This is a genomic window from Streptomyces sp. NPDC012935 (genome assembly GCF_042900345.1).
Classification (GTDB): domain Bacteria; phylum Actinomycetota; class Actinomycetes; order Streptomycetales; family Streptomycetaceae; genus Streptomyces.
The window spans coordinates 749,504-864,846 of record NZ_JBIBBC010000001.1 but is presented as its reverse complement, the minus strand read 5'-3'; the positions used below and the strand labels follow the sequence as shown (position 1 = coordinate 864,846).

Annotated in this window: 88 protein-coding genes, 1 tRNA gene and 2 pseudogenes (2 of these 91 running past the window's edge); 53 read left to right on the top strand and 38 right to left on the bottom strand. The window is 70.9% G+C overall.

All coding sequences use genetic code 11. The features are described from left to right. A protein-coding gene (locus ACFY5C_RS03725) for a glycoside hydrolase family 48 protein (protein ID WP_389439968.1) crosses the window boundary here: on the bottom strand, window positions 1-1,772 show its 5' portion. It extends 1,144 nt beyond the left edge of the window; only the first 1,772 of its 2,916 coding nucleotides appear in the window; its start codon is at window positions 1,770-1,772; the stop codon falls past the left edge of the window. Window positions 1,773-2,139: 367 nt separating this feature from the next. Between ACFY5C_RS03725 and ACFY5C_RS03720 the strand changes: the two genes are divergently transcribed. Next, window positions 2,140-3,864 (top strand): glycoside hydrolase family 6 protein, encoded by a 1,725-nt coding sequence (locus ACFY5C_RS03720; RefSeq protein WP_389439966.1) that lies wholly within the window; start codon window positions 2,140-2,142, stop codon window positions 3,862-3,864. 114 nt (window positions 3,865-3,978) lie between these two features. On the opposite strand, the gene ACFY5C_RS03715 is transcribed toward ACFY5C_RS03720, so the two are convergent. Next, window positions 3,979-4,749 carry a phytanoyl-CoA dioxygenase family protein gene (locus ACFY5C_RS03715; protein ID WP_389439964.1) on the bottom strand — a complete coding sequence of 257 codons (771 nt, stop codon included), beginning with the start codon at window positions 4,747-4,749 and terminating at the stop codon, window positions 3,979-3,981. A gap of 138 nt (window positions 4,750-4,887) precedes the next feature. Between ACFY5C_RS03715 and ACFY5C_RS03710 the strand changes: the two genes are divergently transcribed. Further along, window positions 4,888-5,784, top strand: a complete 897-nt coding sequence (locus ACFY5C_RS03710; protein WP_389439962.1) for a class I SAM-dependent methyltransferase — start codon at window positions 4,888-4,890, stop codon at window positions 5,782-5,784. Between the two features lie 129 nt (window positions 5,785-5,913). Further along, window positions 5,914-6,615 carry an SDR family oxidoreductase gene (locus tag ACFY5C_RS03705; RefSeq protein WP_389439960.1) on the top strand — a complete coding sequence of 234 codons (702 nt, stop codon included), beginning with the start codon at window positions 5,914-5,916 and terminating at the stop codon, window positions 6,613-6,615. Between the two features lie 17 nt (window positions 6,616-6,632). Here the strand turns inward: ACFY5C_RS03705 and ACFY5C_RS03700 are convergent, their stop codons facing one another. Next, window positions 6,633-7,328 carry a glycoside hydrolase family 75 protein gene (locus tag ACFY5C_RS03700; RefSeq protein ID WP_389439958.1) on the bottom strand — a complete coding sequence of 232 codons (696 nt, stop codon included), beginning with the start codon at window positions 7,326-7,328 and terminating at the stop codon, window positions 6,633-6,635. A 122-nt stretch (window positions 7,329-7,450) separates the two neighbouring features. Here ACFY5C_RS03700 and ACFY5C_RS03695 point away from each other — a divergent pair, with 122 nt between their 5' ends. Further along, window positions 7,451-8,062 (top strand): hypothetical protein, encoded by a 612-nt coding sequence (locus tag ACFY5C_RS03695; protein ID WP_389439956.1) that lies wholly within the window; start codon window positions 7,451-7,453, stop codon window positions 8,060-8,062. A gap of 101 nt (window positions 8,063-8,163) precedes the next feature. Here the strand turns inward: ACFY5C_RS03695 and ACFY5C_RS03690 are convergent, their stop codons facing one another. From ACFY5C_RS03690 to ACFY5C_RS03680, 3 genes are all read right to left on the bottom strand, one after another. Next, window positions 8,164-8,952, bottom strand: coding sequence for an aldo/keto reductase (locus ACFY5C_RS03690; protein WP_389440700.1), 789 nt, complete (start codon window positions 8,950-8,952; stop codon window positions 8,164-8,166). Between the two features lie 137 nt (window positions 8,953-9,089). Beyond that, window positions 9,090-10,916, bottom strand: a complete 1,827-nt coding sequence (locus tag ACFY5C_RS03685) for an AMP-dependent synthetase/ligase (RefSeq protein ID WP_389439955.1) — start codon at window positions 10,914-10,916, stop codon at window positions 9,090-9,092. A 249-nt stretch (window positions 10,917-11,165) separates the two neighbouring features. Further along, entirely contained in the window at window positions 11,166-12,689 is a 1,524-nt protein-coding gene (locus tag ACFY5C_RS03680) for an MFS transporter (protein ID WP_389439953.1), read from the bottom strand. Window positions 12,690-12,807: 118 nt separating this feature from the next. Here ACFY5C_RS03680 and ACFY5C_RS03675 point away from each other — a divergent pair, with 118 nt between their 5' ends. Beyond that, complete coding sequence (locus tag ACFY5C_RS03675) at window positions 12,808-13,779, top strand: Lrp/AsnC family transcriptional regulator (RefSeq protein WP_389440697.1); 972 nt, start codon at window positions 12,808-12,810, stop codon at window positions 13,777-13,779. 13 nt (window positions 13,780-13,792) lie between these two features. Here the strand turns inward: ACFY5C_RS03675 and ACFY5C_RS03670 are convergent, their stop codons facing one another. Then, on the bottom strand, window positions 13,793-14,656 hold the full coding sequence (locus ACFY5C_RS03670; RefSeq protein WP_389439951.1) for a LysR substrate-binding domain-containing protein: 864 nt from the start codon (window positions 14,654-14,656) through the stop codon (window positions 13,793-13,795). Between the two features lie 192 nt (window positions 14,657-14,848). Here ACFY5C_RS03670 and ACFY5C_RS03665 point away from each other — a divergent pair, with 192 nt between their 5' ends. Then, a complete protein-coding gene (locus ACFY5C_RS03665) occupies window positions 14,849-15,889 on the top strand; it encodes a bile acid:sodium symporter family protein (protein ID WP_389439949.1) in 1,041 nt (346 codons plus the stop codon). On the opposite strand, the gene ACFY5C_RS03660 is transcribed toward ACFY5C_RS03665, so the two are convergent. The 7 genes from ACFY5C_RS03660 to ACFY5C_RS03630 form a co-directional block, all read right to left on the bottom strand. Further along, window positions 15,825-17,060, bottom strand: coding sequence for a DUF4185 domain-containing protein (locus ACFY5C_RS03660; protein WP_389439947.1), 1,236 nt, complete (start codon window positions 17,058-17,060; stop codon window positions 15,825-15,827). The two genes, ACFY5C_RS03665 and ACFY5C_RS03660, sit on opposite strands and share 65 nt — an antisense overlap. A 19-nt stretch (window positions 17,061-17,079) precedes the next feature. After that, window positions 17,080-18,963 (bottom strand): exo-alpha-sialidase, encoded by a 1,884-nt coding sequence (locus tag ACFY5C_RS03655; protein ID WP_389439945.1) that lies wholly within the window; start codon window positions 18,961-18,963, stop codon window positions 17,080-17,082. 313 nt (window positions 18,964-19,276) lie between these two features. Continuing rightward, window positions 19,277-20,125, bottom strand: coding sequence for a formate dehydrogenase accessory sulfurtransferase FdhD (fdhD, locus tag ACFY5C_RS03650; RefSeq protein ID WP_389439943.1), 849 nt, complete (start codon window positions 20,123-20,125; stop codon window positions 19,277-19,279). Window positions 20,126-20,133: 8 nt separating this feature from the next. Next, window positions 20,134-20,994 carry a 2Fe-2S iron-sulfur cluster-binding protein gene (locus ACFY5C_RS03645; protein WP_389439941.1) on the bottom strand — a complete coding sequence of 287 codons (861 nt, stop codon included), beginning with the start codon at window positions 20,992-20,994 and terminating at the stop codon, window positions 20,134-20,136. Continuing rightward, the gene (locus ACFY5C_RS03640; RefSeq protein ID WP_389439939.1) at window positions 20,991-22,814 is read right to left on the bottom strand and encodes an NAD(P)H-dependent oxidoreductase subunit E; all 1,824 of its coding nucleotides are present in this window, start codon (window positions 22,812-22,814) and stop codon (window positions 20,991-20,993) included. The genes ACFY5C_RS03645 and ACFY5C_RS03640 overlap by 4 nt, the downstream gene beginning before the upstream one ends. 5 nt (window positions 22,815-22,819) lie before the next feature. Then, window positions 22,820-24,745 (bottom strand): molybdopterin oxidoreductase family protein, encoded by a 1,926-nt coding sequence (locus ACFY5C_RS03635; RefSeq protein ID WP_389439937.1) that lies wholly within the window; start codon window positions 24,743-24,745, stop codon window positions 22,820-22,822. Between the two features lie 10 nt (window positions 24,746-24,755). Beyond that, on the bottom strand, window positions 24,756-25,727 hold the full coding sequence (locus tag ACFY5C_RS03630) for a 2-dehydropantoate 2-reductase (protein ID WP_389439935.1): 972 nt from the start codon (window positions 25,725-25,727) through the stop codon (window positions 24,756-24,758). Window positions 25,728-25,998: 271 nt separating this feature from the next. On the opposite strand from ACFY5C_RS03630, the gene ACFY5C_RS03625 reads away from it, so the two are divergent. The 4 genes from ACFY5C_RS03625 (at window position 25,999) to ACFY5C_RS03610 (ending at window position 29,350) form a co-directional block, all read left to right on the top strand. Beyond that, window positions 25,999-27,342, top strand: a complete 1,344-nt coding sequence (locus ACFY5C_RS03625) for an OFA family MFS transporter (RefSeq protein WP_389439933.1) — start codon at window positions 25,999-26,001, stop codon at window positions 27,340-27,342. Next, on the top strand, window positions 27,317-27,445 hold the full coding sequence (locus ACFY5C_RS03620) for a hypothetical protein (RefSeq protein ID WP_389439931.1): 129 nt from the start codon (window positions 27,317-27,319) through the stop codon (window positions 27,443-27,445). Before ACFY5C_RS03625 ends, ACFY5C_RS03620 begins: the two co-directional genes overlap by 26 nt. A 149-nt stretch (window positions 27,446-27,594) precedes the next feature. After that, a complete protein-coding gene (locus ACFY5C_RS03615) occupies window positions 27,595-28,533 on the top strand; it encodes a beta-ketoacyl-ACP synthase III (protein ID WP_389439929.1) in 939 nt (312 codons plus the stop codon). A 139-nt stretch (window positions 28,534-28,672) separates the two neighbouring features. Further along, window positions 28,673-29,350 carry a GntR family transcriptional regulator gene (locus tag ACFY5C_RS03610; protein ID WP_389439927.1) on the top strand — a complete coding sequence of 226 codons (678 nt, stop codon included), beginning with the start codon at window positions 28,673-28,675 and terminating at the stop codon, window positions 29,348-29,350. 15 nt (window positions 29,351-29,365) lie between these two features. Here the strand turns inward: ACFY5C_RS03610 and ACFY5C_RS03605 are convergent, their stop codons facing one another. After that, a complete protein-coding gene (locus ACFY5C_RS03605; RefSeq protein WP_389439925.1) occupies window positions 29,366-29,947 on the bottom strand; it encodes a DUF4231 domain-containing protein in 582 nt (193 codons plus the stop codon). 279 nt (window positions 29,948-30,226) lie between these two features. Between ACFY5C_RS03605 and ACFY5C_RS03600 the strand changes: the two genes are divergently transcribed. From ACFY5C_RS03600 to ACFY5C_RS03530, 15 genes and pseudogenes are all read left to right on the top strand, one after another. Continuing rightward, window positions 30,227-31,408, top strand: a complete 1,182-nt coding sequence (locus ACFY5C_RS03600) for an ROK family protein (RefSeq protein ID WP_389439923.1) — start codon at window positions 30,227-30,229, stop codon at window positions 31,406-31,408. Between the two features lie 121 nt (window positions 31,409-31,529). Next, window positions 31,530-33,047, top strand: a complete 1,518-nt coding sequence (locus ACFY5C_RS03595; protein ID WP_389439921.1) for a sugar ABC transporter ATP-binding protein — start codon at window positions 31,530-31,532, stop codon at window positions 33,045-33,047. Next, a complete protein-coding gene (locus tag ACFY5C_RS03590; protein ID WP_328421205.1) occupies window positions 33,044-34,063 on the top strand; it encodes an ABC transporter permease in 1,020 nt (339 codons plus the stop codon). The genes ACFY5C_RS03595 and ACFY5C_RS03590 overlap by 4 nt, the downstream gene beginning before the upstream one ends. A 49-nt stretch (window positions 34,064-34,112) precedes the next feature. Then, the gene (locus ACFY5C_RS03585; protein ID WP_389439919.1) at window positions 34,113-35,150 is read left to right on the top strand and encodes a substrate-binding domain-containing protein; all 1,038 of its coding nucleotides are present in this window, start codon (window positions 34,113-34,115) and stop codon (window positions 35,148-35,150) included. A gap of 55 nt (window positions 35,151-35,205) precedes the next feature. Next, complete coding sequence (locus tag ACFY5C_RS03580; protein ID WP_389439917.1) at window positions 35,206-36,417, top strand: Gfo/Idh/MocA family protein; 1,212 nt, start codon at window positions 35,206-35,208, stop codon at window positions 36,415-36,417. A gap of 33 nt (window positions 36,418-36,450) precedes the next feature. Further along, entirely contained in the window at window positions 36,451-37,449 is a 999-nt protein-coding gene (locus ACFY5C_RS03575) for a sugar phosphate isomerase/epimerase family protein (protein ID WP_389439915.1), read from the top strand. A gap of 321 nt (window positions 37,450-37,770) precedes the next feature. Then, complete coding sequence (locus ACFY5C_RS03570) at window positions 37,771-41,487, top strand: ThuA domain-containing protein (protein WP_389439913.1); 3,717 nt, start codon at window positions 37,771-37,773, stop codon at window positions 41,485-41,487. Window positions 41,488-41,570: 83 nt separating this feature from the next. Next, a pseudogene (locus tag ACFY5C_RS03565) lies at window positions 41,571-42,701 on the top strand (inositol-3-phosphate synthase); the annotation flags it as partial. A gap of 472 nt (window positions 42,702-43,173) precedes the next feature. Then, complete coding sequence (locus ACFY5C_RS03560; protein ID WP_389439911.1) at window positions 43,174-44,142, top strand: SCO3242 family prenyltransferase; 969 nt, start codon at window positions 43,174-43,176, stop codon at window positions 44,140-44,142. Beyond that, complete coding sequence (locus ACFY5C_RS03555; RefSeq protein ID WP_389439909.1) at window positions 44,139-45,104, top strand: sugar phosphate isomerase/epimerase family protein; 966 nt, start codon at window positions 44,139-44,141, stop codon at window positions 45,102-45,104. The genes ACFY5C_RS03560 and ACFY5C_RS03555 overlap by 4 nt, the downstream gene beginning before the upstream one ends. After that, complete coding sequence (locus ACFY5C_RS03550) at window positions 45,101-45,880, top strand: EboA domain-containing protein (RefSeq protein WP_389439907.1); 780 nt, start codon at window positions 45,101-45,103, stop codon at window positions 45,878-45,880. Before ACFY5C_RS03555 ends, ACFY5C_RS03550 begins: the two co-directional genes overlap by 4 nt. Then, window positions 45,880-46,860: a TatD family hydrolase gene (locus ACFY5C_RS03545; RefSeq protein ID WP_389439905.1), complete on the top strand. Its 981-nt coding sequence runs from the start codon at window positions 45,880-45,882 to the stop codon at window positions 46,858-46,860. Before ACFY5C_RS03550 ends, ACFY5C_RS03545 begins: the two co-directional genes overlap by 1 nt. Window positions 46,861-46,863: 3 nt before the next feature. Next, window positions 46,864-48,033 (top strand): metabolite traffic protein EboE, encoded by a 1,170-nt coding sequence (gene eboE / locus ACFY5C_RS03540; RefSeq protein ID WP_389439903.1) that lies wholly within the window; start codon window positions 46,864-46,866, stop codon window positions 48,031-48,033. Next, window positions 48,030-49,550, top strand: a complete 1,521-nt coding sequence (locus ACFY5C_RS03535) for an alkaline phosphatase family protein (RefSeq protein WP_389439901.1) — start codon at window positions 48,030-48,032, stop codon at window positions 49,548-49,550. Before eboE ends, ACFY5C_RS03535 begins: the two co-directional genes overlap by 4 nt. A 114-nt stretch (window positions 49,551-49,664) precedes the next feature. Further along, window positions 49,665-50,723, top strand: a complete 1,059-nt coding sequence (locus tag ACFY5C_RS03530) for a sugar phosphate isomerase/epimerase family protein (protein ID WP_389439899.1) — start codon at window positions 49,665-49,667, stop codon at window positions 50,721-50,723. A gap of 64 nt (window positions 50,724-50,787) precedes the next feature. Here the strand turns inward: ACFY5C_RS03530 and ACFY5C_RS03525 are convergent, their stop codons facing one another. The 5 genes from ACFY5C_RS03525 to ACFY5C_RS03505 all read right to left on the bottom strand — a co-directional run bounded on the left by ACFY5C_RS03525 (window position 50,788) and on the right by ACFY5C_RS03505 (window position 58,761). Beyond that, on the bottom strand, window positions 50,788-52,176 hold the full coding sequence (locus ACFY5C_RS03525) for an OFA family MFS transporter (protein WP_389439897.1): 1,389 nt from the start codon (window positions 52,174-52,176) through the stop codon (window positions 50,788-50,790). A 1-nt stretch (window position 52,177) separates the two neighbouring features. Then, on the bottom strand, window positions 52,178-53,566 hold the full coding sequence (locus ACFY5C_RS03520) for an OFA family MFS transporter (RefSeq protein ID WP_389439895.1): 1,389 nt from the start codon (window positions 53,564-53,566) through the stop codon (window positions 52,178-52,180). A gap of 121 nt (window positions 53,567-53,687) precedes the next feature. Further along, window positions 53,688-55,832 (bottom strand): acetate--CoA ligase family protein, encoded by a 2,145-nt coding sequence (locus tag ACFY5C_RS03515; protein WP_389440694.1) that lies wholly within the window; start codon window positions 55,830-55,832, stop codon window positions 53,688-53,690. Between the two features lie 4 nt (window positions 55,833-55,836). Further along, the gene (gene frc, locus ACFY5C_RS03510; RefSeq protein WP_389439893.1) at window positions 55,837-57,069 is read right to left on the bottom strand and encodes a formyl-CoA transferase; all 1,233 of its coding nucleotides are present in this window, start codon (window positions 57,067-57,069) and stop codon (window positions 55,837-55,839) included. Between the two features lie 9 nt (window positions 57,070-57,078). Then, window positions 57,079-58,761 carry a thiamine pyrophosphate-binding protein gene (locus tag ACFY5C_RS03505; protein WP_389439891.1) on the bottom strand — a complete coding sequence of 561 codons (1,683 nt, stop codon included), beginning with the start codon at window positions 58,759-58,761 and terminating at the stop codon, window positions 57,079-57,081. Window positions 58,762-58,906: 145 nt separating this feature from the next. On the opposite strand from ACFY5C_RS03505, the gene sucC reads away from it, so the two are divergent. The 3 genes from sucC to ACFY5C_RS03490 all read left to right on the top strand — a co-directional run bounded on the left by sucC (window position 58,907) and on the right by ACFY5C_RS03490 (window position 62,591). After that, window positions 58,907-60,037 (top strand): ADP-forming succinate--CoA ligase subunit beta, encoded by a 1,131-nt coding sequence (sucC, locus tag ACFY5C_RS03500; RefSeq protein WP_389439889.1) that lies wholly within the window; start codon window positions 58,907-58,909, stop codon window positions 60,035-60,037. Window positions 60,038-60,051: 14 nt separating this feature from the next. Then, window positions 60,052-60,936, top strand: a complete 885-nt coding sequence (gene sucD, locus ACFY5C_RS03495; protein WP_389439887.1) for a succinate--CoA ligase subunit alpha — start codon at window positions 60,052-60,054, stop codon at window positions 60,934-60,936. A gap of 110 nt (window positions 60,937-61,046) precedes the next feature. After that, entirely contained in the window at window positions 61,047-62,591 is a 1,545-nt protein-coding gene (locus ACFY5C_RS03490) for an aldehyde dehydrogenase family protein (RefSeq protein WP_389439885.1), read from the top strand. 122 nt (window positions 62,592-62,713) lie between these two features. Here the strand turns inward: ACFY5C_RS03490 and ACFY5C_RS03485 are convergent, their stop codons facing one another. After that, window positions 62,714-64,045 (bottom strand): DUF2254 domain-containing protein, encoded by a 1,332-nt coding sequence (locus tag ACFY5C_RS03485; RefSeq protein ID WP_389439883.1) that lies wholly within the window; start codon window positions 64,043-64,045, stop codon window positions 62,714-62,716. Window positions 64,046-64,187: 142 nt separating this feature from the next. On the opposite strand from ACFY5C_RS03485, the gene ACFY5C_RS03480 reads away from it, so the two are divergent. From ACFY5C_RS03480 to fusA, 3 genes are all read left to right on the top strand, one after another. After that, window positions 64,188-64,272 (top strand) — tRNA-Leu (locus ACFY5C_RS03480). Window positions 64,273-64,374: 102 nt separating this feature from the next. Then, complete coding sequence (locus ACFY5C_RS03475) at window positions 64,375-64,740, top strand: iron chaperone (protein WP_389439881.1); 366 nt, start codon at window positions 64,375-64,377, stop codon at window positions 64,738-64,740. Between the two features lie 438 nt (window positions 64,741-65,178). Further along, window positions 65,179-67,248 carry an elongation factor G gene (gene fusA / locus ACFY5C_RS03470; RefSeq protein WP_389440691.1) on the top strand — a complete coding sequence of 690 codons (2,070 nt, stop codon included), beginning with the start codon at window positions 65,179-65,181 and terminating at the stop codon, window positions 67,246-67,248. Window positions 67,249-67,300: 52 nt separating this feature from the next. On the opposite strand, the gene ACFY5C_RS03465 is transcribed toward fusA, so the two are convergent. Next, window positions 67,301-69,127, bottom strand: coding sequence for a coagulation factor 5/8 type domain-containing protein (locus ACFY5C_RS03465; RefSeq protein WP_389439879.1), 1,827 nt, complete (start codon window positions 69,125-69,127; stop codon window positions 67,301-67,303). 303 nt (window positions 69,128-69,430) lie between these two features. Here ACFY5C_RS03465 and ACFY5C_RS03460 point away from each other — a divergent pair, with 303 nt between their 5' ends. The 6 genes from ACFY5C_RS03460 to ACFY5C_RS03435 all read left to right on the top strand — a co-directional run bounded on the left by ACFY5C_RS03460 (window position 69,431) and on the right by ACFY5C_RS03435 (window position 76,996). Next, complete coding sequence (locus ACFY5C_RS03460; RefSeq protein WP_389439877.1) at window positions 69,431-71,350, top strand: discoidin domain-containing protein; 1,920 nt, start codon at window positions 69,431-69,433, stop codon at window positions 71,348-71,350. Between the two features lie 123 nt (window positions 71,351-71,473). Beyond that, a complete protein-coding gene (locus ACFY5C_RS03455) occupies window positions 71,474-72,010 on the top strand; it encodes a GNAT family N-acetyltransferase (RefSeq protein WP_389439875.1) in 537 nt (178 codons plus the stop codon). Between the two features lie 3 nt (window positions 72,011-72,013). After that, window positions 72,014-73,516: an ABC transporter substrate-binding protein gene (locus tag ACFY5C_RS03450; protein ID WP_389439873.1), complete on the top strand. Its 1,503-nt coding sequence runs from the start codon at window positions 72,014-72,016 to the stop codon at window positions 73,514-73,516. A gap of 3 nt (window positions 73,517-73,519) precedes the next feature. After that, complete coding sequence (locus ACFY5C_RS03445) at window positions 73,520-75,325, top strand: ABC transporter permease subunit (RefSeq protein ID WP_389439871.1); 1,806 nt, start codon at window positions 73,520-73,522, stop codon at window positions 75,323-75,325. Continuing rightward, entirely contained in the window at window positions 75,322-76,548 is a 1,227-nt protein-coding gene (locus tag ACFY5C_RS03440) for an MDR family MFS transporter (protein WP_389439869.1), read from the top strand. Before ACFY5C_RS03445 ends, ACFY5C_RS03440 begins: the two co-directional genes overlap by 4 nt. A 10-nt stretch (window positions 76,549-76,558) precedes the next feature. After that, window positions 76,559-76,996, top strand: coding sequence for a GNAT family N-acetyltransferase (locus ACFY5C_RS03435; RefSeq protein WP_389439868.1), 438 nt, complete (start codon window positions 76,559-76,561; stop codon window positions 76,994-76,996). Between the two features lie 225 nt (window positions 76,997-77,221). On the opposite strand, the gene ACFY5C_RS03430 is transcribed toward ACFY5C_RS03435, so the two are convergent. Continuing rightward, window positions 77,222-77,986: a CDP-alcohol phosphatidyltransferase family protein gene (locus ACFY5C_RS03430; protein ID WP_389440688.1), complete on the bottom strand. Its 765-nt coding sequence runs from the start codon at window positions 77,984-77,986 to the stop codon at window positions 77,222-77,224. A gap of 108 nt (window positions 77,987-78,094) precedes the next feature. On the opposite strand from ACFY5C_RS03430, the gene ACFY5C_RS03425 reads away from it, so the two are divergent. From ACFY5C_RS03425 to ACFY5C_RS03405, 5 genes and pseudogenes are all read left to right on the top strand, one after another. Beyond that, window positions 78,095-79,078 (top strand): zinc-binding alcohol dehydrogenase, encoded by a 984-nt coding sequence (locus ACFY5C_RS03425; protein WP_389439866.1) that lies wholly within the window; start codon window positions 78,095-78,097, stop codon window positions 79,076-79,078. Window positions 79,079-79,251: 173 nt separating this feature from the next. Beyond that, window positions 79,252-79,650, top strand: coding sequence for a 6-carboxytetrahydropterin synthase (locus ACFY5C_RS03420; protein ID WP_093747920.1), 399 nt, complete (start codon window positions 79,252-79,254; stop codon window positions 79,648-79,650). After that, on the top strand, window positions 79,647-80,867 hold the full coding sequence (locus tag ACFY5C_RS03415) for a glycosyltransferase family 4 protein (RefSeq protein WP_389439864.1): 1,221 nt from the start codon (window positions 79,647-79,649) through the stop codon (window positions 80,865-80,867). Before ACFY5C_RS03420 ends, ACFY5C_RS03415 begins: the two co-directional genes overlap by 4 nt. Continuing rightward, a complete protein-coding gene (locus ACFY5C_RS03410; RefSeq protein ID WP_389439862.1) occupies window positions 80,864-81,913 on the top strand; it encodes a class I SAM-dependent methyltransferase in 1,050 nt (349 codons plus the stop codon). Before ACFY5C_RS03415 ends, ACFY5C_RS03410 begins: the two co-directional genes overlap by 4 nt. Then, a pseudogene (locus tag ACFY5C_RS03405) lies at window positions 81,910-83,010 on the top strand (lysylphosphatidylglycerol synthase transmembrane domain-containing protein); the annotation flags it as partial. The gene ACFY5C_RS03410 and the pseudogene ACFY5C_RS03405, both read left to right, overlap by 4 nt. A 149-nt stretch (window positions 83,011-83,159) precedes the next feature. On the opposite strand, the gene ACFY5C_RS03400 reads toward ACFY5C_RS03405, so the two are convergent. Continuing rightward, complete coding sequence (locus ACFY5C_RS03400) at window positions 83,160-83,948, bottom strand: creatininase family protein (RefSeq protein ID WP_389439861.1); 789 nt, start codon at window positions 83,946-83,948, stop codon at window positions 83,160-83,162. Between the two features lie 40 nt (window positions 83,949-83,988). Between ACFY5C_RS03400 and ribA the strand changes: the two genes are divergently transcribed. From ribA to ACFY5C_RS03380, 4 genes are all read left to right on the top strand, one after another. Then, on the top strand, window positions 83,989-84,657 hold the full coding sequence (gene ribA, locus ACFY5C_RS03395) for a GTP cyclohydrolase II (protein ID WP_389439859.1): 669 nt from the start codon (window positions 83,989-83,991) through the stop codon (window positions 84,655-84,657). Between the two features lie 69 nt (window positions 84,658-84,726). Then, on the top strand, window positions 84,727-85,866 hold the full coding sequence (locus ACFY5C_RS03390; RefSeq protein ID WP_389440685.1) for an NAD(P)/FAD-dependent oxidoreductase: 1,140 nt from the start codon (window positions 84,727-84,729) through the stop codon (window positions 85,864-85,866). After that, window positions 85,863-86,933: a saccharopine dehydrogenase gene (locus tag ACFY5C_RS03385; protein ID WP_389439857.1), complete on the top strand. Its 1,071-nt coding sequence runs from the start codon at window positions 85,863-85,865 to the stop codon at window positions 86,931-86,933. The genes ACFY5C_RS03390 and ACFY5C_RS03385 overlap by 4 nt, the downstream gene beginning before the upstream one ends. Next, entirely contained in the window at window positions 86,926-88,089 is a 1,164-nt protein-coding gene (locus ACFY5C_RS03380; RefSeq protein WP_389439855.1) for a saccharopine dehydrogenase family protein, read from the top strand. The genes ACFY5C_RS03385 and ACFY5C_RS03380 overlap by 8 nt, the downstream gene beginning before the upstream one ends. An 11-nt stretch (window positions 88,090-88,100) precedes the next feature. Here ACFY5C_RS03380 and ACFY5C_RS03375 read toward each other — a convergent pair whose 3' ends face one another. The 3 genes from ACFY5C_RS03375 to ACFY5C_RS03365 form a co-directional block, all read right to left on the bottom strand. Next, window positions 88,101-89,333 carry a serine hydrolase domain-containing protein gene (locus ACFY5C_RS03375; RefSeq protein ID WP_389439853.1) on the bottom strand — a complete coding sequence of 411 codons (1,233 nt, stop codon included), beginning with the start codon at window positions 89,331-89,333 and terminating at the stop codon, window positions 88,101-88,103. Between the two features lie 64 nt (window positions 89,334-89,397). Then, a complete protein-coding gene (locus ACFY5C_RS03370) occupies window positions 89,398-90,750 on the bottom strand; it encodes an MFS transporter (protein ID WP_389439851.1) in 1,353 nt (450 codons plus the stop codon). Further along, window positions 90,747-91,340, bottom strand: coding sequence for a TetR/AcrR family transcriptional regulator (locus tag ACFY5C_RS03365; protein WP_389439850.1), 594 nt, complete (start codon window positions 91,338-91,340; stop codon window positions 90,747-90,749). The genes ACFY5C_RS03370 and ACFY5C_RS03365 overlap by 4 nt, the downstream gene beginning before the upstream one ends. An 88-nt stretch (window positions 91,341-91,428) precedes the next feature. On the opposite strand from ACFY5C_RS03365, the gene ACFY5C_RS03360 reads away from it, so the two are divergent. Then, complete coding sequence (locus ACFY5C_RS03360) at window positions 91,429-91,890, top strand: PPOX class F420-dependent oxidoreductase (RefSeq protein WP_389439848.1); 462 nt, start codon at window positions 91,429-91,431, stop codon at window positions 91,888-91,890. A 6-nt stretch (window positions 91,891-91,896) separates the two neighbouring features. Here ACFY5C_RS03360 and ACFY5C_RS03355 read toward each other — a convergent pair whose 3' ends face one another. The 3 genes from ACFY5C_RS03355 to ACFY5C_RS03345 form a co-directional block, all read right to left on the bottom strand. After that, on the bottom strand, window positions 91,897-93,030 hold the full coding sequence (locus ACFY5C_RS03355; RefSeq protein WP_389439846.1) for a glycosyltransferase: 1,134 nt from the start codon (window positions 93,028-93,030) through the stop codon (window positions 91,897-91,899). 140 nt (window positions 93,031-93,170) lie between these two features. Beyond that, on the bottom strand, window positions 93,171-94,496 hold the full coding sequence (locus tag ACFY5C_RS03350) for a nucleotide sugar dehydrogenase (protein ID WP_389439844.1): 1,326 nt from the start codon (window positions 94,494-94,496) through the stop codon (window positions 93,171-93,173). Between the two features lie 15 nt (window positions 94,497-94,511). Continuing rightward, entirely contained in the window at window positions 94,512-95,984 is a 1,473-nt protein-coding gene (locus ACFY5C_RS03345; RefSeq protein ID WP_389439842.1) for a glycosyltransferase family 4 protein, read from the bottom strand. Between the two features lie 140 nt (window positions 95,985-96,124). Between ACFY5C_RS03345 and wecB the strand changes: the two genes are divergently transcribed. Genes wecB through ACFY5C_RS03325 form a run of 4 tightly spaced genes read left to right on the top strand, consistent with a single transcriptional unit; the run spans window position 96,125 to window position 101,943 of the window. Further along, on the top strand, window positions 96,125-97,213 hold the full coding sequence (wecB, locus tag ACFY5C_RS03340; protein ID WP_389439840.1) for a non-hydrolyzing UDP-N-acetylglucosamine 2-epimerase: 1,089 nt from the start codon (window positions 96,125-96,127) through the stop codon (window positions 97,211-97,213). After that, on the top strand, window positions 97,206-97,943 hold the full coding sequence (locus tag ACFY5C_RS03335) for a class I SAM-dependent methyltransferase (protein WP_389439838.1): 738 nt from the start codon (window positions 97,206-97,208) through the stop codon (window positions 97,941-97,943). The genes wecB and ACFY5C_RS03335 overlap by 8 nt, the downstream gene beginning before the upstream one ends. Further along, window positions 97,943-99,751 (top strand): hypothetical protein, encoded by a 1,809-nt coding sequence (locus ACFY5C_RS03330; protein ID WP_389439836.1) that lies wholly within the window; start codon window positions 97,943-97,945, stop codon window positions 99,749-99,751. Before ACFY5C_RS03335 ends, ACFY5C_RS03330 begins: the two co-directional genes overlap by 1 nt. After that, on the top strand, window positions 99,748-101,943 hold the full coding sequence (locus ACFY5C_RS03325; RefSeq protein WP_389439834.1) for a glycosyltransferase: 2,196 nt from the start codon (window positions 99,748-99,750) through the stop codon (window positions 101,941-101,943). The genes ACFY5C_RS03330 and ACFY5C_RS03325 overlap by 4 nt, the downstream gene beginning before the upstream one ends. 132 nt (window positions 101,944-102,075) lie before the next feature. Here the strand turns inward: ACFY5C_RS03325 and ACFY5C_RS03320 are convergent, their stop codons facing one another. Then, window positions 102,076-103,422, bottom strand: a complete 1,347-nt coding sequence (locus tag ACFY5C_RS03320) for an MFS transporter (RefSeq protein WP_389439832.1) — start codon at window positions 103,420-103,422, stop codon at window positions 102,076-102,078. 201 nt (window positions 103,423-103,623) lie between these two features. Next, on the bottom strand, window positions 103,624-104,289 hold the full coding sequence (locus ACFY5C_RS03315) for a TetR family transcriptional regulator (protein WP_389439830.1): 666 nt from the start codon (window positions 104,287-104,289) through the stop codon (window positions 103,624-103,626). A 169-nt stretch (window positions 104,290-104,458) separates the two neighbouring features. Between ACFY5C_RS03315 and ACFY5C_RS03310 the strand changes: the two genes are divergently transcribed. Then, the gene (locus ACFY5C_RS03310) at window positions 104,459-105,346 is read left to right on the top strand and encodes a shikimate dehydrogenase (RefSeq protein ID WP_389439828.1); all 888 of its coding nucleotides are present in this window, start codon (window positions 104,459-104,461) and stop codon (window positions 105,344-105,346) included. A gap of 59 nt (window positions 105,347-105,405) precedes the next feature. Continuing rightward, window positions 105,406-107,244 (top strand): bifunctional sugar phosphate isomerase/epimerase/4-hydroxyphenylpyruvate dioxygenase family protein, encoded by a 1,839-nt coding sequence (locus tag ACFY5C_RS03305; RefSeq protein ID WP_389439826.1) that lies wholly within the window; start codon window positions 105,406-105,408, stop codon window positions 107,242-107,244. 10 nt (window positions 107,245-107,254) lie between these two features. Here the strand turns inward: ACFY5C_RS03305 and ACFY5C_RS03300 are convergent, their stop codons facing one another. The 6 genes from ACFY5C_RS03300 to opcA all read right to left on the bottom strand — a co-directional run. Continuing rightward, window positions 107,255-108,721 carry a membrane-associated oxidoreductase gene (locus ACFY5C_RS03300; protein WP_389439824.1) on the bottom strand — a complete coding sequence of 489 codons (1,467 nt, stop codon included), beginning with the start codon at window positions 108,719-108,721 and terminating at the stop codon, window positions 107,255-107,257. A 63-nt stretch (window positions 108,722-108,784) separates the two neighbouring features. After that, on the bottom strand, window positions 108,785-111,646 hold the full coding sequence (locus tag ACFY5C_RS03295) for a peroxidase family protein (protein ID WP_389439822.1): 2,862 nt from the start codon (window positions 111,644-111,646) through the stop codon (window positions 108,785-108,787). A gap of 124 nt (window positions 111,647-111,770) precedes the next feature. Beyond that, on the bottom strand, window positions 111,771-112,358 hold the full coding sequence (locus ACFY5C_RS03290; RefSeq protein WP_389439820.1) for a histidine phosphatase family protein: 588 nt from the start codon (window positions 112,356-112,358) through the stop codon (window positions 111,771-111,773). Window positions 112,359-112,364: 6 nt separating this feature from the next. Beyond that, the gene (gene gnd, locus ACFY5C_RS03285) at window positions 112,365-113,243 is read right to left on the bottom strand and encodes a phosphogluconate dehydrogenase (NAD(+)-dependent, decarboxylating) (protein WP_389439818.1); all 879 of its coding nucleotides are present in this window, start codon (window positions 113,241-113,243) and stop codon (window positions 112,365-112,367) included. 1 nt (window position 113,244) lies between these two features. Next, window positions 113,245-114,927, bottom strand: a complete 1,683-nt coding sequence (gene pgi, locus ACFY5C_RS03280; protein ID WP_389440682.1) for a glucose-6-phosphate isomerase — start codon at window positions 114,925-114,927, stop codon at window positions 113,245-113,247. Between the two features lie 4 nt (window positions 114,928-114,931). Next, window positions 114,932-115,343, bottom strand: partial view of a glucose-6-phosphate dehydrogenase assembly protein OpcA gene (opcA, locus tag ACFY5C_RS03275; protein WP_389439816.1) — the 3' portion only. The gene runs 524 nt beyond the window's last position; only the last 412 of its 936 coding nucleotides appear in the window; its start codon lies off the right edge, out of view; it ends in the stop codon at window positions 114,932-114,934.

The following is a 115,343-nucleotide window of genomic DNA, read 5'->3' as shown; positions in this document are numbered from 1 at the left end:
ATGTCACCGCCCTTGCCCTGCGCATCGGCCCACTTGTCGGCCCAGTAAGCGGCCTGCACCGCGCGGGCGTCGGCGTCCGGGGCGTTGGTGAACTTCCACTGGCCGGCATACGAGGCGTCACCGGTGAAGAGGTCCAGGTACCCGTTCCTGCCGCCGTACTTGAACTGATCACAGGTCGGCTGAGGCACGGTCTCCCACACCGACTCCTGGGCGCCGCGCTGGAAGGTGTTGATGTACGACGGCCCCGTGTCGGCCGGCCCCGCCGCGCACTTGCCCGGCGAGTTGCCGTAGCCGTAGGTGTTGTCGACGTCCTGCAGCCAGTGCATGCCGTAGACGTCGTCCGTGCCGTACGCGCTCTTCAGTTCACCGGCGATCGGGTCCGGGCCGACCGGGACCGACGCGTCGAGCTTCGCCGGATACTCGTTCGGGGTGTCGAGCTCGGGCGCGTACGTCGCCGGCTTCGGGGCGTTGTAGAAGGAGTTGGTCGGCTGGTCGGCGTGGGTCGGGATCATGTATTTCTCCATGATTTCCCAGGCGCCGTTGAACTTGGACCAGTCGCCCGTGACCTTGCCGTACATCGCCTGCAGCCAGAGAAGGTAGCTGTAGGCCTCGGACGTGGTCTCGTGGCCGTGGTCCGGCGCCTCGACGATCAGCGTCTCGACCGAGTGGTAGGGGATGCCCTCCGGCGAGAAGTAGCCGCTCGCCGGGTTTGTGATCTTGCCGTACAGCTCCAGGAAGCGGGCGTCGTACGCCTTCGCCGCCGCGATCTGGGTCACCGTGACCGACGCCTTCGCGTGTCCGCTGGCAGTGGACTCGAAGGTCGCCGCGCCGGTACCGGAGCTGTCGGCGGTGATCGTCACCTGCTGTGCGGTGTTCCAGTTCGAGGGTGTGAAGGTGAGCGAGGCGCCGCCGGTCACCGACAGGCCCGGATTGCCCCCGGTGCGTGCGGTGGCGACCGTCACATTGGCCGAGGGCCGGGTCGACAGCTTGATGTCGTACGAGGCCGTTTTCCCCTGCTGGACGGGGAGTTGGGGCTGCGAGGCCACCACGGCGGGACCCGAGGCGACCGTGATGCCGACCGGCGTGGACTCCGCGGATGCGCCCAGGCTGTCGTACCCCTTCGCGAGGAGCGAATGACTGCCCACAGCCAAGCTGGACACCGAGAGCGAGTACGGCGCCGTCGTGTCCGTGCCCAGCAGTGTCGTGTTGTCGTAGAACTCGACCTTGCTGATCGTCGCGCCGTCCGCGGCAGCGGCGGTGGCCGCGAACGGGACGGCGTCGCCCTGCGAGTAGACGGCGCCCGCCGCCGGGCTGGTCAGCACGGTGATGGGGGGCTGGTGGGCGCCGGTGCAGCTCGTGCCGTTGATCGCGAAGTTCGTGGGGGCCGCGTTGGCGCCGCTGTAGGTGAACTGCGCGCCGGTGGTGACCGCGGCTCCGGCGGCGATCCGCCCGTTGTGGCCGGCGTCCTTCACGGTGACCGCCTGGCCGGACTGGGACCAGGTGCCGTTCCAGCCGTTGCTGAGCCTCTGGTTGCCCGCGTAGCCGTACGTCAGGGTCCAGCCGTCGATGACGTCCGTGCCCCGGTTGGTGATCGTCAGGTCCGCGGTGAAGCCGGAGCCCCAGTCATTGGTCCTGTAGTCGACACTGCATTGAAGTGCCGCTGCCTGAGCGGGAGTTGACCCGGTGCTCAGCATGGTCAGGGGAAGCGCCAGGGCCGCTGTGACGGCCGTCCAGAACCGTCGTACGACCCTGCGTCTGTGTGGGGGATGCACGTGCTGGTTCCTCCTTGCGGCTCGGAGAAGTCAAGGCCTGAACCAGTGGGAGCGCTCCCATAGTGGGGATGGGGGTGCAAGGGGTCAAGGTGCGTGAAGAGTCGAAAAAATTCGATGCGTTCAGTTGAGCAAAAGTCAGCAACTCCCCTGTCCTTCACCGGCACTTGGCGCTAGCTTCATGCACACCAGTGGGAGCGCTTCCATCAGTCGACGCGTCCGTGACGACGCGCCGGAGCTGTGAGGAGTCGCTCATGCGACACCCCCCGCGTTCAGTACTTTCAGCCGTCACCGGCACCTCCTCCTTGTCTCTTGCGCGCCCTGCACGGACGGACCGTCAGCACCCGCAACCAAGAAGGAACCCGCACTCATGACTCGTACCAGAACTGCGATGTTCGCTGCCCTGGCGCTGGTCGCCGGGGCCTCGGGGACCGCGCTCGCCGCGGACCCGGGCGCAATCGGCACGGCCGCCGTCCCCTGCACCGTCGACTACAAGGTGCAGAACCAGTGGGACACCGGCTTCACCGCCGCCGTGACGGTCACCAACCAGGGCGCCGCCAAGTCCAACTGGTCGGTGAAGTGGTCGTACGCCGGAAACCAGAAGGTCACCAGCGGCTGGAACGCCAGGATCAGCCAGAGCGGCGCGGCCGTCACCGCCACCAACGAGACCTACAACGGGACCCTGTCGACGGGCGGTTCGGTCAGCTTCGGCTTCCAGGGCTCCTACGGCGGCAGCAACGCCGTCCCGGCCACCTTCACTCTCGACGGTGTGACCTGCAACGTCGACGACGGATCCGGCCCCACGGATCCCACCGACCCGACCGATCCCGGTCCGACCGGCCCGAAGGTCGACAACCCGTACTCCGGCGCCAAGGTGTACGTGAACCCGCAGTGGTCCGCGAAGGCCGCCGCCGAGCCGGGCGGCAGCCGGATCGCGAACCAGCCGACCGGCGTCTGGCTCGACCGCATCGCCGCCATCAACGGCGTCAACGGCGGCATGGGCCTGCGCGACCACCTCGACGAGGCCCTGACCCAGAAGGGCTCCGGCGAGCTCGTCGTCCAGCTGGTGATCTACAACCTGCCCGGACGTGACTGCGCGGCACTCGCCTCCAACGGTGAGCTCGGCCCGACGGAGCTCGGCCGGTACAAGACCGAGTACATCGACCCGATCGCCGCGATCCTCGCCGACCCGAAGTACGCCTCGCTGCGGATCGTGACGACCATCGAGATCGACTCGCTGCCCAACCTGGTCACCAACACCGGAAGCCGGCCCACGGCCACCCCGCAGTGCGACGTGATGAAGGCCAACGGGAACTACCAGAAGGGCGTCGGCTACGCCCTGAACAAGCTCGGCGACGCGGCCAACGTCTACAACTACATCGACGCCGGGCACCACGGCTGGATCGGCTGGGACGACAACTTCGCCGCCAGCGCCGCCGTGATGAAGGAGGCGGCCACCTCGGAGGGCGCCACCGTCGACGACGTGCACGGATTCATCGCCAACACGGCCAACTACAGCGCCCTGAAGGAGAACAACTTCACCATCAACGACACCGTCGGCGGCAAGTCCGTCCGCGAGTCGAAGTGGGTCGACTGGAACCGCTACACCGACGAGCTGTCCTTCGCGCAGGGCTTCCGCAACCAGCTCGTCACGACCGGCTTCAACTCCGGCATCGGCATGCTGATCGACACGTCCAGGAACGGCTGGGGCGGCAGCGCACGACCCGCCGGTCCGGGCGCGACGACCGACGTCGACACGTACGTCAACGGCGGCCGCTACGACCGTCGCATCCACGTCGGCAACTGGTGCAACCAGTCCGGCGCCGGACTCGGCGAGCGCCCGCAGGCCAGTCCCGCGGCCGGGATCGACGCGTACGTATGGATCAAGCCGCCGGGGGAGTCCGACGGTGCCAGCCGGGAGATCCCGAACGACGAGGGCAAGGGGTTCGACCGGATGTGCGACCCGACCTACACGGGCAACCCGCGCAACGGCAACAACCTGTCCGGAGCGCTGCCCAACGCTCCGCTGTCGGGGCACTGGTTCTCGGCGCAGTTCCAGCAGCTGATGCAGAACGCCTACCCGCCGTTGTCGTAGTGCGGTGACTTCGGCTGCGGGCCGTCTGTGGCCGGTCGCGCCCGCGCGGCGGAGCCGCATATCGGATGCAGCCCCGCGCCCCCCTCAGGGGCGCGGTAGGCCGCCGGGGTCCGGTCAGTCCTCTCTGGCCAGGCCCCGGCGGATGGCGAACTCCACCGCCGAGTAGTCCCCGTCGGCCCGGTCCAGCTCCAGCGGCACCGCCGGATGCAGCGGTGGCTGCGCCATGAAGCGGGGGCGCGTGCCGTGGTTCGGCTGGGACGCGTGGACCAGGAAGGGGTGGCAGAGGTAGACGTCACCGGGGCGGCCGGTGGCGTGGGCGAGCCGGCGGTGCGCGCAGGCTTCGGCGACCTTCGGGCCGAGCTCCAGGAAGGACGCACCGGCCTCGCCGTACGGCGCCAGGACCGGGGGTACGTCGAGATGCGAGCCGACCCGGATGCGGGTGGGGGCGTTGTCCTCGGTGACCTCGCTGAACAGGAACAGCATGAGCAGCGCACGGTCCTTCGAGCGCACGTTCGTGTGCGGGTGCTCGGCACCGTCGGGCACGTAGCTGCCCTCGATGTGCCAGCCCGCGTCGTCCGGTTCCTCCTCGTGCGGGAACCGCAGCGGGAAACTGCCCAGCGAGTAGCGCGACTGCCAGCGGTCCTCACCCACCAGCACGTCGAAGGCCTCGTGCAGGGCGGGGGTGTTGACGGCGGCTGCGAACGGGCCCTGTGCCATGTCGTACACCCAGTGCACGGGGTCCTTCCAGGTGGTCGGGTCCTGAGGGTCGTACCCCGTCTCCCGCCACAGCAGCCGCTCGCAGTGCTCGGCGACGCGCGGCGGGAAGGCGCCTTCGATCCTCACGAACCCGTCCTCGAGGAAGCGCTCCACCATCTCGTCGTCCATCGAGCCATCGTGGGGGACCGGCGATGGCCGCCGCACCCCATTTTTTTGCCGCGCATTGTTGCCGTTCCGGCAACGACAGTGGCCCCGCGGCGGTGCGTCGGCGCACGCTGGCCTCATCCGAAGGAGAGGCTGACGAGCATGGCGCACAACCACCACCCGGACCGGCACGCCGGTCACCACCACCACGACCACACCGACGTCGACTGGGCCGAGATGGGCCCGGAGCTGGAGGCGCAGGCGGAGCTGTTCACGCCCCTCTACGAGCACACGATGGCCTGGCTGGCCAAGCGGCAGACCGAACCGGGGCTGATCGTCGACGCGGGCAGCGGTCCCGGCGTCATCGCCTGCCTGCTCGCCGACACCTTCCCCGGCGCCAGGGTCGTCGCCGTCGACGCCTCCGAGCCGCTCCTCGAGCGGGCCGGCGCGCGTGCCGGGCGGCTCGGTGTCGCCGACCGCTTCGGCACCCTCGCCGGTGAACTCCCGGACGTGCTGGACGACTTGGACTACCCCGCCGATCTGCTGTGGGTCGGCCGCACCCTGCATCACCTCGGCGACCAGCGCGCCGCCATCGCCGCGTTCGCCTCCCGCCTCGCCCTCGGCGGCACGCTCGCGCTTCAGGAGGGTGGCCTGTCGGCCCGGTTCCTGCCGCGCGACGTCGGCTTCGGGCGGCCCGGGCTGCAGTCGCGCCTCGACGCGCTGGAGGAGGAGTGGTTCGCCGCGATGCGCGCGGACCTGCCCGGCACGGTCGTGGAGACCGAGGACTGGCCCGCCCTGCTCGCCGCGGCCGGCCTCAGGCCGAGCGGCACCCGCACCTTCCTCCTCGACCTGCCGGCTCCGACCACGGACCGCGCCCGCGCCTACGTCGTCGCCACCCTGACCCGCACCCGCGACGGCATCGGCGACCACCTCGACGCCGAGGACCGCGCGACCCTCGACCGGCTCCTCGACCCGGACGACAGGGCGAGCGTGTATCACCGGCCGGATCTGTTCGTGCTGGCGGCGCAGACGGTCTACACGGCCGTACGGACGAAGTGACAACGGCCGGCGCCTGCCGCTCGTCCCCCTCCTCGGTGCCTTGACTTCGAGAGCTCTCCAAGTGATGGACTCCCCTCCGTCCGCACGGGACACAGAACGTCATACGGCACGACACACAGGGGGACCACCATGACCGACTCACCCGTCGCGCTGATCACCGGCGGTGGCAGCGGTATCGGCGCCGCGGTCGCTCGGCAGCTGCTGGAGGCCGGATACCGGGTCACCGTCACCGGCCGGGGCGAGGCGCGGCTTCGTGGCTTCGCGCAGGGGCTCGGGGATCCGGAGGGTCTGCTGACCGTCGTCGGGAACGCGGCCGACTACGGCGACGTCCAGGCGGCCGTCGAGACCACGCTCAAGGCGTTCGGCCGACTGGACACGGTCGTCGCCAACGCGGGCTTCGCGACCCATGACTCGGTCGCCGAGGGCGACCCGTCCGGCTGGACCGAGATGGTGCTGACCAACGTCCTCGGCCCGGCCCTGCTGATCCGCGCCTCCGTCGACGCCCTCAAGGAGACCCGCGGCCGTATCGTCCTCGTCGGCAGCGTCGCCGGGTTCGTGCCCGGGCCGGGGAACATCTACGGGGCGACGAAGTGGGCGGTGACCGGGCTCGCCGAGAACACCCGGCGGCAGGTCACCGACTGGGGTATCGGCGTGACCCATATCGCCCCGGGCCGGGTCGAGACACCCTTCTGGGACTCGTACGGCAGTCTGCCGCCCGGGCATCTGCTGACCGCCGACCAGATCGCCGACTCGGTGGTGTGGGCCGTCCGGCAGCCCGACGGTGTGGACGTCAACACCGTCGTCGTACGGCCCCTCGGACAGCCCAACTGACCTGATCCCCGGATCGGTCACCGGGGATCATCTGCGTCCCCGACGAACTCCTTCGCCAGCTTCTCGCCCAGCGCGGCCGCGGCGCTGTGGCTCTCGATGGGCGAGACCTGCGAGTTCCTGAAGAGGATGTACGTCACGCCGGAGGCGGCCCCGCCGGTGGCCGGGTCGGGGTCGATGCCGAGCGCCTCGGCGGCGGCGTAGGAGGCCTCGCCGATGATCTCCTCCGGGCCGGTGTCGCCGACCACGGCGTACAGGACCTGGTCGTCGTGGACGACCGCCGCCACGCCGCCGCCCTCGATGCCGGCGGCCTGGTAGTCCCAGGTGCCGCTGGGGCTGGGGACGACGACGTACGGCAGCGTGTCGGACCGCAGGGGCTTGCCGTCGGACTGGTGGAACGCCGTGTCCGGCAGGAACCAGGGGTCGGTGGTCTCGTTGCAGATCTCGGTGCGCCGGCCGTCGCAGTCGATGTCCATGTCGGCCGTCCAGAAGACGGCATTCTTCGTGCCGCAGACGGGGACGCTGGCCGGGGTGGCCTGGTCGGTGCGGTACTTGCCCTTCGAGATCTGCGAGCAGGACGTCACCTTCGCCAGCAGGTCGGCCGCGGTCACGCCTGCTTCCTCGGGTTCTGCCGGCCGCGCGTCGGCGGGAAGCGCCGCGGTGGCGAGCAGTGCGGCTCCGGCGGCCACTGCGAGGGTCAGTCTTCGGGTGCGCACGGTGAGGGTGGCCCTTCCGTCGGGAAATTTTCCTTACTGATGGCTGATTGCGACGCCATGCCCCCAGTAGAAGACTGGGTGTACAGGAAAGTTCGTATATGCCCGGATTTCCGGGAGGTGTCATGTTCGTACGCGCTGTCTACACGACCGGTGATCCCGCGAAGATCGACATGGCCATCAGGGCGATGAACACAGAGGGGCGCGACCTGCTGGAGGACCGTCCGGGATACCGGGGAGCGAGTGTCTTCGTGGACCGGGTGCTCGGGAAACTGCTCGCAGCGAGCTGGTGGGAGTCGGAGCAGGCCCGCCGCAACAGCGACGAGGTGCTGCGCGAGCGGCGGGCCGCGATGCTGGAGCCGTTCGCGGGGACCGTGGCGGTCGACAACTACGAGGCGCTGGTCTTCCATCAGGTCCGGCAGCCACAGGCGGGCGGTGGACTGCGGCTCACCAGGCTGGAGTTCGACCCGATGGACACGGATCTGCTCGCCGACACGTTCCGGGCGACGGTGGTGCCCAAGCTGGAGACGCTCCCCGGGCTGGCCAGGGCGTCCCTGATGGTCGACCGGGAGCGCGGGCGCGGGATCGCCGCAGCGGTCTTCGTCGACCAGACGTCCCTCGCGGCGTCCCGAGCCGGTCAGGCGGGGGCCCGGAGCGAGGGCGCGGCCAAGGCGCATGTGTCCGTGATCGGGCTGGAGGAGTTCGAGGTCGTCCACACCGACGTGCGCGGTGACTGAGGTCGGCGACCGGGGCGATGCGTACGCGTCCGCCCGCCGCTCATACAGCTGAGCGGCGGGCGGAGTGCCGTACTGAAACGGACGTGTGGCTGAAGCGGATGTCAGGCGTCGAACGTCGCCGGGTCCGGACCGAGCCGGCGGTCCTCGTTCAGCGCGCTGATCGCCGCGAGGTCCTCGTCGTCCAGGCTGAAGTCGAAGACCCCGATGTTCTCCTTGATCCGCGACGGTGTCACGGACTTCGGGATCACGACGTTGTCCAGTTGCAGGTGCCAGCGCAGTACGACCTGCGCCGGGGTGCGGCCGTGCTTCTGGGCGATGGCGACGATCGCCGGTACCTCCAGCAGACCCTTGCCCTGGCCGAGCGGCGACCAGGCCTCGGTGGCGATGCCCTGCTCGGCGTGGAACGCGCGGGAGTCGCGCTGCTGCAGATGCGGGTGCAGCTCGATCTGGTTGACCGCGGGGATGACGGACGTCTCGTCGATCAGGCGCTGAAGGTGCTCCGGAAGGAAGTTGGAGACACCGATCGCGCGGACGCGGCCGTCGGCGTGGAGCTTCTCGAACGCCTTGTAGGTGTCGACGTAGGTGCCCCGGGCCGGCAGCGGCCAGTGGATGAGGTACAGGTCCACGTAGTCCAGGCCGAGCTTCTCCAGCGACACCTCGAAGGCGCGCAGCGTGGCGTCGTAACCCTGGTCGCTGTTCCAGAGCTTGGTGGTGACGAAGATGTCCTCGCGGGGGACGCCGGAGGCGGCGATGGCCTTGCCGGTGCCCTCCTCGTTGCCGTAGATCGCCGCTGTGTCGATGCTGCGGTACCCGGCCTCCAGCGCCGTCGCGACCGCCTGCTCGGCCTCGTCGTCCGACACCTGCCAGACACCGAAGCCCAGCTGGGGCATCTCGACGCCGTTGTTGAGGATGATCGGGGGGACCTTGCTCACGAGCTCTTGATCCTTACGGTTGTCGTCAGGTGGTACTCACCATCGTCAACGATCACGGGCGCCCATGCATTCCGGACCGGAGAAAAAGGCAGGACTCACGCCTGGTACAACGCGTCGACCTCACCCGAGTACGCGTTCTCGATCGCCTTGCGCTTCAACTTCAGCGACGGCGTGAGCAGTCCGTGCTCCTCGGTGAACGGCTGCGCGAGGATACGGAACGTACGGATCGACTCGGCCTGCGAGACAAGGGTGTTGGCGGCGACGACCGCGCGCCGCACCTCGGTCTCCAGGTCGGCGTCGCGGACCAGTTGGGCCGGGGTCATCTGGGGTTTGTCGCGCATCATCAGCCAGTGCTCGACTGCTTCCTGGTCGAGGGTGACCAGGGCCGCGATGTAGGGGCGGTCGTTGCCGACGACGATGCACTGGGAGACCAGCGGGTGGTCGCGGACGCGCTCCTCCAGCACCCCCGGCGAGACGCTCTTGCCGCCGGATGTGACCAGGATCTCCTTCTTGCGGCCCGTGATGGTGAGGTAGCCGTCCTCGTCGAGGGACCCGAGGTCACCGGTGGCCAGCCAGCCGTCGTGCAGGGCCTCGTCGGTGGCCTTCTGGTTGTTGAGATAGCCCTGGAAGACGTTGCCGCCGTGCAGCCAGACCTCGCCGTCGTCCGCGATGTGCACGGTCGTGCCCGGGATGGGCTGCCCGACGGTGCCGTAGCGGGTGCGATAGGGCGGGTTGGCGGTCGCGGCCGCCGTGGACTCGGTGAGGCCGTACCCCTCGTAGACGTGGACGCCGGCGCCCGCGAAGAACAGCCCGAGGCGCCGGTCCATCGCCGAACCGCCGGTCATCGCCTGCTTGATCCGGCCGCCCATCGCGGCCCGCAGCTTGGAGTAGACGAGCTTGTCGAAGAGCTGGTGCTGCATACGCAGACCGGCGGACGGACCGGGGCCGATGCCCCATGCCTTGGCCTCCACGGCGTCCGCGTACTTCACGGCGACCTCGACGGCCTTCTCGAAGGGGCCGGACCTGCCTTCCTTCTCGGCCTTGCGGCGGGCGGCGTTGAAGACCTTCTCGAAGATGTACGGCACCGCGAGGAAGAACGTCGGCTTGAACGCGGCGAGGTCCGGCAGCAGGGCGGCCGCGTTCATCTGCGGCTGGTGGCCGAAGCGGACCTTGCCGCGGATCGCGGCGACCTGCACCATCCGCCCGAAGACGTGCGCGAGCGGCAGGAACAGCAAAGTCGCCGCTTCGTCGCCCTTCTTGGAGTGGAAGACCGGCTCCCAGCGCTCGATGACCGTGTCCGTCTCGTACATGAAGTTGCCGTGCGAGATGACACAGCCCTTGGGGCGGCCGGTCGTGCCCGAGGTGTAGATGATCGTCGCGATCGAGTCAGGCGTGACCGCCTGCCGGTGGCGGTGGACCACCTCGTCGTCGAGGTGGGCGCCGGCGTCGTACAGCTCCTGCACCGCGCCCGAGTCGAGCTGCCACAGCTGGTGCAGCCGCGGCAGCCGGTCGATGACCGTGGCGATCGTCATCGCGTGGTCCTCGTGCTCCACGACCGCGGCCGACACCTCGGCGTCGTACAGCGTCCAGAAGCACTGCTCGGCCGAGGAGGTGGGGTAGATCGGCACCACCTGGGCGCCGATCGTCCACAGTGCGAAGTCGAAGAGCGTCCACTCGTACCGGGTGCGGGACATGATCGCGACCCGGTCGCCGAACCGGATGCCGCGGGCGAGAAGGCCCTTGGCGAGGGCGAGCACCTCGTCCCGGAACTCGGCGGCGGTGACGTCCCGCCAGTGCCCGCTGTCGTCCTTGCGGCCGAGGGCGACGTGGAGCGGGTCCTCCTGGGCATGCTGGAAGACGACGTCGGCCAGGCCGCCCACCGGCGGTGCCAACGCCAACGGAGGGTTGGTGAACTCGCGCAAACCCCGCTCCCCGCTCCGAATGGCCTCGGCTGACGCTCCGCGCAGCGCCGTGAAAGCTACCCCAACCGCGTTTCGGACGGGAGGGGGCCGGAAATCGCCGGGCGCTCAGGTATGCACTGGTCAACGCCGGAAAATGCGCTCACATAGGGAAGGGTCGGACAGAAAACTGACGGTTGAGTAAGTTTCGGGCCCGTAATCTCCACCGAATCTGTACGACTGGATTACGCGGTAAGGGCCCTGTTGATCATGTCATCCCCTGCGTGCCGTCGTCTCCTGGGCCGGTTCCTCCGTCGCCTCCTCCGTCAGCGTGCGAGGGGCTGGAGGTGTCACCCCGGTCTCGGTCGCGGTCGGCCTCCTGACCAGCGCGAGGACCAGCCCCCCGGCCACGGCCGCCGTCGAGCCCGCCACCACCGCCACCGCGTCCAGCCCGCCGGCGAAAGCGGCGCGCAGCACGCCCTCCCCGAAGACGTCCCGCAGCGCCCCGGCACCGCCGCCCGCGAGGGTGTGGGCCGCATCCGCGGGCAGCGTGTCCTGCATCCGTGAGGTCAGCACCGTGCCGAACAGGGCGATGCCCAGGGCGTACCCCAGCTGCCGGAAGGTGTTCACCGCACCGCCCGCCATACCGGCCCGCTCCGGTGGTACGGCGGCCAGCGCCGCACCCGCGAGACCGGGCGACACCAGCCCCGTACCGGCACCCACCAGCACCAGGCCCGGTATCAGGGCGCTCGCCGTCGAGCCGGCGTCCAGCACCGCCATGCAGTACTGGCCCGCCCCGATCAGCAGCAGTCCGACGCCGATGGTGAGCCGCGCCGGCACCCCGTGAAGCAGCCGCCCGCCGGCCGCCGCCACCACGAACGACGCCAGCGACAGCCACAGGAAGACGGCCCCGCCGCGCACCGCGCTCATCCCCAGCAGGGTCTGCAACCAGATCGAGGTGTACGCCATGGCACCGAACGCCGCCGCGTTGAAGGCGAGAGCGCCCGCCATCACCCCCGAGAACGCCGGCCGCAGGAACAGCCGCGGATCCAGCAGCGGATCGGCGACCCGCCGCTCCACCACGAGGAAGCAGACCAGCGCCGACGCCGCCGCGGCGAACCACACCAGCGTCCCTGTCTCGCCCCACCCATGGCCTCCGGCCCGCACGGCCCCGTACGTCAGGGCCCCCGCGAACGCCACGAACGTCACCGTGCCCGCCCAGTCGATACGGCGACCCCGCGCGCCCCGCGACTCGGGCACCACCCGCAGCGTCAACCACACGGCAGCGACGCTCACCGGCAGATTGACGTAGAAGATCCACCGCCAGCCCGGCCCGTCGGTGAGCAGTCCGCCGGCGATCGGCCCCACCGCGGCCGCCGCCCCGCTGACCGCGCCCCACACACCGAGCGCGACCGATCGCCGCTTGCCCTGGTAGACGGAGCCGAGCAGCGGCAGCGTCGTGGCGAACATGGCCGCCGCGCCGATGCCCTGCAGTCCCCGGGCGGCGACCAGCATCCCCGGTCCGGTCGCCAGCCCGCACAGCAGCGACGCCACCGCGAAGACGACCACCCCGGCGACATGCACGCGCCGCCGCCCCAGCACGTCGGCCGCGGCCCCCACGCCCAGCAGCAGCGCGGCCAGGGCCAGCGCGTACCCGTCCATCACCCATTGCAGATCACTCAGCGAAGCGTCCAGCGCCCGCGCCATGTCCGGCAGCGCGACGATCGCGATCGTCACGTCCAGCAACAACATGAACGTGCCCAGGCACACTGCCGTGAGCGGCCCCCAGGTACGCATGTCCTCATCCCCTTCTGCGTGAGTTGCGTATGCCTCCGTACGATGGGCCGCGAGCGGGCGATCACGGCTCTGCGAGGCGTTCAAGCGCCGGAACCCGACAGGAGATAGTGCTGTGAAGATGGAATCCGACATCTTCGACGAGCTCGATCTGCAACTGCTCGACGCGCTGGAGGTGAACGCGCGGGCGTCGTTCGCCAGGCTCGGGGACGTGCTCGGCGTCTCCGACCAGACCGTCGCGCGCCGCTACCGCCGACTGTGCGCCGAGGGCGGCCTCAGGGTGGTCGCCGTGCGCGACGCCGTGCGCCTCGGCCAGGACCAGTGGACGCTCCGGCTGCGCTGCGTCCCGGACAGCGCCCAGGCCATCGCGGACGCCCTCGCCAAGCGGCCCGACACCAGCTGGATCGGCATCGCCTCCGGCGGCACCGAGGTCATCTTCGGCACGCGTCCGCGCAGCCCGGGCGACCGGGACGACCTCCTGCTCGGCAAGCTGCCGCGCACGCCGCGCGTTCTGGAGATCAGGGCCTACCAGCTACTGCACCGCTTCTACGGCGGGCCGACGGGCTGGCTCAGCAAGTTCAGGACGCTCACCGACGACCAGAAGGCCGCGTTGCGCAACGGCCCCGTCGCCGCCGGACCGGCCCGCATCGACCCGGAGGACGAGCCTCTCGTCGCCGCCCTGGAGCACGACGGACGCGCCGGCTACCCCGAACTCCAGCGCGCCACGGGCCGCTCGGAGTCGGCGGTCAAGCGCCGCCTCACCGCGCTGCTGGCGTCCGGGGCGGTGTACGTCGACGTGGAGTACAACTCCGAGACCATCGGCTTTCCGGTCGGCGCAGTCCTGTGGATCACCACCACCCCGGCCGCCCTGACCGCGGTGGGCGAGGCCCTCGCCACCCACGACGAGATCGCCCACGCCGCGGCGACGGCGGGGCCGTGCAGCATCGTGGCGACGGCGGTGGTGAGGAACACGGCGGACCTGTACGCGTATCTGAGCGGGCCCCTCGGACGGCTGGAAGGCGTGCAGCACGTGGAGTCGTCGGTGTTTCTGCGGCGTGTGAAGCAACTGACGTATCAGCGCCCGTCGCGCTGAAGCGCACCGCGCGCTAACGCCGGTGCAACCGGTCCCCGCCCGCCAGAATCGCCCCCGCCAACGCATCCGCGGCCCCCTGAGCCGCCGTCCGGCGCCGGCCGTGCACCAGCACGAAGTCGACCCGCCCCAGTTCCGGCAGCCCGGACCGCTCGGGCACCCGCACCAGACCCGGCGGAATCAGCCCCCGGGAGTGCGCCATCACGCCCAGCCCGGCCCGCGCCGCCGCGATCAGCCCGTTGAGGCTGCCGCTCGTGCACACGATCCGCCAGTCACGCCCCTGCCGCTCCAGCGCCTCCAGCGCGAGCGCCCTGGTGATGCCCGGTGGCGGATAGACGATCAGCGGCACCGGACGCTCCGGCTCCAGGCGCAGCCGCTCCGCGCCGATCCACACCAGCCGGTCGTGCCAGACCAGGTCGCCCCGACGATCCTCCGGCCGCCGCTTGGCGAGCACCAGGTCCAGCTTCCCGGCCTCCAGTTGCTCGTGCAGGGTGCCGGAGAGTTCGACCGTCAGCTCCAGGTCGACCTCGGGGTGGTCGTAGCGGAAGCCCTCCAGGATCTCCGGCAGCCGGGTCAGGACGAAGTCCTCGGACGCGCCGAAGCGGAGCCGGCCCCGCAGCCGGGTGCCGGTGAAGAACGCCGTCGCCTGTTCGTGCACCTCCAGGATCCGGCGGGCGAAGCCGAGCATCGCCTCGCCGTCCTCGGTCAGTTCCACGGAGTGCGTGTCCCGGGTGAACAGCGGTCGGCCGGTGACGTCCTCCAGGCGGCGCACGTGCTGGCTGACGGTCGACTGGCGCAGGCCGAGACGGCGGGCGGCCTGAGTGAAGCTCAGAGTCTGTGCCACCGCGAGGAAGGTACGCAGATGGGAGGGGTCGTACACGCTCTGAGCCTATCGCGGGTCATCACAAAACGTGATGACAGTCAGAGTGGTATGCCGGATTCCCGATCGCCGATCGCCGGAGGACGATGGAGAGGGCACGTCCGTGCCGGGAACCCGAAGTTCAGCGAAGCGACAGCCAGTACGACAGCGAAGTAGTGGAGCACAGTGAAACGCCTGCAATGGCCGCGTTGGATGCCGATCGACCCGTACATCCTGCTGCTGCTCGGGACCGTGGGCCTCGCGGCCCTGTTCCCGGCGCGCGGGACGGCCTCCGATGTGGCGTCCGGTGCCTCCACGGCCGCGATCGCCTTTCTGTTCTTCCTCTACGGCGCTCGGCTTTCCACCCGTGAGGCGATGGACGGTCTGAAGCACTGGCGGCTCCATGTCACCGTCCTGGCCTGCACCTTCGCTGTGTTCCCGCTGCTGGGACTGGCGGCGCGCGGGCTCGTCCCGGTGCTGCTGACCCATCCCCTCTACCAGGGCCTGCTCTTCCTCACGCTCGTCCCGTCGACCATCCAGTCGTCGATCGCCTTCACCTCGATGGCCCGGGGCAACGTGCCCGCCGCGATCTGCGCGGGCTCCTTCTCCTCGCTGGTGGGCATCGTCATCACCCCGCTGCTCGCGGCGGCCGTGCTCGGCGGCAGTGGGGGCGGCTTCTCCGCCGACTCGGTGGTCAAGATCGTGCTGCAGCTGCTGGTGCCGTTCGTCGCCGGGCAGTTGCTGCGCCGCTGGATCGGCGGCTTCGTGACCCGGCACAAAAAGGTCCTCGGGCTCGTCGACCGCGGCTCGATCCTGCTGGTCGTCTACACCGCGTTCAGCGCGGGCATGGTCCAGGGCATCTGGCACCAGGTGAGCCCGATACGGCTGGGCGGGCTGCTCGCCGTCGAGGCGGTGCTGCTGGCCGTGATGCTGCTGCTGACCTGGTACGGCGCCAAGGCGCTGCGCTTCGGTCGCGAGGACCGCATCGCGATCCAGTTCGCCGGCTCGAAGAAGTCCCTCGCCGCCGGGCTGCCCATGGCGAGCGTCCTGTTCGGCGCGCACGCCTCGCTGGCCGTCCTGCCGCTGATGCTGTTCCACCAGATGCAGCTGATGGTGTGCGCGGTCATCGCCAAGCGCCGGGCCCGCGACGCCGAGGCCCGCGAAGCCGCGGGCGCCGCCCCCGACCCGGTCACCGCGTCTGCGCCAGCCGCAGAGTCACGAACCGCGGTCGGTACAGGGACACGTTCCGGCTGAGCTGCGCCGCGGCGCCGCCCGACTCCAGCCAGTTGACGTCGTAGCTCAGGACGAGGCGTCCGTCGTCGCTCAACTCGGGGTGTGTCTGCGGGTTGTAGGCGGCGACCTGGCCGCCCTGCGGCAGCTGCGGGCTGAAGTCCTTCGTCGGCCCGTACCAAGGGCCGGCGGGGGAGCACGCCCAGTACGAGGTGACGGTCGTCAGCCCCTTCGTGCCCGCGGCCATCGTGAACAGGACGTACGTCCCCCGCACCCGCACCACCGAGAAGGCACTCCCCACCCCCCTGCGCTGCCCGTCCCCGAGCACCGCACGCGGCCGGGCACCCGCCCGGGCCCACTCGGAGCCGTTCCAGTACTGCCAGGCACCCGGCTCGGCGAGCCTGCCCTCGGGAACCCGCGCCACGTACGCGTGCGAGGCCGGCCGGGACGCGGCCTGACCGTCGTCGCCGCCGAAGACATACGTCCAGCCGTCCTCCTCGACCAGCGTCGTCCCGAACAGGACACGCCGGGAGGGGTCCGGCACCAACTGCTGGTCGAGAACCTTCACCACCGACTCGACCCGCAGGTCGGGCAGCGTGAGCGTGGCGACCTCGGTGGCGGTGGGCACGCCGAAGATCCAGGGCGGCTGCCCGGCCGTGCGCACCCACAGCAGCACCCGCAGCACCTGCTGCGACGAGCCGGGGGAGCGGGGCTCGACGCGGGCCGCGACCGGCCAGCGCCACTGGTTCGGGGCGGGGTCGGGGAAGAGCGGCGCGGCCAGCGTGCTCTCCAGGCGTCCGTCGCGCATGACGACCGCCGAGTTGCGCACCAGGGGAGCGGTCGCTTCCCGCCAGGTGTGGGACTCACCGAACGGGTTGGGCGGCGAGTACACCTGGCCGAGGTAGGTGTCCGAGAACAGCCACAGCATGCGGCCGTCCGGCAGCCGCACCGAGTGCGTGCCGTCACCGCCGGTCCAGTCGTCGGTGCGGGACGGGTTGTCGCCGTACCGGGAGAACTCGCCGTTGAGCCTGCCGTCGGCCGACCAGGCCGTGACGGACTGCGGTGCACACGCGCCACCGCCCTCCCGTTCGCCGTCGTCCGGGAGGGCGGTGAGCAGCACGGCTGCGAGAACCAGGGCCAGCAGAATGCCGAGGCCGGTTCCCTTGCGCTGCCGTGCTCGTGCGTCGTCGGGCACGCCCGGGACGTTAGTGGCCTCAGCGCACTTGGTCCATGGGCAGCCACAGGACGGTGTCGGAGGTGGCCGAAGACCTGCCGGTCGTGCGGGCCCGCGCCGCGGCTGTGAGCTCCGAGTCGCCGAGCGCCCGGTTCCACACGTGGACGTCGTCGATCGCGCCGGTCAGGAACGCCCTGCTGTCCATGCGCTGGCCGACATGCACGCCGAACGGCGAGTTACGGCTGACCGAACCGGCCACGTCCGTGGTGCTGATCGCCCTGCCGTCGACGAACAGCGTCAGCCGGCCGCCGCCGCGCCGCAGCGCGAGATGGTGCCACTCGCCGTCGTTGTGGGCGTCCCCGGCCCACACGGATGCCGTGCGCACCGTCCCGAAGCCCTCCCGGGTGGTGATCAGGCCGCGCACCCGGTCGTTGTCCGGCTCGCCTCGCAGCCAGATCTGGGGCTGGGTGCTGCCGATCCCGCCCATCCACAGGAACGGCTGCTCGCCGGAGGCTGCGGAATAGCGGAAGAACAGTGAGACCGTGAACTCACCCGTGCCGAGCGGGAGTCTGGACCGGTACGGCAGCCGCACGGCGTCGTTGTCGCCGTCGAACTCGAAGGCGTTGCCGAGCACGCCGTCCGTCACCTCGGGGCCGCCGAGGACCGTCGCGCGGGGTGCGCTCGGGGCGAGGTCCAAGGTGGTCGGATCGGCGCCGCGCCGCGGTCCGAGCCAGTCCTCGTTGAAGCGGGCGAAGCGGATCTCGTCGCGTGCGTCGACGGCCCCGCCCTCGTACATCAGGCCCACCGTGGACGCGTCCACGTCCACCATGTCGGAGTAGCCCGACCAGTCCCTGGTGACGACCTTGCCGCGGTCCGCGCTGTCCCAGGTGGCGCCGCCGTCGTACGAGGACCTGACCATCATGGTCCGCCGGCGGTCCGGGTCGCCGGGGGCGGACAGCAGCATCCGGTTGCCCAGGCGGAGCGTGGCGCCCTGGACCTGAGGCGTGTACAGGTCCGCAAGGCCGCGGAACGGGCCGGTGAAGGTGGAGCCGCCGTCCTTGCTGTACGTCTGGCTGCGATGGCCGAGATCGGTGCCGTCCTGTTCCCGGCCGCTGATCAGGATCGTGCCGTCCGTGCGCTCGGTGAGGGTCACCTCGGACGGCTTCTGCCGGAAGGTGCCGTCGGCCGCGGAGATGGGCCAGGAGTCGGTGGCGCCGACTTCCCAGCTGTCGCCGCCGTCGTCGCTGACGATGAGTGCGGCGTGGTTGGCGGTGACCCGACTGCCGTCCCAGGTCTCGGTGTTGACGCCGAAGACGAGACGGCCGGCGTGCTTGCCCTTGGTGAGCTGGATGCCGTGCACGGGGCCGGTGGCGTACCAGGAGTTCCACTCCTCCGGCAGTATCTGGTCGCTCAGATTGCGCGGCGCGGACCAGGTGGCGCCGTCGTCGTCGCTGTACTGCAGATGAGGGGTTCGATCACACGGCACGGTGCAACTGCCGCTGTCCGTACGGCCGGTGTTGTACGTTTCCGCCAGCAGGATGCGGCCGGTCTCGCGGTCCACGATCGGTGCCGGGTTGCCGTGCGTGTCGCCGGCGCCGTCGTTGACGACCTGGAGCGGCCCCCAGGTGCGGCCGCCGTCCGTGGACCGCTTGAGCACGATGTCGATGTCGGCGGCGTCGCCGCAGTTGAGCACCCGCCCCTCGGCGAACGCCAGCAGCGTGCCGTCCTTGGACTTCACGATCGCCGGAATGCGGAAGCAGGCGTACCCGGGATCCTGGGACGCCTTGAAGAGGACCTGCTGCTCGAACGACGGTGTCTTGGTGGCCGGTTGGGACTCGGCCGGACTTAATGTCGCGGCCGTCGCGAGTGTGGCGACGGCCGCGACGAGGGCAGCTCTGAGACGTGCGCGAACTCTTGAAGGCATGGTGCGGCCCGCCCCTTCATCGTCTGGTCATGCGTCCAGGCGTCCGAACATTCGGACATCCCACGTCCAAAGTGCGCGTCACAGACGTTAGTTGGGCTATCGCACACATCACAAGAACCGTGCACGTGTCACTCACGTATGGAGTACTGCTTTCCCTCGGTTGGCCCGCGCCTCGACGGCCACATGGGCCTCGGAGGCCTCCTCGGTGAGCGCGCGAGGTCCGCACGCGGGGAAAGGGCTGAGACGGGGCCCCTGCGGCGCAGGGGGCGCTCCCCGCCGTTCGGGGCCCCGCCACCGTGTCGCGGTGAGGCGGTCACCCCTGAGCGGCCGCGGTCCGCAGGGCGATGCGGTCCTCGCCCGCGTACACGTTCATGGAGCTGCCCCGCAGGAAGCCCACCAGCGTCAGCCCCGTCTCCGCGGCCAGATCCACCGCGAGCGACGAGGGCGCCGAGACCGCCGCGAGCATCGGGATCCCCGCCATCACGGCCTTCTGCGCCAGCTCGAAACTGGCCCGCCCCGACACCAGCAGGATCGTCCGGGACAGCGGCAGGTCCCCGCTCTGAAGGGCACGCCCGACCAGCTTGTCGACCGCGTTGTGCCGGCCCACGTCCTCCCGGATGTCCTGCAGCTCGCCGTCCTGAGTGAACAGGGCTGCCGCATGCAGGCCCCCGGTCCGGTCGAAGACCCGCTGGGCCGCGCGGAGCCGGTCGGGGAGGCTCGCGAGCAGTTCGGGTTCGACCCGGACCGGGGGAGTGTCGGCTATCGGCCAGCGGGCCGTCGTGCGGACCGCGTCGAGGCTGGCCTTGCCGCACAGACCGCAGGACGAGGTCGTGTAGACGTTCCGTTCGAGCGTGATGTCCGGGATCTTCACGCCCGGCGCGGTCCTCACGTCCACCACGTTGTACGTGTTGGAGCCGTCCTCCGTGGCGCCCGCGCAGTACACGATGTTCTGCAGGTCGCCCTGCTCGGCGAGGACACCTTCGCTGACCAGGAAGCCCGCCGCCAGCGCGAAGTCGTCGCCCGGAGTGCGCATGGTGATCGCGAGCGGCTTGCCGTTCAGCCTGATCTCGAGCGGTTCCTCGGCGACGAGCGTGTCCGGCCGCGTGGAGACGGCCCCGTCCCGGATGCGGATCACCTTGCGTCGTTCCGTGACTCGTCCCATGTCGTGTCTCAGCCCCGGTTCTGTACGTGCTGGTAGCCGAAGCGGCCCTTGATGCAGAGATTGCCGTGGGTCACCGGGTTGTCGTGCGGTGAGGTGACCTTCACGATTTCATTGTCCTGCACGTGGAGAGTGAGGTTGCAGCCCACTCCGCAGTACGCGCACACGGTGGTCGTCTCCGTCTGCGCCGACTCGTCCCACGTGCCTGCCGCCCGCATGTCGAACTCCGACTTGAAGGACAGGGCCCCCGTCGGGCACACCTCGATGCAGTTCCCGCAGTACACGCACGCCGAATCGGTCAGCGGGGCGTCGTGCTCGACCGCGATCCGGGCGTCGAAGCCGCGGCCTGCGACGGAGATCGCGAAGGTGTTCTGCCACTGGTCGCCACATGCGTCCACGCACTTGTAGCAGAGGATGCACTTGTCGTAGTCACGCACGTACAGATCGTTGTCGACCTTGGGCTCCTCGCCCAGGCGGGCCGCGTCCGGGCCGAAGCGGTCCGGTTTCGCCTCGTACTCCTTGATCCATTCAGCGACTTGTGGAGTCGTCGACAAGTCGACCGAGGATGCGAGGAGTTCGAGGACGACCTTACGGCTGTGACGCGCCCTTTCAGTGTCGGTACGCACCTCCATGCCGGGCTCGGCCCTGCGGGAGCAGGCCGGGACCAGCGTGCGGGAGCCCTCCACCTCGACGACACACACCCGGCAGGCGTTCTTGGGTGTGAGTGTGTCGCCTTGGCAGAGGGTCGGCACGTCCTTTCCGGCGGACCGGCACGCGTCGAGGATCGTCGAGCCCTCGGGAGCGCGCACCGGCTCGCCGTCGATCGTGAACTCCAGCACCCGGCGCGGGATCCCCAGCGGTATTGCGGTCATTCGTACGCCCCCAGACGGTCGATGGCGGATTCCACGGCGTTCCACGCGGTCTGCCCCAGACCGCAGATCGAGGCGTCCCGCATCGCGCGGCCGACCTCCCTGAGCAGGGCGATGTCATCGGCGGCCGCCGCACCCGTGCGCTGGACGATCCGATGCAGCGCCTCCTCCTGCCGTACGGTCCCGACCCGGCACGGCACGCACTGCCCGCACGACTCGTCGCGGAAGAACTCGGCGATCCGCAGCAGCAGCCTGGGCAGCGGGACCGTGTCGTCGAAGGCCATGACCACACCCGAACCGAGCGTCGTGCCCGCCTCCCGCGTGCCCTCGAAGGTCAGCGGGATGTCCAGCTCGTCGGCCCGTACGAAGCCGCCCGCCGCCCCGCCCAGCAGCACCGCCCGCAGCCCGTCCCGCGCCCCGGCCAGCTCCAGCAGCTCACCGAGGGTCGCGCCGAACGGGAGCTCGTAGATGCCCGGCCGCGCGACACTCCCCGACACGCAGAACAGCTTCGGGCCGGTGGACCTCCCCGTCCCGATCGCCGCGTACGCCGGTGCTCCCATGGTCAGGATCGGCAGGACGTTGACCAGCGTCTCCACGTTGTTCTCGACCGTCGGCTTGCCGAACAGGCCCTTCTCCACCGGGAACGGCGGCTTCGAGCGCGGCTCGCCGCGGTAGCCCTCGATGGAGTTGAAGAGAGCCGTCTCCTCGCCGCAGATGTACGCACCCGCCCCCCGGCGGATCTCGATGTCGAAGGCGTATCCCTGGCCGAGGATGTCGTCCCCGAGCAGTCCGCGGGCGCGTGCCTGAGTGAGGGCGTGTTCCAGGCGGTGCAGGGCGCGTGGGTACTCGCCGCGCAGGTACAGGTATCCCTGGTGCGCGCCGGTGGCGTACGCCGCGATGGTCATGGCCTCGACCAGCGCGTACGGGTCGCCCTCCATGATCACGCGGTCCTTGAAGGTGCCCGGCTCGGATTCGTCGGCATTGCAGACGACGTAGTGGGGATGGTCGGGCTGCGACGCCGTGGCCTGCCATTTGCGGCCCGTGGGGAAGGCGGCGCCGCCACGCCCGACCAGGCCGGAGTCGGTGACCTCGCGGATGACTCCGGCGGGGCCCAGTTCGAAGGCCCGGCGCAGGGCGGTGTAGCCGCCGTGGGCGCGATAGTCGTCCAGCGACGACGGGTCGACGACGCCGACGCGCCGCAGGAGAGTCAGTGAGGGATCTCCGGCCTGGGGCACCGCCAGCGCCGCCGGCGGCTCCTCGGGCGCCGAGTCCGGTGCGCTCGCGGCGAGGACGGCGTCGTGCACGGTCGCCGGCGCCGAGACCGCCGTACGCACCGGATCGCCGGCCTTGATCGCGAGCGCCGCCGGAGCCCGTTCGCACAGGCCCAGACAGGGGCTGCGCTGCACGCTCACTCCGCTGCCCGGGCCGAGCCGCGCCTCGATCCCGGCGCACAGCTCGCTCGCCCCGGCCGCCGCGCACGCGAGGTCCGTGCAGACGTGGAGCACGGTGGCGGGGCGCGGCTTGACCGAGAACATGGCGTAGAAGGTGGCGACGCCGTACGCCTCCGCCGGCGGCACGGTCAGCCGCCGGCACAGGTAGTCGAGGGCGCCGTCGCTGATCCAGCCGATCCGGTCGTTGATCGCGTGCAACCCCGGCAACAGCAGGTCGCGGCGGTCCCGGGCCTCCCGGCCGCCCCGGGCCCACCTCAGGTCCGCGTCGGAGCGGTCGGCGCCCTCCCAGGAGGACTCCGGCGGGCCGAGCAGGGCGTCGACGGCGGCCCGTTCGTCGTCCGTCGGTTTGCTGTCGCCGAAGTGCAGGTCCACTTATGTCACCTCACGATGGTCGCGACGGGGAGCTTCTCGATCCGGATCGCCGACGCCTTGAACTCCGCCGTCCCCGCGATCGGGCAGTTCGCCTCGATCGTCAGCTGGTTGGTGTCCACCTCGTCGGGAAAGTGCATGGTCATGAAGGCGAGCCCGGGCCGCAGCGCGGTGTCGATCCACACCGGCGCGACGACCGAGCCGCGCCGTGAGCTCACCCGGACCTCCTCGCCGACGACGACCCCGTACCGCTCGGCGTCCTCCGGGCACAGCTCCACGAACTCGCCGCGCCGCAGCGGGGAGGCGAAACTCCCGCTCTGGACACCGGTGTTGTACGAGTCGAGCCGTCGCCCGGTGGTGAGCCGGATCGGGAACTCCTCGTCGGTGAGGTCGACCGGCGGATCGTGCTGGACGATCCCGAACGGCGCCGGCATCCCGCGCCGGCCCGGGTCCGGCTCCCACAACCGGCCGTGCAGATAGGTCGGTTCCAGCTGCTCCGTGCTCGGACAGGGCCACTGGATGCCCTGCTCCTCCTCCAGGCGTTCGTACGTCATCCCGTAGTGGTCCGGCGACACCGACCTGAGCTCGTTCCAGACCGCCTCGGCGTCGGCGTACTTCCACTCGTGGCCGAGCCTGGCCGCCAGCTCGCAGATGATGTCGATGTCCTCGCGCGCCTCGCCGGGCGGGGTGACCGCCCGCCGGACCCGCTGGACCCGCCGTTCACTGTTGGTGGTGGTGCCCTCGGTCTCGGCCCAGCCGGCGGTGGCCGGAAGGACGACGTCCGCCAGCTCGGCCGTCTTCGTCAGGAAGATGTCCTGTACGACGAGGAAGTCCAGCTGCCGCATCCGCCGTACGGCCTGCTCGCTGTCCGCCTCCGACTGCGCCGGGTTCTCGCCGATGCAGTAGACCGCCTTGAGCGTGCCCTCCTCCATCGCCTCGAACATCTCGGTGAGGTTGAGGCCGTAGTGCGGCTGGATGACGGTGTTCCAGGCGGACTCGAACTTCAGGCGGGTGTCGGAGTCGAGGATGTCCTGGAAGCCGGGCAGGCGGTTGGGGATGGCGCCCATGTCGCCGCCGCCCTGCACGTTGTTCTGCCCGCGCAGGGGCTGCAGGCCCGAGCCGTACCGCCCCACATGGCCCGTCAGCAGGGACAGGTTGATCAGCGCGCGCACGTTGTCGGTGCCGTTGTGGTGCTCGGTGATGCCGAGGGTCCAGCACAGCTGGGCGCGCTCGGCGCGGGCGTAGGCGTGGGCCAGCTCACGGATGGCGGCGGCCGGTACGCCCGTCACCTTCTCCGCGAGGGACAGCGTCCACGGCTCGACGAGCGCCTTGTACTCCTCGAAGCCGCTGGTGGCCCGCTCGATGAAGGCCTCGTTGGCCAGTCCGGCGTGGATGATCTCGCGGCCGATCGCGTGCGCCATCGGGATGTCGGTGCCGACGTTCAGCCCGAGCCAGCTCTCCGCCCACTCGGCGGTGGAGGTGCGGCGCGGGTCGACGGCGTACATGCGGGCGCCGTTCCTGATCCCCTTCAGCGCGTGCTGGAAGAAGATCGGGTGCGCGAAGCGGGCGTTGGAGCCCCACATCACGATGACGTCGGTGTGCTCGATCTCCTCGTACGAGGAGGTGCCCCCGCCCGAGCCGAAGGCCGCCGACAGGCCGGCCACGCTGGGCGCGTGGCAGGTGCGGTTGCAGGAGTCGACGTTGTTGGTGCCCATCACGACACGGGCGAACTTCTGGGCGACGTAGTTCATCTCGTTGGTGGCCCGGGCGCAGGAGAACATGCCGAACGCGCCGCGGGCCGCCGCGAGGCCGCGCGCCGCGCGGTCCAGCGCCTCCTCCCAACTTGCCTGCCGCAACGGCTCGTCGCGGGAGTCCCGGACGAGCGGGTGCGTCAGCCGGGTGTACGTCTTCGGAGTACGGTCGCGTTTGCTCATACGGCGCTCCTCATGCGGCGCTCCTCAGTGCGAGCAGGTCCGAGATGGCGTGGACGGTGCGCAGGGTGGGCACCTCCACGCCGGTGATCTCCGCCAACTCGACGACCGCCGCGAGGAGTACGTCGAGTTCGAGCGGCTTGCCGCGCTCCAGGTCCTGGAGCGTGGAGGTGCGGTGGTCGCCGACCCGCTCGGCGCCCGCGAGGCGGCGCTCGATGGAGACGCCGACCTCGCAGCCGAGGGCCTCGGCGACCGAGAGCGTCTCGGTCATCATGATCTCGATGACCTTGCGGGTGCCGCCGTGCAGGCACATCTGCCGCATGGTGGCGCGGGCCAGCGCGCTGATCGGGTTGAAGGAGATGTTGCCGAGCAGTTTGAGCCAGATGTCGTTGCGCAGGTCCGGCTCCACCGGGCACTTCAGGCCACCGGCGATCATGGCCTCGCCGAGGTCGAGACAGCGCCTGGACACGCTGCGGTCGGGCTCGCCGACGGAGAACCGGGTGCCTTCCAAGTGCCGTACGACACCGGGTCCTTCGAGTTCGGTCGCGGCGTACACGACACAGCCGATGGCCCGTTCGGGCGCGAGCACCGCACTGACCGCGCCGTCCGGGTCCACACTTTCTATGCGGTGGCCGTCGTAGCGGCCGCCGTGGCGGTGGAAGTACCACCAGGGGATGCCGTTCTGGGCGGCCACGACCGCTGTGGTGTCGTGCAGAAGGGGCTCGACGAGCGGCCCGCACGCCGCGTACGAGTTGGCCTTCAGGCCCAGGAAGACGTAGTCGACCGGACCGACTTCGGCCGGGTCGTCGGTCGCGTGTGCGCGGGCGGTGAAGTCGCCGCGCGGACTGAGCACCCGCACCCCGTGCTGCCTCATGGCCGCGAGGTGCGGTCCACGGGCGATGAGGTGCACGTCGGCGCCTGCGCGATGGAGCGCGGCTCCGACGTAGGCGCCGATGGCACCGGCGCCGAGGACTGCAACTTTCACTTCGGAACGCTCCGTTCGGTCGAGGGAGTACCGCGGAGGTGACTGGGAAAGGTCCGACAGCAGTGAAACCGTCGAATCCTGTCGACGGAATATTGTCTACAGTATGGATAGTGGGTCAGCAAGGGTTCGCGCACGCACCCGCCTGTTCCCGTGCCATCCCGCGGCTTCCCGGACGGTGTTCGACCGTTCGTCGCGTGCTGCATACCGCTCACCGCATACGGTCGACGTGCCGCCTTCTCAACTTCCCTCCTGCTCCCTACCGTTCGGGATCATGAGTCCACCGGTCGCACCCCCGGGATGGAGCCGCTGGCTGGTTCCGCCCGCCGCTCTGTCGGTCCATCTGTCCATCGGCCAGGCCTACGCCTGGAGCGTGTTCAAGCCGCCGCTCGAATCCGCCCTCGGCCTCAGCGGCACGCAGAGCGCGCTGCCGTTCCAGCTCGGCATCGTCATGCTCGGTCTGTCGGCCGCGTTCGGCGGCACGCTGGTGGAGCGCAACGGGCCGCGCTGGGCGATGACGGTCGCCCTGATCTGCTTCTCGTCCGGCTTCCTGCTCTCCGCACTGGGCGCGGCCACCGAGCAGTACTGGCTGATCGTTTTCGGCTACGGCTTCGTCGGCGGGATCGGCCTCGGCATCGGCTACATCTCCCCGGTCTCGACGCTGATCAAGTGGTTCCCGGACCGGCCCGGCATGGCCACCGGCATCGCCATCATGGGCTTCGGCGGCGGCGCGCTCATCGCCTCGCCCTGGTCGGCGCAGATGCTGGAGTCGTTCGGCAGCGACAGCTCCGGGATCGCGATGGCGTTCCTGGTGCACGGACTGTCGTACTCCGTCTTCATGCTGCTCGGCGTGCTGCTGGTCCGGGTGCCGCGCACCGAGAAGCCGGTCGGCGACGGGCCCGGCGTGTTCGACGGACCGCAGGTGTCCGCCCGCAACGCCGTGCGCACCCCGCAGTTCTGGTGTCTGTGGATCGTGCTCTGCATGAACGTGACCGCGGGCATCGGCATCCTGGAGAAGGCCGCCCCGATGATCACGGACTTCTTCGCGAACACCTCCACACCGGTGTCGGTGTCGGCCGCCGCCGGCTTCGTCGCCCTGCTGTCCGCCGCCAACATGGCGGGCCGGATCGGCTGGTCGTCGACCTCCGACCTGATCGGACGCAGGAACATCTACCGCCTCTACCTGGGCGTGGGCGCGCTGATGTACGGGCTGATCGCGCTGGCCGGCGACTCGTCGAAGCCGCTGTTCATCCTGTGTGCGCTGGTGATCCTCTCCTTCTACGGCGGCGGCTTCGCGACGATCCCCGCCTATCTGAAGGACCTCTTCGGCACCTACCAGGTGGGCGCCATCCACGGGCGGCTGCTCACCGCCTGGTCCACGGCCGGCGTCCTCGGACCGCTGATCGTGAACTGGATCGCCGACCGGCAGGAGGAGGCGGGCAAGGACGGCTCGTCCCTGTACACGATGTCCCTGTTCATCATGATCGGGCTGCTCGCCGTCGGCTTCGTCGCCAACGAGCTCGTCCGCCCCGTCGACCCCCGCCACCACGTCCCGTCCCCCACTTCCGCCCCGGCGTCGAAGGAGGCCGCAGATGTCCAGCGACAGCAGTCCGCCTAGCCGGCGGGGCCTGATCGCCTTCGCCTGGGTGTGGGTGGGGGTACCGCTCGCGTACGGGATCTACGAACTCGTACAGAAGGCGACGCAGCTGTTCACCGGGTAGGCGTTCGAATGCTGTTCGGGCGTCCGATGGTCTGATAGAAGCCCACAACACGGGCGCCCGATTCCTGTGGCATCACTTGCAGCCGTACCCGCGAGTCACTGATCAGACTGGTGAATCCCGCTACCCGATGTTCGAGGGGACCACCATCGATGAACGGCTCGCGCATCGCCGCAGTCGGCCACTATCAGCCCGCCAGGGTGCTCACCAACGAGGAGCTGGCGGGCATGGTCGACACCAGTGACGAGTGGATCACATCCCGGGTCGGCATTCGAACGCGCCACATCGCCGGGCCCGACGAGCCCGTCGACGAGCTGGCCGCGCACGCCGCTGCCAAGGCGCTCGCGGCGGCGGGCCTCACGCCCGCCGACATCGACCTGGTCCTGGTCGCCACCTCCACCGCCATCGACCGCTCCCCGAACATGGCCGCCCGCGTCGCGGCCCGCATCGGCGTCCCGTCTCCCGCCGCGATGGACATCAACGTCGTCTGCGCCGGGTTCACCCACGCCCTGGCCACCGCCGACCACGCCGTACGGGCGGGAGCCGCGGCCCGCGCGCTGGTGATCGGCGCCGACAAGATGTCCGACGTGACCGACTGGAGCGACCGTACGACCTGTGTGCTGGTCGGCGACGGGGCCGGCGCGGCCGTCGTGGAGGCGTCCGGCGACGCCCGCATCGGGCCGGTGCTGTGGGGTTCGGTGCCCGAGATGGGGCACGCGGTGCGCATCGAGGGGCAGCCCGCGCGGTTCGCGCAGGAGGGGCAGAGCGTCTACCGCTGGGCGACGACGCAGCTGCCGGCCATCGCCCGCCGGGCCTGCGAGCGGGCCGGCCTCGCACCCGCGGACCTCGCCGGGGTCGTCCTGCACCAGGCCAACCTGCGCATCATCGAGCCGCTCGCCGAGAAGCTCGGCGCGGTCAACGCCGTGGTCGCGCGGGATGTGTCCGAGTCCGGCAACACCTCGGCGGCGAGCATTCCGCTGGCGCTGTCCAAGCTCGTGGAACAGGGGCGGATCTCGACGGGGGACCCCGTGCTGCTCTTCGGCTTCGGTGGCAACCTGTCGTACGCCGGGCAGGTCGTGCGCTGCCCCTGATGCCGGTGTGATGTGGCCGACTCCCCGCTTCCCTGGCCTTTGTGCGCCGTAGACTGTAGACGAAAGACAATTGATACTGGCTTTCCGTGACGGTCGGCTACGCGACGCAGTCGCCCGGTGATCGCCCAGGAGGGGACCGATGTTGTCGACAGGACTGCCGCAGGGTGCGGTGCCCAAGCTCGAACGGCCCGGCCCGCTGCGCGACCGCGTCTACGAGGCGCTGCTCGAACTCATCACGACCCGCGCCCTCCAGCCGGGCCAGCATCTGGTCGAGAGCGAACTGGCAGGTCACCTCGGCGTGTCCCGGCAGCCGGTGCGCGAGGCGCTGCAGCGCCTGAACACCGAGGGCTGGGTCGATCTACGGCCCGCGCAGGGCGCGTTCGTGCACGAGCCGACGGAGGAGGAGGCCGACCAGCTCCTCACCGTCCGCACCCTCCTGGAGGCCGAGGCGGCCCGCCTCGCCGCCGCCCGCGCCGACAGCGCCGGCATCGCAGCCCTGGAGCACCTGTGCGCGGAGGGCGAGAACGCCGTCGCCGCCGACGACGTGGACGCCGCCGTCGCGCTCAACGCCCGCTTCCACGCGAAGATCATGGAGCTCGCCGGCAACGCGGTCCTCGCCGAGCTGGCGGCCCAGGTCGACCGGCGCGTGCGCTGGTACTACACGCCGGTCGCCCGTCAGCGCGGGGAGCAGTCCTGGATCGAACACCGCGGCATGATCGCCGCGATCACCGACCGGGACGAGCAGGGCGCCACGCAGCTGATGCGGGAGCACACCGAGCACACGCGACGGTCGTATCACGACAGGGGCAAGTCCTGAGCGCTGCCGCGGAGTTCAGTACTGCGTGGTGTTGCCCGTGGCATCCGTGCGCGGACTCGCGAGCTGGATCCACGTGCCCATCTCCCGCTGCTCGATGCGGGTGACGTTGGCGGCGAGCATTTGATCCCGGATCCCCGGGTCGGCGTACGGCTCGGCGCCGGTGTAGTAGAGGCGGCGTTCCGCCTCGACCGCCTCGCGGGCCTCGCTGAAGCGCAGGTAGTCGTCCTGCCAGTGGAAGACGGACCGCAGGCCCGTGATCACCACGACGGCGCCGCCAAGGATCGCGGGCACCTCGGCGGTCCCGGGTGAGATGACCGCCGACACCGGGATCGAGGCGGAGACGAGCAGCAGCAGGGTCTCGGTGAGCCGGAAGTTGCGACGGGCCCTGATGGCGGCGCGGTGGTACCAGTCGTACGACCCGTTCGCCACGCGCATCGCATAGCCGGGACCGCTGTCGGGCGATGAGCCGCCGGACCTCGGGGGAGTGGCGGGGACGGGTAGGTGGGGCCTGGCCGGAACAGGTGGTGACGGCGTGCCGTCGGCGCTGTCCGCGGCCTGAGCCGATGCCGGTTCGTCGGGCGAGGTTCCCTGAGCCATTCGCGCTCCCCCCAAAGCACTGCTGCTGGAGGGACAGGGTAGCCAACCGGCCCCTTCCGCGCGGCACTTGCGCGCCCTCGGCGCACCGAGACCGTCGGCGGCACACGTCGTACCGATCTCGTCTTTGTCCTGTGAGTGGAGAAAGTTGATGGCAATCTCTGCGCAACTTCTTCCCAGCCCCGGCGCTCACTGCTACGTTCCCCTCGAAAGCAGGCCGCGGACGTGGCCGAAACCCGGCGCGTACAGGCCGATTGAGGCGGGGAGGGGCTCGTGAGACGCATGACGGCACGACCCGCGAACGGTCACCAGGCCAAGCTGCTCAGGCTGCTGCGCGACGGCGGACCCAACTCCCGGGCCCAGCTGGGCGATCAGATCGACCTCTCGCGGTCCAAGCTGGCCGTCGAGGTGGACCGCCTGCTGGAGACCGGGCTGGTCGTGGCCGACGGACTCGCCGCCTCGCGCGGTGGGCGCCGCTCCCACAACGTCCGGCTCAATCCCGGGCTGCGTTTCCTCGGCGTCGACATCGGCGCGACCTCGGTCGACGTCGCCGTCACCAACGCCGAGCTGGAAATCCTCGGCCATGTCAACCAGCCCATGGACGTTCGCGAGGGCCCGGTCGCGGTCTTCGAGCAAGTCCTGTCCATGGCAGCGAAGTTGAGGGCCTCGGGGCTCGCGGAAGGGTACGACGGCGCCGGCATCGGCGTCCCGGGACCGGTCCGCTTCCCCGAGGGCGTCCCGGTCGCTCCGCCGATCATGCCGGGCTGGGACGGCTTCCCCGTGCGGGAGGCGCTCAGCCAGGAACTCGGCTGCCCGGTCATGGTCGACAACGACGTGAACCTCATGGCGATGGGGGAGCAGCACGCGGGCGTCGCACGCTCCGTGGGCGACTTCCTCTGCGTCAAGATCGGCACCGGCATCGGCTGCGGCATCGTCGCGGGGGGCGATGTCCACCGGGGCGTCACGGGCAGCGCGGGCGACATCGGGCACATCCAGGCCGTGCCCGACGGCCGCCCCTGCGCCTGCGGCAACCGGGGCTGTCTGGAGGCCCACTTCAGCGGGTCGGCCCTCGCCCGGGACGCCGTCGAGGCGGCCCAGCAGGGTCGGTCGGAGGAACTCGCCTCGCGGCTGGAGGCGAACGGCACCCTGACCGCGGTCGACGTCGCCGCCGCGGCCGCCGCGGGCGACGCCACCGCGCTCGACCTGATCCGCGAGGGCGGCAACCGCGTCGGCCAGGTCATCGCCGGACTCGTCAGCTTCTTCAACCCCGGCCTGGTGGTGATCGGCGGCGGGGTGACCGGCCTCGGCCACAACCTGCTCGCCGCGATCCGCACCCAGGTCTACCGCCAGTCGCTGCCCCTGGCGACCGGCAACCTGCCGATCGTCCTGGGGGAGTTGGGTCCCACCGCCGGAGTCATCGGCGCGGCCCGGCTCATCAGCGACCACCTGTTCTCACCCGCGTAAGCCGCCTACGTCGTACGGCTCCCGCGCACAGCACTCCGCACCGCCCTGCTCTGCCCCGCACAGCACCGCGCTTCGCTCCGCCCTGCCCTGAACCGGCCCGCACGCCCGCCAAGGGGACCTCATGGCATCAGAACCACCCCTGCTCAGCATGTCCGGCATCACCAAGTCGTTCCCCGGAGTCCGCGCCCTCGACGGTGTCGACCTCGACGTCCAGGCCGGTGAAGTGCACTGTCTGCTCGGTCAGAACGGCGCCGGCAAGTCCACGCTCATCAAGGTCCTGGCCGGCGCCCACCAGCCCGACACCGGCACCATCCGCTGGCGCGGCGAGGAGGTCACCCTCCGCTCGCCGATCGCCGCCATGCGCCTCGGCATCGCCACCATCTACCAGGAACTCGACCTGGTGGAGCACCTGTCGGTGGCCGAGAACGTCCACCTCGGCCATGAACCGACGGCCGCCGGGTTCGTCGTACGCGGAAAGGTCGCGCGGACGTCGACAGCGCAGCTGCTGAAGCGGCTCGGGCATCCCGAGATCGACCCCGCCCGCCTGGTCGGGGAGTTGTCGGCGGCCCAGCAGCAGATCGTCTCCATGGCACGGGCGCTGTCCCACGACGTACGGCTGATCGTGATGGACGAGCCGTCCGCGGCCCTGGACCCGGACGAGGTCGACAACCTCTTCCGCATCGTCGGCGACCTCACCGCCGCCGGAGTCGCCGTCGTCTACATCTCGCACCGGCTGGAGGAGATCCGCCGGATCGGCGACCGGGTGACGGTGCTGAAGGACGGGCGCGCAGTCGCGGGCGGGCTCCCCGCGAAGAGCACGCCGACGCGCGAGGTCGTGGCGATGATGACGGGGCGCAATGTCGAGTACGTCTTCCCCGAGCGGCCGGCGCAGGACGCGGCCGGGGAGCCGCTGCTGGAGGTGCGCGGGCTCGCCCGGGACGGCGAGTTCGAGCCGCTCGACCTGACCGTGCGGCCCGGGGAGATCGTCGGGCTTGCCGGCCTGGTGGGCTCGGGGCGCTCGGAGATCCTGGAGACGATCTACGGGGCCAGGAAGCCAACGGCCGGTCAAGTCCTCGTGGACGGGCGGGCGTTGCGGCCCGGCAGTGTGCGGGCCGCCGTGCGCGCCGGGCTCGGGCTCGCCCCCGAGGAGCGCAAGGCGCAGGCGCTGCTGATGCTGGAGTCCGTCACCCGCAACGTGTCGGTCTCGTCCATGTCCCGCTTCTCGCGCGGCGGCTGGATCGACCGGTCCGCCGAACTGGGGGCGGCACGGGCCGCGACCCGCGAACTGTCGCTGCGGCCCGACAACCCGTCCGTGCCGGTGCGCACGCTCTCCGGCGGCAACCAGCAGAAGGCCGTCCTGGCCCGCTGGCTGCTGCGGGGCTGCCGCGTCCTGCTGCTCGACGAACCCACCCGCGGCGTCGACGTCGGCGCCCGCGCCGAGCTGTATGCCGTGGTCCGGCGCCTGGCCGACGAAGGCCTCGCCGTGCTCCTGGTCTCCAGTGAAGTGCCCGAAGTGCTGGGCCTCGCCGATCGCGTCCTGGTGCTGCGCGAGGGCCGTGTCGTACACACGGCTCCCGCGCGCGAACTCGACGAACACCGCGTACTCGACCTCGTCATGGAAGGAAGCCCGGCGTCATGACGCAGCACGCCTCCCCGCCCCGGGACAGCACCGGCAAGGTGCAGTCGGCCGGAGCACCGCCCGCCTGGCGGGGCCTGATGGCCCGCGCCGACGTGCGCACGCTCTCCCTGCTCGGCGTCCTCGCCGCGCTCATCGTCATTGGCGGCATCACCAAGCCGGACGAGTTCCTGGACACCCGCAACCTGCAACTCGTCCTCACCCAGGCCTCCGTGATCGGCGTCGTCACCGTCGGCATGACCTTCGTCATCATCTCCGGCGGCATCGACCTGTCCGTCGGCGCGATCGTCGCGCTCGCCTCGGTGTGGGCGACGACGGTCGCGACCCAGGAGTACGGCTTCGCCGGCATCCTCTTCACGGCGGTGATCGTCGGCGTGGGGTGCGGGCTGGTCAACGGGATGCTGATCGCGTACGGCGCGATGGTCCCGTTCATCGCCACGCTCGCCATGCTGGCGTCCGCGCGCGGTCTGGCCCTCCAGATCACCGACGGCAAGACGCAGATCGTCACCATTCCCTCGGTCCTCGACCTCGGCGAGCGCGACGCGTACGTGCTCGGCATCCCGCCGCTGGTCATGGTGTTCGCGGTTGTGACGGTCATCGGCTGGCTGGTGCTGAACCGTACGACCTTCGGGCGGCGCTCGGTCGCCGTCGGCGGCAACGCGGAGGCCGCGCGGCTCGCCGGCATCGACGTCCGCCGCCAGCGGCTCTACCTCTATCTGCTGTCCGGACTGTGCTGCGGCATCGCCGCCTTCCTGCTGATCATCCTGTCCGGCTCCGGTCAGAACACCAACGGCAACCTCTACGAACTCGACGCCATCGCCGCCGCGATCATCGGCGGCACCCTGCTCACGGGAGGCCGCGGCACCATCGTCGGCTCCGTCCTCGGCGTCCTGATCTTCACGACGATCACCAACATCTTCGCCCTGAACAACCTGCAGAGCGACGTCCAGCAGATCGCCAAGGGCGCGATCATCGTCGCCGCCGTGCTGGTCCAGCGCCGTACCGCAAGCACGACCTGAGGGTCGTCCCGCTTCCGCTCCGCACGACCTGAGGAAAGGGTTCACCGCCATGCCAGAGCTCACCAGTCGCAGAGGGCTGTTGTTCGGATCCGCCGCCGTAGGAGCCGGTGCCCTCCTCGCGGGTTGCACGAGCAACGAGTCCAAGGACGAGCCGGCCGCGAACGACCAGCCGGCCGCCGACGACAAGCCCGGCAAGCAGGTCACCATCGGCTTCGCCGGACCGCAGGCCGACCACGGCTGGCTCAACGCCATCAACGACAACGCCAAGAGCCGGGCGAAGAAGTACTCCGACGTCACCCTGGAGATCACCGAGGGCTCCAACGACACCGCCGCCCAGATCGGCCAGATCGAGACGCTGATCAACAAGAAGGTCGACGTGCTGGTGGTGCTGCCCGCCGACGGCAAGGCGCTCACCCAGGTCGGCCTGAAGGCGATGCGCGCCAACATCCCGGTCATCAACCTCGACCGGATCTTCAACACCCCGCAGGCGTACCGCTGCTGGATCGGCGGCGACAACTACGGCATGGGCCTCAACGCCGGCCACTACATCGGCGAGAAGCTCAAGGGGAAGTCCGGCGCCAAGGTCATCGAACTCGCAGGCCTGGACAACCTGGAACTGACCAAGCAGCGCACCCAGGGCTTCGACGACGCGCTGAAGAACTACCCGAACATCCAGAAGGTGGCCCGCCAGGCCGCCGAGTTCACGGTCGAGTCCGGCCAGGCCAAGATGGCCCAGCTCCTGCAGGCCCAGTCGAAGTTCGACGCGCTGTGGAACCACGACGACGACCAGGGCGTGGGCGCGCTGAGGGCCATCGAGCAGGCCGGGCGCGACGACTTCCTGATGGTCGGCGGCGCCGGCGCCCTGTCCGCCTTCCAGGCCATCAAGCAGGACGACGGCGTCCTCAAGGCCACCGTCCTGTACCCGCCGACCATGGCCGCGTCCGCCATCGACCTGGCCCGCGCGCTCGGCCAGGCCAAGGGCGTGAGCGGCATGGCCGAGTTCGAGATCCCGGCCTCGATCACGCTCTACTCGGCGGTCGTCGACAAGGCCAACGTCGACCAGTACATGCCCACCGGCTTCAAGTGATCCACCCCGCACCCCCCACGTGCGCCACCCCGACCAGGACGAGGAGGACACCCACATGGGACAGCCGCAGCAGCAGTCAGAAGGGACCGAGGCAGGTAAGCCACCCTTGCGCGTCGGCATGGTCGGCTACGCCTTCATGGGTGCCGCGCACTCCCAGGGCTGGCGCACCGCGGGCCGTGTCTTCGACCTGCCGCTGAACCCGGTGCAGGCCGTGATCTGCGGCCGGGACGCCGCTGCCGCGCGGGCGGCGGCCGACCGGCACGGCTGGGCGTCCGTCGAGACCGACTGGCGTGCCCTCGTCGAACGGGACGACGTCGACCTCGTCGACATCTGCACCCCCGGCGACAGCCACGCCGAGATCGCTCTCGCGGCCCTGGCAGCCGGCAAGCACGTCCTGTGCGAGAAGCCCCTCGCCAACACGGTCGAGGAAGCGGCGTCGATGACGCGGGCGGCCGAAGAGGCGTTCGAGCGTGGCCAGGTGGCGATGGTGGGCTTCAACTACCGGCGGGTGCCGGCCACCGCCCTGGCCCGCAGCATGGTCGCCGAGGGCCGCCTGGGCGCGCTGCGGCACGTGCGCGTGACGTACCTCCAGGACTGGCTGGTCGACCCCGGGTTCCCGCTGACCTGGCGGCTGCGCAAGGAACTCGCCGGCTCGGGTGCGCTCGGCGACCTGGGCGCCCACATCATCGACCTCGCGCAGTACCTGGCGGGGGAGCGGCTGACCGGGGTGTCGGCCCTGACGGAGACCTTCGTACGCGAGCGCCCGCTGCCCGGCGGCGCCACGAGCGGCCTGTCCGCCGTCTCCGCCAACGGGTCCGGCCAGGTCACCGTCGACGACGCCGCCCTGTTCACCGGCCGCCTCCCGTCGGGCGCCCTCGCTTCCTTCGAGGCCACCCGCTACGCCACCGGCCGCAAGAACTCCTTGCGCATCGAACTCAACGGCGAGCTCGGCTCGATCGCCTTCGACCTGGAACGCCTCAACGAACTCGCCTACCACGACGGTAGGGAACCCAGAGCCCACGCGGGCTTCCGCCGGATCCTCGTCACCGAACCCGACCACCCTTACCTGGACGCCTGGTGGCCCCCGGGCCACGGCCTCGGCTACGAGCACACCTTCGTCCACCAGGCCCGCGACCTGGCCCACGCCGTCGCCGAGGGCAGGCAGCCCGAACCCTCCTTCGCCGACGGGCTGCAGGTGCAGCGCGTCCTGGCGGCGGTGGAGGAGAGCGCCGAGAAGAACGCCGTCTACACCCCGATAGCGGTCTGACACACCCCGAGCGGCCCGAGGAGGCTGACGCGCATGCCGCGTACGTTCACGCTGTTCACCGGCCAGTGGGCCGACCTGCCGCTGGAGGAGGTCTGCCGGCTCGCCCGCGACTTCGGCTACGACGGACTCGAACTCGCCTGCTGGGGCGACCACTTCGAGGTCGACAAGGCCCTCGCGGACTCGTCGTACATCGACTCCAGGAAGGAACTGCTCGACAAGTACGGCCTCAAGTGCTGGGCGATCTCCAACCACCTGGTCGGCCAGGCCGTCTGCGACGCCATCATCGACGAACGTCACCAGGCCATCCTGCCGGGCGAGGTGTGGGGCGACGGGGATCCGGAGGGGGTCCGGCAGCGCGCCGCCGCCCGTATGAAGGACACCGCGCGTGCCGCGGCTGCGTTCGGCGTCGACACGGTGATCGGCTTCACCGGCTCCGCGATCTGGCACCTGGTCGCCATGTTCCCGCCCGCGCCCGAATCGATGATCGAACGCGGCTACGAGGACTTCGCGACGCGCTGGAACCCCATCCTGGACGTCTTCGACGAGGAGGGCGTGCGGTTCGCGCACGAGGTCCATCCCAGCGAGATCGCCTACGACTACTGGACCACCTGGCGAGCCCTGGAGGCCGTCGGCGGCCGCCCCGCCTTCGGCCTGAACTTCGACCCGTCGCACTTCGTGTGGCAGGACCTCGACCCCGTCGGCTTCCTCTGGGACTTCCGGGACCGCATCTACCACGTCGACTGCAAGGAGGCCCGCAAGCGCCTCGACGGCCGCAACGGCCGCCTCGGCTCCCATCTGCCCTGGGGTGACCCCCGTCGCGGTTGGGACTTCGTGTCGGCCGGACACGGCGACGTCCCCTGGGAGGACGTCTTCCGGATGCTGCGCTCCATCGACTACAAAGGCCCGATCTCCGTCGAGTGGGAGGACGCCGGAATGGACCGGCTCCAGGGCGCCCCCGAGGCGCTGACCCGTCTCAAGGCGTACGACTTCGAGCCGCCCAGCGCGTCGTTCGACGCCGCGTTCAACAACTGAACCAGGCACCCGGCGCTGGTCGGGGACGGGGACCGGCAGCACCGCCGGTCCCCCCTCCGACCTGCGCAGATCCTGCTTTGTCCTTTGACGGGAGAAAGTTCAACCGAGTCTGACGCAAGGGGTGTTCGCCCCGGACGGACGCGGTTACCGTCCCTGAAGTGTTCAGGACACACACGGAAGCGTTCAGGGCACACAGAAGTGTTCATGGCACACAGAAGTGTTCATGGCTCAGCCACCTCCGGGGTGACGGCGCACCCCGGCGCCCGCACCGCACGTCTTCGCACCCACCCCGTACGGCCCACCCGTTCCCGGAGGGACTTCGTGCACAGAACCAGACTCCGCAGCACCCGCACCCCGCGCCCGAGACTTCGCACCGCCGTCGCCCTGTTCACCGGCCTGCTCCTGGCCGTGGGGACCCCGGCGACCGTCGCCGGCGCCCACCCAGGCCACCCGGAACACGACGAACCGGCGGCCGAGGGGCAGTTCCAGCAGGTGCCGCTCGCCAAGGGCGAACCCGAGATGGGCGAGCCGATGTCGCTCGCCGTGCTCCCGAACCGCAGCGTCCTGCACACCTCGCGCGACGGCACGCTCCGCCTCACCGACCAGGGCGGCGTCACCAAGGTCGCCGGCAAGCTCGACGTCTACAGCCACGACGAGGAGGGCCTCCAAGGCGTCGGCATCGACCCGGACTTCGAGAACAACCGGGCGATCTACCTCTACTACGCCCCGCCGCTGGACACCCCCGCGGGCGACGCCCCGGAGACCGGCACCGCCGACGACTTCAAGAAGTTCGACGGCGTCAACCGCCTCTCCCGCTTCGTGCTGAACGCCAACGGCACGCTGAACACGGCCAGCGAGAAGAAGGTCATCGACGTCGCGGCCTCCCGCGGCACCTGCTGCCACGTCGGCGGCGACATCGACTTCGACGCGGCCGGCAACCTCTACCTGTCGACCGGCGACGACACCAACCCCTTCGCCTCCGACGGCTACACGCCGATCGACGACCGCGAGGGCCGCAACCCCGCCTTCGACGCCCGCCGCAGCTCCGGCAACACCAACGACCTGCGCGGCAAGATCCTGCGCATCAAGGTCGCCGAGGACGGCTCGTACACCGTCCCGGAGGGCAACCTCTTCGCTCCGGGCACCGAGAAGACCCGCCCCGAGATCTACGCGATGGGCTTTCGCAACCCGTTCCGGATGAGCGTCGACGACAGGACCGGCATCGTCTACGTCGGCGACTACGGCCCCGACGCCGGCGCCGCCAGCCCCACCCGGGGCCCGGCCGGACAGGTCGAGTTCGCCAAGGTCACCAAGGCCGCCAACTTCGGCTGGCCGTTCTGCACGGGGAACAACGACGCCTACTTCGACTACGACTTCGCCACCGGCACCACCGGCGAGAAGTTCGACTGCGCCGCCCCGAAGAACACCTCGCCGTACAACACCGGCCTCACCGACCTGCCGCCCGCGCAGGCCGCGTGGATCCCGTACGACGGCGGCTCCGTGCCCGAGTTCGGCAGCGGCTCCGAGTCCCCGATGGCGGGCCCGGTCTACCGCTACGACCCCGACCTCGACTCCAAGGTGAAGTTCCCCGAGGCCTACGACGGCGACTTCTTCGCGGGTGAGTTCGGCCGCCGCTGGATCAAGCGGATCGAGCAGAACGAGGACGGCTCCGTCGCGAAGATCAACGACTTCCCGTGGACCGGCACCCAGATCATGGACATGGAGTTCGGCCCCGACGGCGCGCTCTACGTCCTCGACTACGGCATCTCCTGGTTCCAGGGTGACGAGCACTCCGCGCTGTACCGGATCGAGAACGCCGAGGACGGCTTCTCGCCGATCGCCGAAGTGAGCGCCGACAAGACGTCCGGAGCGGCCGGCCTGAAGGTCAGGTTCACCGCCTCCGCCAAGGACGCCGACTCCCCGGACCTCACCTACAGCTGGGACTTCGGCGACGGCACCAAGGGCGAGGGACTCACCCCCACCCACCAGTACAAGAAGGTCGGCACCTACACCGCCACCTTCACCGCCAAGGACCCCGAGGGCAACACCGGCAACGCCAGCGCCCGGATCGTGGTCGGCAACACCGAGCCCAAGGTGAAGATCGACATCCCGGGCAACGGCGCCCTGGCCGAGTTCGGCAAGCCCGTGCCGTTCAAGGTGACCGTCACCGACCCCGAGGAGACGGTCGACTGCTCCAAGGTCAAGGTCGCCTACAGCCTTGGCCACGACTCCCACGCCCACGAGCTGACCAGCGAGATGGGCTGCGAGGGCACCCTGACGCCGCCCGCCGGTGACGGCGGTCACGACCCCAACGCCAACATCTACGGCGTCGTCGGCGCCAGCTACACCGACGGCGGAGCCAACGGCCAGGAGGCCCTGACCGGCACCGCTCGCACCGTCCTCCAGCCGCTGCACCGCCAGGCTGAGCACTTCACCACCCAGTCGGGCGTGTCGGTCATCGACAAGACCGGCGCCAACGGCGGCAAGACCGTCGGCAACATCAACGACGGCGACTGGATCTCCTTCGCCCCCTACCGGTTCGACGGGCAGAAGAAGATGACCGTGCGGGCCTCCTCCGGCGGCGCGGGCGGCTTCATCGAACTGCGCACCGGCTCGCCCGACGGACCGCTGCACGGCTCGGCCCACATCCCGCCGACCGGCGGCTGGGAGACCTTCCAGAACGTCGACGTACCGCTGCGGTCCCTGCCCAAGAAGACGACGCAGATCTACCTGGTCTTCAAGGGCGGCGAGGGCGCGCTGTACGACGTGGACGACTTCGAGTTCTCCAAGCAGCCGTTCAAGGACGGTAAGAAGGTCCTGGTCTTCTCCAAGACCGCCGGCTTCCGGCACGACTCCATCCCGGCCGGCATCGCCGCCCTGAAGGAACTCGGCGCCCCGGCCGGCATCACGGTCGACGCGACCGAGGAGGCCCGGCAGTTCACCACGACCAACCTCGCCAAGTACGACGCGGTGGCCTTCCTGTCCACCACCGGTGATGTCCTCAACGCCGAGCAGCAGAAGGCGTTCGAGAACTACGTGGCGGGCGGGGGCGGTTACCTGGGCATCCACGCCGCCGCCGACACCGAGTACGACTGGGCGTTCTACGGCGGCCTCGTCGGCGCCTACTTCGACTCGCACCCGGCCATCCAGAAGGCCACCGTCCGCGTCGAGGACCACGACCACCCGTCGACCGCGCACCTCGGTGACGCCTGGGAGCGCACCGACGAGTGGTACAACTACCGCACCAACCCGCGTGAGCAGGCCAAGGTCCTAGCCACCCTGGACGAGACCACCTACCAGGGCGGGAACATGAAGGGCGACCACCCGATCGCCTGGTGCCAGAGCTACGGCGGCGGCCGGTCCTTCTACACCGGCGGCGGCCACACCAAGGAGTCCTACGCCGAGGAGGCCTTCCGGGCCCACCTGCTCGGCGGTCTGCAGTACGCCACCGGCCAGGTCAATGCGGACTGCAAGCCGAGCAAGGACTACCGGAAGATCTTCAACGGCCAGACCCTGGAAGGGTGGAAGCAGGCCGGCCCCGGCAAGTTCAACGTCAAGGACGGCACCCTGGAGTCCGAGGGCGGCATGGGCCTGCTCTGGTACCAGGCCAAGGAGCTGAAGTCGTACTCCCTCAAGCTCGACTGGAAGATGCAGGGTGACGACAACTCCGGGATCTTCGTGGGCTTCCCGGCCTCCGACGACCCCTGGTCCGCGGTGAACAAGGGCTACGAGATCCAGATCGACGCCACGGACGCGCCCGAGCGCACCACGGGATCCGTCTACTCGTTCAAATCGGCGAACATCAAGGCCCGCGACCAGGTCCTGCGTCCGCCCGGCCAGTGGAACTCCTACGAGATCAAGGTCCAGGGCGAACGCCTGCAGGTGTTCCTCAACGGAGTCAAGATCAACGACTTCACCAACAAGGACCCCCAGCGGAGCCTGACCGACGGTCACATCGGCCTCCAGAACCACGGTGCCGACGACCAGGTCTCCTTCCGCAACATCCAGTTGAAGGAACTGCCCACCAAGGGCGGCTGAGCGGCGGCGGGCGGGGGACGCCGGACCCCCGCCCGCCGTCTTTGTCCCACCCAGGGTTTCGCGCACCGACCAGGAGGCTGCCCATGTCCGCGTCCGCGTCCCTCTCCCGACCGCGTGTGGGGGTGTGGCTGATCGGAGCCCGCGGTTCCGTCGCCACCACCGTCGTCACGGGGTGCGCCGCCGTCACCGCGGGACTGCACCCGCCCACCGGCATGGTGAGCGAGACCCCGGCCTTCACCGACAGCGGCCTGCCCGCGCCGGCCGACCTCGTCTTCGGCGGCCACGACACCCTCGACTGCCCCCTGCCCAAACGCGCCGAGACCCTGACCGCCGGCGGCGTCCTCCCGCCCGGAGTCGCCACCGCCGTCGCCGCCGAACTCGCCGCCGCCGACCGGGAGATCAGGCCAGGCGGCCCCGCCCCGGGGGACACCAGGAGCGAGGCCGAACTGATCACGGCCTTCGCCGACGACATACGCGACTTCGTGCATCGCCATGAACTGGCGCGGGCGGTCGTGGTGAACGTCGCCTCAACCGAACCAGCGTCCGCGGGGCTCGGCGCCCCGCTGCCCGCCAGCACCCTGTACGCGCTCGCGGCCCTGCGCGCGGGCTGCCCCTACATCAACTTCACCCCTTCCGAGGGCATGCATCACCCCGTCGCCGCCCGCGAGGCCGAGCGCAGCGGCCTGCCGTACGCGGGCCGGGACGGCAAGACCGGACAGACCCTGCTGCGGGCCGTGCTGGGCCCGATGTTCGCGCAGCGGGCGCTGAACGTACGGGCCTGGTCCGGCACCAACCTGCTCGGCGGCGGCGACGGCGCCGCCCTCGCCGACCCGGCTGCCGCCGCGGCGAAGAACGCCGGCAAGGAACGAGTCCTCGCCGACACCCTCGGCACCGTCCCCGAGGGCGAGGTCCACATCGACGACGTCCCGGCCCTCGGCGACTGGAAGACCGCCTGGGACCACATCGCCTTCGACGGCTTCCTCGGCACGCGCATGATCCTCCAGACCATCTGGCAGGGCTGCGACTCGGCTCTCGCGGCCCCCCTGGTGCTGGACCTGGCCCGCCTCACGGCCCGCGCCCACGAGGCCGGCTTCACCGGCCCGCTCGCCGACCTCGCCTTCTACTTCAAGGACCCGGTGGGGGACGGGCCGTCGAGCCTGGGAGAGCAGTACGCGGCGCTGATGGGCCTGGGGGAGCGGCTCCGCCGGGCAGGCGAGGGCGAGACCGCTCGGGGGGCGGCGGCTCGGGGCGGGGCGACCGCCCGGACAGCCGGTCACCGAGAGGCCGCCGCTCGGACAGCCGGTCACCGAGAGGCCGCCGCCCGGACAGCCGGTCACCGAGAGGCCGCCGCTCGGGACGCCGGTCACCGCGGGTCGGTTGGGGAGGCTGCGGCAGAGGGCGTCGATCCGTGCGAGCCCGCGGAGGAGGCTGCGGTGCGGGGCGCTGTTTTGCGTGGGTCGGTTGGGGAGGCTGCGGGACAGGGCGTCGATCCGTGCGAGCCCGCGGAGGAGGCTGCGGTGCGGGGCGCTGTTTTGCGTGGGTCGGTTGGGGAGGCTGCGGCAGAGGGCGTCGATCCGTGCGAGCCCGCGGAGGAGGCTGCGGTGCGGGGCGCTGTTTTGCGTGGGTCGGTTGAGGAGGCTGCGGCACAGGGCGTCGATCCGCGCGAGCCCGTTCCGGGGAGCGGCCGTGAGCGGTAGACGCGCCTGGGCCGAACTGCTGCGGCTCCCGGCCCTGTTCACCGTCCCCGGCGACGCCCTCAGCGGTGCAGTCGCCACCGGGGGCCGACCCAACCGCCGCACCCTGCTCGCCATTGGCTCCTCCCTCTGCCTCTACGAGGCCGGCATGGCCCTCAACGACTGGGCGGACCGCGCGGAGGACGCCGTCGAACGCCCCCACCGCCCCCTGCCCTCCGGCCGCATCAGGCCGTCCTGCGCCTTCACCGCGGCCTGTGTCATGACCGCCGCCGGCCTCGGCCTGGCAGCCAGGGCCGGCCGCCCCGCACTGGCTGTGGCCGCACCCTTGGCCGCCACCGTCTGGGCGTACGACCTCGCCCTCAAGCACACGCCCGTCGGCCCCGTGGCCATGGCCGCCGCTCGCGGCCTCGACCATCTCCTCGGCGCCGCCACCACCGGCCGGCCCCAGGAGGCGCTGCCCTCCGCCGCCCTCCTCGGCGCCCACATCTTCGCCGTTACGACCGTCTCCCGCCGGGAGACCCAGGGCGGCACGTCCCTGCCACCCCTCGCGGCCCTCGCCGCGACGGCCGCCCTCGCCGGTTTCGTGGCACGAGGCGCGCGCGGAGCGAAGCGAGCCGCGTCGACGGGCGCCGGCGAAGGGACCGCCGCCATCGCCCCCGGCTTGGAAATCGGCGCCGGACGCCGCACGCCCGCGCAGGACAGGGCCGACCACACGCTCGACGTGGCCCTGCGCACCGCCCTGGCGACCGCCTACGCCGCGACCGCCGGCCGCCCCTACGCCCACGCCGCTCTCAACCCCTCACCACCCCTGACCCAGCGAGCCGTAGGCGGCGGCATCCGCGCCACCATCCCGCTCCAGGCAGCGCTCGCGGCCCGCGCCGGATCCGGGCTCACCGCCGTGGCCGTCGCCGCGCTTGCCCCGATCGGACGGAAGTACGCGAAGAAGGTGAGCGTCACATGAGCCCTCGGCCCCACCCGGCGCCAGACCCCGGCGAACCGGCCTCGCCCCGCGTCCCCCTCCGCTTCGGCTACGGCACCAACGGCCTCGCCGACCTCCGCCTCGACGACGCCCTCGCCCTGCTCGCTGACCTCGGCTACGACGGCGTCGGCCTGACGCTCGACCACATGCACCTCGACCCGCTCGCCCCGGACCTCGCAGCCCGCACGCGCCGCCTCGCGCAGCGGTTGGACACGCTCGGTCTGGACGTCACGGTGGAGACCGGCGCCCGCTATGTACTCGATCCGCGCCGCAAGCACGGCCCCTCCTTGCTGGACCCCGACCCGGACGACCGCGCCCGCCGCGTCGACCTGCTGATCCGGGCCGTCCGGGTCGCCGCCGACCTCGGCGCCCACGCCGTGCACTGCTTCAGCGGAGTCACGCCGGCGGGCACCGATCCGGACACGGCCTGGGACCGTTTCGCCGAAGCACTCACACCGGTCCTGGACGCCGCCACCACTGCCGGCGTCCCACTCGCCGTCGAACCCGAACCCGGTCACCTCCTCGCCACCCTCGCCGACTTCCACCGACTCCGTCGCACACTGGGCGACCTGGACCACCTCGGCCTGACCCTCGACATCGGCCACTGCCAGTGCCTCGAAGCCCTCTCTCCCGCCGACTGCATACGTGCCGCCGCCCCCTGGCTGCGGCACGTCCAGATCGAGGACATGCGCCGCGGCATCCATGAACACCTCCCCTTCGGCGACGGCGAGATCGACTTCCCACCGGTGCTCGCGGCCCTCGCCGCCACCGGTTACCAAGGCCTGACCGTCGTGGAACTGCCCCGCCACTCCCACGCGGGTCCGCACTTCGCCGAACTCTCCCTCCCGTTCCTCCGCCACGCCGAGGCCACGCACCTCAGATCTCCCGTTCCTGTCCCATCGCACGGCGATCCCTCCGCCACCCCTGAAGGGAGCACCTCATGACCCAGCCCCGCATCAGCCCGGCGACCCCGGGCGCGGACACCGAGGGCCACCCGCTCACGAACGCCCGGGCCGACACGGAACCCCGTCGGGACACCGTGCAGCCGTCCGGTCCCGCCACCACGCCGGCCCCACCCGCAGAGTTGCGCGGCCATGTCACAGCCCACCTCGATGCCGCCGGCCGTGCCTGGCTGCGCCGGGCCATCGACGAGGCCGCTGCCCATCCCGGCACTCACGGGCCCATCTCCACATGGGAGCTGCGCATCGCGGAGGCCGGCCGCCGTTGCGGTTCCGAGTACGCCGATGCCGCTCGCGTCCTCATCCTGCACGCGGCCCGCGCCGACGCCGACGCCCTCACGCGTGTCTACTTCCAGGGCACCGCCGCCGAACGCCGCGCCGTCCTGCACGCGCTGCCCCACCTCGTGCCCGGCCCCGAGGCCCTCCCTCTTGTCGAGGACGCCCTGCGCACCAACGACACGAGCCTCCTCACCGCCGCCGTCGGCCCCTATGCCGCCCGGCACCTCGACGCTCACCAGTGGCGCCACGCCGTCCTGAAGTGCCTGTTCACCGGTGTGCCGGTCGCCACGGTCGCCGAGCTGGACCGTCGTGCCCGCGACGACGCGGAGCTCGCCCGCATGCTCGGCGACTACGCGGCCGAACGCACCGCGGCAGGCCGTCCGGTCCCCGAGGATCTGCACCGCGTCCTGACCCTGACCGACCCCAGAGCCACCCCGCCGGCCCCCCACGGCCCCCACGGCACCGACGGCAAGGAGTCCTGATGCGCCTCTTCGACCCCCACATCCATATGACGTCGCGCACCACCGACGACTACGAGGCCATGCACACCGTCGGCGTCCGCGCCGTCGTCGAGCCCTCCTTCTGGCTCGGCCAACCCCGTACCTCTGCGGCCTCCTTCCTCGACTACTTCGACTCCCTCCTCGGCTGGGAGCCTTTCCGCGCCGCCCAATACGGCATCGCCCACCACTGCACCCTCGCCCTCAACCCCAAGGAGGCGAACGACCCGCGCTGTGTTCCGGTCCTCGACGAGCTGCCCCGCTATCTCGTCAAGGACCAGGTCGTCGCCGTCGGCGAGATCGGCTACGACTCGATGACCCCCGCCGAGGACACCGCCCTCGCAGCCCAGCTCCAGCTCGCCGCCGACCACGAACTGCCCGCACTCGTCCACACCCCGCACCGCGACAAGCTGGCCGGCCTGCGTCGCACCCTTGACGTCGTCCGGGAGTCCGAGCTGCCCACGGACCGCGTCCTGGTCGACCACCTCAACGAGACCACGGTCAAGGAGGCCAAGGACAGCGGCTGCTGGCTCGGCTTCTCCGTCTATCCCGACACCAAGATGGACGAGGAGCGGATGGTCGCGATCCTCCGTGAGTACGGGCCCGAACAGGTGCTGGTGAACTCCGCCGCCGACTGGGGCAGGAGCGACCCCCTCAAGACCCGCAAGGTCGCGGACCTGATGCTCGCCGAAGGCTTCGGCGAGGACGACGTCGACCTGGTGCTGTGGCGTAACCCCGTTGCCTTCTACGGGCTCAGCGGCCGTCTCACCCTCGACGTCGCGACCCCGGAGGCGACCCACGAAGGCAACTCCATCCTCCGCGGCGCCCCGAAGGACGCCAAGGAATCGGCCGGCGCACCTATGGACCCCAAGGAATCGGCCGACGCACCCAAGGACACCGATGGACCGGTAGCCGCTCCAGGAGAGCGGGACCGCACGACCGCCGTCCCGGCCCCGGGGGCGTGATCCATGCGCTTCCGCCACCCCGACGGCTCCACCGTCCACCTCGCGTACTGCACCAACGTCCATCCGGCCGAGACCCTCGACGGCGTCCTCGCCCAACTCCGCGACCACTGCGAACCCGTCCGCCGACGGCTCGGCCGCGACCGCCTCGGCATCGGCCTGTGGCTCGCCAAGGACGCCGCCCACGCCCTCGTCACCGACCCGTCCGCCCTGCGCCGTCTGCGGACGGAACTGGACGGGCGTGGCCTCGAGGTCGTCACCCTCAACGGCTTCCCGTACGAAGGCTTCGGTGCCGAAGAGGTCAAGTACCGCGTCTACAAGCCGGACTGGACCGATCCCGAGCGCCTCGACCACACCACCGCCCTGGCCCGGGTCCTCGCCGGCCTGCTCCCCGACGACGTCACTGAAGGCAGCATCTCCACACTGCCTCTCGCCTGGCGCACCGCCTATGACGAGCGCGGCGCCGAGATCGCCCGGACCGCACTGCTCACCCTCGCTCAACGCCTCGATGCCCTGCGGGAGCTGACCGGCCGCGACATCCGCGTCGGCCTCGAACCCGAGCCCGGCTGCATCGTCGAGACCACCGGCGATGCCATCGCCCCGCTCACCGCGATCGGCCACGACCGCATCGGCATCTGCGTCGACACCTGTCACCTCGCCACATCGTTCGAAGACCCGCACACCGCGATGGACTCGCTCGCCCAAGCCGGCGTACCGGTCGTCAAGTCCCAGCTCTCGGCCGCCCTGCACGCCGAACACCCCCATCTCCTCGAAGTCCGCGAGGCCCTCGCCGCCTTCGACGAACCCCGCTTCCTGCACCAGACCCGCACCGCCACCGCCGCCGGCCTGCGCGGGGCCGACGACCTGGGCGAGGCGCTCAAGGGCGACGCCCTGCCTGACGCCTCACCGTGGCGCGCCCACTTCCATGTCCCGCTCCACGCGGCTCCCGCCGCGCCCCTCACCTCCACACTCCCGGTACTCAAGGCCGCACTGACCCGCCTGGTCGGCGGACCGCGCCCGCTCACCCGCCATCTCGAGGTCGAGACCTACACCTGGCAGGCCCTCCCGGCCGAACTGCGACCCCGCGCCCGCAGCCAGCTCGCCGACGGCATCGCCGCCGAACTCACCCTCGCCCGCGACCTGTTGACGGACCTTGGCCTGAAGGAGCTGCCATGACCGAGCAACCGGGGCCCGCCGGGTCCGAGCGACAGAGGCCCGCCGCGCCCGAGCGACCGGAAGCCGCCGGGTCCGAGCGACCGGCCTCGTCAGTCCCGACCACCGGTCAAGAAGCCCGACCGGCGGACGTCTCCGTCGCGAGCCGACCCACCCCTCTCCTCGTCCTCGACGTCGTCGGCCTCACCCCCCGTCTCCTCAACCACATGCCTCACCTCAAGACCCTCGCCCAGTCCGGTTCCCACGCGCCGCTGGGAACCGTCCTGCCCGCCGTGACCTGCGCCGCCCAGTCCACGTTCCTGACCGGCACCCACCCGTCGGAGCACGGCATCGTGGGCAACGGCTGGTACTTCCGTGACCTCGGCGACGTACTCCTGTGGCGCCAGCACAACGGCCTGGTCGCCGGTGACAAACTCTGGGACGCCGCCCGCCGCGCCCACCCCGGTTACACCGTCGCCAACATCTGCTGGTGGTACGCGATGGGCGCCGACACCGACATCACGGTCACCCCTCGTCCGATCTACTACTCCGACGGCCGCAAGGAACCCGACTGCTACACCAGGCCGCCCGCTCTGCACGACGAACTCACCGAGAAGCTGGGCACCTTCCCGCTGTTCCACTTCTGGGGCCCCGGGGCGGACCTCGTCTCCAGCCGCTGGATCATCGACGCGACCCGTCACATCATCCGCACCCGGCACCCAGACCTGGCCCTCTGCTACCTCCCTCACCTCGACTACGACCTGCAGCGCTTCGGACCCGACGACCCGCGCTCGCTGAAAGCGGCCGCCGACCTGGACACGGCCATGGCCCCGCTCCTGGACGACGCCCGGGCGGAGGGCCGTACCGTGGTCGCGCTCTCCGAATACGGCATCACCCGCGCGGACCGACCCGTGGACATCAACCGGGCCCTGCGGCGGGCGGGCCTGCTGGAGGTGCACACCCAGGACGGCATGGAGTACCTCGACCCGATGGCCTCACGTGCCTTCGCCGTCGCCGACCACCAGATCGCGCACGTCTACGTGCGCCGGCCGGAAGACCTCGATGCCACCCGGGCCGCACTGGACGGACTGCCCGGCATCGGGCAACTCCTCGACGACGAGGGCAAGAAGGCCCACCATCTCGACCATCCGCGCTCCGGCGAGCTCGTCGCCGTCGCGGAGCCGGACGCGTGGTTCACGTACTACTACTGGTTGGACGACGACCGCGCGCCCGACTTCGCGCGACTCGTCGAGATCCATCGCAAACCCGGCTACGACCCGGTCGAACTCTTCATGGATCCTCTCGACCCCTACGTCAAGGTCAAGGCGGCGACTGCGCTGGCCCGCAAGAAACTCGGCATGCGTTACCGCATGGCGGTCGTGCCTCTGGATCCGTCACCTATTCGCGGCAGCCACGGCCGCCTTCCTGCGAGCGACGACGACGGTCCGCTCCTCATCTGCTCCACCCCCCGCGCTGTCGGTGACCGCGTCGCGGCCACCGATGTGAAGTCACTCCTGCTCCAACTCGCCGGTCTCGGCTGACGGATCACGACCGGCACGCATCGCTCGCCGGTCCCAGCGACCCGTTACTTCCGACTGGTCACAAGTGAAGCACTCACCACTGACAACGGCCTTCGATCACAGGGAGTTCCAGGCATGAGCCGCTTTTCCCAGACGGACCCCGAACTCACCCACCGCCTCACCAGACGAGGCATGCTGGGCGTGGCGGCGGGCACCACGGCCGCCGCGCTGCTGGGCGCCGCCGCAACCAACGCGACCGCCGCACCCGGCACTGCATCCGCACCCGCCCCAGCCTCCGGCAGCCGCGGCCATGGCCGTCCCGTTCTCCCGCCCGGCCGCCTCGGCATCCAGCTGTACAGCCTGCGCGACAAGGTCTCCACGCTCGGCTTCGCCCCCGTCTTCGCCGAACTGGAGAAGTACGGTTACGACGAGGTCGAGTTCGCCGGCTACACCCAGGGCTCATCCGGCCCGATCACCCTCGCCCAGCTCAAGCGACTGGCCAGGAACCACGGCCTGAACCCGATCGGCAGCCACGTCGGCTACTACTCCGACGACCCGGGCGCCTACACCTTCGCGCAGAACCTCACCAAGGTCCTCGACGACGCCCAGGCCCTCGGCCTGAAGCACATAGGAACCGCCTCCGGGCCGTTCCGCTACGGCTCCACCGTCGACGCCTGGAAGCGCGCCGCCGAGGAGTTCAACACGTACGGCGCGGCGGCGAGGGCGCGCGGCATGAAGTTCTACCAGCACAACCACTCCGAGGAGTTCTCCTTCGCCACCGACAACCCCAAGGTCCGTCTCTACGACGTGCTGCTCGCCGAGACCGACCCCGACCTCGTCTTCCTGGAGATGGACATCTTCTGGGCGTACTCGGGCCAGTTCCGCTTCTCGAAGCGACCCGACGGCTCAGCCGCCCCCTTCGAACCGCTCGACTACGTGCTGAAGCAGCCGCACCGCTACCCGCTCTTCCACGTCAAGGACGGCGTGAGCGACCCGTCGAACCAGTACGGCTACGACATGGTCGACGTCGGCGACGGCGACATCGACTACAAGCGGTTCATCTCGGCCGTAACCAAGCTGCGCGGCCAGCGATTCGCCCATCACTGGCAGGCGGAGCACGACAACCCGACCGACTCCCTCACGTTCGCTCGCCGTTCGAGCGAGCATCTTCACTCGCTGCGGGAGAAGTGCTGACCGTCGTAGCGACGTGAGGAGGCCCTCCCCAGGACGGGGAGGGCCTCCTCACGTTCGCGACCTGTCAGGGTGCGGGATACGGCATCGCGGTGCGGCCCGGCTGCCGCAACAGCAACGCAATCCCCGCCGCCACCATCGACACGCCGCCGGCGAGCGCGTACGCGCCGTCGTAGCCCCAGGCCGCGACCACCATGGAGCCGAGACCGCCGCCGAACAGGCCGCTGATCAGCTTGCCGCTGTAGACGAGGCCGTAGTTGGTTGCGTTGTAGTTCTCTCCGAAGTAGTCCGGGGTGAGCGCCGCGAAGAGCGGGTAGAACGCGCCGCCGCCGAAGCCGGAGAGGAAGGCGAAGGTCAGGAACAGCCACTCGCTCCTGACGTCGCCGGCCCAGATCACACCGAACTGGGCGAGGCCCAGGACGACGATCACGAACACCAGGGTCGACTTGCGGCCCCAGCGGTCGGACAGCCAGCCCACGACACCGCGGCCGATGCCGTTGATGACCGCCATCACGCCCATCGACGAAGCCGCGACGAGTGGGCCGAAGCCGACTTCCTTGGCGTAGTCGACCTGGAAGGAGATGCCGAAGATCGATACGCCGGCGGTCAGGACGATGGACAGCCACATCAGTGGGAGCATGCCTGTCCTGATGGCCTCTCGGGGCGTGTACTGCTTCACCGCCGGAGGGTTCTTGGCCAGGCTCACCGCGTTCTTCCGGTCGCCCGTGTGCTGCAGAGGATCGATGTCGGCGGGCCACCAGTTCTTCGGGGGGTCCTTGAAGAAGAATGCGCATCCCAGGACGACGATCATGATGTAGCAGCCGATCAGGTCCAGCACCCGGTGGTAGTTCGCGGTGTCGAACCCGTAGTTGAAGATGAAGATGAACGGCAGAGATCCGTACGCGAACCCGCCATTGACGAACCCGGTCCGGGCGCCGCGCCGCTCGGGGAACCACTTGCCGACCATGTTGATGCAGGTCGCGTAGATCAGACCGGCGCCGATACCTCCGATGACGCCGAATCCGAGGATCGCGAGCCAGACATTGCCCAGGTGTGACAGGGCGAGGAACCCCAGCAGGCACATGCCGGAGCCGATGTACATGGCGGTGCGGGCCGTCAGGATGCCCTTCTCCCGCAGCCAGCCCGCCGGGAACGCGATGCCTGCTTGGAAGAACACCCAGACGCTCAGGATCCAGAAGGTGTTGCTCTGCGTCCAGCCGTGCGCGTGGGACAGGGTGTCCTCCGCGGAGCCGTACGCGTATTCGAAGACGCTGATGGCCATCATGGCGATCCACGGGAGATACACCATGAACTTGCGGGAGTGACCGAGGATGTCGCGGTCGGTCTCGCCGATGCGGTAGACGCGGCCTCGCGCGTCGGTCACCTCGCGGTAGGGACGGTGTGCGGCGTCGGATGGTGCGGACGAACTGCTTCCTGCGTACGGATCTGCCGTCATGTCAGGCCATGTCCTCGCCGAGCGGTCGTGGGTTGGGAACGATGCGGTCGTCTTCCTTGTCGCGTCCCGGTGGCCTCAGGAACAGCGCCACGCAGCCGGCGAAGAGGGAGATGGAGCCGGCCAGGATGAAGGCACCGGAGTGCCCCCACGCGCTGACGACCACGGCACCCATGCCCGCGCCGAGGCCCGAGACGAGCTTGGCGCTGTAGACCATGCCGTAGTTGGACGCGTTGTTGTTCTCGCCGAAGTAGTCGGCGGTGAGCGCCGCGAACATCGGGAAGATGGCGCCGCCGCCGAAGCCCGAGATCGCGGAGAAGACCAGGAACAGGGTCAGGTTCTTGCTGTCCGCCGACCAGAGGATGCCGAACTGGGCGAGGCCCAGGATGACGCACACGGCGAGCAGGCACCGCTTGCGGCCGTAGAGGTCGGAGAGCCAGCCGATGACGCCACGGCCGGTACCGTTGACGATCGCCTTGAGCGACATGGCCGTGGCCACGATCCCGCCCGCGAATCCGGCTTCCTCGCCGATGTCCACCTGGAACGCGATACCGAAGATGTTCACGCCGGACGTGCACGCCAGACAGAACCACATCAGGGCCACCCGGCCCGTCTTCCACGCCTCCTTGGGGGAGTACTGGTGGACCGCCGGCGGGTTCATCCGCATGGAGCGCGCCGCGCGCGGGTCCTTCGGCGGGTTGAGCGGGTCGATTTCGGCCGGCCACCAGTTCTTCGGCGGGTCCTTGAAGAAGTAGCCCGAGAACGCCACGATTCCGGCCAGGAACACACCCACCGAGACCAGCACCCAGCGGAAGTTGGTCAGGTCCATGTAGCCGTTGAAGATGAAGACGAAGGGCACCGAGCCGTAGGCGAAACCGCCGTTGACGAACCCGGTCTTGCCGCCCTTGCGCTCCGGATACCACTTGCCCACCATGTTGACGCAGGTGGCGTACACCATGCCCGCGCCCATGCCGCTGAACATGCTGAAGCCGATATAGGCGAAGACGACATGCGGCGCGAATGCCAAGGACAGGTAGCCCAGCAACGTGCCTGTCGCGCCGCACATCATCGCCCAGCGGGCCGGTAGCTTTCCGCTCTCACGCAGCTTGCCCGCGGGAAAGGCCACCGCGGCCTGGAAGAAGACCCAGACGGTCATCATCCAGAAGATGTGCATGCTGTTCCAGCTGTGCGCGGTGTGCAGGGTGTCCTCGGCCGACGCGAACGCGTACTCGGCGGAGGAGATGCCCATCATGCCGATCCAGGGGAGGATCACCATCCACTTGCGCTTTCGACCCATGATGTCGATGTCGGACTCGCCCACGCGGTAGACGCGTCCGTTCTTGTCGGCCACCTCCCGATAGGCGGCGACCCTTGGAACGTCAGTGGTTGTCACGTTAGTTGCACCCCTTGCGTCGAAAGTTCTGGCCAGCGCCCCCTGTCCAATGCCTTTCGTGCGCGCGCGGGTCCCGGGGCCGGCCGACGCGCACCGTCGGCCGGCCCCCCGCTGCCTCACCTCATGAACCGCCCCCCAACAGTCCGGCCGCCCGCGCCCACCGGTACTTGGCGCCGAGCACCGCCACCGGCTTCTCGGTGGTGTACGGGTACGCCACGACCCCGCGCTCGTAGAGGTACTGGCAGGCCTCCTCGACCTCCACGTCACCCGCGAGAGAAGCGACAACAGGCTTCTCTATGCCGCGCTCCCGGAATTCGGCCACCACGCGCGCGGTGAGCTCGGCGAAGACCATCGGGGGAGTGACGATCGTGTGCCAGTAGCCGAGCACGAGTGAGTGGATGCGCGGATCTTCCAGACCGAGCCGGATCGTCGCCTCGTACGTCGACGGCGGCTCGCCCCCGGTGATGTCCACCGGGTTGCCCGCGGCCCCGAAGGGCGGGATGAACTTCCGGAAGGCCTCGTCCAGGTCCGGCGGGATCTCCATCAGGGACAGCCCGTTGTCGGTCACCGCGTCCGACAGCAGTACGCCGCTGCCGCCGGCCCCTGTGATGATCACGATGTTGTCGCCCTTGGGAGCGGGCAGGACCGGCAACCCGCGCGCGTACTCCAGCATGTCGTTGAGTCCGGGCGCCCGGATGACACCGGCCTGCTTCAGGATGTCCTCGTACACGGCGTCGTCGCCGGCGAGGGCTCCGGTGTGCGAGCCCGCGGCCTTGGCGCCCGCCGCCGTACGACCAGCCTTGAGGACGACGACCGGCTTCTTCGGTACGGTCGCCCGCGCGGCCTCGACGAAGGCGCGCCCGTCCTTGAGGTCCTCCAGGTGCATCGCGATGCACTCGGTGTGCGGGTCCTCGCCGAACCAGGTCAGCAGGTCGTCCTCGTCCAGGTCCGACTTGTTGCCGAGGCCGACGATCGCCGACACGCCCGTCTTCGTGGTCCGTGCGAAGCCCAGGATGGCCATGCCGATGCCGCCGGACTGCGAGGTCAGCGCCACTCCGCCCTTGACGTCGTACGGCGTGCAGAACGTGGCGCACAGGTCCTGCCACGTCGAGTAGTAGCCGTAGATGTTCGGCCCGAGCAGCCGGACCCCGTGCTGCTCGGCGATGGCCACGATCTCCTCCTGGAGTTCGTGCTCACCGGTCTCCGCGAACCCGGAGGGGATCAGCACGGCGTTCGGGATCCCCTTGCGTCCCACCTCCTCCAGCGCCGAGGCCACGAACTTGGCGGGGATAGCGAAGACCGCCACATCCACCTCACCGGGAACGTCCGTGACACTCTTGTACGCCTTGCGGCCCAGAATGTCATCGGCCTTGGGGTTCACCGGATGGATGTCCCCGGCGAAACCACCATCGATGAGGTTGCGCATGACCGAATTGCCGATCTTGCCCTGCTCGTTGGAGGCACCGATGACGGCGACCGACGACGGCTGCATCAGCCGGCGCATCGAGGTGAGGATCTCCTCGCGCGAGTAGCGGCGACGCGGTTTCGCGGGTGCTTCGGAGAGGATCACGCGGATATCGGCCGCGACCGCCCCCTCCGCGGTCGCGATCACCGGATTGAGGTCCACCTCGGCGATCTCGGGGAAGTCCGCCACGAGCTGCGAGACACGGCGGATCTGCTCGGCGACCGCCCATCGGTCCACGGCAGCCTGGCCGCGCACGCCGCGCAGGATCTCCGCCGCCCGGATCGAGTCCAGCATGGACAGCGCCTCTTCGGCGTCCACCGGCGCGAGCCGGAACGTGACGTCCTTGAGGACCTCGACGAGCACCCCGCCGAGCCCGAAAGCGACGACCTTCCCGAACGTCGGGTCGGTGACCGCGCCGACGATGACCTCCTGCCCCTGCGGGAGCAGTTCCTGGACCTGCACGCCCTCGATGCGGGCATCCGCGTTGTACGCGCGGGCGTTGTCGATGATCTTGTGGAAGGCGGCCCGTACGTCCGTCGCGCCCTCGACCCCGACGATCACGCCGCCGGCGTCGGTCTTGTGCAGGATGTCGGGCGAGACGATCTTCATCACCACCGGCCCGCCGAAGCGCGCCGCGTACGCCACCGCCTCGTCGACGTCCGTCGCGAGTTCCTCGCCCGGCACGGCGATCCCGTACGCGTCGGCGATCACCTTGCCCTCGGGCGCGGTCAGCGCGGTGCGTCCCTCCCCCCGCACGGAATCGAGGAGCGTGCGCACCCGCAGGACGCGGTCTTCGGCCATCACGTCAGATCACTCCGTTCGACTTGAGCAGGCGCATTTCCTCGTCGCCGAGGCCGAGCTCGCCGATGTAGACCTCTTCGTTGTGCTGGCCGAGCAGCGGCGAACTGCTCACCTCGACGGGCGAGTCGGAGAGCTTCAGCGGGCTGCCGACGGTCACGAAGTCACCCCGCTCCGGGTGCGGCACGGTGACGACCATCTCGTTGGCGACCAGCGAGGAGTCCTCGATGATCTCCTTGGTGGAGAGGATCGGCCCGCACGGGATGTTGTGCGCGTTGAGCCGCTCCAGCACCTCCCACTTGGGCAGCGTCGAGGACCACTCCTCGATCAGCTGGAACATCTTGCCGAGCTTGGGCAGCCGGGCCTCCGGCGTCGCCCACTCCGGGTCGTCGGCGAGTTCGGGCCGGCCGATGAGCTCGCTGAGCGGCTGCCAGCCGACCGGCTGCACGATGACGTACACATAGTCGTTCGGGCCGCCCGGCGCGCACTTGACCGCCCAGCCGGGCTGACCGCCGCCGGACGCGTTCCCCGAGCGGGGAACTTCCGTGCCGAAGTCCTCGTTCGGATATTCAGCAAGCGGCCCATGTGCCAGGCGCTGCTGGTCCCTCAGCTTCACCCGGCACAGGTTGAGTACAGCGTGCTGCATGGCCACGTTGACCCGCTGCCCACGCCCGGTGTTCTCGCGCTGGAACAGCGCCGCGAGAATCCCCGCGACGGCGTGCACACCCGTCCCCGAGTCCCCGATCTGGGCTCCGGTCGCCAGCGGCGGCCCGTCCTCGAAACCGGTGGTCGACATCGACCCGCCCATGGCCTGCGCGACGACCTCGTACGCCTTGAAGTTGGTGTACGGACCGTCGCCGAACCCCTTGATGGAGGCATAGACGATACGCGGATTGATCTCCTGGATGCGGTCCCAGGTGAAGCCCATGCGGTCGACCGCGCCCGGTCCGAAGTTCTCGACCATGACGTCGGAGCGCCGGATCAGCTCGGTGAGGATCTCCTTGCCGCGATCGGTCTTGGTGTTGAGGGTGATGCTCCGCTTGTTGCAGTTGAGCATCGTGAAGTAGAGGGAGTCCACGTCCGGGAGATCGCGCAGCTGCTTGCGCGTGATGTCACCGGTCGGCGCCTCCAGCTTGACGACGTCCGCGCCGAGCCAGGCGAGCAGCTGGGTCGCGGAGGGGCCGGACTGGACGTGCGTCATGTCCAGGACGCGGATGCCTTCGAGAGCCTTGGTCGTCACCAGGTCACCTCACTTGTACATGGTCTGGTTCATGGTTCCGGGGGCGTACGCGTCGGGGTCGACCCAGACGTTGATCAGCGAGGGCTTTCCGGACTCGCGGGCTCGGCGCAGCGCGGGGCCGATGTCGGCGGGGTCTCGCACCTCCTCGCCGTAACCGCCCAGCATCTGCGCGAACTTGTCGTAGTGGACGTCGCCGAGCGTGTTGCCGACCCGCTCGCGCTCCAGGCCGTACTTCTGGGCCTGGCCGTAGCGGATCTGGTTCATGGAGGAGTTGTTGCCGACGATGCCGACGAAGGGGAGGTTGTAGCGGACGAGAGTCTCGAAGTCCCAGCCGGTGAGGGAGAACGCGCCGTCGCCGAAGAGCGCGACGACCTCCTTGTCGGGCCGGGCCTGCTTGGCCGCGAGCACGAACGGCACCCCGACGCCGAGCGTGCCCAGCGGGCCCGGGTCCATCCAGTGTCCGGGCGACTTGGGCTGCACGACCTGCCCGGAGAAGGTGACGATGTCGCCGCCGTCGCCGATGTAGATCGAGTCCTCGGTGAGGAAGTCGTTGATCTCGCTGACCAGCCGGTACGGGTGGATCGGTGAGGCGTCCGACTTCAGGCTCGGCAGCCGCTTCTCGAGGGCGGTCTGCTCGGCGGCGCGCAGCTCGTCGAGCCACTCCTTGCGCTTCGACGCGCCCCCGTTGACGCGTCCGGAGGCGGCCTCGGTGACCGACTTCAGCACCAGCCCGGCGTCGCCCACGACCCCGAGGTCGATGTCGCGGTTCTTGCCGACGGTGCGGTAGTCGAGGTCGATCTGCACGACGGTCGCGTCCGGCGACAGCCGCTTGCCGTAGCCCATGCGGAAGTCGAAGGGCGTGCCGACGATGACGATGACATCGGCGTTGGAGAAGGCGTACCTCCGTGACAACTGGAAGTGGTGCGGGTCGCCGGGCGGGAGCGTGCCGCGACCTGCCCCGTTCATGTACGCGGGGATGTTGAGGGTGCGGACGAGCTCGATGGCCGCCTCGGTGCCGCGTGTCGTCCACACCTGGCTGCCGAGCAGGATGGCCGGCTTCTCGGCGTGGACCAGCAGGTCGGCGAGCTTCTCGATGGCCTCGGGGTCGCCGGCCGAGCGGGTGGAGGCACGGTAGGCGCCGGCCTTGGGCACACGCGCCTTGGCCGCCGGTACCTTGGCGTCGAGGACGTCGCGCGGGATCTCCAGGAAGGAGGGCCCGGGCGCACCGTGGTAGCACTCGCGGAACGCCATCGACACCATGTCCGCCGCGCGTGCCGTGTCCGGGACGGCGGCCGCGAACTTGGTGATCGGCGTCATCATGTCGACGTGCGGCAGGTCCTGGAGGGACCCCATCTTGTGCTGGGTGAGGGCGCCCTGGCCGCCGATGAGCAGCATCGGGGACTCGGCGCGGAAGGCGTTGGCGACACCGGTGACGGCGTCGGTGGTGCCGGGACCCGCGGTGACGACCGCGCAGCCGGGCTTGCCGGTGATGCGGGCGTAGCCGTCGGCGGCGTGGGCGGCGACCTGTTCGTGACGGACGTCGACGACTTCGATGCCCTCGTCGACGCAGCCGTCGTAGATGTCGATGATGTGGCCGCCGCACAAGGTGTAGATGCGGTCGACCCCCTCGGCCTTCAGCGCCTTGGCAACGAGATGACCACCGGAAATGACGTCCTGTGTGTCGTCGGGCATGGCGAAGTCCTGTCCCTTCGTAGGGGGGTGGAACGGCTCTCGCGGTACATTGCATACAGTCGACGAATACTGTATGAACCTTGTTATCCCGCATCCGGTGGGTGGTGTCCAGGGGGCGTGCGGCACTTTCGAGTCAGGAGCCGGAATGGACCTGTACGAACACCAGGCAAGGGAACTTTTCGAGGAATACGGCATCTTGGTGCCGCGGGCAGAGGTGACCGACTCGCCCAAGGAAGCCCGCGAGATCGCACGTCGGCTCGGTGGCCGGGTCGTGGTCAAGGCTCAGGTGAAGACCGGTGGCCGGGGCAAGGCGGGCGGCGTGAAGCTCGCCGCGGACCCTGCCGCTGCCGAGCTCACGGCACGCCAGATCCTCGGCATGGACATCAAGGGCCACACGGTCGGCAAGGTGATGCTGGCCCAACCCGTCGACATCGAGACCGAGTTCTACGTGTCCTACGTGCTCGACCGGGCGGCGGGTGGCTTTGTCGCCATCGCCTCGGCCGAAGGCGGCATGGACATCGAGGAGGTGGCCGCAAGCCGGCCGGAGGCCGTGGCCCGCATCCCCGTCGACCCCGCCGAGGGCGTCACCTCCGCGAAGGCCGCCGAGATCACGCAAGCGGCCGGACTGCCGTCGCAGACCGTCGACGTCCTCATACGGCTCTGGGAGGTGCTGGTCCGCGAGGACGCCGTCCTGGTGGAGGTGAACCCGCTGGTCCGCACCGGGCAGGGGCAGATCCTCGCCCTCGACGGCAAGGTCACCCTCGACGACAACGCCCGCTTCAGGCAGGCGCGTTGGGGCGCGGACGGCGTGGAACACGACGACGCGCTGGAGGCCGCGGCGGCCGCCAAGGGTCTCAACTACGTCAAGCTCGACGGCGAGGTCGGCATCATCGGCAACGGCGCCGGCCTCGTCATGTCGACCCTCGACGTCGTCGCGGGCTGCGGCGCCCGCCCCGCGAACTTCCTCGACATCGGCGGCGGCGCATCGGCCCAGATCATGGCCGACGGTCTGTCGGTCATCCTGTCCGACCCGGCCGTGAAGTCGGTCTTCGTCAACGTCTTCGGCGGGATCACCGCGTGCGATGCCGTCGCGGACGGCATCGTGCAGGCCCTGGACACAGTCCAGTTGACCAAGCCTCTCGTCGTGCGCCTCGACGGGAACAACGCGGCCCGGGGCCGGGCCATCCTCGACGACCGTGCCCACCCCCTGGTCCAGCAGGCCACCACCATGGACGGCGCCGCGCTGCGGGCCGCCCAACTCGCCACCACAGCCTGAGGAGACGTGACGACATGGCCATCTACCTCACCAAGGAGAGCAAGGTCCTCGTCCAGGGCATGACCGGCGGCGAGGGCATGAAGCACACCCGGCGCATGCTCGCCGCCGGCACGAACGTCGTCGGCGGCGTCAACCCGCGCAAGGCCGGCCGCACCGTCGACTTCGACGACCGAGCCGTCCCCGTGTTCGGGTCGGTCGCCGACGGGATGCGCGCGACCGGCGCCGACGTGACCGTGGTCTTCGTGCCGCCCGCCTTCACCAAGGCGGCCGTGGTCGAGGCCGCCGACGCCGGCATCGGGCTCGCCGTCGTGATCACGGAGGGCATCCCGGTCCACGACTCCGTCGCCTTCGCCTCGTACGCGAAGGCCAAGGGCACTCGCGTCATCGGCCCCAACTGCCCGGGCCTGATCACCCCCGGCCAGTCCAACGCCGGCATCATCCCGGCCGACATCACCAAGCCCGGCCGCATCGGTCTGGTCTCCAAGTCCGGCACGCTCACCTACCAACTGATGTACGAGCTGCGCGACATCGGCTTCTCCACATGTGTCGGCATCGGCGGCGATCCGGTCGTCGGCACCACCCACATCGACTGCCTGGCAGCCTTCCAGGACGACCCCGACACCGAACTCATCGTCCTCATCGGGGAGATCGGCGGCGACGCGGAGGAGCGCGCGGCCGCCTACATCCGCGATCACGTCACCAAGCCGGTCGTCGGCTACATCGCCGGATTCACCGCCCCCGAGGGCAAGACGATGGGGCACGCGGGCGCGATCGTGTCCGGCTCGTCCGGCACGGCGGCGGCGAAGCAGGAAGCACTGGAAGCGGTCGGCGTGGGAGTCGGCAGCACACCCACCGAGACCGCGCGCCTGGTGCTGGACCGCCTGGGCGTCGAGGCGTGACGTCACTCATAGTCGGCGTGAGGTCACTTTCAGGAGTTGCCGCACGCCGCTAACTTCCGCCGTAGCCATCAACGACCGCCCCCGATTGTGCACCGAGAGCGGAGAACCCCATGGCAACCACCCTCACCCTCAAATCCGGCACCTCGTGGACCGACGCCTGGCAGCGCTGCCTCGCGGTCGCCCCCGAGGCCTTCCGGGACGACCGCGTCCTCAACCTCTGGAACTCCACCTGGCAGGCGGACGGCCGGGCCCTGCCCGCCACCAGCCCCGTCGACGGCAGCCCGATCGCCGGCCCGCCGCGCCTGGACCGGGCCACCGCCCACCAGGCCGTGCGCGCGTCGCTGGACCAGCACCGCGCCTGGCGGCACATCCCGCTGGACGAGCGCCGAGCCCGCGTCGCGGCAACCCTCGACGCCCTGACCCAGCACCGGGACCTGCTCGCCCTGTTGCTCGTCTGGGAGATCGGCAAGCCCTGGCGGCTGGCCCGGGCGGACGTCGACCGGGCCATCGACGGCGTGCGCTGGTACGTCGACGGCATCGAGCCGATGGTCACCGGCCGGGCCCCGCTGGACGGCCCGGTGTCCAACATCGCGAGCTGGAACTACCCGATGAGCGTGCTCGTTCACGCAGTGTTGGTACAGGCATTGGCAGGCAACGCGGTCATCGCGAAGACCCCGACCGACGGCGGTGTCGCCTGTCTGACCCTGGCCTGCGCGTTGGCCGCCCGCGAGGGAATTCCCGTCACCCTCGTCAGCGGCAGCGGGGGCGAGCTGTCGGAGGCACTGGTGCGGGCGCCCGAGATCGGCTGCGTCTCCTTCGTCGGCGGCCGCGACACCGGCGCCGCGGTGGCCACGGCCGTCGCCGACCTCGGCAAACGACACGTACTCGAACAGGAAGGACTCAACACCTGGGGCATCTGGAACTACACGGACTGGGACGCGCTCACGGCGGTCGTGCCCAAGCTCTTCGACTACGGCAAGCAGCGCTGTACGGCGTACCCGCGCTTCGTCGTTCAGCGCGAGCTGTTCGACGAGTTCCTCGCGGCGTACCTCCCGGCGGTGCGCACGCTCAGGGTCGGCCACCCACTGGCGGTGGAGAAACGGGACGACGACCCCTTCCCGCAACTGGACTTCGGGCCGGTGATCAACGCTGCCAAGGCCAAGGAACTCCAGGACCAGGTGGCGGAGGCGATCGACCGGGGCGCCGTCCCGCTGCACCGGGGCAAGCCGGCTGACGCCCGCTTCCTGCCCGGCCAGGACACCTCGGCGTACGTCCAGCCGGTCACGCTGCTCAATCCGCCGCCGTCCTCCCCGCTCCACCACGCGGAACCCTTCGGCCCGGTCGACACCATCGTCCTGGTCGACACCGAGGCGGAGCTGCTGGCGGCGATGAACGCGTCCAACGGCGCGCTGGTCGCCACGCTGTCCACCGACGACCGGGCGACGTACGAGCGCCTGGCCCCGCAGATCCGTGCGTTCAAGGTCGGCCACGGCAAGCCGCGCTCCCGGGGCGACCGTGACGAACTGTTCGGGGGGTTCGGCGCGTCCTGGCGCGGGGCGTTCGTCGGCGGCGAACTGCTGGTGCGCGCGGTGACACAGGGGCCGGCCGGAGAGCGGTTGCCCGGGAACTTCCCGGAGTATCAGCTCGGCCCGTGAGGAGGGGGCGTCGAGTTCGACGCCGGGTTCGCCACGCGGTTCTGCCGCGTGGGTGCCCGGCGTCGGTCGCCGACGCGATGGCCCAGGGGGGCCTGGCGCGCCCCTGGTTGACCTGCAATCGGTCAGCCGATGCCCTGGCGGTCCGGATGCAGGGCGAACGCGCGGTCCGACGGGAACTGCTCGGCGCGGTCGACCGCCTGGTGGAGGAGTTCGCGGTGGCGCGAGAGCGGCTCGCTGCGTTCCGGCGGTGCGAGCAGAAGAAGGTCGTCCAGTCCGGCCAGCATGCGCCGTGAGACCTGCGGGTTGCCGATGGCGCAGCCCCGTACCTCGGTGAACCCGAGATCCACCAGCTCGGTCCACCCCGGCACGGGCTGCACCAGGCGCACGGCCCCGCGCCGGTCCCGGTGCAGGGCGGCGTCCAGCGGCCGACGGCTCAGCGCGGCCAGGAACTGGACGACACGGTCCAGCGCCTGGACGGCGGTCGTCGGGTCGTTGATCGCGGGCGACAGGGCGCGCAGCGCGATGTCCGACAACTGGCGCAGCCCGAAGCCGAGATCCTGGTGGTAGGTCCGCTCCACACCCACCGAGATCGTGTACCGCAGCGCCCGGCGTGGCGGGGCCGCACCGCCGTGCACCGCCAGCAGGGGCGTACCAGGCACCACGAAGTCCCCGATCCGAGGGAGCAGCCGCAGCACCACCCCGTGTTTGCGAGCCGTCCGGACCAACCGCGTGATGTGCACGTCCCGCAGCACCCCCGCCCGGCCCTCGTGCGGCACCCAAGCGGTCGCGGTGCCGAGGTCGGGCGTGTCCGTTCCGTCCGCCGACACGGGCACCGTCGCGGCCACGCGGAAGGACTCCGTGGCGATCCGTGCGATCACGTGGCTGATCCGCATCAGTCGCAGAGTGGTGTTCACGTACAGCACGAAGAGCAGCAGGCTCAACGCGACCATGCAGAGGGTGAGAACCGACTGCACCAAAGGCACCGTCGTGACGGTACGGGCATCGTCGGCGGTGTCGAAGGCGGTCAGCACCAGCAGGCTCAGCACGAAGGTCGCCAGGAAGACCGCGAAGGTCGCTTTGGTGATCCGGCTCCGCACGAAGAGCCGGACCACGCGCGGGGTGAACTGCCCGCTCGCCATCTGCACGGCCACGAGCGAGATGCTGAAGACCACACCGATGAAGGTCATCATCGCCGAGGCGACAGCGCTCACAACGGCCTTCGCGTCGTCCGCGAACCGCAGCAGCTCGTCGAGCGTCTCGTAGTCGCCGTCCTTCTGGAGCGCCTCGACGATGGCTGCGTCGAGTGCTTGAGCCCCCACCCAGACCACGAAGACAGCCACCATTGCAGCCGTCGGGGCGAACCAGAACGTGTCCCGCAGATGCTCCCTGAGGGGCGACAGCGGACGCGGGCGACGCCCTGCGGCGGGGCTCTGCGTAACCGTCCAGTCACTCATGATGCGACCCTAAGGGCATCGGGCCGTGTGGTCCCGGACCCCCGCCCGGTGGACGGAAACGCAGGTGAAAGGCACTCCGAAAGCTTGGTATTGTTGTCCACGTCGCCGCCGGGAAGGTCCCCGGCAAGGCGGCAGACACCTGGTCCGGGTGGCGGAATGGCAGACGCGCTAGCTTGAGGTGCTAGTGCCCTTTATCGGGCGTGGGGGTTCAAGTCCCCCCTCGGACACAGATCACTTGCAACCCGTGCGGGTCGAGATCGCATCGACCCGCACGGGTTGTTCTGTTGGAGCGATTGATCGGTACCGTCTGCGGGCTTAGCCTCGCCCGTATGGTGCGCAGTGCGGCGGACGACGTCGACAGCTATCTCGCCGAGGTGCCGGCCGAGCGCGTGCAGGCCCTGACGCGGCTGCGGGAGCTGTGCCGCGCGGAGCTTCCCGGCTTCACTGAGACGATGACGTACGGCATGCCGACGTATCAGCGCGACGGTGCGGCCGAGATCGCGTTCGCGAGCCAGCGGCAGTACATCTCCTTCTATCTGATGCGCAGCGACGTCCGGGACGAGTTCGAGGACCGACTGGCCGGACAGGACATGGGCAAGGGCTGCCTGCGCTTCCGTAAGCCGGAGAAGATCGACTTCGGCCTTGTCCGGGACCTGCTGCGCGCGACCGCGGCAGGACCTGGCTCGATCTGCTGACCGCTCGTCCCGGCCGGGCCCCCTCGTCATCCGTCAGGCGGCCGCCGGGGAAATTCGCGTGCCGCGGCCCCGTCCCGCTCCCTACACTCACCACACCAGCACGCGCCGTCCACCAGCCGGCGGCGCGTCGTCGTGACGAGTCGAGGGGAGCCGGGCCGTGCGTGATCGCATGTCTGTCGTCGTCTCCCCCTCCCGGTACGAGGTGATCCTCGTGTCCTCGTGCGCCCGGTGCCCGCTGCGCGGCCGGCACCGGATGCCCGTGACGACCATCTGACAGCGCCCGAGCACGTCAACAGACCTGCCTTGCCCTCCTCCGACGGCTCGACAGGTCCAGCTCGCGTGCGCCCGCCCGCCGTCCGGGAATCGCGCTGACCTCTTCCCGCTTCCGGAACATCCGAAAGGCCAAGGGCCGTGCGCACCAACCTCAAGACCGACCGCATGACCGACCTCAACACCCTCGCCGTCGTCCGTAACCTCGGCATCCTCGCCCATGTCGACGCCGGCAAGACCACCGTCACCGAGCGGATCCTGTACGCCACCGGAACCACCCACAAGCGGGGCGAGGTCCACGACGGCACCACCGTCACCGACTTCGACCCGCAGGAACGGGACCGCGGCATCACCATCTTCGCGGCGGCGGTCAGTTGTGCCTGGGACGGTCACCGGATCAATCTGATCGACACCCCCGGGCACGTCGACTTCGCCGACGAGGTGGAGCGTTCGCTGCGTGTCCTGGACGGCGCGGTCGCGGTGTTCGACGCCGTGGCGGGGGTCGAACCGCAGAGCGAGTCGGTGTGGCGGCAGGCCGACCGGCACGGCGTTCCCAGGATCGCGTTCGTCAACAAGCTCGACCGAGCCGGGGCCGACCTCGACACGGCCGTCGCGTCGATCAGGGAACGGCTGCATCCGGCTCCGCTGGTCGTGCAGTTGCCCATCGGCGCGGAGGACGGATTCCGCGGGGTCGTGGACCTCGTACGTATGCGGGCGCTGGTGTGGGCCGACGGCGCCGAAACGGCCGTGGAAGGACCGGTGCCGGTAGAACTCCTGGACGAGGCGCACCGGCGCAGGCGGCTGCTGGAGGAGGCGGTGGCCGAACTGCATGCCGGCGCGCTGGAGGAGTTCTGCGCGGGGTCGGCGCTCTGTGCGCAGACGCTGGTCGCCGCCCTGCGCGAGCTGACCCGCAGCGGTGAGGGCGTGGTCGTGCTGTGCGGCTCGGCCTACCGCAACCGGGGTGTCGAGCCGTTGCTCGACGCGGTCGTGGCGTATCTGCCGTCGCCGCTAGACGTGCCGGCCGTACGTGGTCTGCGCGACGGCGCCGACGAGGAGCGGCACGCCGACCCGTCGGCACCGTTCGCGGCGCTGGCGTTCAAGGTGAGCGCGACCCCGACCGGGCGGTTGACCTATCTGCGGGTGTACTCGGGAACGATCGAGAAGGGAGGCATGGTGTTCGACGCGGTCGCGCGGCGTACGGAGCGGATCGGGCGGATCCTGCGGGTGCAGGCCGACCGTCACGCCCACGTCGACCGTGCCGTCGCCGGGGACATCGTGGCGGTGGTCGGACTGAAGTCGGCTCGACCGGGCACCACCCTCTGTGCCCCGGACGCCCCGCTCGTCCTCGAACCGCCGAGCGTGGCCGACCCGGTGGTGTCCGTGGCGGTCGAGGCCCGCAGGTCCACCGACATCGACCGGCTGGCCTCGGCGCTGGCCCGGCTGGCGGAGGAGGATCCGTCGCTGGTCGTGCGGACCGACGCCGAGACCGGCCAGACGGTGCTGTCCGGCATGGGTGAACTGCATCTGGAGGTCGCGGTGGAGAAGATCCGGCGTGACCTCGGGCTGGATGTCAACGTCGGCCGGCCGCGGGTGTCGTACCGTGAGACGGTTGGCCGAGGGGTGTCCGGCTTCGTGTTCCGGCATGTCAAACAGGACGGTGGAGCGGGACAGTTCGCCCATGTGGTTCTCGATGTCGAACCCTTGACGGCCCCGGCCACGGCGGCCGAACAGGGCGTCAGGGGCTTCGAGTTCCGCTCGACCGTCGTCGGCGGCCGGGTCCCGCAGGAGTACGTCCGTGCCGTCGAGGCCGGCTGCCGCGACGCCCTCGCCGAGGGTCCGCTCGGCGGCCATCCGGTGACCGGCCTGCGCGTCACCCTCACCGACGGGTCGACCCATGTGAAGGACTCCTCCGACACGGCCTTCCGTACGGCAGGCCGGCTCGGCCTCCGCGATGCCCTGCGCGCTTGCGCGATGGTCCTCCTGGAGCCGGTCGTCGAGGTCACGGTCACCGTGCCGGAGGAAGCGGTCGGCTTGGTGCTCGGCGACCTGGCCGCCCGCCGCGGCCGCGTCACGGGCTCCGTCACCCGGGCGGGCGCGGCGGTCGTGACGGCGACCGTGCCGCTGGCCGAGCTGTTCGGTTACGCCACCCGGCTGCGTAGCCGTACGCAGGGACGCGGCACGTTCACGGCCCGGCCCACCGGCTATGCGCCGGCGCCGGTCGCTGCGGTGTCGCGCTAGGCCACAGGGCCCCGTCCTCGACGGACGGGGCCCTCGTCCGGCCTGCTTCACCTCACGGATACGACACCACGGTCGAGGGCACCGTCGACGTCCCCGACGTCGGCGCCCCGGTGTCGTTGATGACGCACTCGTACTGCCCGTTGCCGCCGAGCGAGACCACGAGCAGGTTGTGGAAGCGCACCCCGGACCGGACGGGGGCGGCGAAGCCATGGTGCTGCACGATCGAGGGGTTGACGTTGTAATAGCAGTAGCTGCCGAGCCCCCAGCCCTCGTGCGAGGTCACGCCGTCGCCGACCTTGTAGGCGGCGTAGCCCTTGATCGAGCCGTTCTGGATGGCGGCCTGGTTCGGGGCGTCGTACGCCTTCTCGTTCTGGAAGAAGATCGTGCGGCCGCGCTGGCCGAACCACTGCACGTCGTACTTGTTGAAGTGCTCGACGAACAGGCCGGTCGCCAGGACGTCGTCGCCGTTGACCACGACGCCGTAGTCGGCGCGGTTGGTCTCCCAGCCGACTCCCTCGCCGTGGTCGGCCCGCCACACCCACGTGTGGTCGACGATCGTGTGCCGGCTGTTGATCACCATGCTGGTGGTGGCCTTGCCGGCGCCGGCCCCGCCGATGCGGACGAACACGTCCTGGACCGTGATCGGGTTGGCGGAGTGGTCCCTGGACGCGCCCTGCGGCCCGACTTCCACCAGTGTCGCCGAGTTGACGGGTCCGGCGTCCACCAGGAAGCCGGCCAGCCGGACTCCGTCGACGTCGGCGACCCGCACGGCCGTGGCGCCGTTGGCCGGGATGAGGGTCGCGTAACCGAGGCCGAGGACGACGGTGTTCGGCCGGTTGACCTGGATCGGCCGGTCGAGGTGGTAGATGCCCGGGGTGAGCAGGAGGTGCAGTCCCTGGGCGAGCGCCTCGTTGAGCGTGGCCGCCGTGACGCCGGGCCGCGCGACGTAGAACTGCGTCAGCGGCAGCGAGGTGCCTCTGGGAGTGCCGTTGCCCCAGGTGACGCCGCGGGCGTTCGTGCGCTTCTCCGGCAGGAAGACCCGGAAGTCGTTCCCCTGGACGTACAGGAACGGCTTCTCTCGCGAGACGGGAGTCGTGTCGAGCGTGGTGTACGGCGGGTTGGGGAAGCTCTGCGCGGGGGCGCCCTCGACGCCGGAGAACACCATGTTCCAGACGCCGTTGAGCCAGCTGCCGATCGCGCTGTCGCGGGTGTACCACTGCTGCTGCGAGTACGGCCCGACCTGGCCGTCGATGCGGCTGTCCGCGATGTAGCCGCCGCTCGCCCAGCCGTAGCCGGTGGGGGAGAGGTTGAGTCCGCCGCGTATGTGCATGCGGCGGAACGGGGCCGCCTGGGCGACCGCCCACCGGTTGGTGCCGTTGACCGGCACCAGGGCAAGGTTCTCCGCCGAACGCCAGAAGTTCTGCGTGGCGTTGCCGTTGAACCAGCCGGCGTCGACGGTGACATCGCCGTTGATGGTGGTGTCGTCGGGGGACAGCCCCAGGCCCGCGATCGAGGTGTAGAAGCCGAGTTGGGCGTTGAGGCCGTGGTAAGTGCCGGGCTTGAACAGCAGGGCATAGCGGCCGGTGCCGAACTGTGCGGACTCCTGCTGCCGGAACACCTCGTCGAGTCGGGCCTGGATGCCCGGGGTCGAGGGATCGAAGACGAGGACGTTCGGACCGAGGTCGCCGCCGCCCGGCAGGGCGCGCGGCTTCGTCCGGGCCGACGGGGACGCCGAAGTCGGCGCGGCGGCCGGTGTGGAGTTCTGCGCGGAGGCCTCGCTCGACAGGCCGAGCACGGCCGGTGCCGAGGCGATCGCGGCGCCGATCAGGGCCCGGCGGCCCAGCGAGGACGGCCCGGAGGACGGGGAGGAAGGAAGCATCAGGCGGCTCTCCTGGTTCAGGAAGTGAACGTCACGACGTGCGGGGAGCGCTCTCTTGCCGCTGAATGGTTCAACTGTGGAACGTGTGAGTCAAGAGTTGCGGCCAAAGTTCTGAGGGTGTGTCAAAGCCCTTGACGCGTCTGCCTTCCAAGGCTTAACTCACGCTCTAAACTAAGACGTGATGCGACGATCCGCAGCCACCGGGACAGGCGCGACGGGTCGCCCGACGGCGACGGCACGAAGGCATCACGGCACGGAATGCGCACCCTGCGAGGACCCCCTCACATCCCCAAGGAGAGCCGCATGCCATCCCGTACCCGTACCTGTACGCGCACCCGAACCCGTACGCGTACTCGCACTCCACGGACCCTTCTGACCGCGCTCACCGCCCTCGCCCTGCTCGGCACGGGTTCGGCGTTCGCTGCGCCGCCCGCAGGGCCCGCCGCCGTGGCGGCCGCATGGGACACCGACCGCGCGGCCGAGGCACACACCGCGAACCCGAACGCCGTCACCGCCTCCGGCAGCGAGAACGGCGGCACCGCACCCGGCCTCGCCTTCGACGGCGACGGAGCGACCCGGTGGTCCAGCAACTTCGCCGACGACGCCTGGATCCGCGTGGACCTCGGTACAACGATCCGCGTCGATCGGGTGGTCCTCGACTGGGAGGCGGCTCACGGCAAGAGATACGTCCTGGAGGTCTCGAAGAACGGCACGGACTGGACCCCGTTCTACACGGAGACCGCCGGCACCGGCGGCACGGTCACCGCGCACACCTACCCACAGGAGGTGACCGGCCGCTACGTCCGCATGCGCGGCGTCGAGCGCGCCACGCCCTACGGCTACTCGCTGTACTCCTTCAAGGTCTACGGCGGCGAACCGGCTCCGGCGTCCACCACCCGCACCAACCTGGCCCTGAATCACCCCGCGTATACCAACTACTACCAGCACGCGGGCAATTCACCGGCCTTCGTGACGGACGGAGGGTGGCCGGGGGATCTCAAGGCCGACGCCACTCGCTGGTCCAGTGACTGGAACGCGAACCGCTGGATCTCCGTCGATCTGGGCGCCAGGTCGACGATCTCCTCCGTGGACCTCTACTGGGAGGCTGCCTACGCCGTCGACTACCAGCTCCAGGTCTCCGACGACAACCGCACCTGGCGTACCGTCCACCAGCCCTCCGCAGCCGAAGTCGCCGCCCGCCGCGCGAACGTGACGTCCCCGGCTCAGGCGGTGGGCCTGCACGACACGATCACCCTCTCCTCCCCGGCGACCGGCCGCTACGTCCGCATGCTCGGCAAGGAACGCCGCAGCTTCCACAACCCGGCTCCCGCGACGGCCCAGTTCGGCTACTCCCTGTACGAGTTCCAGGTCTGGGGCACGGGTGGCAGCGCCGACGCCGCCTACCCTGCGCTCCCGACCGAGCAGCCGGGGACGTATCGGACGACCTTCTTCGACGACTTCACCGGCGCCGCCCTCGACCGCTCCAAGTGGCGCGTCGTCCGCACCGGAACCGAGATGGGTTCGGTCAACGGCGAGTCGCAGGCGTACGTGGACTCGGCGGACAACATCCGCACCGAGAGCGGGAACCTGGTCCTGCGTGCCAAGTACTGCAAGGGCTGCACGCAGGCCGGCGGCGGCACGTACGACTTCACGTCCGGCCGCATCGACACCAACACGAAGTTCGACTTCACATACGGCCGGGTCAGCGCCCGTATGAAGCTCCCCGTCGGCGACGGCTTCTGGCCCGCCTTCTGGCTGCTCGGCAGCAATGTCGACGACCCCTCCGTCTCCTGGCCCGCGTCCGGTGAGACCGACATCATGGAGAACGTCGGCTACCGGGACTGGACGAGCACCGCCCTGCACGGCCCCGGCTACTCGGCCGACGGCAACATCGGCGACCGCCAGATCTTCCCGAACGGCGGCTCGGTCGACCAGTGGCACACCTACGCCGTCGAATGGACCCCGACGGGCATGCGCTTCTACGTCGACGACCGCCTGGTCCAGGAGACCACCCGCAACAAGCTGGAGTCGACACGGGGGCAGTGGGTCTACGACCACAACCAGTACGTGATCCTGAACCTCGCTCTGGGCGGGGCCTACCCGGCCGGCTGGAACCAGGTGACCACCCCCTACTGGGGGCTGCCGCAGTCCAGCGTGGACAGGATCGCGGGTGGGGGAGTGCAGGCCGAGGTGGACTGGGTTCGGGTGGAGCAGAAGGGGTAGCAGGCGGGGCGGGCATTGGAGATGATCTTCGAATACAGTCAAATCGACTGAACCGTAAGGGGGTTGTGCGGCAGGACGGGGCGGGCGGAAAGGCCTTTCGGGCTTGATGCATATGATGTGCAAGTGCACGACTACAGCATCAGGGCGGCGAGCCCGGACGACCTCGACGGTGCGCGAGCTCTGATGCTCGACACCGTGTACCGCGACTTCGGTACCGGCTATGTGCCTCGCTGGCACGCGGACATCATCGACCCGGCCACCGCCTATCTCGCCCCGCCCCGCCACACTCTCCTCGTAGCGCTGGACCCGCGCGACGGGAGCGTCGTCGCCACCGCCGCCCTCGACTCCCGCGGCCCGGCCCACCCGCCGAACCCGCGCGAGCTCGCCGAGCGCTACCCCTCCGGTGAGACCGCACAGCTGCGCCGCGTCTACGTCCGGGCCGAGCACCGCAGGCGCGGCCTGGCCCGGCGGCTCGTCGACGAACTGCTCGCCTTCGCGGCGGCGGACGGCGGCTACCGCGCGGTGTATCTGCACACCGACCCGAAGGTGGCGGGCGCCGAGGCGTTCTGGCGCTCGCTCGGCAAGGTCGTGCATGACGAGCGTGAGGACACGGACGGCGGGAACGGCGTCGTCCACTTCGAGATACCGATGGAGCGATAGACCGTGCGACGCCGAACCCGCCCGCTCCTCGCCCTCGTGCTGGCCCCGGTCCTCGCCGGCTGCTTCGCCTCCGGCGGCGCTCCCGACGCCGCGGGCGGCGCCCAGGACGGGTCCCGCCTGCGAGTCGCCCTCGCCTTCCCGCCCGCCGAGAACCTGTCGCCGTACGGCGCCGACGCCACCCTCCTCAGCCGCCTCGGCGTGACCGAGGGCCTGACCGCGCTGGACGCCAACGGCGCCGCCGCCCCCGCCCTCGCCGCCTCCTGGCGCCAGGAGAACGACCGCACCTGGCTGTTCACCCTGCGCGAGGCCACCTTCCAGGACGGCTCCGCGGTCACCCCGGCCGCGGTCGCCGCCGCACTCACCCACGCCACGAAGGCCAAGCCCGTCCCCGCCGCACTCTCCGGCGTCGCCCTCTCCGCGAAGGCAGCGGGCAGCAAGGACGTACGGATCACCACCGAGGCCCCCGACCCCGTCCTGCCGCTGCGTCTGTCCAGCCCCTCCCTCGTCGTCCTCTCCGGCAAGGCCTACGGCGACCAGGACAAGCAGACCGAGGTCGACCCGGTCGGCCATGCCACCGGGCCGTTCGAGCTCACCAAGGTGCTCGGCGCCACGGCCGCCACCCTCGACCGCTACGACGACTACTGGGGCGGCCGCGCCCAGGCCACCGGCATCGACGTCAAGTTCGTCGCCGACGGCACCGCCCGCGCGAGCGCCCTGCGCACCGACCAGGTCGACCTCGCCGAGGCGATCCCCGTCGCGCAGGCCGCCACCCTGGACGAGGCCACCCGCGAGGCGACGGCCACCACGCGCACCACGAGCCTGTTCCTCAACACGAAGAAGGGGCCCTTCAAGGACGCAGCCCTGCGGGCCGCCGCCCGGCAGGCCGTCGACAGCTCGGCGTTCGCCAAGGGTGTCTACGAGGGCTACGCCGACGCCGGCGCCGGCATCTACGGGCCCGCCGTCACCTGGGCCGCCGGCAAGCGGACCGAGCCGGTCGGGCGGGCGAAGGCGGGCAAGCCCGACAAGACCCGGATCACCCTGGCCACCTACGACAACCGGCCCGAACTCCCCGAAGTCGCCCAAGTGCTGAAGCAGCAGCTGGAGAAGGCAGGGTTCGAGGTCACGCTGGAGGTGCGCGAGTACTCGCGGCTGGAGAGCGACGCGCTGGACGGCAGGTTCGACGCTTTCGTCGGCGCCCGCAACAGCCTGGTCGACACCGGCGACCCCGTCGGTGTCCTCGCCAGCGACTACACGTGCGACGGCAGTTACAACCTGGCCATGCTCTGCGACAAGGACATCGACCGGGCCGTGGCCGAGGCCGCGGACATCACCGACACCGCCGAGCGGCAGGACGCGGCCATGACGGCCGAGGCCGAGATCCTCGGCACCGACGCCGTTGTACCGCTGGTCCACCAGCGCATCATCACCGGTGTCGGCACCCACGTCCGGGGCGAACTCCTCGACCCGTACGAGCGCACCCTCGTCGGCATCGGCACCCGGCGCTGACCCGTGCGGCGCCAGGCAGTCACGCTCCTGTGGCGTGCGGGGATCGCGGCCGCCCTGGTGTGTGCCATCGGCGTACTGCCCTGGCTGTCGCGCACCGACCCGGCGCTCACCGTGCTCAAGGCCCGCTCGGCGGACCGCGACCCCACGCCCGAGGTGCTGGCGGACGTCCGCGCTCAGCTCGGCCTGGACGCGGGCCCGTTCCGGCTCCTCGGTGACTGGCTGGGCGGGCTGTGGCGCGGAGACGCCGGCCGGTCGTGGATCTCCGGCAGCGAGGTCACACCCGCCGTGCTCCAGGCTCTCGGCGCGTCCCTGCTGCTGATGGCGGTGGCCCTCGCGGTCGCCGCCGCCACCGCCGCCCTGATCTGCGCCCGCACCCTGTGGCTCGGCGCGCACCGGCGGCTCGACGGGCGGGCCGGGGGCAGCGGCTCCGCCGTCCTCGCCGCGCTGCCCGAGTTCCTCACCGCGTCCGTCCTCGCGACCGTCGTCGGCGTGCAGTTGGGGTGGCTGCCCGCGCTCGGCTGGTACGGCCCCCAGTGGACGATCCTCCCCGCACTCGCCCTAGGCCTGCCCGCCGGCGCCGTGCTCGGCCGGCTCCTCGACGACCTGCTGCCCGGCGCCTTCACCGAGCCCTGGGCCCTGGCCGCCACCGCACGCGGACTCCCCGGCCGCGCCGTCACCCGCCAGGCCCTGCGCCGCTGCCTGCCCGGACTGCTCCCCAACACCGGCCTGTTCGTCGTGGGCCTGACCGGAGGATCGGTCACCGTCGAGCAGATCTTCGACATCCCCGGCCTCGGCCGCACCACCCTCCAGGCCGCCCTCGCCCAGGACCTGCCCGTCCTGCAGGCCGGCACGCTCGCCCTCGTCCTGCTCGCCGCGGCCGCCGCCGGACTGGCCCACGTCCTCGCCCGCCTGCTGATCGGCCCGGCGCTGCGCGACGGCGCGCTGCCGTCCCTGCACCGGCCTACGCCGCCCGTGCGCAGGTTCCTGCCGATCGCCTACGGTGGTCTGCTCGTCGGCGTGGTCGCCCTCGGCCTGCCCCGTGACCCACTGGCCCTGGACACCGCCGAGCGACTCGCGGCCCCTTCGCCGGGGCACCCGTTCGGCACCGACGCCCTCGGCAGGGACATCCTCGCCCGCGTCGCCCACGGCGCCCTCGACACCCTGCTGCTCGCCGGCGCGATCACCGCCGTCACCCTGCTCACCGGAGTGGCGCTCGGTCTGCTGCCCCGGCTGTCCGGACCGCTCGTCGACACCGTCACCGCGCTGCCGCCGGTCCTCGTCGCGCTGCTCGTCACCGCGGTCGCCGGTAGCGGAACCGCCACGCCCGCGCTCGCCGTGGCCGCGGTTGCCTGGGCCCCGCTGGCCGCCCACACCACGGCGCTGCTACAGCAGGAACGCGCCGCCCTCCACCTCACAGCCACCCGCGCCCTGGGCGCCGGCCCCTGGTACCTGCTGCGCCACGAACTGCTCCCTGCCGTCGTGCCGCCCGTCACCCGCCACGCCCTGCTCCGCCTGCCCGGCGTCGCCCTCGCGCTCGCCTCGCTGGCCTTCCTCGGCCTCGGCGCCCAGCCGCCCTCGCCGGAGTGGGGCCTGCTGCTCGCCGAGAACCAGCCCTACGCCGAGCGCGCCCCCTGGGCGGTCCTCGCCCCCGCCGCCGTACTCGCCCTGCTGGGTGCGCTGGCGGTGACGGCGGCAGGAGGCCTGCCGGGCGGGCGGCGGCGCGGGGACAGGGGGAGGGGCAGCGGCGAGCCTGCCGCGCCTACGCCCGAACAGCACTCACCCGCCATGGAGTTGGTGAGGACGGGATGACCTCGCTGCTGTCGCGCCGCCTGCGCAGGGCGCCGGACCGTCACCGGCTCTCCCCGCTTCTGCGCCTCCTCATCCTCACCCAACTCGCCTTCAACATCGGCTTCTTCGCCGTCCTGCCCTTCCTGGCCGAGCATCTGGGACAGGCCGTCGGAATGGCGGGGTGGATGGTCGGGTTCGTGCTGGGGCTGCGAACGTTCAGCCAGCAGGGGCTGTTCGTGGTGGGCGGGGCGCTGGCCGATCGGTACGGCATCCGGCCGGTCGTGCTCACGGGCTGTGCCCTGCGCATCGCCGGGTTCGCCTGGCTCGGGTACGCGCGACAGACGTGGGCGGTCATCGGGGCCGTGCTGCTGATCGGGTTCGCCGCCGCGCTGTTCTCACCCGCAGTCGAGTCCGAGGTGGCCCGGCAGGCGGTGGTGTGGGAGGAGTCGGGCGGCGGCTCCCGCACCCGCGTCCTCGCGCTGCTGACGGTGGCCGGACAGGCGGGCGCGTTCGTCGGGCCGCTGCTCGGCGCACTGCTGCTGTCGGTGGACTTTCGTACGGTCTGCCTCGCCGGCGCCGGCATCTTCGTCCTCGTCCTCGCCGGGCACGCGTGGCTGCTGCCGCAGCACATACCCGGGCGAGGGGGTGTGCGGCTGCGCGGCGGCACGGGGAAGCTGCTGCGCAACCGCCGCTTCCTCGCGCTGTGCTGTGCCTACGGCGCCTACCTGCTCGCCTACAACCAGCTCTATCTCGCCCTCCCCGACGAGGTGGAGCGCGCCACGGGCTCCCAGGCCGCGCTGGCCTGGCTGTTCGCCCTGTCCTCACTGCTGGTGGTGGTCGCCCAGCTGCCCGTCACCCGGTGGGTGGGGGAGCGGTTCACCCTGCGCCGGTCCATGGTCGCCGGACTGCTGCTGATCGCGGCGGGGTTCGCGGTCGTGGCCGCGGCCCGGCCCGCCGAGTGGACCGGTACTGCGGGTCTGCTGCCCGCGGCCGGATTCGTCGTCCTGCTCACCCTCGGCCAGATGCTCGTCGCCCCCGTCGCCCGCGCCTGGGTGCCCGACCTCGCGGAGGAGGGCCGACTCGGCCTCTACACCGGCGCGTTGTCCTCGGTCTCCGGCCTGATCGTCCTGCTCGGCAGCTCGGCCACGGGAAGTCTCCTGGACACCGGCCTGCCCGCCGCCGTGCCCTGGCTGGTGCTGGCGGCCGTACCGGTGGCGGCGATCGGGGTGCTGCCGCGCCGGTAAGGTCCCCGGCATGGATGTTCAGGTGGAGATCGTCCGGGAGGCGAGCGCGGAACTCGTGGCCGGCTTCGCCCGGCTGCTGCCGCAGCTGTCCGGGAGCGCCAAGCCCCTCGACCTCGCGGCGGTCGACCGCATCGTGAGGTGCGGCACGAACACCGTCCTCGTCGCTCGGGCGGACGGCGAGATCGTCGGCACGCTCACCCTCGTACAAATTCCCGTGCCTTCCGGGCTGCGCGCCCGGATCGAAGACGTGGTCGTCGACGGGGCCGCGCGCGGTCACGGTGTCGCGGGGCTGCTGATGGGTGAGGCGGTACGGCTCGCCCGGGAGTCCGGGGCGCGGACCGTGGATCTCACGTCGCGGCCGGACCGGGTTTCGGCGAACAGGCTGTATGAGGGTCTGGGGTTCGGGCCGAGGGAGTCGACCGTGTACCGGATGTACCTGGACGGCTGACTGTCGCTCATGGTGTCGGGGGGCTGCTGATGTATGGGGCGGTGCGGCTCGCTCGGGAGTCCGGGGCGCGGAGCGTGGATCTCACGTCGCGGCCGGGCCGGGTTTCGGCGAACAGGCTGTATGAGGGTCTGGGGTTCGGGGCGAGGGGCTCGGCGGTGTACCGGATGCTGCTCGACGGCTGACTGCCGTCCACGGTGTACCCGGTGCCGCCCGAAGGCCGACCCGTCAGGACGCCACCAGCTCCCGTACCTCCGCCACCGGCGCCCGCCGCACGCGCGACGGCCGGTTCCGGAACAGCCACAGGATGTCCCGGCCGAACGACCAGACCAGCGCCGCCAGTGCCGTAGCCGTGACCGCGAACGTCGCCAGGTACGGGAAGAGGCCGGACGCGGCCATGAGCAGGAACACGCCCTGCATCGCGGCGACCGTCTTGCGGGCCGTGCTCGGCGGGAGCGCGGCGTTCAGCCACGGCCAGACGCGGGCGGCGGCGACGAAGCCGTAGCGCATGGCGCCGATGAGGAGCACCCACGGACCCATCGACATCGAGACATACACGCTCAACACCAGGATCAGGAACGCGTCCACCTCCATGTCGAAGCGTGCGCCCAGGGCGGTCGACGTGCCCGTACGGCGGGCCACCTTGCCGTCCACGCCGTCGAGGATCAGGGCGACCGCAGTCAGGCCGACGAACAACGTCACCGGCGGTGAACTCTGGAAGGAGTCCGCGACCAGTGCCGTGACGCCGCCCACCAGCGTGGCGCGGCCCAGGGTGACCCGGTTCGCCGGGCCGAAGGACCGCAGCCTGGATCGGTGCAGGGCCAGCGAGAGCAGCGCCCAGGTGGCGACGGCGAAGACGAGGCCGGTCAGCCAGCCCGCCGGCCCCATGCCGATCGCCGAACCGAGCAGGGCCAGCAACAGGATCTGCACGCCCGCTCCCACAGCGGTCTCCTGCTGGACCAGCCTCGCGTCGTAAGTGTTGTTCAGGGCCACCGCACATTCCTCCGGCCAGATGACAGAGTCGATCAAGGCCGCGTACTGTGCGCGACCTGTGCACACCTCGGTACGTGGGCAGCTTGCAGATCGTTCAGGAGGATTCCGATGAACCGCACCGCACGTGCGTTCTGGCTCAGCTCCCCGGGTGCGGGAGAGATCCGGGAGGTCACCCTTCCGGAGCCGGGCGAGGGCGATGTGCTGGTGCGGTCGCTGTACTCCGGAGTCAGCCGGGGCACGGAGACCCTCGTGTTCCGTGGCGGGGTCCCGCAGAGCCAGCACGCGGCCATGCGGGCGCCGTTCCAGGAGGGCGATTTCCCCGCACCGGTGAAGTACGGCTATCTCAGCGTCGGGATGGTCGAGGAGGGGCCGACGGCACTGGTCGGCCGTACTGTCTTCTGCCTGTACCCGCATCAGACGCGGTACGTCGTCCCCGCGAGCGCCGTCACCGTCGTACCCGACACCGTGCCCGCCGCGCGGGCCGTCCTCGCCGGCACCGTCGAGACCGCCGTCAACGCGCTCTGGGACGCCGCGCCCCTGGTCGGCGACCGGATCGCCGTGGTCGGCGGCGGCATGGTCGGCTGCTCCGTGGCCGCCCTGCTGGCCCGCTTCCCGGGCGTGCGGCTGCAGTTGGTCGACGCCGATCCGCGCCGTGCCGAGGTCGCCGCGGCCCTCGGCATCGCCTTCGCCACGCCCGACGAGGCGCTCGGCGACCGCGACCTGGTCGTCCACGCCAGCGCCACCGAGCAGGGCCTCGCCCGGTCGCTCGAACTGCTCCGCCCCGAGGGCACGGTCGTCGAACTCAGCTGGTACGGCGACCGGAGTGTCGCCCTGCCGCTCGGCGAGGCCTTCCACTCCAGGCGGCTCGTCATCCGCAGCAGCCAGGTCGGCACCGTCTCCCCGGCCCGCAGCGCCAGCCGTACGTACGCCGACCGGCTCGCCCTCGCCCTCGACCTGCTCGCCGACCCCGCCCTGGATGCGCTGGTCACCGGGGAGAGCGCTTTCGCGGAGCTGCCCGAGGTGCTGCCGAAGCTCGCTTCCGGGGAGATCCAGGCGCTCTGTCATCGCGTCAGGTACCCCGCCACGCCGTGACAGGACTCGGACACGCCCTGACGGACTCGTTCAAGTCGGGACGACAAGAGCGCCTGACCTGAGAAAAGAGTGAGAGACGGCTGAACAACGGGAAGCGAAGAGCCGTACTACACGGCATCCCCGGCAGCCGATCGGCGGGGATGAGGAGCGCACCGCACCTGGAGGGTCGTCCGTTGTTCAGCATCACCGTCCGCGATCACATCATGATCGCCCACAGCTTCCGCGGCGACGTCTTCGGACCCGCGCAGCGCCTGCATGGAGCGACGTTCCTGGTGGACGCCACATTCCGGCGCGAGCAGCTGGACGACGACAACATCGTCGTCGACATCGGTCTGGCCACTCGGGAACTGGGGGCCGTCGTAGGTGAGCTGAACTACAGAAACCTCGACAACGAACCCGACTTCGCCGGGATCAACACCTCCACCGAGTTCCTGGCCAAGGTCATCGCCGACCGGCTCGCCGAGCGGATCGAGAAGGGTGCGCTGGGCGAGGGCGCCAAGGGCCTCGCGGGCCTCACCGTCACGCTGCACGAGTCGCATGTCGCATGGGCGAGTTATGAGCGTGCGCTGTGACCGACGTGACCCTGGAGAAGGCCGTCGCCGTGGAAGAGGCTCCGGAGAAGTCGGAGAAGGTTGCGCTCGGCTATGTGCCCGTGCAGCACTCCGTCCTGAAGAACGCCGAGATCATCCCCATGTCCCTGCGCTCCGTGCACTTCGTGATGCCGGGCGGCGTCGACGACGCGTCCGCGCCGAGCGGCGGCAACGCCTATGACCGGCGGGTGAGTCTGGATCTGCCCGGCTTCGGGTGGCAGGTGCACAAGCACGCGGTGGACGGCAGCTGGCCGCTCCCCGGTGCGGCGGACCGGGCCGAACTCTCCCGCACACTGCGCGAGTTCCCCGACGGGACCGTCGTCCTGCTGGACGGACTGGTCGCCTGTGGGGTGCCCGAGATCATCGTCCCGGAGGCGGAGCGGCTGAACCTCGCGGTCCTCGTCCATCTGCCGCTCGGCGACGAGACGGGACTGGAGCCCGCCGTCGCCGCGGAGCTGGACGCCCGAGAACGCACGGTGCTGCGGGCCGTTCCCGCGGTGATCGCCACCAGCGACTGGGCCGTCCGCCGCCTCGTCTCCCACCACGGCCTCGCGCCCGACCGGGTCCATGTCGCCGCCCCCGGCGCCGACATCGCGCCGCTGGCCCCCGGCACGGACGGCGTCTCCCGCCTGCTGTGCGTGGCCGCCGTGACACCCCGCAAGGGACAGCACCGGCTGGTCGAGGCGCTGGCGTCGGTGACCGACCTGCCGTGGAGCTGCGTGTGCGTGGGCGGGCTGAACCAGGACCCCGAGTACGTGGCCGAACTGCGGTCCCTGATCGCGAAGCACGGGCTCGAGGACCGGCTGGTCCTTGCGGGCCCGCAGACCGGTGCCGAACTCGACGCCAGCTACAACGCCGCCGACCTGATGGTGCTCACCTCCTACGCCGAGACGTACGGCATGGCGGTGACGGAAGCGCTCGCGCGCGGCATCCCGGTGCTCGCGACGGACGTCGGCGGACTGCCGGAGGCGGTCGGCCGGGCCCCCGACGGCGGTGTTCCCGGCATCCTCGTTCCGCCGGAGAACCCCGCCGCGATCGCGGCCGAGCTGCGCGGCTGGTTCGGGGAGGCGGACGTACGACGCCGACTGAAGGCGGCTGCCCGGGGACGCCGGGCCGCCCTGAACGGCTGGGCCGGCACGGCCCGCAGCCTGGCCTCCGTACTGGGCCGACTGCCGAACGAACCCCGGAGGGTCGCATGAGGGACACGGCAACGGCACAGAGCGAAGGGGCGATTCCGGCCCAGCCGGGACCGCGCGATCCCGCACCGCGGAGCGGGATCGCCGCGGCGGAGGGAGCCATGGGCGACGTATCCGTACCGGCGGCGCCTGACGCGGACGCCGTGATCCTCGGGGCCGGGCCCAGCCTCGGTCCCGGCGAGCGGGCGACCGTGCGGCTCAGGGACGCCGGGGCGGACGACCCGCCCCGTTACGCCCCCGAGTGGCTGGAGCTGCGGGAAGGCGCCGACGCCGCCGCGCGGGCGCACGACCTGCTCGACCCGCTGCGGATCCGGCTCGCCAACCTGCCCGGACGGGCCGGACTGGTAATTCACGACGTGGGCTGCGGCACCGGCTCCATGGGCCGCTGGCTGGCTCCCCACCTGGACGGTGCCCAGCACTGGGTCCTGCACGACCGCGACCCCTACCTCCTGCACTTCGCCGCCGTGGCCTCCCCGCGCTCCTCCGCGGACGGCAGCCGCGTCACCGTCGAGACGCGGCGCGGCGACGTCGGCCGCCTCACCCCGGACGCCCTCGCCGGTGCCTCGCTCGTGACCGCCTCCGCGCTGCTCGACGTCCTCACCCGCGAGGAGGTCGACGCCCTCGCCGCCGCCTGCGCGGGCGCGGGCTGCCCGGCGCTGCTGACGCTCTCCGTCGCCGGACGCGTCGAACTCACCCCGCCCGACCCGCTGGACCAGGAGATCGCCGAGGCGTTCAACGCCCACCAGCGGCGCTCGGGGATGCTGGGCCCGGACGCGATCACCGCGGCGGCGGAGGCCTTCTCCGGGCAGGGCGCGACCGTCCAGGTGCACCCGAGCCCCTGGCGGCTCGGCCCCGGCGAGTCCGCGCTCACCGCCCACTGGCTGCGCGGCTGGGTCGGGGCTGCCGTAGAGCAGCGCCCCGAACTGCGCGAGCGCGCCGACCGCTATCTGCGGGACCGCCTCGCCGCCTGCCAGGCGGGCGAGTTGCATGTCGTGGTCCACCACAGCGACCTGCTGGCACTGGTGCGACCGACAGGCGGAGCGTCATGAGCGTGGAGACGGTGGCGGGGGCGCGCGTCACGCGAAGGGGCGCCAAGGCGCGAGAACGGCGAGTGAAGTCCTTGGCAGTGAGCCGGGCCGTCGGGGTGACGGAGGCGGGCCCTGCCACCCGGCTCGGCGCCGAGCCCGCCGCCCGCCGCGCGACCGCCCCCGTTGCCCTCGCCCCCTCCCGCGTCGACGTCATCGTCGACGAGCCCCGCCCGGAAACGGCTGCTCCCCAGCCGGGCCGGCCTCCCCTGCGCACCCGCCTGGCCCGTCTCAACACCCCCGCTGTCCGCACCCACCTGGGCACGGTCGTCGGCGTCGCCATCCTCGTCGCGCTGTTCTGGCGGCTCGGTACGGGCGTCTTCCTCGACGGGCTGCGGCGGATCGACGCGACGGCGCTGGCCGCGGCGCTCGGGATCGGGCTCGTCACCACCGCTTTGAGCGCGTGGCGCTGGCAGTTGGTGGCACGCGGGCTGCGGATCCGGCTACCGCTCGGGCCGGCCGTCGCCGACTACTACCGTGCCCTGTTCCTCAACGCCGCCCTCCCGGGCGGAGTCCTCGGCGATGTGCACCGGGCGGTGCGGCACGGGCAGAGCGCCGGTGACATGGGCCGCGGCGTCCGTGCGGTCGTGCTCGAACGGACGGCCGGCCAAGTCGTCCTGGCCGTCGTCGGCGCCGTCGTGCTGCTGACCATGCCGTCCCCGGTGCTGAACGAGGCACGCGACCTGACGCCGCTCATCCTGTTCGCCGCTGTGGGGACCCTGGCCGTCGTGGTCGCGCTGCGCATGAACCGTGCACCGTCCCGCCGTGACCGGACCGAGCCGACGGCCGTGCGCACGACTCTCGGCGAGGCCCGCGAGGCCCTGCTGTCCCGCCGCAACGGTCCCGGCGTCGCCGTGTCTTCCGTCGTCGTCCTCGCCGGCCACATCGCGATGTTCGTGCTCGCCGCGAGGATCGCCGGCTCCACCGCCTCCGTGGCCGCCCTGCTGCCGCTCGCCGTCCTGGCGCTGCTCGCCATGGGCGTGCCCCTGAACGTCGGCGGGTTCGGTCCCCGGGAGGGCGCCACCGCCTGGGCGTTCGGCGCCGCGGGGCTCGGTGCCGACACCGGACTGGCCGTCGCCGTCGTGTACGGCGTCCTCAGTTTCGTGGCCGCCCTGCCCGGCGTCCTCGTCCTCGTCGCCCGCTGGTACACCGGCCTGCGCACGGGCTTCGGGTCCGCAGCCGTAGCCGTAGCGGACCCGGAGCCCAGCCGCTATTTTCGTGCGTCTCCCGTGTCCCGTACGGAATCGTCCGCGGAGGTCAGCAGTGACACATACGCGCCGAAGGAATCCGCGAGGCTCGCCAGCAGGCGCTTCCCCTTTTCCGCGGAACCCAGCGAAGGGCGGCCTATGACACCCGAATCGGTATAGGCGGACATACCGAGGGTGAGTAGCTGACGGCGGTCGTCCGCCACGAAATCGGAACTCTCATAACCGGGTCGGATCAATTCGGGATGAGTGTGCAGAAGGATGGAGGTCTCAATTTCCCCCGCGTGCATGTCGGTGAGCAGCGAGGTCTCCACCCCCGCCCCCTCCCGTGCCGCCTCCCAGTCCTCCGGGGCCGGGAACAGTGCCATTCGCTCACCGCGCGCGGAGGACTCCTGAACGACATTGCCCAGTACGTAGTTTCCGCCGTGCCCGTTGACCAGCACCAGAGCGTCGACACCGGACCGGCGGAGCGAAGCCGCTATGTCCCGTATCACCGCATGAAGGGTCACGGAGGAGATGCTGACGGTCCCCGGCCAGGCCGCGTGTTCGTGCGAGCAGGAGATCGTCACCGGCGGAAGGAGGTGCACCGGATGTACGGCGGCGATCTCGCGCGCGATGGCGCAGGCCACGAGCGTGTCGGTCGCCAGCGGAAGGTACGGGCCGTGCTGCTCGAAGCTTCCGACGGGCAGGACCGCGACCTGTCGCGCGAGTCCCGCGCCCCGCGTCCGTACGTCCTCGGTGGTGTCCGCCGGCACCAGCGAGTGTGCCGCCGGCCACGTCTGCGAATCACTCATCTTTTCCGGCCTTTCGTCTCTGCTTAGGAACTGAAGAATCATGACAGATAAAATTGGCGTCCTCGGCAAGAAGTCCGCGCAGCGGACGCAGCGTTCCGGCGTGGAACGCGTGGTGAATGCCCCCTTGCCCACCGTGTACGGGGAATTCCGTGCGATCGGCTACATGGACCACGACCGCGGTGACGAGCAAGTGGCCCTGGTTTACGGCGAGATAGGCTCGGAGAACGTCCTCACCCGACTGCACTCCGAGTGCCTGACCGGTGACGCTTTCGGCTCCCAGCACTGCGAATGCGGCGACCAGTTGGCCTCCGCGCTGCGTGCCGTCGTCGCCGAGGGGAGCGGCATCGTCGTCTACCTGCGGGGCCACGAGGGCCGCGGCATCGGCCTGCTCGGCAAGCTCCGGGCGATGGCCCTGCAGGCGGAGGGCCTGGACACCGTCGAGGCCAACCTCGCCCTCGGCCTGCCCGTGGACGCCCGCGACTACGGCGTCGCCGCCGGGATCCTGCACGACCTGGGCGTGAACAGCGTCCGCCTCATGTCGAACAACCCGCGCAAGCGCGACGCGTTGCTGCAGCACGGCATCGAGATCGCCGAGCAGGTCCCGCTGCTGATCCCGCCGTGCGAGAACAACATCACCTACCTGCGCACCAAGCGTGAGCGCCTCGACCACCACCTGCCCCATCTGGACGCGGTCGCGCACCTGTCCTGATTGCCGCGCGGCCCATCCGGACAGGAAGAGGGAACGACCGGCGACTTCCAGGAAGGTGGGCCCGTGAACATGCATGCGAGCGTCGTCGTCATCGGCGGCGGTGTGATGGGGACCAGCATCGCCTATCACCTCGCCCGTGCGGGGGTCCGGGACGTCGTCCTCGTCGAGCGGGACGAACTGGCGTCCGGGTCCACCTCCAAGGCGGCCGGGGGCGTGCGGGCGCAGTTCTCCGACGAACTGAACATCCAGCTCGGGGCGCGCAGCCTGGAGGCGTTCGGCCGGTTCCAGGACGAGACCGGGCACGACATCGGGCTGCACCGGGTCGGCTATCTGTTCCTGCTCTCCACGCCGGAGGAGGTCGCCGGCTTCGAAGAGGGCGTCCGGCTGCAGAACGCCCTCGGCGTGCCGAGCCGCATGATCGACCCCGCCGAGGCACAGCGGCTCTCCCCGCTGATCACCACCGACGGACTGCTGGCGGCCGCGTTCTCGCCGGACGACGGTCACTGCACCCCCGAGTCCGTCGTCCACGGCTATGCGTCCGCCGCCCGTGAGTACGGGGCGCGGCTCTTACGCCACAACGACGTCACCGGCATCGAACTGCACGGCGACCGGATCACCGCCGTGACGACGACCCTCGCACGCATCGCCACCGACACGGTGATCTGCGCGGCCGGCCCCTGGTCGCGCACGATCGGGGCGATGGCCGGCGTGGACCTGCCCGTGGTGCCGCTGCGCCGCCAGATCGCGGTCACCGAACCGGTCACCGGACTGCCGCCGCAGCTGCCCATGACGATCGACTTCACCACCAGCCTCTACTTCCACACCGAGGGCCCCGGCCTCCTCCTCGGCATGTCCGACCCCGACGAGCGGCCCGGCTTCGCCACCGACACCCACGACCGCTGGATCCCCCGCCTGACCGAGGCCATGGAGCACCGCGCCGCCGCCCTGCTGGACCTGCGCCGCACGGGCGGCTGGGCGGGTTTGTACGAGGTCACGCCGGACCACAACGCGCTGATCGGCGAGGCGCCTTCCGTATCCCGTTTTCTGTATGCGACCGGGTTCTCCGGCCATGGCTTTCTGCAGGGACCGGCCGTCGGCGAGGTCATCCGTGACCTGTACCTCGGCCGCGTACCCTTCGTGGACGTCAGCCCCTTGAGCGCCGACCGGTTCATGGCCGACGCTCCGCGCCCGGAGGCCAACCGCGTATGACCGATCTCCATCTGTGGCTTCGCCACGAGGTCCGTTCCACCGAGCGACGCACTCCGATCGTGCCGGCCGACGCACGCCGGCTTGTCGAGAGCGGGGTGACGCTGACGGTCGAGGAGTCCCCGCAGCGGATCTTTCCCGTCGACGAGTACGCGGCGGCCGGCTGCCGGGTCGCGCCCGCGGGCTCCTGGGTCTCGGCGCCCGATCAGACCGTGGTCATCGGGCTCAAGGAACTCCCGGACCGGCCCGGCGAGCTCACCCACCGGCACATCTACTTCGGCCACGCCTACAAGCAGCAGCCCGGCGCCCGAGACCTGCTCCGCCGGTTCGCCCAGGGCGGCGGCGTCCTGCTCGACCTGGAGTACCTGGTGGACGACGACGGCCGCCGCCTCGCCGCGTTCGGCTTCTGGGCCGGCTATCTCGGTGCTGCCCTCGCCGTCCTCCAGCACCGCGGGAGGCTCGTCGCGCCGCTCACCCCGACGTCGAAGGAGGAGCTGGACGCGACCCTGCAACCCACCCCCGACGACGTGGAGTTCACGGCCCTCGTGATCGGCGCCCTGGGCCGCAGCGGCCGCGGAGCACGCCTCGCGCTGATGACCGCAGGCGTCGAGGCGGCCACGCCCTGGGACCTCGCCGAGACCCGCGACCTGGACCGCCCTGCCCTGCTCGCACACGACGTGCTGGTCAACGCCGTCCTCGCCACCACCCCGATCCCGCCCTTCCTGCGTGAGCAGGACCTCGACGACCCGGCACGCCGGCTGCGCACCCTGTGCGACGTCACCGTCGACGTCGGCTCCCCCCTGAACGTCCTGCCGATCTACGACCGCACCACCGACTGGACCGACCCCGTGCGCCGGCTGCGCAAGGAACCCCCGCTCGACCTGATCGCCATCGACAACCTGCCCTCCCTGCTGCCGCGCGAGTCCAGCACCGACTTCTCGGCGGCGCTGCTGCCCCAGCTGCTGGACTTCGGGACGGGCGGGCCCTGGGGGCGCTGTCGGGACCGGTTCCACCTGGCGGGCCGCGAACTCGGCATCGCAGAAGCAGAAGGGGAGTACCGCCATGGCTGACAGCTCCGCACGGGTGCCCGCGAACGGCACCGTCCACTGGGTCGGCGCCGGGCTGTCCACCGGCAGCGGTCTGGCCCGGCTGTGCGACACGGCCGACCGCGTACGGCTGTGGCACCGCACCGCGGACCGCGCCGCCGACGCCCTGGCCGGGCTGGGCCTCACCGGACGCGCCGAGCCCCGCGCGTACACGCTTCCCGCGCTCACGGCCGAACTGGCGCCGGGCGACGTGGTCGTGTCGATGCTGCCGGCACCCGAGCACGCCGGGCTGCTGGCGGCCTGCATCCAGGAGCAGGCCCACTTCGCCTGCTCCAGCTATGTGTCGGACGCCGTCCTCGAACAGGTGCCCGCGGCCGAGGCGGCCGGGCTCGTCGTCCTCACCGAGGCCGGCCTCGACCCCGGCATCGACCACCTGTTCGCCCACGGCCTGGTCGGCCGCGCCAGGGCGGCCATCGGTGACGGCACGGCAGCCACGTACAGCCTCACCTCCTACTGCGGCGGTGTCCCCGCCGTCCCGAACGACTTCAGGTACCGCTTCAGCTGGGCGCCCGCCGGAGTTCTCAACGCCCTGCGCGCACCGGCCCGTTACCTCAAGGACGGTGCCGAGACCGTCGCCGAGCGGCCGTGGGAGGTGACGCGGCAGCATGTCGTCGACGGGGAGGCGTTCGAGGTCTACCCCAACCGTGACAGCGTTCCGTTCGTCGAGCAGTACGGGCTGCCGCCGGCGTGGAAACCGCAGACCTTCGTGCGAGGCACATTGCGCCTGGAGGGCTGGCTGCAGGCCTGGGACGCCGTCTTCGAGGAGCTGAGGACCGGCGACGACTCCCGGATCGCGGCCCTGGCAAAGGAGTTGGCGGCGGCCCACCCCACCACGGACGCCGACCGGGACCGGGTCGTCCTCGCGGTGTCGCTCGATGTGCGCGGCGAGGGCGGGCAGACCTGGTCCGGCAGTTACCTCCTGGACCTCGTGGGAGACGCGGAGGAGAGTGCCATGGCCCGCTGCGTGTCCCGTCCCCTCGCCCTCGGCGTCCGGCACATCCTGGACGGCTCCCTGCCGGCGGGCCTGAACCGCGCCGCCGAGACGGCGGCCCGCTCGGAGGAGTGGCTGCGTGAACTGGCCCTGGAGGGAGTGGAGTTCACCCTGCGCGTGGACCTGTGACGGGCGGCGGCTCAGCCTTCCGTGACGGCCTCGTGCACGAGTCGCTTGAGGTCCTGGAACATCGTGTGCGAGGTCTTCGGCCGCACCTGGGTCATGAACTGCACCGTCAGATCGCGGCCCGGGTCGACCCAGAACGTGGTGGTCGCCACGCCGCTCCAGCCGTACGTGCCGAGGCCGGCCGGAGCCTTGGTGCGGCTCGGGTCGATCACCACGGAGACGCCGAGGCCGAAGCCGAGACCGTCGTTGCCGGGCTCGTCATGGGCGGGGCGGCTGCCGAAGGACCGCAGGTCGGCTCCGCCCGGAAGGTGGTTGGACGTCATCAGGTCCACGGTCTCGGGGCGCAGCAGACGGACGCCGTCCAGTTCGCCACGGCGGCGCAGCAGCTCCATGAACCGGTGGACGTCGTGCGCGGAGGCCGCCATCCCGCCGCTGCCGGACAGGAAGCGGGGCCGGCCGTGCAGCGGGAGGCCGGGGATCGGCTCGATGCCGCCGGTCTCGGTCTCGCCGTACAACTCGGAGAGCCGGTCAGCCTGTTCGCCGCTCACACAGAACCCCGCGTCGGTCATCCCGAGCGGCCGGAAGATCCGCTCGGCGAAGAACGCGTCGAGCGGCTGCCCGGACACCACCTCGATGACCCGGCCCAGGACGTTGGAGGCGACCGAGTAGTTCCACTGCGTCCCCGGCTCGAACTGCAGCGGCAGGCTCGCGTACACGTCGACCGTCCTGGCCAGGTCGGAGCCGGGCAGCACCGCCGACTCCAGGTTGGCGTCGCGGTAGAGGGCGTCGACGGGATGTGTGTGGTAGAAGGCGAAGGTCAGCCCGGCGGTGTGGGTCATCAGATGCCGGACGGTCAGCGGCCCGCTGGCCGGCCGGGTCACCGTGTCGGTGCCCGATCCGCTCACGTACACCCGGGGCTCGGCGAAGGCGGGCAGATGGCGCCCGACCGGGTCGTCGAGCGACAGCTTGCCCTCCTCGACCAGCAGCAGCGCGGCGACCGAGGTGACCGGCTTGGTCATGGAGTAGATCCGCCACAGCGTGTCCGCCTCGACGGGGAGCCCGGCGGCGACGTCCCGGTGGCCGTGCGTGGTGAGGTGGGCGACGCGTCCGCGGCGGGCGACAGCCACCAGGTAGCCGGGTATCCGCCCCTCGTCGACGTAGTGGGCGAAGCACTGGTCGAGGCGGTCCAGCGCCTTCGCGTCCAGTCCGACCTCACCCGGGTCGACCTCTTGTCTCAGCAGTGCCATCGCTCTCCTCCGAATACGAACGACGAGGTGCGGTCCGGCATACCCAGCCGGAACGGCCTCAGACTCATCGTCGCGCAGGAACGCGTGTACGGTCCCGCGATTGACCATGATCGTCGATCGTCGTGGCCTGCCGCCCAGGCAGCCCCCGGCCCAGCGCCGCACCGGCCAGGGCGAGGGCCGCGAGGACGCCCAGCGGCAGCTCAGGGGCATCGCCGGACCCCATCAGAGCGGTGGCGGCTGCCACGCCCAGCACCGGTCCGACGTTCATCGCGGTCTGCTGCAGCCCGCCCGCGACACCGGCCGACTCTACGGCCGCCTCGCGTACGACGACATGCGTCGCCGCCACCATCACCGTGCCGAACCCGGCTCCCACCAGCGCGAACCCGGCGCCCAGAGCGGGGACGGCGCCCGTGCCGGAGAGCGCGAGGATTCCGAGCGCGAGCAGCACCATCGCGGCCACGGTCGTACGCCGTGCCCCGGCCCGGCGCAGCAGCACCGCGCAGGTGGCCGCCGCGGCGACCATCAGCAGGGCCAGCGGCAGGCTGACCAGGGCGCTGTGGAAGGCGTCCATGCCGAGCGTGTCCTGCAACAGGAACGTGCCCACGAACAGCGCGCCGGACAGCGCCGCCGACGCGGCGACCAGCATGCCGAGCGCCGAGCCGACCACCGTCGACCCGATGACGTCCGGCGGCAGCAGCGGGCTCACGGCGCGGCGCTCGTGCCGGACGAAGAGGGCGCCCGTGACGGCTGCGGCCGAGGCGGTCCAGCCCCGTCCCGGCAGCCCGACGAGGGCGTGGACCAGGCAGGCCAGGGTCACCGCGAGCAGCAGGGCGCCGGACAGGTCGAGCCGGGCGGGGGAGGCGGGGCGCGGGGGCGGCGGGACGGCGAGGGCGAGCACGCCGAAGACGACGGCGGGCGCGACATTCAGCAGGAACACGGCCCGCCAGCCCGGCCCCGCCACCAGCGCACCGCCCACCACCGGCCCGGCAGCGGCAGCCACCCCGATCGCGGCGGTCCGCACAGCGATCGGCGTCCGCAGGCGGTCGGGCGGGAAGGCGGCGCGCAGCATCCCCAGCGTGGCCGGTTGGAGCAGCGCCCCGAACACGCCCTGCACGACACGCAGCCCGATCACCCATCCGACGCCGGGCGCCAGCGCGATGCCGGCCGACGCGGCCCCGAAGCCGAGCATGCCGATACCGAAGAGCCGGTGGTGGCCGTAGCGGTCACCGAGCCGACCGGCGAACACCAACAGGCTTGCCACCGCGATGAGATAGCCGGTGCTGGTCCACTGGACCTGTGCGAAGGAGGCGCCCAGGTCGCGTTGCAGCATGGGCTGGGCGACGGTCAGGACGGTGCCGTCGAGCGCGACGATCACGGCTCCGGCGATGCTGCCGGCGAGGGTGAGACGCGGGTTCACTCGCCCTCCGCCCCGAGGTGGGCGTCCAGGGCCGACCGCAGCAGGGGTACGAAGTCGTCGGCTCCCGTGGCGAGTTGGAGGCTGCCCCAGCCCCACAGCTGGGCGATGCCGTGCAGGTTGGCCCACAACGCCCCCGCGAGAAGCCGGGAGTCGGCGTCGGGGCGCACCTGGCCGACGAGATCCACGAGTCGTCCGAAGAGCGGGAGGCTGGTGTCCCTCAACCCCAAGTGGCCACTCTCCAGCAGATCGTGACGGAACATCAGTTCGTACATTCCGCGATTGCTCAGCGCGAACTCCAGGTAGACGCGCCCCAGTGCGGTCAGCTGCTCCCTCGGCGTCGGACCGCCGTGGTCCGTAGCCGTAGCCGTAGCCGTCGCCCGCTCCGCCAGCTCGCCGAAGCCGCGGCGGGCGATCGCCGAGAGCAGCTCCAGGTGGGTGGGGAAGTAGCGGCGCGGCGCACCGTGCGAGACGCCCGCCCGGCGGGCGATCTCCCGAAGGGTGAGCGCCTGCACGCCCTCCCGCGCCACGAGTTCCACACCGACGTCGACCAGCCGGGTCCGCAGACCCGTTTCGGATTCCTGCTCAGCCATAGGCATAGACGGTGTCTACCATGTCGCGTAGACAGTGTCTACGGAGCATGCCGGAATGGCCGGGCCACCCGACAGGGTTGATGGAGGCATGACTCAGGACGCCACCTCGAACGCCACTCACAACGCACTGTTCACGCTGCTCTCCGAGGGCCATGACGGGGTGCTGGTCACACTCAAGCGCGACGGCCGGCCCCAGCTGTCGAACGTGAGCCACGCCTACTACCCCGACGAGCAGCTCCTCCGCGTCTCGATCACCGACGACCGCGCCAAGACCCGCAATCTGCGCCGGGACCCCCGGGCCTCATACCACGTCACGAGCCCCGACCGGCGGGCCTACGTGGTCGCCGAGGGCACGGCCGACCTGGCGCCCGTCGCGAAGGAGCCGTACGACGCCACCGTCGAGGAACTCGTCCGCCTCTACCGGGACGTCCTGGGCGAGCACCCCGACTGGGACGACTTCCGGGCAGCGATGGTCCGGGACGGGAGGCTCGTTCTGCGGTTGCGGGTGGAGCGGGTGTACGGCATCCCCAAGGGGGCCAACCGGGACTGAGGCCCGTCAGTGCACAGCCGGTGTCGGGGGCGCGGACGCCTCCTTCACCCAGGACTCCAGGCACATCACGAACTCGGTGGCGTGGTCGGCCCAGTTGAGGTCCGACAGGGCCGCCTCCCATCCCTGCGTGGCTGCGCGCAGGCGCAGTTCCGGGTCGGTGCGCAGGCGTCGTACGGCCTCTGCCGCCGAGGCGGGATCGCCGTGGGGGACGACGAGGCCGCAGCCGTAGCGTTCGACCAGGTCGGTCGCGAGGGGGGTGGGTGTGGTGACGACGGGGACGCCGTGGGCCATGTACTCCACGACCTTGGTGGGCCGTGAGTGGCGGTAGTTGGGCTGGTCGTGCAGAAGGGAGAGGCCGGCCAGTGCGCCGGAGAGCCGGCCGAGTGCGCGGTCGTTGGGCAGATAGCCGTGCCAGCGCAGCACGCCGTCCCGGTCGGCCTCGGTGAGCGCGCCCCGCACCTCGGGGTCCGCCGCGCCGATCGCCTCGACGTGGACGTCCGGCCCCAGCAGCCGTGCCGTTTCGATGAGTTCCGCGGCGCCACGAGCCCGCGACAGGTGCCCGAGGTAGACGACCCGGTCGTCGCCCGGCGGCTCGGGTGGTTCGGGCGGCACCGTCGCGAGGTTGCGCACCACGGGGTGGGGGCGGCGGAAGCGCTGCTGGTAGGCGTCCTCGGCGAGCAGCAGCCGCAGATGCCTTTCCGCCAGCCGTTCCACGGCCCGTACGGCCAGTCGCAGCGGTGGCCGCAGGGGCAGTGGCACCCAGCGTTTCATCACCAGCGCCGCCGCCGTGTCCTCGTGCACGTCCCACACGGTGACGGGGACGCGTCCCCCGCGTCGCCAACGACGCAGGGTGCCGGGCAGTGCGAGCAGCAACTCCGGGTCGTGCAACAGCACGACGTCCGCCTTGGGCCCACGCTCGGCGAGCAGGGTGCGGGCCGCGCGCAGGGCCGCACGGCGGTCCCGGCCCGCGGCCCGGGGCAGGTCCACGCCCTCGACGTGCGGTCGCGGTGTCATCTCCCGGGCGGCGAACGGCGCGGCGTACACGACCTGATGGCCGCGCTGTCGCAGGGCGGCGATCTCCCGGTGCAGGATCCGGGCGTCCTCGGGGTGGTGGACGACGGTGACGACGAGTATCCGCATCAGAGCACCTTTCGACGGTCCCGAGAACGACGGTCAGCGGCCACGACCGGCACCGGACGACAGCCTTCGACGGCAAACAGCCACCCGCGCACGACAGCGGACAGCCATCTGCGAACGACAGCCCGAGCGTCAGGCGACGGTCACAGCACCTCGACGTCGGGCCGGAAGATCCGTCCCCGTGTGTCGAACAGCATCCGGGCCGTGTCGCCCAGCGCCGGAAGGTCGTAGGCCGAGTGGTCCTGGAGCAGGATCGTCAGGTCGTGCTCGCGCACCGCCGCCATGACGTCGTCCACGCGCGGGACGCTCGCCCCGTCCACGGACCACGCCCGCACATGCGGGTCGTGGAACGAGACCTCGGCCTGCCGCTCCCGCAGCAGCCGCGCCACCGGCACCGCCGGCGACTCCCGTTGGTCGGCCACGTCCGGCTTGTAGGTGACGCCGAGCAGCAGCACCCGGGAGCCGTGCAGCGGACGGCCGGCGGTGTTGAGGAGGTCCTGGGCGCGGCGCACCACGTACTCCGGCATGCGCCGGTTGATCTCCTGGGCGAGCTCCACGAAACGGAACTCGTAGCCGAGCGAGGAACGCACCTTGTACGACAGGTAGTTGGGGTCGATGGGAATGCAGTGTCCGCCGACCCCGGGACTGGGGCGGAACGCCTGGAAGCCGAACGGCTTCGTGCCGGCGCAGCGGATCGCGTCCCACAGGTCGACGTGCAACTCGTGGCTGATCACCGCGAGTTCGTTGACCAGGGCGATGTTCACATGCCGGTAGGTGTTCTCCAGCAGCTTGGCCATCTCGGCCTCGCGGGTGCCCTTCGCCTGGACGACGGTGTCGACGAGCTTGCCGTAGAAGGCGACCGCGCGCGCTGCACAGGACGGCGTGCAGCCGCCGACCACCTTCGGCGTGGTGCGCAGCCCGTGCGCGGTGTTGCCGGGGTCGATGCGCTCGGGCGAGAACGCCAGCGCGACGTCGATGCCGACGCGCAGCCCGGACTCCTCCAGGAGCGGCCGAACGACCTCCTCGGTGGTGCCCGGATAGGTGGTCGACTCCAGCACGATCAGCTGTCCGGGCCGCAGCCGGCCCGCCACCGTCCGCACGGCGGAGGTGACCGCGGCCAGGTCGGGCCCGCCGTCCTTGCCGAGCGGCGTGGGTACGCAGATCACCACGGTCTGCGCACAGGCCAGGCAGTCCTCGTCCGTGAACGCGTTGAACCCGGCCGCCCGCATCCGGCGGACGTCGTCGTCGGAGACGTCGTCGACGTGGGAGTGCCCGGTGTTGAGCGCTTCCACGACCCGGGGGTCGCGGTCCAGTCCGACGACTCTCAGGCCGACCGACGCCGCCTCACGTGCAAGCGGCAGTCCGACGTAGCCGAGCCCGATCACCGCCAGATCCACGTGATCGGGCCGTTCTGCTTCCCCGAGCGGTTCGCTCTCTTCCCCGAGCGGTCCGGTCTGTTCGACCTGCATGGGACTCACCCCGCATCAAGGTCTTGCGTCAAGGCTGCCCAGAGCGCGGTACGCCTCACGGGTTGTGGCGGCGACCCGCTTCCAGGTGCGGTCACGCGCGACTGTCGCGCGGGCGGCTGCTCCCCACTCAGTGCGCCGTTTTCGACTGTAAAGGAGTATTTCGATCTCATCAGCCCAGGAATATGGTGATTCAGGCTTGATTAGCCTTCCGTTCACCTCCGGTTCGACCAGTTCTCGCAGCGCGGTGACATCACTCGCGGCCACCGGAACACCGCTCGCCATCGCCTCGACCGGCTTGAGCGGAGTCACCAGATGGCAGACGCGCTCGTCCGTACGCGGCACCGCGAACACGTCCAACACCGCGTGGAATTGCCGCACTTGGGCGTGCGGCACCCGGCCGGTGAACAGGACGACCCCGTCGGCGAGGCCCAGCCGGGCGGCCAGCCGCTCCAGCGCGGGGCGCTCCGGACCGTCGCCGACGATCAGCAGCCGCAGCGGGACTCCACGCCGGATCAGCTCTTCACCCGCATGGAGCAATGTGCCGATGCCCTCGAGCGGGGTGAGGCTGCTGACCGTGCCCACGACGAACTCGTCCGGCGCGATGCCGAGCCGGGCGCGCACGGGGGCCCCGTCCGGCAGCGGAGTCAGGAATTCGTCATCGACGGCGTTGGGTGCGATCAGGACCCGCTCCTCGGGCACTCCGCGGTCCACGATCTCGGCCTTCATCGCCTCACCCAGCGTCAGCACCAGGTCGGCCTCGCGCATGCAGGTCGTCTCCAGGGCGCGTCGCGTCCGGTACGTCTCGTCGTCCCGGCTGCGACCCGGCGCCTGCGTCAGCCACGTCTCCTCCAGGAAGCCCCGTACCTCGTAGACCACCGGCAGTCCGAACGTCTCCCGCAGGGCGAGCGCCACGCGCCCGTTGCCGTGGTCGGACGCCGCATGCAGCACCGCGGGCCGCAGCCACTGCACCAGCCGGGCCGCCAGATCGGCGTTGCGGGCCAGTGATGCGGCCTGCCCGTACGGCAGCCGCAGCGGCAGCAGCCGGTGCTGCGGGACGCCGTTCACGTGCTGTGACGGGCGGGCGTCCAGCGTCCCCTGGGTCACGGGGAAGCCGATCCGGGTCACGACGTGCGGGTCGAGGCCGGCCGCCAGCTGGGCCTCGGCGAGCTTCTGCGTGCGCACGGTATAGCCGGCGTGCCGGAACGGCAGCCCGTTGGTGACCAGATGGAGCACCCGGCCCGGCAGAGGACGAAACGGACGCCCACTCGGCGCGGGCACCCGCACGGCGGCGGGCGCCGCGGCCGGCCCCGCGGCCAGGGCACGCCCGGCCAACCGCCGTTCGAACGGCCGCAGCCCGCGCCGGGCCCGCCCCGGCAGCAGGCGCACGGCGAGCAGCGCCGCCCGCGCCGGGTCCTGGCGCAGCTCGCCGAGCGCCACGGAAGCGGCCAGACTGAGGGCTCGAGGAACATAACGAACATAACTGGACATATCGCAAAGGTAGGCCGCAACGCCGGCCACGGCCCACCAACCCGTACCGGGCCGACGACACCGGCCGCGAGGGAGCCGAAGGGGTGGCACCGGCTGAAGCACCCCGGAGGCGACCGAGCCATCACTACGGAGGCAAACCATTGAACGGCTGCGTACTGCACGTGGTCGGCACCCGGCCGAACTTCGTCAAGGCCGCGCCGGTCGTCGCCGCTCTCGGCGCGGCGGGCTGCGACCAGGTGCTCGTGCACACCGGCCAGCACTACGACGAGCGGATGTCCGACATCTTCTTCCGGCAGCTCGGCCTGCCCCAACCCGACACCGACCTCGGCGTCGGCTCCGGCAGCCACGCCCGCCAGATCGCCGACCTGCTGATGGCCCTGGAGGCCGAACTGACCGCCCGCTCACCCGCGCTGGTCACGGTGTACGGCGACGTGAACTCGACGCTGGCCGCCGCGCTCGTCGCCTCCCGGCTGGGCGTCCCCGTGGCGCACGTCGAGGCCGGGCTGCGCAGCTTCGACATGGCGATGCCGGAGGAGACCAACCGGCGGCTGGTCGACCAGCTCGCGGAGCTGTTGTTCGTCACGAGCCCCGAAGCCGTCGGTCACCTCGCCCGCGAGGGGATCGCCGCAGAGCGCGTGCACTTCGTCGGCAACCCGATGATCGACACCCTGCTCACCCATCTGGACCATTTCGACCCGACGGCCGCCCGAACGGCCCATCGGCTGCCCGAGCGCTACGGCGTAGTCACCCTGCACCGGCCCGCCAACGTCGACGACCCGCAGGCCGCCGCTGCAGCCGGCCGCGTCCTGTCGGAGGCCGCCCGCCACCTGGACCTGGCCGTACCGCTGCACCCGCGGGGCCGGGCGGCACTGAGCGCGGCGGGCCTCGCGGACACCCCGGGCATCCACCTCCTCGACCCGCTCGGCTACGTCGAGTTCATGAGCCTCGTGCGGGGAGCCGCCGCCGTGATCACCGACTCGGGCGGCGTGCAGGAGGAGACGACCGTCCTGGGTGTCCCCTGCCTGACCCTGCGCACGACGACCGAACGCCCCGTCACCGTCACCCACGGCACCAACCGCCTCGTCACACACGGGGAGTTGGTGCCCGCGCTGCGCAAGGTGCTGGACGGCGGGGGAGCGGCGGCGAGTGAGGGGCCACCGCTCTGGGACGGCCGGGCGGGCACCCGCATCGCCGGCATCCTCACGACGTGGCTGGAGCGCCATGGCTGACGACACGCGCCCGCACGACGACACGCGCCCGCACGACGACACGCGCCCGCACGACGACACGAGCCAGCACGACGACACGAGCCAGCACGACGCAACACGTCCGCACGACGACATGCGTACGTACTGGGACGCCCGGCACGCCGACCACGACGAGCTCGCCTCCGGCGGGCACATCGGCCTGGACCGTTCGGGCAACGAGATCTTCTACGCCCAGCGGCTCGGCACCCTGCTCACCCTCGTCGGCGACCAGTCCAGCCCAGCCGCCCCGCTCTTCGTGCTCGACGCCGGCTGCGGCAAGGGGTACTTCGCCCGCGCCCTGGCCCGCTGCGGCCATCGGGTGGACGCCTTCGACACGAGTCCGACCGCGGTGGAGCACGCCCGAGCCGCCGGCGGCGGCCCCCGCTACGCCGTCGCCGCGCTCGACGAGTGGCGCAGTCCGTGGCCGTACGACATCGTTGTCTGCGTGGACGTCCTGTTCCATGTACTGGACGACCAGGCGTGGGCGGCCGGTCTGCGCAACATGGCCTCCCTCATCCGCGTTGCCGGCCGCCTGATCGTCACCGAAGAGGACACCGCCGATCGCACGACCCGCGGCGACTACATCGTGCACCGCCCGACCGCCGCCTACCGCGCCGAACTCGAGCCGCTCGGCCTGCGGCACACCCTCTTCAGGCCGTACGGCTTCCGGGAGAACCGGGTCGGCTTCCACGTCTTCACGAGGACCCGCTGATGCGCCTGACCGACCTGCTCCATCCGCACCTCGACGGCGTCACGACGGTGGTGGACGCGACCCGAGGCACGCTGAGTCTGGAGCCGTACCTGCACCTGCCCCCCGGCGTCGCCTTGCGTGCGGACGACGAACGGCCTGTCGCCGAGGGGGAGTTGGCCCTTCTCTCGTACGGACCCCGAGCCGAGCTGCACGGCGGCGAGGACGCCGTTCATGCGGTGCTGGCACGGATGCGGCCCGGAGCGCGCGGGCTGATCGTGTTCGGCCACGGCGGCTCGGAACTTCCCTACCACCGGCTCCTCGACCATCTGGTGGCCCACCACTGCCAGGTCCTGCGCGCGGCACCCCTCGACTACGTCCATCTGCACGCCGGCGCGGTCATCGCCCGTACCGACGAGCTCCTGCCGCCGCACGACTTCTTCGGCCGGCCCGTGCCGTCCGACGGCTATGCCACGGCCCTGCGGATCGCCGACGAGTACGTCTTCGCCGACCTCGCCTCCCGGTCCCTGCGCGCCCGGGTGCTGGACCTGGAGCGGACCGCGGAGGAGGCGGAGCACACACGGGCCGCCGCCGGGCAGGACGGGCTCGCCGAGCGGCTCGCCGCCGCCGTACGGGAGAAGGAGCAGCTGGCCGCCGCACTGCGCGCCGCCCGGGACCGGGTCGACGTACTGCAGGCGCGCGTGGCGATGCTGGAGGGCTCGACCTCGCTGCGGGTCGGAAAGGCGCTGGTGTCGGCCGCGCGGTCGCCGAAGCGGGGCGCCGCCCGGCTGCCTGGGGAGCTGTACGGACTGTGGCGCGGACGGCGGCGCACCGCCGGGCAGGCGCCCGCGAACGCTCCGCAGGCCCGGCCCGAGCCGGACGCGCCTGTCGACGACCGGTTCCACCTCGCGTACCGCGCCCTGACCTCGGCGCCCCGCGACCGCCTCGTGGTCGCCGGGATCCTCACGCCAACCACCGCCGAGGACTTCGCGGCGGACGCGGTCGTCAACCGGCTGCTGCCCCATGACGGACGGCTTCTCGTGCAGCGCACCGACCCCGATGTGCTCGTCGTGCAGCTGAGCGCCTGCACGGGCGACGGGCCCTGGTGGCTCACCGGCACCGGCCTCGCCCCCGACCTGGATCGCACACTCGCCGAACTCCTCGCCGAGCAACGGGTGCTGGGGCGACGGGCCGTACTGTGGCGGGACGGTCCCGCCTCCACCGCGCCCGGCCTCGCCCGGCTCGCCTGGGACGCGGTGATCGACACCGACACCGGCGTACGCCTCGCCCGGCTGGACCCGGCCACGGAGGGCAGGGAACGGCTGCGCGAGGTGTTCCGGGAGGACGCCACGCGGGTACGGCTGTCGCAGCTGGCGCGGCTCGCCGGAGCCCCCGATCCGCTGGACGAGCGGCGCGTCGCCGTGCTGGCCGCGCCCAGGGACCGCACCGATGTCGCCCGGCTCGTCGGGCAGGTGCTCGGCCAGTTGCACCGCCCGGTCGAGGTCGTCGTACCCGACGATGCGGGGCTGGACGAACTCACCGCCGCCGGAGTGACCGTACGCCGGGGGCAGCCCCGGGCGTCCTGGGTCGCCGACTGGACGGACCTGACCGAGGACCGGCCGGACACCCTGCTGCTCGACCTGATGTGCGCCCAGGAGTACTCCGGCGCCGACGCGGTGGGCCACACGCCGACCGCCGACGACTACGTCTTCGTACCGTCGCTGCGTCCGCTGCTGGTACGCCGGTCGCTGCACATGTCCGGTGCTGATCCCGGCAGTTGGGCGGGGCAAGGACACCGTCTGTTCGCCGTGCGCGGGAAGGAGCCGTCATGAGCCGTACGCTGCGGGCGCTCGTCTACGGCGACGTCGACCTCAACCTCATCGACGGCTCCGCCGTGTGGGCCCAGTCGACGGTGCAGGCGCTCTCCCGGGCGGGCTGCGAGGCCAAGCTGCTCCTCAAGTCCCCCGTCCGCACCGGCCGGTTGACCGATCCGCTGGCCGAGCTGCCCCGGGTCACCCTGGTGCGCCCGCACGAGGAGCGGCTGCTGCCGGGACCGGCCGACCGGCCCATGTCGCCGGTGCAGGCCTCGCAGGTGCTCACCCGCCTCGACGAGGAGGACCCCTGCGACCTGCTGGTGCTGCGCGGCCGGCGGCTGGTCACACGGGTCGTGGCCGACGGCGTGTTCGACGGGCGGATCTGGGCCTATCTCACCGACATCCCGCAGTCCGCCGCCGAGATGACCGAGACGGCCCGCGCGGAACTCGGCCGTATCGCCGAGGCCTCGCAGCGGCTCCTGTGCCAGACCGAGGAGCTGCGCTGCTTGCTGGAGACGTGGGTGCCCGAGGCGTACGGCAAGTGCGTGCTGAGCCCGCCCGCCGTGCCCGAGCCGGACTTCCCGATGCCGGAACGGGACGCCCCGCACGATCCTCTGCGGCTCGTCTACACCGGCAAGTTCGCGCCCCGCTGGAACACCCTGCCCATGACCCGGCTGCCGGAGCTGCTCGCCCGGCGAGGCGTCCCCGCCGAGCTGCACACCGTCGGCGACAAGATCCACGACGACCCGGGCCACCCCGGCTTCCAGGCCGAGATGGCACGTGCGCTGGCCGGCACCACCGGCGTCCTGCATCACGGTGGACAGCCCCGCGAGGAGGCCATGCGCATCGCCGCGGACTGCGACGTGGGCCTCGGCTGGCGGGACCCGGTGCTCGACTCCAGCCTCGAACTGTCCACCAAGGTCCTGGAGTTCGGCGCCCTCGGCCTGCCCGTGGTCCTCAACCGCACCCCGGCGCACGAGGCGCTGCTCGGCACCGACTATCCGCTGTTCGTGCCCGGACGCGCCGGACTCGACGACGCCGCCGACGCCGTCGCGAGGGTCGCGCGCGAGCCGGAAGCCCGGCGCCTGGCGGCCGACCGCTGCCGCGAGGCCGCCCGCCACCACACCCTGGACGGCGCGGCCGACCGCTGGCGGTCCCACCTCGACCGCGCCTTCCCTGCCCCGCCCACCGCGGTGACGGCCCGTCAGCGGCCCCTGCGGGTGGGAGTCGCCGGGCACGACCTGAAGTTCCTCACCCGGCTGCTCGACCACTTCCGCTCGCTGCCCGGCCTGGAGGTACGGGTCGACGCCTGGCCGGCGCTGTCCCGCCACGACCCGGACGCCAGCCGTGAACTGGCGGACTGGGCGGACGTGGTGATCGTCGAGTGGTGCGGTCCGGCCGCCGTCTGGTACAGCCGCCACAAGCGGCGCGGCAGCCGCCTCGTCGTACGGCTGCACCGCTTCGAGCTGGACGCCGGGTGGCCCCGGCAGGTCGACATCGACGCCGTCGACCGGGTGGTGTGCGTCAGCCCGTACTACGCCCGCCGCACCCGCGAGCACACCGGCTGGCCCGCCTCCAAGGTCGTGGTCGTCCCCAACTGGGTGGACACCGAGCAGCTCGACCGTCCCAAGGCACCGGGCGCCCACCACCGCCTCGGCATGATCGGCATCGCGCCCAGCCGCAAGCGCCTCGACCTGGGCCTCGACGTGCTGGAGGCCTTGCGTGCCCGCGACCGGCGCTGGCATCTGTCGGTCAAGTCCAAGCCGCCCTGGGAGTACTGGTGGATCTGGAACAAGCCCGAGGAACGTGAGCACTACGACGCCGTACTGCGCCGCATGCAGACCTCGCCGCTGCTGGAGGGTGCCGTCGTCTTCGACGCGTTCGGCCCGGATGTGGCGGGCTGGCTGCGGCGGGTCGGACATGTGCTGTCCACCAGTGACGACGAGAGCTTCCACCTCGCGCCCGCCGAGGGAATGGCCTCCGGCGCCGTACCGTCGCTGCTGCCGTGGCCCGGCGCGGACGAGATCTACGACCGGCGCTGGATCCACGACAACCCCGAGGCGATGGCGGAGGCGATCGCCGCGCTCGGGGAGGAGGGCTGGCGGTCCGCGGGCGAGCTGGCCCGCACGCAGGTGCGGGAGGGCTTCTCCCTGGACCGGGTCGCCGAGACCTGGACGGAGCTGCTGAGTGCTCCGCTGGGGGCGCAGTGACGCACCCGCAGGCCGGTGGGGGCTGATCGCGCAGTTCCCCGCGCCCCTGAGGGGCGCGACACCTTGGCGGACTTCGCCGCGCCCGAGTCCCCGGAGCCGTCACGGCGTCCGGGGACCCGGTGGTCGCGAGAGTCAGGCCGCCATCTTCGCCGGCTGCGGGGCCTGCCCGGCCGCCCGCTCACCCAACTGCTCCGTCGGAACCTTCGCGGTCTCGCGGGCGGTCAGCGCGGCCACGACCGGCGGGACGCACAGGGCCGCCGTGAAGAGGGCCACCGCGGACCAGTCGTCGCCGTCCGGGCCGGCGATCTGCGCGGCGAAGGTGACCGCGAAACCGGCGACCGCGAAGCCGATCTGGGTGCCGATGGCCATGCCGGACAGGCGGACCCGGGTCGAGAACATCTCGCCGTAGAAGGAGGGCCACACGCCGTTCGCGGCGCTGTAGACCACTCCGAAGGCGACGATGCCGAGCAGCAGGGTCAGCGGGTAGGAGCCGGTCGAGATCGCCCACAGGTAGAGGAACATCGTCACCGCGCTGCCCGCCGCCCCGATCAGATACACCGGTCGGCGGCCGATACGGTCCGACAGCGTGGCCCACAGCGGGATCGCGGCGAGCGCGACCAGGTTGGCGAGTGCCCCCACCCACAGCATGGAGGACCTGCTCATTCCCACCGAGTCGCTGGTGGCGTACGACAGCGCCCACACCGTGAAGATCGTGCTGACCGAGGCGACCAGGGCACCCGCGATCACCCGCAGCACATCCGCCCAGTGCTCCCGCATCAGCACCGCGAGCGGCAGCTTCACGACGCCCTCGGCGGCGGCCTGCTGCTCGAAGGCGGGCGTCTCCTCCAGCTTGCGGCGGATGACGTAGCCGACGACGGCGACCGCGATGCTCATCCAGAACGGCACCCGCCAGCCCCACGACAGCAGCTGCTCCTCCGGCAGCGCGGCGATCGGGATGAAGACCAGGGTGGCCAGCAACTGCCCGCCCTGTGTGCCGCTCAGCGTGAAACTCGTGAAGAAGCCGCGCCGGTGCGGTGGCGCGTGTTCCAGGGTCATCGAGTTGGCGCTGGCCTGCTCGCCCGCCGCCGAGATGCCCTGGAGCACCCGGCACAGCACCAGCAGGACCGGCGCGAGGGTGCCCACCTGGTCGCGGGTGGGCAGACAGCCGATGAGGAACGTGGACACGCCCATCAGGATCAGCGTGAAGACCATGATCTTCTTACGCCCCAGCCGGTCGCCGAAGTGACCGAGGAACAGGGCGCCGATCGGCCGGGCCGCGTACGCCACACCGAACGTGGCCAGCGACAGCAGGGTCGCGGTCGCCGGGTCGGACTCGTCGAAGAAGACCTCGGGGAAGATCAGCGCGGCGGCGCTGCCGTAGATGAAGAAGTCGTAGTACTCGAGGGCGCTGCCGATCCACGCGGCGGTCGCGGCTTTCTTCGGTTGCCCGGGCGGGGCCTGGGGGACGGGGACGGACACGGCGTGCTCCTTCGAGGGGACTCCAACGTAGGCGGAGTGAGCGGAAACCAGGGACTACCAGGGAAGGGGGAGAAGTGCCGGATCCCGGCTAATTAACCCACTGGGTAGTTAGTAGCGGTGGCTACGGATGTTGCGCCGACGTTTCCCGGGTGTCAAGAGGTGCTGCCGTACGAACCTCGGTCCGCTGCTCGGCCCGTCCCCTCAGCCGGTCGCGCGCTCCGCCGTCAGATAGGCGATCACCATGTCGCCGAGCATCGCCCGGTAGTGCTCGCGCTGGGCCGGATCCACCAGGTCACGGCCGAACAGGGCGCCGAAGGTGTGCCGGTTGGAGACGCGGAAGAAGCAGAAGGAGCTGATCATCGCGTGCAGGTCGACCGCGTCGACGTCGGCTGTGAACAGGCCGGAGCGCTGTCCCGACTCCAGGATCCGGCGGATCACGTCCAGGGCCGGTGAGCCGATCTTGCCGAGCTTCTCGGAGGCGGCGATGTGCTCGGCCCCGTGGATGTTCTCGATGCTGACCAGGCGGATGAAGTCCGGGTGCTGCTCGTGGTGGTCGAAGGTGACCTCGGCCAGTCGGCGGATGGCCGCCACCGGGTCCAGATGCTCGACGTCGAGCCCCTGCTCGGCCTCCCGGATCACGCCGTACGCCCGCTCCAGCACGGCCGTGAACAGCTGTTCCTTGCCGCCGAAGTAGTAGTAGATCATCCGCTTCGTGGTCCGGGTGCGGGCGGCGATCTCGTCCACGCGGGCGCCGTCGTAGCCGGCGCGGGCGAATTCCTGCGTCGCGACGTCGAGGATCTCGGCCCGGGTGCGGGCGGCGTCACGGATTCGCCCGTTGCTGCGTGCCGGCTCTTCGACGCTGGTCATCGGCTTCCTTTGGCGAGGGGTGAGCGCGCCCCGTTGGCCCACCCGCGTGCCGGTGATTGTAGAAGCCCTCACGCTTCGCGTGCCGGGTCGGCCCTTCCCAAGCTCCGGTTCGCCTGCTATTACTAACTCACCAGTTCGTACATTAGTGAGCCGCTCAGGAGGTCCCCCGGTGGCCAAGGACGCCAAGGACTCGTATCTCGTCGGGCTGATCGGTTCCGGCATCGGTCCGTCGCTCAGCCCGGCGCTGCACGAGAGGGAGGCCGACCGGCAGGGCCTGCGCTGTCTGTACCGGCTCATCGACATCGACGTGCTCGGTGTCCCGCCGGAGGCGGTGGGCGATCTGCTGCGTGCGGCGCGCGACCTGGGCTTCGACGGACTCAACATCACGCACCCGTGCAAGCAGCTCGCCATCGACCACCTGGACGCGCTCGCCCCGCAGGCCGAGGCGCTCGGCGCGGTCAACACCGTCGTCTTCGAGGACGGCCGGTCCGTCGGCCACAACACGGACGTCACCGGCTTCGCCGCCTCCTTCGCGCGGGGCCTGCCCGACGTGCCGCTGGAGCGGGTCGTGCAGCTCGGTGCCGGGGGCGCGGGCGCGGCCGTCGCGCACGCCATGCTGACCCTCGGGGCCGAGCGGGTCACCGTGGCCGATGCGCTGGCAGACCGTGCCGCCGATCTCGCCGCCTCCCTGAACCGGCACTTCGGCGCGGGTCGCGCGGCCGGCGCCGCCCTCGACGCGTTGCCCGCACTGCTGACCGGCGCCGACGGCCTGGTGCACGCCACCCCCACCGGCATGGCCGCCCACCCCGGACTGCCCCTGCCCGCGCAGCTGCTCCACCCGGGACTGTGGGTCGCCGAGGTGGTCTACCGCCCGCTGGAGACGGAACTGCTGCGCACGGCACGCTCGCTCGGGTGCGCCACCCTCGACGGCGGCGGCATGGCCGTCTTCCAGGCCGCGGATGCCTTCCGCCTGTTCACCGGACGCGAGCCCGACAGCGCGCGGATGCTCGCGGACATCGCCGAGCTGGCGGACGCCGTGGGAACCACGAGCCCGTAAGAGCCAGGAGAACAGGAAGAGCCAGAAGAACAGGAAGAGCCAGGAGAAGAGGTACCGGCATGCGTACGTCCATCGCCACCGTCTCCCTCAGCGGATCCCTCACCGAGAAGCTCACGGCCGCCTCCCGGGCCGGCTTCGACGGAGTGGAGATCTTCGAGAACGACCTGCTGGCCAGCCCCCTCACCCCCGAGGAGATCCGCGCCCGCTGCGCCGACCTCGGTCTCACCGTCGACCTCTACCAGCCGATGCGCGACATCGAGGCCGTGCCCGCCGACGAGTTCGCCCGCAACCTGCGTCGCGCCCGGCACAAGTTCGAGGTGATGCGGCGGCTCGGCGCCGACACCGTCCTCGTCTGCTCCAGCGTGCACCCGCGCGCGGTGGACGACGACGCGCTCGCCGCCGAGCAGCTGGGTCAACTCTCCGAAGCCGCCCAGGACTTCGGCATCCGCGTCGCCTACGAGGCGCTCGCCTGGGGACGGCACGTCAGCACGTACGACCACGCCTGGCGCATCGTCGAGGCCGCCGACCACCCCGCGCTCGGCACCTGCCTGGACAGCTTCCACATCCTCTCGCGCAGCTCCGACCCCAAGGACCTCGAAGGGATCGCGGACATCCCCGGCGAGAAGATCTTCTTCCTCCAGCTGGCCGATGCCCCGCTGCTCGCCATGGACGTCCTGCAGTGGAGCCGCCACTACCGCTGCTTCCCCGGCCAGGGCGGCTTCGACGTCGCCGCGCTGGTACGCCACGTCCTGCGCACGGGATACGACGGCCCGCTCTCCCTGGAGGTCTTCAACGACGTCTTCCGCCAGGCCGAGGCCGGCCCGACCGCCGTGGACGCCCTGCGTTCGCTGCTGGTTCTCCAGGAGGAGGTCGGCCGGAGCACCCCGCCCGTTCCCGTGGCCCCCACCGGCGTCGCCTTCGCCGAACTCGTCACGCCGGACGCCGGCCCGGTCTCGGCCGTACTCGGCGCCCTCGGCTTCACCCGCACGGCACGGCACCGCAGCAAGCCGGTCGACCTCTGGCAGCAGGGCGGGGCCCGCGTCCTGGTCAACACCCAGGGCTCGGCACGCCGGGAGGGCACCGGTCTCGCCGCGATCGGCCTGGAATCCCCGGACCCGACGGGCGCCGCCCACCGCGCCGAGGCGCTGCTGGCCCCGGTCCTGCCCCGCCGCCGCGCTCCGCAGGACGCCCCGCTCGACGCCGTCGCTGCTCCCGACGGCACGGAAGTCTTCTTCTGCGCGACCAACCGGCCCGAACTGCCGAACTGGCGCGCGGACTTCGCGGACACCGGGCATGCCGAGCAGGGCACGCAGGACGTCCAGCAGGGTTCAAGGCGCGGTGAGCACGCGTCGGGGGATCCGGGCGTGACCCGCATCGACCACCTCGCCCTCGTCCAGCCCTGGCACCACTTCGACGAGGCGACCCTCTTCCACCGCGGCGTCCTCGGCCTGCGCCCGCAGGAGAGCGTCGACGTCGCCGACCCGTACGGCCTGATGCGCAGCCGCGCCGTCACCAACGCCGACGGCAGCGTCCGTATCGCCCTGAGCGTCGGCGCGGCCCCCACGGACGACACCGTGCACGCCCAGCACATCGCACTGGCCACGGACGACGTGGTCGCCGTTGCCCGCCGCTTCCGGGAGCACGGCGGTCGGCTGCTGCCGATCCCCGCCAACTACTACGACGACCTGGCGGCACGGTACGAGTTCGCGGACGGTGAGCTGGAGAGGTATCGCGAGCTGGGCATCCTCTACGACCGTGACGCGTACGGGGAGTTCCGGCACTGCTACACCGTGACGGTCGGCCGCGTCTTCTTCGAGCTGGCCCAGCGGGACGGCTACCGGGGTTACGGCGCCCAGAACGCGCCCGTGCGGCTGGCTGCGCAGCACCTCGCGCAGTGACCGCGGTGGCCTACTGACGACTGACGGTCCGCGTCACGCCGGCGATGACCGTCGTGGCGAGGATCCAGCCGGTGAGGACGAGGACGTACGCCAGGGCCTGCTGCCCGCCCTCCGGGGCGAAGGCCGGTTCCTGCCCGAAGGAGATCACCGGCAGCAGCAGGTCGAGGGTGTAGAAGACCGGGTTGAACTGCGGTGCCTCGTCCGCCTTCAGAGGCGGCGGCGTGTCCACCGCGAAGGCCACGGAGCCCCCGGCGAGCAGCGACAGCAGCCAGCCCAGGGCACGCATCGGCCGGAACCCGTATCCGACGGTGGCCTCCTGGACGTGGCCCCACAGGCGGCCGTACCAGGGGAGTGTGGTGCGGTGGCGGCGCTGTTTGGCCAGCTGGACGAGGCGGGCGCCGTCGTCGTCGCCGATCCGGCGGTAGGCGGCGGTCAACTGCTCGTACCCGTGCGGGTCGAACGTGTCCTCGTCCCGCGTCAGCATGGGCAGCCGGCGCTCGGGCGGCACGTGCGGGGTCAGGGAGACGTAGGTGAGGTCGAGGAGGCGGACCTGGTCCGGCAGCATCTCCGGCTCCAGGTTGAGGTGTTCTATCTGGGAGCGACGCAGGTTGAGCCTGCCCTCGATCGGGGGGCCCTGGCGCATCCAGACCTCGCCGATGACACAGCTGCTCGCCCGCATCGCCGTGCCGCCGGGGTTGGACAGCCGGCTGTACAGCAGGTCGAGCCGGCCCGGAATGCGTGCGCCGCGCAGGTCGATGCGGCCGTGCGCGCTCAGGCGCCTGCCGAGGACGTTGGCGCCCACTTCGAGGGCCTCGGCGTTGAGGACGAAGCCCTCGGGGTGACGGAGCTCGGCGTTCTCCAGCCGGAGCGAGCCGTGGATCGTGGCGCCGTTCAGCCGGATCTCACCGCGCGTGCGCAGCCGTGTCGCGCACAGGTCCTCCCCGACGGTCACCTGGTGGAGCTGGAGGACCGGACCCTCGGTCCCCTCGGGCGCGATGACCTCGGTCCCCTCCAGATACAGCGCCCCGGCGATCTGTGCCCCGCCGAGCCGTACCGGTCCCCGGAACCGGCAGCCCATCAGCCGCAGCCCACCGTCGACCCGGACCCGGGCGGACGCCAGACCCGGCAGCTGGGACCCGGTCAGGTTCAGGTATTTCAGCTGGGCGCCGGACAGATCGGGTACGTCCTCGAAGTGGCAGTGACTGAGACGCACGATGCTGTCCACCGTCGCGTACCGCAGGTCCAGCACACCGGTGATCCGCGCACCCGCCACCTTGAGGGCGGCGACCTCACCGCTCCGCGTCGGGCCGTCGAGCAGAAGCGCGCGCAACACCGTGGCGCGGACGGTCCGTTGAGGCCCCCAGTCGGCGCCCCCGGCCGGACTCTCCCCCTCTCCGTCGCGGAAGTCCACAGCCGCGCCCTTGGGAAAGGCCTCCCATACCGCGCGCTCGGCCGGCGTCAGATCGTTGATCTCCATCAGCCGGGACTCTGACGCCGGCCGCCGAACCTGTCAACTCGCCGCTGTCTCAGCCTGGCTTGTTCAGGAAGAGCCACTCGTCGGCCGCACCGTCCGCCAAGGCGCGAACGCGCTCGCCCCGCGTGGCAGCAGCGCCGCCAGTTCCGGGCAGTGCCGGGAGATCACGGAGTTCAGGCCGCCCCGCTCGACCCAGTCGATGCCCAGAGGCGTGTAGACCTCCGGCCGGTAGTCGACGGTGAGGAAGCGGTCTGATTGCAGACGCCGGCTCGCCATGAGGATGAACACCCGGAACGCGGTGTCGCTGAAGCCGAACCCGGTCGGCGGGTTCTCCCCGAACAGCCCTACGACGGTGTCGATCTCGTCGACCGAGCGGTACACGTCCTTCAGCCGCGCCAGGGTCTCGGCGTTCTCCGTCAGCTCCTCGAAGGAACGCAGGCGCGGCTTGTGCAGCCCTTCGCGGAAGTCGTTGTAGCGCGGAACACCACGCCGCCGGGTCCGGACCAGGTCCACCACCGACAGGTCGATGATCTCGCCCTCACGCTCGAACCGCTGCAACGAGCGCGGGAAGTTGTGGAGAGTGATCGCACCGGGGTGGGCGATGCCGAACGAGTACAAGGTGTTCGCCAGCCCCGTCTTGCGGATCCGCGCCTCGGCCGCGCCGCCCTGGATGTCCAGGAAGCCCACCGTCTCCAGACGCTCCCCGAGTTGGTGCTCACGCAGCTCGAAGTCGTCCGGGATCAGCGGGTGCATGCGGTAGACGGTGACGAAGTCCTCGGTGAGGGAGTACGGCGCGGTGTGGTGGTCCGGCAGGGTCTTGGGGATACCGGTCAGCGAGTGCGACTCGAACAGCCACAGCCCGAGCTGGTCCAGCCACTTCCTGGGCGGGCCCTGCCAGTTGGTGTGCAGGGCGATGTCGATCGCCTCGGTGGCGAGGATCGCCGGCGTCCACTCCACCGTGTGGATCTTCGCGATCAGCGCCGAGACCACCAGGCGGGCCCGCTGGTAGATCCGCTCCTCGCTCATGGTCGGATACTCGGCCCGCAGCGCGGCGCACACCGCGTTGTGCTCGCGGGCGAACAACGTGTGCATGGCGCTGAGGCCCATCCACCAGCTGTCGTTGAAGCCCGTCAACGGAATCCCGCCGTTGCCGCTGTTCGGCAAGTAGCCGTCCTCCAGGCGGAGTTCGGCGCGGCCCTCGGCCTCGCGCAGGAAGCGGGCGGTGTGCTCGTCGGCGCCGTACACCTCGGAGCCGTCCCACCAGTGCGAGGCGGTGTTGGCGAACAGGACCGGCGGGCTGCCCGGCACCTCGACGCCCTGGTTCTCCGCGAACCGCATCACGTTCTCGCCGGGTCCGCCGGGCGTGTTGTGCCACGGTCCGCTGCCGGGCGGCAACGGGACCTCGACACTGCGCTGCGAAGGCCTGTGGCGGCGGTGGTTGACCCAGTCGTGCACCTGGAACTGGATCCATGCCGCGGCCAGCACGTTCAGCGAGGTCGCGGGCAGGAATTCCTCGCGGTAAAGGAGTTGGCGGCTGACCGTGACCGGGTTCGGCGTGTCGAAGAGGTCGGGACGGAAGACGGGCTCCAGATTGCGGCCGAAGGCCGCGCCGACGGCGCCCATGCCCGGGGCCGACAGATCGTTGTACGTCCCGTCGTACGACCGCTCGCCGCGCAGCCGCTCCGGGATCGGCGGGGGCACCGGCTGGGCGGCGGGCGGCGCCTCGCGCGGCTCGGTGTCGATCAGGTTCAGCCGGCGCAGCACCTTGCGCAGGAACACCAGGTTCAGCAGGCTCAGCCGCGTCGGCAGCCGGTGCCAGGGCACATACCGGTTGAGCAGCGCGAAAGCCGCTTCGACGGGACGGCCGAGGACCTTGTTGCGGGCCGGCTCCTCGGTGACGAACCGCAGTCCGAGCCGGTGCGCGCTCGACGCCTGGTACGCGGCCTTGCGGGCCCGGTTGATGTTGCCGAGCGGCCTGAACTCCTCGGTGGTGTACCAGGGGTTGAAGCTCAGGTCCTCGACGCGGCGGGCGATCGCACGCGCCTCGGCGGAGTCCAGGTCCTGGCCCGGGATCGTGAGCCGGGCGACGGGAAGCGCGGGCGCCACCCCGTCCGCCCACTCCACCGAGGCGTCCTCGACCGGCGTGTGCCGCTCGTCCACGAACCGCTGTACGCACAGGTCGTACTCGACGGAGCCCAGCGCCAGCCGGCGCGCGAACTCACGGTGCAGGAAGTCCGGGTCGCGGCGGTCCGGCGCGGGCCCCGGCGGGGTGCCGGGCGCGGGCCGGAACAGGAACCGCACCGGCCCCGCGTCGCCCCACAGCATCGCGCCCCGGCTCCAGTACGTCTCGTAGGCCAGCGAGTCGACGGTGCGCCGGGCAGCCGTCTGCACATTGCGCCGCATCCGGCTGGCGGTGCCGAGCCCCACGGCGAGCGGCAGCTTCACGAACAGCCCGAACGCCTTCCGCACCGGACCGCGGGCGCCGGCCATCGCCTTGGCGAAGGCCACGAACTCCCGGGCATTGCGGGCGTGCGAGACGGGATGGCTGGTCGCCAGCAGATCGTGGCTCTCCTCCTCCGACACCCGCACCCGCACGGCCGCCCCCCGCAGATCCGGCGAGCCGTCGCCCTGCCGGATGCCGCTCGCGTTGGACAGCCGTACGGTCGCCTGATACTCGGCGCCGGGCTGGGCGAAGCCCACGCGCAGCGCTGCCGGGAGGTCGTCGTGGAAGCGCAGCCGCGCGTTCTCCACGGCCACCGGCGCCTTGGCGTGGAAGGTGCGGGTGACGTCGCCGCCCCCGGCCCGCCGGTTCTTGACCTGCACGTCCATCAGCTCACGCGCCAGCCGCTCGAACATCAGGCGTTCCGCCTCGGGGCTGCCGCCCTCGTACCGTTCGTAGCGCTGCTCGTGCTGCCCGGACTCGGCCATCGGAGGTCTTCCTTCGTACGACTGCGTACGGGGACCCCAGCATCCCAGTTACCCCACCGGGCCGCATCCGCAGTTGACGCGGGGTTGACGCCCGTCGCGGACGCGGCCCGGACCCTGCGTCGGCCTAGGGCCGGGTGTTCCACTCCGCGATCACGGGCCGGCCGTGCTCCGTCGACAGGCGGCTCACCGTGCCCGTCGCCAGCTGGAACAGCCGCCCGTCCGCCGGTGCGAGGCCCAGTCGCCGGGCCGTGACGACACGCAGGAAGTGACCGTGCGCCACGAGGATGACATCGCCGTCCAGCAGCGCCACGTCCGCCCGGGCCAGCACCCGGTCGGCGCGTGCCCCCACCTGCGCCGGTGACTCCCCGGGGTGACCGTCCGGTCCGGGCGGCACTCCGTCGGTCCACAGGTACCAGTCGGGGCGGGCGCGGTGGATGTCCACGGTGGTGACGCCCTCGTAGCCGCCGTAGTCCCACTCACGCAGATCGGGTTCCGGTACGGCCCCCGTCACGCCCGCCAGTTCGGCCGTGCGGACCGCCCGGCGCAGCGGGCTGGTCAGCGCGAGTGAGAAGGTCCGGCCGGACAGCAGCGGAGCCAGGGACTTGGCCTGTTCCTCGCCGTCCTGGGTGAGGGGCAGGTCGGTCCAGCTGGTGTGCTGTCCCGACCTGCTCCACTCCGTCTCACCGTGGCGGACCAGTAGGAGATCCCCCACGGCTGACTACTCCTTCGGCTCGACGGCGTGGCCGCCGAACTGGTTGCGCAGCGCCGCGATCATCTTCATCTGCGGGGAGTCGTCCTGGCGGGACGCGAACCGCGCGAACAGCGAGGTGGTGATCGCCGGCAGCGGCACGGCGTGGTCGAGGGCCGCCTCGACGGTCCAGCGGCCCTCGCCGGAGTCCTGCGCGAAGCCCTTCAGCTTCTCCAGGTGCTCGTCCTCGTCGAGGGCGTTCACCGCAAGGTCCAGCAGCCAGGAGCGGATGACCGTGCCGTCCTGCCAGGAGCGGAAGACCTCCCGGACGTTGTCCACCGACTCGACCTTCTCCAGCAGCTCCCAGCCCTCGGCATAGGCCTGCATCATGGCGTACTCGATGCCGTTGTGGACCATCTTCGCGAAGTGCCCGGCGCCCACCTTGCCCGCGTGGACGTAGCCGTACGGCCCCTCCGGCTTGAGCGCCTCGAAGATCGGCTTGAGCCGGTCGACGTACTCCTTCTCGCCGCCGACCATCAGGGCGTAGCCGTTCTTCAGACCCCACACGCCGCCGGAGACGCCCGCGTCGACGAAGCCGATGCCGTGCGCGCCCAGTTCCTTGGCGTGCTTCTCGTCGTCCGTCCAGCGGGAGTTGCCCCCGTCGACCACCGTGTCGTACGGCTTGAGGAGGCTCCCCAGCTGGTCGATCACGAGCTGGGTGACGTGGCCGGCCGGGACCATGACCCAGACCGTGCGTGGCGCGTCGAGCTGGTCGACGAGGTCGGCCAGGCTCGCGACGTCGGACAGTTCGGGATTGGTGTCGTAGCCGACGACGGTGTGGCCGGCGTTGCGCAGGCGCTCGCGCATGTTGCCGCCCATCTTGCCGAGACCCACAAGACCGATCTGCATGTCAGTTCACTTCCTCCTGGACGCCCTGCGCGTCCGATGCGTTCTTGAGCGAGCGGTACGCGGCCACGAGGGCGGCCGTGGAGGGATCGAGACCCGGGACCTCGGCCCCTTCGGTGAGGGCGGGCTCGACGCGCTTGGCGAGGACCTTGCCCAGCTCGACGCCCCACTGGTCGAAGGAGTCGATGTTCCAGACGGCGCCCTGGACGAACACCTTGTGCTCGTAGAGGGCGACCAGCTGGCCGAGGACCGAGGGGGTCAGCTCGGGGGCGAGGATCGTGGTGGTGGGGTGGTTGCCGAGGAAGGTGCGGTGCGGGACCTGCTCCTCGGGCACGCCCTCGGCGCGCACCTCGTCCGCGGTCTTGCCGAAGGCGAGCGCCTGGCCCTGGGCGAAGAGGTTCGCCATCAACAGGTCGTGCTGCGCCTTGAGCTCGTCGCTCAGTTCGGCGACGGGCCGGGCGAAGCCGATCAGGTCGGCCGGGATCAGGCGGGTGCCCTGGTGGATCAGCTGGTAGTAGGCGTGCTGCCCGTTGGTGCCGGGTGTGCCCCAGACCACCGGTCCGGTCGTCCAGCCCACGACCTCGCCGTCCCGGTCCACCGACTTGCCGTTGGACTCCATGTCCAGCTGCTGGAGATAGGCCGTGAACTTCGACAGGTAGTGCGAGTACGGCAGCACCGCATGGGACTCGGCGGCGCAGAAGTTCCCGTACCAGATGCCCAACAGACCCATGATCAACGGGGCGTTGGCCTCGGCGGGTGCGGTGCGGAAGTGCTCGTCGACGGTGTGGAAGCCGTCGAGCATCTCCCGGAAGCGGTCCGGCCCGATGGCGATCATCAGGGACAGGCCGATCGCCGAGTCGTAGGAGTAGCGGCCGCCGACCCAGTCCCAGAACTCGAACATGTTGTCCGGGTCGATGCCGAAGTCCGTGACCTTCTCGGCGTTGGTCGACAGCGCGACGAAGTGCTTGGCGACCGCCTTGTCCTCGCCGCCGAGCCCGGCCAGCAGCCAGGAACGGGCCGACGTGGCGTTGGTGATCGTCTCGATCGTGGTGAACGTCTTGGACGCGACGATGAACAGGGTCTCCGCGGGGTCCAGGTCCCGCACCGCCTCGTGCAGGTCGGCGCCGTCGACGTTCGACACGAACCGGAACGTCAACTCCCGTGCGGTGAACGGGCGAAGAGCGTCGTACGCCATCGCCGGACCGAGGTCGGAGCCCCCGATGCCGATGTTGACGACGTTGCGGATCCGGCGCCCGGTGTGGCCGGTCCAGGCGCCGGAGCGGACGCGCTCGGCGAAGTCGCTCATCTTGTCGAGCACCGCGTGCACCTTGGGCACGACGTTGTCGCCGTCCACCTCGATCACCGCGTCCCGCGGCGCCCGCAGCGCGGTGTGCAGCACCGCCCGGTCCTCGGTGACGTTGATCCTCTCGCCGCGGAACATCGCGTCGCGCAGCCCGAACACCTCGGTGGCGGCAGCCAGTTCCTGGAGCAGGGCGAGCGTCTCGTCGTTGATCAGGTGCTTGGAGTAGTCGATGCGCAGATCACCGACGCGAACCACGTACCGCTCGGCGCGGGACGGGTCGGCCGCGAACAGCTCACGCAGCCGCGGGCGCTGCAGCGCGTCCTCGCGGTGGTCCTCCAGAGCCGTCCATTCGGGGCGCTGGGTGAGCCGGGGTGTGTCGGACAGCGGGTCAGACATGGTCAGGGGTCTCCTTGGTGGCCTCGCCCCGCAGGGCGACGGCGTACATCTCGTCCGCGTCGAGGCGCCTGAGCTCCTCGGCGATGAGTTCGGAGGTGGTGCGGACCTTCAGCGCGAGGGTGCGCGGCGGCTGGTCCGGCAGGGTCAGGGTGGCCAGCGGGCCCTCGGGGCGGTCGATGACGATCTCGCCGTTCTCGGTGCCCAGGCGCACGCCGGTGACGACCGGACCGGCGGTGACGACCCGGTCGGCGGTGACGTGGAGGCGGGCCTCCAGCCAGCGGGCCAGCAGTTCGGCGGCGGGGTTGTCGGCCTCGGCCTCCACGGCCGCCGAGATGATCGGCATCCGGGCCTGGTCCAGGGCCGCGGCGAGCATGGAGCGCCACGGGGTGAGCCGGGTCCAGGCG

Bases quoted from the DNA above. Each gene is read 5' to 3' on its own strand.
- ACFY5C_RS03720 (WP_389439966.1), top strand. From the start codon at position 2,140: ATGACTCGTACCAGAACTGCGATGTTCGCTGCCCTGGCGCTGGTCGCC.
- ACFY5C_RS03715 (WP_389439964.1), bottom strand. From the start codon at position 4,749: ATGGACGACGAGATGGTGGAGCGCTTCCTCGAGGACGGGTTCGTGAGG.
- ACFY5C_RS03710 (WP_389439962.1), top strand. From the start codon at position 4,888: ATGGCGCACAACCACCACCCGGACCGGCACGCCGGTCACCACCACCAC.
- ACFY5C_RS03705 (WP_389439960.1), top strand. From the start codon at position 5,914: ATGACCGACTCACCCGTCGCGCTGATCACCGGCGGTGGCAGCGGTATC.
- ACFY5C_RS03695 (WP_389439956.1), top strand. From the start codon at position 7,451: ATGTTCGTACGCGCTGTCTACACGACCGGTGATCCCGCGAAGATCGAC.
- ACFY5C_RS03690 (WP_389440700.1), bottom strand. From the start codon at position 8,952: ATGCCCCAGCTGGGCTTCGGTGTCTGGCAGGTGTCGGACGACGAGGCC.
- ACFY5C_RS03680 (WP_389439953.1), bottom strand. From the start codon at position 12,689: ATGCGTACCTGGGGGCCGCTCACGGCAGTGTGCCTGGGCACGTTCATG.
- ACFY5C_RS03675 (WP_389440697.1), top strand. From the start codon at position 12,808: ATGGAATCCGACATCTTCGACGAGCTCGATCTGCAACTGCTCGACGCG.
- ACFY5C_RS03665 (WP_389439949.1), top strand. From the start codon at position 14,849: ATGCCGATCGACCCGTACATCCTGCTGCTGCTCGGGACCGTGGGCCTC.
- ACFY5C_RS03655 (WP_389439945.1), bottom strand. From the start codon at position 18,963: ATGCCTTCAAGAGTTCGCGCACGTCTCAGAGCTGCCCTCGTCGCGGCC.
- fdhD (WP_389439943.1), bottom strand. From the start codon at position 20,125: ATGGGACGAGTCACGGAACGACGCAAGGTGATCCGCATCCGGGACGGG.
- ACFY5C_RS03645 (WP_389439941.1), bottom strand. From the start codon at position 20,994: ATGACCGCAATACCGCTGGGGATCCCGCGCCGGGTGCTGGAGTTCACG.
- ACFY5C_RS03635 (WP_389439937.1), bottom strand. From the start codon at position 24,745: ATGAGCAAACGCGACCGTACTCCGAAGACGTACACCCGGCTGACGCAC.
- ACFY5C_RS03625 (WP_389439933.1), top strand. From the start codon at position 25,999: ATGAGTCCACCGGTCGCACCCCCGGGATGGAGCCGCTGGCTGGTTCCG.
- ACFY5C_RS03620 (WP_389439931.1), top strand. From the start codon at position 27,317: ATGTCCAGCGACAGCAGTCCGCCTAGCCGGCGGGGCCTGATCGCCTTC.
- ACFY5C_RS03615 (WP_389439929.1), top strand. From the start codon at position 27,595: ATGAACGGCTCGCGCATCGCCGCAGTCGGCCACTATCAGCCCGCCAGG.
- ACFY5C_RS03610 (WP_389439927.1), top strand. From the start codon at position 28,673: ATGTTGTCGACAGGACTGCCGCAGGGTGCGGTGCCCAAGCTCGAACGG.
- ACFY5C_RS03605 (WP_389439925.1), bottom strand. From the start codon at position 29,947: ATGGCTCAGGGAACCTCGCCCGACGAACCGGCATCGGCTCAGGCCGCG.
- ACFY5C_RS03600 (WP_389439923.1), top strand. From the start codon at position 30,227: ATGACGGCACGACCCGCGAACGGTCACCAGGCCAAGCTGCTCAGGCTG.
- ACFY5C_RS03595 (WP_389439921.1), top strand. From the start codon at position 31,530: ATGGCATCAGAACCACCCCTGCTCAGCATGTCCGGCATCACCAAGTCG.
- ACFY5C_RS03590 (WP_328421205.1), top strand. From the start codon at position 33,044: ATGACGCAGCACGCCTCCCCGCCCCGGGACAGCACCGGCAAGGTGCAG.
- ACFY5C_RS03585 (WP_389439919.1), top strand. From the start codon at position 34,113: ATGCCAGAGCTCACCAGTCGCAGAGGGCTGTTGTTCGGATCCGCCGCC.
- ACFY5C_RS03580 (WP_389439917.1), top strand. From the start codon at position 35,206: ATGGGACAGCCGCAGCAGCAGTCAGAAGGGACCGAGGCAGGTAAGCCA.
- ACFY5C_RS03575 (WP_389439915.1), top strand. From the start codon at position 36,451: ATGCCGCGTACGTTCACGCTGTTCACCGGCCAGTGGGCCGACCTGCCG.
- ACFY5C_RS03555 (WP_389439909.1), top strand. From the start codon at position 44,139: ATGAGCCCTCGGCCCCACCCGGCGCCAGACCCCGGCGAACCGGCCTCG.
- ACFY5C_RS03550 (WP_389439907.1), top strand. From the start codon at position 45,101: ATGACCCAGCCCCGCATCAGCCCGGCGACCCCGGGCGCGGACACCGAG.
- ACFY5C_RS03545 (WP_389439905.1), top strand. From the start codon at position 45,880: ATGCGCCTCTTCGACCCCCACATCCATATGACGTCGCGCACCACCGAC.
- eboE (WP_389439903.1), top strand. From the start codon at position 46,864: ATGCGCTTCCGCCACCCCGACGGCTCCACCGTCCACCTCGCGTACTGC.
- ACFY5C_RS03535 (WP_389439901.1), top strand. From the start codon at position 48,030: ATGACCGAGCAACCGGGGCCCGCCGGGTCCGAGCGACAGAGGCCCGCC.
- ACFY5C_RS03530 (WP_389439899.1), top strand. From the start codon at position 49,665: ATGAGCCGCTTTTCCCAGACGGACCCCGAACTCACCCACCGCCTCACC.
- ACFY5C_RS03525 (WP_389439897.1), bottom strand. From the start codon at position 52,176: ATGACGGCAGATCCGTACGCAGGAAGCAGTTCGTCCGCACCATCCGAC.
- ACFY5C_RS03515 (WP_389440694.1), bottom strand. From the start codon at position 55,832: ATGGCCGAAGACCGCGTCCTGCGGGTGCGCACGCTCCTCGATTCCGTG.
- ACFY5C_RS03505 (WP_389439891.1), bottom strand. From the start codon at position 58,761: ATGCCCGACGACACACAGGACGTCATTTCCGGTGGTCATCTCGTTGCC.
- sucC (WP_389439889.1), top strand. From the start codon at position 58,907: ATGGACCTGTACGAACACCAGGCAAGGGAACTTTTCGAGGAATACGGC.
- sucD (WP_389439887.1), top strand. From the start codon at position 60,052: ATGGCCATCTACCTCACCAAGGAGAGCAAGGTCCTCGTCCAGGGCATG.
- ACFY5C_RS03490 (WP_389439885.1), top strand. From the start codon at position 61,047: ATGGCAACCACCCTCACCCTCAAATCCGGCACCTCGTGGACCGACGCC.
- ACFY5C_RS03485 (WP_389439883.1), bottom strand. From the start codon at position 64,045: ATGAGTGACTGGACGGTTACGCAGAGCCCCGCCGCAGGGCGTCGCCCG.
- ACFY5C_RS03475 (WP_389439881.1), top strand. From the start codon at position 64,375: ATGGTGCGCAGTGCGGCGGACGACGTCGACAGCTATCTCGCCGAGGTG.
- fusA (WP_389440691.1), top strand. From the start codon at position 65,179: ATGACCGACCTCAACACCCTCGCCGTCGTCCGTAACCTCGGCATCCTC.
- ACFY5C_RS03465 (WP_389439879.1), bottom strand. From the start codon at position 69,127: ATGCTTCCTTCCTCCCCGTCCTCCGGGCCGTCCTCGCTGGGCCGCCGG.
- ACFY5C_RS03460 (WP_389439877.1), top strand. From the start codon at position 69,431: ATGCCATCCCGTACCCGTACCTGTACGCGCACCCGAACCCGTACGCGT.
- ACFY5C_RS03440 (WP_389439869.1), top strand. From the start codon at position 75,322: ATGACCTCGCTGCTGTCGCGCCGCCTGCGCAGGGCGCCGGACCGTCAC.
- ACFY5C_RS03435 (WP_389439868.1), top strand. From the start codon at position 76,559: ATGGATGTTCAGGTGGAGATCGTCCGGGAGGCGAGCGCGGAACTCGTG.
- ACFY5C_RS03425 (WP_389439866.1), top strand. From the start codon at position 78,095: ATGAACCGCACCGCACGTGCGTTCTGGCTCAGCTCCCCGGGTGCGGGA.
- ACFY5C_RS03410 (WP_389439862.1), top strand. From the start codon at position 80,864: ATGAGGGACACGGCAACGGCACAGAGCGAAGGGGCGATTCCGGCCCAG.
- ACFY5C_RS03400 (WP_389439861.1), bottom strand. From the start codon at position 83,948: ATGAGTGATTCGCAGACGTGGCCGGCGGCACACTCGCTGGTGCCGGCG.
- ribA (WP_389439859.1), top strand. From the start codon at position 83,989: ATGACAGATAAAATTGGCGTCCTCGGCAAGAAGTCCGCGCAGCGGACG.
- ACFY5C_RS03390 (WP_389440685.1), top strand. From the start codon at position 84,727: ATGCATGCGAGCGTCGTCGTCATCGGCGGCGGTGTGATGGGGACCAGC.
- ACFY5C_RS03385 (WP_389439857.1), top strand. From the start codon at position 85,863: ATGACCGATCTCCATCTGTGGCTTCGCCACGAGGTCCGTTCCACCGAG.
- ACFY5C_RS03380 (WP_389439855.1), top strand. From the start codon at position 86,926: ATGGCTGACAGCTCCGCACGGGTGCCCGCGAACGGCACCGTCCACTGG.
- ACFY5C_RS03375 (WP_389439853.1), bottom strand. From the start codon at position 89,333: ATGGCACTGCTGAGACAAGAGGTCGACCCGGGTGAGGTCGGACTGGAC.
- ACFY5C_RS03365 (WP_389439850.1), bottom strand. From the start codon at position 91,340: ATGGCTGAGCAGGAATCCGAAACGGGTCTGCGGACCCGGCTGGTCGAC.
- ACFY5C_RS03360 (WP_389439848.1), top strand. From the start codon at position 91,429: ATGACTCAGGACGCCACCTCGAACGCCACTCACAACGCACTGTTCACG.
- ACFY5C_RS03355 (WP_389439846.1), bottom strand. From the start codon at position 93,030: ATGCGGATACTCGTCGTCACCGTCGTCCACCACCCCGAGGACGCCCGG.
- ACFY5C_RS03350 (WP_389439844.1), bottom strand. From the start codon at position 94,496: ATGCAGGTCGAACAGACCGGACCGCTCGGGGAAGAGAGCGAACCGCTC.
- ACFY5C_RS03345 (WP_389439842.1), bottom strand. From the start codon at position 95,984: ATGTCCAGTTATGTTCGTTATGTTCCTCGAGCCCTCAGTCTGGCCGCT.
- ACFY5C_RS03335 (WP_389439838.1), top strand. From the start codon at position 97,206: ATGGCTGACGACACGCGCCCGCACGACGACACGCGCCCGCACGACGAC.
- ACFY5C_RS03330 (WP_389439836.1), top strand. From the start codon at position 97,943: ATGCGCCTGACCGACCTGCTCCATCCGCACCTCGACGGCGTCACGACG.
- ACFY5C_RS03325 (WP_389439834.1), top strand. From the start codon at position 99,748: ATGAGCCGTACGCTGCGGGCGCTCGTCTACGGCGACGTCGACCTCAAC.
- ACFY5C_RS03315 (WP_389439830.1), bottom strand. From the start codon at position 104,289: ATGACCAGCGTCGAAGAGCCGGCACGCAGCAACGGGCGAATCCGTGAC.
- ACFY5C_RS03305 (WP_389439826.1), top strand. From the start codon at position 105,406: ATGCGTACGTCCATCGCCACCGTCTCCCTCAGCGGATCCCTCACCGAG.
- ACFY5C_RS03300 (WP_389439824.1), bottom strand. From the start codon at position 108,721: ATGGAGATCAACGATCTGACGCCGGCCGAGCGCGCGGTATGGGAGGCC.
- ACFY5C_RS03295 (WP_389439822.1), bottom strand. From the start codon at position 111,646: ATGGCCGAGTCCGGGCAGCACGAGCAGCGCTACGAACGGTACGAGGGC.
- gnd (WP_389439818.1), bottom strand. From the start codon at position 113,243: ATGCAGATCGGTCTTGTGGGTCTCGGCAAGATGGGCGGCAACATGCGC.